100 protein-coding genes, 5 pseudogenes and 1 riboswitch (2 of these 106 cut by a window edge) are annotated in these 115343 nt (G+C 70.6%); of the genes and pseudogenes, 70 read left to right on the forward strand and 35 right to left on the reverse strand.

What is annotated here, in order from left to right:
• The 5 genes from H4687_RS33995 to H4687_RS34015 all read left to right on the forward strand — a co-directional run.
• Positions 1 to 311: the 3' end of an NUDIX hydrolase gene (locus H4687_RS33995; protein WP_005481548.1), read on the forward strand. It extends 448 nt beyond the left edge of the window; 311 of the gene's 759 nt are visible here — the last part of the coding sequence; its start codon lies beyond the left edge, outside the window; it ends in the stop codon at positions 309 to 311.
• A 207-nt stretch (positions 312 to 518) separates the two neighbouring features.
• The gene (locus H4687_RS34000; protein WP_046913411.1) at positions 519 to 2681 is read left to right on the forward strand and encodes an ABC transporter ATP-binding protein; all 2163 of its coding nucleotides are present in this window, start codon (positions 519 to 521) and stop codon (positions 2679 to 2681) included.
• 185 nt (positions 2682 to 2866) lie between these two features.
• Positions 2867 to 3754, forward strand: coding sequence for a FadR/GntR family transcriptional regulator (locus tag H4687_RS34005; RefSeq protein ID WP_192781749.1), 888 nt, complete (start codon positions 2867 to 2869; stop codon positions 3752 to 3754).
• 726 nt (positions 3755 to 4480) lie between these two features.
• A complete protein-coding gene (locus tag H4687_RS34010) occupies positions 4481 to 6031 on the forward strand; it encodes an RNA polymerase sigma factor (RefSeq protein ID WP_264086506.1) in 1551 nt (516 codons plus the stop codon).
• A gap of 144 nt (positions 6032 to 6175) precedes the next feature.
• Positions 6176 to 6991, forward strand: a complete 816-nt coding sequence (locus tag H4687_RS34015; RefSeq protein WP_046913413.1) for a S1 family peptidase — start codon at positions 6176 to 6178, stop codon at positions 6989 to 6991.
• 125 nt (positions 6992 to 7116) lie between these two features.
• Here the strand turns inward: H4687_RS34015 and H4687_RS34020 are convergent, their stop codons facing one another.
• A complete protein-coding gene (locus H4687_RS34020; protein WP_005481555.1) occupies positions 7117 to 7347 on the reverse strand; it encodes a DUF7455 domain-containing protein in 231 nt (76 codons plus the stop codon).
• Between the two features lie 468 nt (positions 7348 to 7815).
• Between H4687_RS34020 and H4687_RS34025 the strand changes: the two genes are divergently transcribed.
• The 3 genes from H4687_RS34025 (at position 7816) to H4687_RS34035 (ending at position 12571) form a co-directional block, all read left to right on the forward strand.
• Positions 7816 to 9939: a DNA gyrase/topoisomerase IV subunit B gene (locus H4687_RS34025; protein WP_050399288.1), complete on the forward strand. Its 2124-nt coding sequence runs from the start codon at positions 7816 to 7818 to the stop codon at positions 9937 to 9939.
• Between the two features lie 503 nt (positions 9940 to 10442).
• Positions 10443 to 10982, forward strand: coding sequence for a DUF485 domain-containing protein (locus H4687_RS34030; protein WP_179859995.1), 540 nt, complete (start codon positions 10443 to 10445; stop codon positions 10980 to 10982).
• A complete protein-coding gene (locus H4687_RS34035; protein ID WP_046920204.1) occupies positions 10979 to 12571 on the forward strand; it encodes a solute symporter family protein in 1593 nt (530 codons plus the stop codon). Before H4687_RS34030 ends, H4687_RS34035 begins: the two co-directional genes overlap by 4 nt.
• 45 nt (positions 12572 to 12616) lie before the next feature.
• Here H4687_RS34035 and H4687_RS34040 read toward each other — a convergent pair whose 3' ends face one another.
• The 5 genes from H4687_RS34040 to H4687_RS34060 all read right to left on the reverse strand — a co-directional run bounded on the left by H4687_RS34040 (position 12617) and on the right by H4687_RS34060 (position 17355).
• Entirely contained in the window at positions 12617 to 13297 is a 681-nt protein-coding gene (locus tag H4687_RS34040) for a DUF7342 family protein (RefSeq protein WP_005481559.1), read from the reverse strand.
• Positions 13294 to 15063 carry an ATP-binding protein gene (locus tag H4687_RS34045; protein ID WP_078907463.1) on the reverse strand — a complete coding sequence of 590 codons (1770 nt, stop codon included), beginning with the start codon at positions 15061 to 15063 and terminating at the stop codon, positions 13294 to 13296. The genes H4687_RS34040 and H4687_RS34045 overlap by 4 nt, the downstream gene beginning before the upstream one ends.
• A 145-nt stretch (positions 15064 to 15208) precedes the next feature.
• Positions 15209 to 16147 carry a sucrase ferredoxin gene (locus H4687_RS34050; protein ID WP_046920202.1) on the reverse strand — a complete coding sequence of 313 codons (939 nt, stop codon included), beginning with the start codon at positions 16145 to 16147 and terminating at the stop codon, positions 15209 to 15211.
• Positions 16148 to 16347: 200 nt separating this feature from the next.
• Positions 16348 to 16584 carry a hypothetical protein gene (locus H4687_RS34055; RefSeq protein WP_078907464.1) on the reverse strand — a complete coding sequence of 79 codons (237 nt, stop codon included), beginning with the start codon at positions 16582 to 16584 and terminating at the stop codon, positions 16348 to 16350.
• 213 nt (positions 16585 to 16797) lie between these two features.
• Positions 16798 to 17355: a DUF6082 family protein gene (locus H4687_RS34060; protein ID WP_046915429.1), complete on the reverse strand. Its 558-nt coding sequence runs from the start codon at positions 17353 to 17355 to the stop codon at positions 16798 to 16800.
• Between the two features lie 888 nt (positions 17356 to 18243).
• Here H4687_RS34060 and H4687_RS34065 point away from each other — a divergent pair.
• The gene (locus H4687_RS34065) at positions 18244 to 19317 is read left to right on the forward strand and encodes a CobW family GTP-binding protein (protein ID WP_097251319.1); all 1074 of its coding nucleotides are present in this window, start codon (positions 18244 to 18246) and stop codon (positions 19315 to 19317) included.
• A 73-nt stretch (positions 19318 to 19390) separates the two neighbouring features.
• Here H4687_RS34065 and H4687_RS34070 read toward each other — a convergent pair whose 3' ends face one another.
• Positions 19391 to 21847 (reverse strand): DNA gyrase/topoisomerase IV subunit A, encoded by a 2457-nt coding sequence (locus tag H4687_RS34070; protein WP_046915428.1) that lies wholly within the window; start codon positions 21845 to 21847, stop codon positions 19391 to 19393.
• Between the two features lie 369 nt (positions 21848 to 22216).
• Between H4687_RS34070 and H4687_RS34075 the strand changes: the two genes are divergently transcribed.
• The 4 genes from H4687_RS34075 (at position 22217) to H4687_RS34090 (ending at position 27074) form a co-directional block, all read left to right on the forward strand.
• Entirely contained in the window at positions 22217 to 23593 is a 1377-nt protein-coding gene (locus H4687_RS34075) for a M16 family metallopeptidase (RefSeq protein WP_179859994.1), read from the forward strand.
• Positions 23590 to 24978, forward strand: a complete 1389-nt coding sequence (locus H4687_RS34080) for a M16 family metallopeptidase (protein WP_046915427.1) — start codon at positions 23590 to 23592, stop codon at positions 24976 to 24978. The genes H4687_RS34075 and H4687_RS34080 overlap by 4 nt, the downstream gene beginning before the upstream one ends.
• A 215-nt stretch (positions 24979 to 25193) precedes the next feature.
• Positions 25194 to 25364, forward strand: a riboswitch (cyclic di-AMP (ydaO/yuaA leader).
• A gap of 13 nt (positions 25365 to 25377) precedes the next feature.
• Positions 25378 to 26166, forward strand: coding sequence for a M23 family metallopeptidase (locus tag H4687_RS34085; RefSeq protein WP_046915426.1), 789 nt, complete (start codon positions 25378 to 25380; stop codon positions 26164 to 26166).
• Positions 26167 to 26369: 203 nt separating this feature from the next.
• Complete coding sequence (locus H4687_RS34090; protein ID WP_046915425.1) at positions 26370 to 27074, forward strand: GntR family transcriptional regulator; 705 nt, start codon at positions 26370 to 26372, stop codon at positions 27072 to 27074.
• Between the two features lie 210 nt (positions 27075 to 27284).
• Here the strand turns inward: H4687_RS34090 and H4687_RS34095 are convergent, their stop codons facing one another.
• Positions 27285 to 27566 (reverse strand): HPr family phosphocarrier protein, encoded by a 282-nt coding sequence (locus tag H4687_RS34095; RefSeq protein WP_046915424.1) that lies wholly within the window; start codon positions 27564 to 27566, stop codon positions 27285 to 27287.
• Positions 27567 to 27756: 190 nt separating this feature from the next.
• Between H4687_RS34095 and H4687_RS34100 the strand changes: the two genes are divergently transcribed.
• The 4 genes from H4687_RS34100 to H4687_RS34115 all read left to right on the forward strand — a co-directional run bounded on the left by H4687_RS34100 (position 27757) and on the right by H4687_RS34115 (position 33387).
• Positions 27757 to 30645 (forward strand): bifunctional acetate--CoA ligase family protein/GNAT family N-acetyltransferase, encoded by a 2889-nt coding sequence (locus tag H4687_RS34100; protein ID WP_046915423.1) that lies wholly within the window; start codon positions 27757 to 27759, stop codon positions 30643 to 30645.
• 234 nt (positions 30646 to 30879) lie between these two features.
• A complete protein-coding gene (locus H4687_RS34105; protein WP_020114135.1) occupies positions 30880 to 31467 on the forward strand; it encodes a DUF5998 family protein in 588 nt (195 codons plus the stop codon).
• Entirely contained in the window at positions 31467 to 32654 is a 1188-nt protein-coding gene (locus H4687_RS34110; RefSeq protein WP_046917983.1) for an alkaline phosphatase family protein, read from the forward strand. The genes H4687_RS34105 and H4687_RS34110 overlap by 1 nt, the downstream gene beginning before the upstream one ends.
• A gap of 85 nt (positions 32655 to 32739) precedes the next feature.
• Positions 32740 to 33387, forward strand: coding sequence for a thymidine kinase (locus H4687_RS34115; protein WP_046917982.1), 648 nt, complete (start codon positions 32740 to 32742; stop codon positions 33385 to 33387).
• A 58-nt stretch (positions 33388 to 33445) separates the two neighbouring features.
• On the opposite strand, the gene H4687_RS34120 is transcribed toward H4687_RS34115, so the two are convergent.
• The gene (locus tag H4687_RS34120; protein WP_046917981.1) at positions 33446 to 34240 is read right to left on the reverse strand and encodes a VOC family protein; all 795 of its coding nucleotides are present in this window, start codon (positions 34238 to 34240) and stop codon (positions 33446 to 33448) included.
• Between the two features lie 351 nt (positions 34241 to 34591).
• Between H4687_RS34120 and H4687_RS34125 the strand changes: the two genes are divergently transcribed.
• The gene (locus tag H4687_RS34125; RefSeq protein ID WP_046917980.1) at positions 34592 to 35419 is read left to right on the forward strand and encodes a sulfurtransferase; all 828 of its coding nucleotides are present in this window, start codon (positions 34592 to 34594) and stop codon (positions 35417 to 35419) included.
• A 212-nt stretch (positions 35420 to 35631) separates the two neighbouring features.
• Here H4687_RS34125 and sepH read toward each other — a convergent pair whose 3' ends face one another.
• The 3 genes from sepH to H4687_RS34140 form a co-directional block, all read right to left on the reverse strand.
• Positions 35632 to 36672 (reverse strand): septation protein SepH, encoded by a 1041-nt coding sequence (gene sepH, locus H4687_RS34130; protein WP_046917979.1) that lies wholly within the window; start codon positions 36670 to 36672, stop codon positions 35632 to 35634.
• A 402-nt stretch (positions 36673 to 37074) separates the two neighbouring features.
• Positions 37075 to 38394: a D-arabinono-1,4-lactone oxidase gene (locus H4687_RS34135; protein ID WP_046917978.1), complete on the reverse strand. Its 1320-nt coding sequence runs from the start codon at positions 38392 to 38394 to the stop codon at positions 37075 to 37077.
• Positions 38354 to 39595, reverse strand: a complete 1242-nt coding sequence (locus H4687_RS34140; protein WP_046917977.1) for an MFS transporter — start codon at positions 39593 to 39595, stop codon at positions 38354 to 38356. Before H4687_RS34140 ends, H4687_RS34135 begins: the two co-directional genes overlap by 41 nt.
• 150 nt (positions 39596 to 39745) lie before the next feature.
• Here H4687_RS34140 and H4687_RS34145 point away from each other — a divergent pair, with 150 nt between their 5' ends.
• Together H4687_RS34145 and H4687_RS34150 are read left to right on the forward strand one after the other, a co-directional pair.
• Entirely contained in the window at positions 39746 to 40873 is a 1128-nt protein-coding gene (locus H4687_RS34145; RefSeq protein WP_046917976.1) for a ferrochelatase, read from the forward strand.
• 8 nt (positions 40874 to 40881) lie between these two features.
• Entirely contained in the window at positions 40882 to 41700 is an 819-nt protein-coding gene (locus H4687_RS34150; RefSeq protein WP_046917984.1) for an inositol monophosphatase family protein, read from the forward strand.
• Between the two features lie 96 nt (positions 41701 to 41796).
• Here H4687_RS34150 and H4687_RS34155 read toward each other — a convergent pair whose 3' ends face one another.
• Complete coding sequence (locus H4687_RS34155) at positions 41797 to 41961, reverse strand: hypothetical protein (RefSeq protein ID WP_005481595.1); 165 nt, start codon at positions 41959 to 41961, stop codon at positions 41797 to 41799.
• A 415-nt stretch (positions 41962 to 42376) separates the two neighbouring features.
• On the opposite strand from H4687_RS34155, the gene H4687_RS34160 reads away from it, so the two are divergent.
• From H4687_RS34160 to H4687_RS34175, 4 genes are all read left to right on the forward strand, one after another.
• Positions 42377 to 43030: a response regulator transcription factor gene (locus H4687_RS34160; RefSeq protein WP_046917975.1), complete on the forward strand. Its 654-nt coding sequence runs from the start codon at positions 42377 to 42379 to the stop codon at positions 43028 to 43030.
• A 6-nt stretch (positions 43031 to 43036) separates the two neighbouring features.
• On the forward strand, positions 43037 to 44299 hold the full coding sequence (locus H4687_RS34165; protein ID WP_046917974.1) for a sensor histidine kinase: 1263 nt from the start codon (positions 43037 to 43039) through the stop codon (positions 44297 to 44299).
• A 406-nt stretch (positions 44300 to 44705) separates the two neighbouring features.
• A complete protein-coding gene (locus tag H4687_RS34170; protein WP_005481602.1) occupies positions 44706 to 45002 on the forward strand; it encodes a DUF4193 domain-containing protein in 297 nt (98 codons plus the stop codon).
• Between the two features lie 13 nt (positions 45003 to 45015).
• Entirely contained in the window at positions 45016 to 45966 is a 951-nt protein-coding gene (locus tag H4687_RS34175; RefSeq protein ID WP_192781750.1) for a hypothetical protein, read from the forward strand.
• Positions 45967 to 46033: 67 nt separating this feature from the next.
• Here the strand turns inward: H4687_RS34175 and H4687_RS34180 are convergent, their stop codons facing one another.
• Positions 46034 to 46495, reverse strand: coding sequence for a DUF3093 domain-containing protein (locus tag H4687_RS34180; RefSeq protein WP_005481604.1), 462 nt, complete (start codon positions 46493 to 46495; stop codon positions 46034 to 46036).
• A 112-nt stretch (positions 46496 to 46607) separates the two neighbouring features.
• On the opposite strand from H4687_RS34180, the gene H4687_RS34185 reads away from it, so the two are divergent.
• From H4687_RS34185 to H4687_RS34215, 7 genes are all read left to right on the forward strand, one after another.
• Entirely contained in the window at positions 46608 to 47192 is a 585-nt protein-coding gene (locus tag H4687_RS34185; RefSeq protein WP_046917972.1) for a PaaI family thioesterase, read from the forward strand.
• Positions 47189 to 47710 carry a dUTP diphosphatase gene (dut, locus tag H4687_RS34190; protein WP_046917971.1) on the forward strand — a complete coding sequence of 174 codons (522 nt, stop codon included), beginning with the start codon at positions 47189 to 47191 and terminating at the stop codon, positions 47708 to 47710. The genes H4687_RS34185 and dut overlap by 4 nt, the downstream gene beginning before the upstream one ends.
• A 1-nt stretch (position 47711) precedes the next feature.
• The gene (locus tag H4687_RS34195) at positions 47712 to 48491 is read left to right on the forward strand and encodes a DUF3710 domain-containing protein (RefSeq protein WP_020114140.1); all 780 of its coding nucleotides are present in this window, start codon (positions 47712 to 47714) and stop codon (positions 48489 to 48491) included.
• Positions 48492 to 48790: 299 nt separating this feature from the next.
• Positions 48791 to 51466: a sensor histidine kinase gene (locus tag H4687_RS34200; RefSeq protein ID WP_046917970.1), complete on the forward strand. Its 2676-nt coding sequence runs from the start codon at positions 48791 to 48793 to the stop codon at positions 51464 to 51466.
• Positions 51463 to 52146, forward strand: a complete 684-nt coding sequence (locus H4687_RS34205; RefSeq protein WP_005481621.1) for a response regulator — start codon at positions 51463 to 51465, stop codon at positions 52144 to 52146. The genes H4687_RS34200 and H4687_RS34205 overlap by 4 nt, the downstream gene beginning before the upstream one ends.
• 43 nt (positions 52147 to 52189) lie before the next feature.
• Complete coding sequence (locus H4687_RS34210; protein WP_005481623.1) at positions 52190 to 52588, forward strand: OB-fold nucleic acid binding domain-containing protein; 399 nt, start codon at positions 52190 to 52192, stop codon at positions 52586 to 52588.
• A gap of 3 nt (positions 52589 to 52591) precedes the next feature.
• Positions 52592 to 53350, forward strand: a complete 759-nt coding sequence (locus tag H4687_RS34215) for a DUF3159 domain-containing protein (RefSeq protein ID WP_046917969.1) — start codon at positions 52592 to 52594, stop codon at positions 53348 to 53350.
• A 633-nt stretch (positions 53351 to 53983) separates the two neighbouring features.
• Here the strand turns inward: H4687_RS34215 and H4687_RS34220 are convergent.
• From H4687_RS34220 to H4687_RS34230, 3 genes are all read right to left on the reverse strand, one after another.
• Positions 53984 to 54661, reverse strand: coding sequence for a potassium channel family protein (locus H4687_RS34220; RefSeq protein WP_028796566.1), 678 nt, complete (start codon positions 54659 to 54661; stop codon positions 53984 to 53986).
• Positions 54661 to 55332 carry a potassium channel family protein gene (locus H4687_RS34225; RefSeq protein WP_046916039.1) on the reverse strand — a complete coding sequence of 224 codons (672 nt, stop codon included), beginning with the start codon at positions 55330 to 55332 and terminating at the stop codon, positions 54661 to 54663. Before H4687_RS34225 ends, H4687_RS34220 begins: the two co-directional genes overlap by 1 nt.
• A gap of 118 nt (positions 55333 to 55450) precedes the next feature.
• Positions 55451 to 55666, reverse strand: coding sequence for a hypothetical protein (locus H4687_RS34230; RefSeq protein WP_050399289.1), 216 nt, complete (start codon positions 55664 to 55666; stop codon positions 55451 to 55453).
• A gap of 158 nt (positions 55667 to 55824) precedes the next feature.
• Between H4687_RS34230 and H4687_RS34235 the strand changes: the two genes are divergently transcribed.
• Positions 55825 to 57936, forward strand: coding sequence for an APC family permease (locus H4687_RS34235; protein ID WP_046916038.1), 2112 nt, complete (start codon positions 55825 to 55827; stop codon positions 57934 to 57936).
• 140 nt (positions 57937 to 58076) lie between these two features.
• Positions 58077 to 59405 carry a class I SAM-dependent RNA methyltransferase gene (locus tag H4687_RS34240; protein ID WP_046916037.1) on the forward strand — a complete coding sequence of 443 codons (1329 nt, stop codon included), beginning with the start codon at positions 58077 to 58079 and terminating at the stop codon, positions 59403 to 59405.
• A 578-nt stretch (positions 59406 to 59983) separates the two neighbouring features.
• Here H4687_RS34240 and H4687_RS34245 read toward each other — a convergent pair.
• Positions 59984 to 61213, reverse strand: a complete 1230-nt coding sequence (locus H4687_RS34245) for a flavin-containing monooxygenase (RefSeq protein WP_046916036.1) — start codon at positions 61211 to 61213, stop codon at positions 59984 to 59986.
• Between the two features lie 400 nt (positions 61214 to 61613).
• Between H4687_RS34245 and H4687_RS34250 the strand changes: the two genes are divergently transcribed.
• The 3 genes from H4687_RS34250 to H4687_RS34260 all read left to right on the forward strand — a co-directional run bounded on the left by H4687_RS34250 (position 61614) and on the right by H4687_RS34260 (position 63875).
• Positions 61614 to 62162, forward strand: coding sequence for an ATP-binding cassette domain-containing protein (locus H4687_RS34250; protein ID WP_404819292.1), 549 nt, complete (start codon positions 61614 to 61616; stop codon positions 62160 to 62162).
• Positions 62159 to 62950, forward strand: a complete 792-nt coding sequence (locus H4687_RS34255; RefSeq protein WP_046916035.1) for a hypothetical protein — start codon at positions 62159 to 62161, stop codon at positions 62948 to 62950. The genes H4687_RS34250 and H4687_RS34255 overlap by 4 nt, the downstream gene beginning before the upstream one ends.
• A gap of 580 nt (positions 62951 to 63530) precedes the next feature.
• On the forward strand, positions 63531 to 63875 hold the full coding sequence (locus H4687_RS34260) for a hypothetical protein (protein WP_046916034.1): 345 nt from the start codon (positions 63531 to 63533) through the stop codon (positions 63873 to 63875).
• Positions 63876 to 64249: 374 nt separating this feature from the next.
• Here the strand turns inward: H4687_RS34260 and H4687_RS34265 are convergent, their stop codons facing one another.
• The 5 genes and pseudogenes from H4687_RS34265 to H4687_RS34290 form a co-directional block, all read right to left on the reverse strand.
• The gene (locus H4687_RS34265; protein WP_046916033.1) at positions 64250 to 64567 is read right to left on the reverse strand and encodes an SCP2 sterol-binding domain-containing protein; all 318 of its coding nucleotides are present in this window, start codon (positions 64565 to 64567) and stop codon (positions 64250 to 64252) included.
• A gap of 259 nt (positions 64568 to 64826) precedes the next feature.
• On the reverse strand, positions 64827 to 65150 hold the full coding sequence (locus H4687_RS34270) for an HNH endonuclease (RefSeq protein WP_050399290.1): 324 nt from the start codon (positions 65148 to 65150) through the stop codon (positions 64827 to 64829).
• Between the two features lie 207 nt (positions 65151 to 65357).
• Positions 65358 to 66865: pseudogene (locus H4687_RS34275) on the reverse strand (MFS transporter).
• The gene (locus H4687_RS34285) at positions 66796 to 67923 is read right to left on the reverse strand and encodes a terpene synthase family protein (protein ID WP_050399291.1); all 1128 of its coding nucleotides are present in this window, start codon (positions 67921 to 67923) and stop codon (positions 66796 to 66798) included. Before H4687_RS34285 ends, H4687_RS34275 begins: the two are co-directional and overlap by 70 nt.
• 75 nt (positions 67924 to 67998) lie before the next feature.
• Complete coding sequence (locus H4687_RS34290) at positions 67999 to 69021, reverse strand: polyprenyl synthetase family protein (protein WP_159026221.1); 1023 nt, start codon at positions 69019 to 69021, stop codon at positions 67999 to 68001.
• Positions 69022 to 69498: 477 nt separating this feature from the next.
• Here H4687_RS34290 and H4687_RS34295 point away from each other — a divergent pair, with 477 nt between their 5' ends.
• Entirely contained in the window at positions 69499 to 70089 is a 591-nt protein-coding gene (locus tag H4687_RS34295; RefSeq protein ID WP_046917625.1) for an isochorismatase family protein, read from the forward strand.
• Between the two features lie 864 nt (positions 70090 to 70953).
• On the opposite strand, the gene H4687_RS34300 is transcribed toward H4687_RS34295, so the two are convergent.
• Positions 70954 to 71391, reverse strand: a complete 438-nt coding sequence (locus tag H4687_RS34300; protein WP_192781752.1) for a hypothetical protein — start codon at positions 71389 to 71391, stop codon at positions 70954 to 70956.
• On the opposite strand from H4687_RS34300, the gene H4687_RS34305 reads away from it, so the two are divergent.
• The 5 genes from H4687_RS34305 (at position 71360) to H4687_RS34325 (ending at position 75464) form a co-directional block, all read left to right on the forward strand.
• The gene (locus tag H4687_RS34305) at positions 71360 to 72109 is read left to right on the forward strand and encodes an SDR family oxidoreductase (RefSeq protein ID WP_046917627.1); all 750 of its coding nucleotides are present in this window, start codon (positions 71360 to 71362) and stop codon (positions 72107 to 72109) included. The two genes, H4687_RS34300 and H4687_RS34305, sit on opposite strands and share 32 nt — an antisense overlap.
• Positions 72110 to 72613: 504 nt before the next feature.
• The gene (locus H4687_RS34310; RefSeq protein WP_046917628.1) at positions 72614 to 73450 is read left to right on the forward strand and encodes a helix-turn-helix transcriptional regulator; all 837 of its coding nucleotides are present in this window, start codon (positions 72614 to 72616) and stop codon (positions 73448 to 73450) included.
• A gap of 244 nt (positions 73451 to 73694) precedes the next feature.
• Entirely contained in the window at positions 73695 to 74288 is a 594-nt protein-coding gene (locus tag H4687_RS34315) for a TetR/AcrR family transcriptional regulator (protein WP_046917629.1), read from the forward strand.
• Between the two features lie 100 nt (positions 74289 to 74388).
• Positions 74389 to 75126, forward strand: a complete 738-nt coding sequence (locus H4687_RS34320; protein WP_046917630.1) for an NADPH-dependent F420 reductase — start codon at positions 74389 to 74391, stop codon at positions 75124 to 75126.
• A gap of 206 nt (positions 75127 to 75332) precedes the next feature.
• Positions 75333 to 75464 carry an NAD(P)-binding domain-containing protein gene (locus H4687_RS34325; protein WP_199813425.1) on the forward strand — a complete coding sequence of 44 codons (132 nt, stop codon included), beginning with the start codon at positions 75333 to 75335 and terminating at the stop codon, positions 75462 to 75464.
• 668 nt (positions 75465 to 76132) lie between these two features.
• Here the strand turns inward: H4687_RS34325 and H4687_RS34330 are convergent.
• From H4687_RS34330 to H4687_RS34350, 5 genes and pseudogenes are all read right to left on the reverse strand, one after another.
• Positions 76133 to 76330, reverse strand: a pseudogene (locus H4687_RS34330) (ester cyclase); the annotation flags it as partial.
• Positions 76331 to 76915: 585 nt separating this feature from the next.
• Positions 76916 to 77701, reverse strand: coding sequence for a class I SAM-dependent methyltransferase (locus H4687_RS34335; protein ID WP_046917632.1), 786 nt, complete (start codon positions 77699 to 77701; stop codon positions 76916 to 76918).
• 94 nt (positions 77702 to 77795) lie between these two features.
• Positions 77796 to 78782 carry a transporter gene (locus H4687_RS34340; RefSeq protein WP_046917633.1) on the reverse strand — a complete coding sequence of 329 codons (987 nt, stop codon included), beginning with the start codon at positions 78780 to 78782 and terminating at the stop codon, positions 77796 to 77798.
• Positions 78779 to 79690, reverse strand: coding sequence for an ABC transporter ATP-binding protein (locus H4687_RS34345; protein WP_046917634.1), 912 nt, complete (start codon positions 79688 to 79690; stop codon positions 78779 to 78781). Before H4687_RS34345 ends, H4687_RS34340 begins: the two co-directional genes overlap by 4 nt.
• The gene (locus tag H4687_RS34350; protein WP_046917635.1) at positions 79687 to 80139 is read right to left on the reverse strand and encodes a GntR family transcriptional regulator; all 453 of its coding nucleotides are present in this window, start codon (positions 80137 to 80139) and stop codon (positions 79687 to 79689) included. The genes H4687_RS34345 and H4687_RS34350 overlap by 4 nt, the downstream gene beginning before the upstream one ends.
• 82 nt (positions 80140 to 80221) lie before the next feature.
• On the opposite strand from H4687_RS34350, the gene H4687_RS34355 reads away from it, so the two are divergent.
• The 3 genes from H4687_RS34355 to H4687_RS34365 all read left to right on the forward strand — a co-directional run bounded on the left by H4687_RS34355 (position 80222) and on the right by H4687_RS34365 (position 83028).
• A complete protein-coding gene (locus H4687_RS34355; RefSeq protein WP_050399293.1) occupies positions 80222 to 81829 on the forward strand; it encodes a glycosyltransferase family 39 protein in 1608 nt (535 codons plus the stop codon).
• Positions 81830 to 82033: 204 nt separating this feature from the next.
• Entirely contained in the window at positions 82034 to 82615 is a 582-nt protein-coding gene (locus tag H4687_RS34360; protein ID WP_050399294.1) for a transposase family protein, read from the forward strand.
• Between the two features lie 89 nt (positions 82616 to 82704).
• A complete protein-coding gene (locus tag H4687_RS34365; RefSeq protein ID WP_050399295.1) occupies positions 82705 to 83028 on the forward strand; it encodes a hypothetical protein in 324 nt (107 codons plus the stop codon).
• A 230-nt stretch (positions 83029 to 83258) separates the two neighbouring features.
• Here the strand turns inward: H4687_RS34365 and H4687_RS34370 are convergent, their stop codons facing one another.
• On the reverse strand, positions 83259 to 84140 hold the full coding sequence (locus H4687_RS34370) for a helix-turn-helix domain-containing protein (protein ID WP_078907469.1): 882 nt from the start codon (positions 84138 to 84140) through the stop codon (positions 83259 to 83261).
• A gap of 172 nt (positions 84141 to 84312) precedes the next feature.
• Between H4687_RS34370 and H4687_RS34375 the strand changes: the two are divergent.
• From H4687_RS34375 to H4687_RS34430, 12 genes and pseudogenes are all read left to right on the forward strand, one after another.
• A pseudogene (locus tag H4687_RS34375) lies at positions 84313 to 85354 on the forward strand (zinc-dependent alcohol dehydrogenase family protein).
• Between the two features lie 54 nt (positions 85355 to 85408).
• Positions 85409 to 86362, forward strand: a complete 954-nt coding sequence (locus H4687_RS34380; RefSeq protein ID WP_046917638.1) for an alpha/beta hydrolase — start codon at positions 85409 to 85411, stop codon at positions 86360 to 86362.
• Positions 86363 to 86521: 159 nt separating this feature from the next.
• Complete coding sequence (locus H4687_RS34385) at positions 86522 to 87187, forward strand: SDR family NAD(P)-dependent oxidoreductase (RefSeq protein WP_046917639.1); 666 nt, start codon at positions 86522 to 86524, stop codon at positions 87185 to 87187.
• Positions 87188 to 87378: 191 nt separating this feature from the next.
• A complete protein-coding gene (locus H4687_RS34390; protein WP_046917640.1) occupies positions 87379 to 87726 on the forward strand; it encodes a cyclophilin-like fold protein in 348 nt (115 codons plus the stop codon).
• Positions 87727 to 87906: 180 nt separating this feature from the next.
• Positions 87907 to 89163: an MFS transporter gene (locus tag H4687_RS34395; RefSeq protein WP_046917641.1), complete on the forward strand. Its 1257-nt coding sequence runs from the start codon at positions 87907 to 87909 to the stop codon at positions 89161 to 89163.
• 69 nt (positions 89164 to 89232) lie between these two features.
• Positions 89233 to 90000, forward strand: coding sequence for an SDR family oxidoreductase (locus H4687_RS34400; RefSeq protein WP_046917642.1), 768 nt, complete (start codon positions 89233 to 89235; stop codon positions 89998 to 90000).
• 98 nt (positions 90001 to 90098) lie between these two features.
• On the forward strand, positions 90099 to 90866 hold the full coding sequence (locus tag H4687_RS34405) for a glucose 1-dehydrogenase (RefSeq protein WP_046917643.1): 768 nt from the start codon (positions 90099 to 90101) through the stop codon (positions 90864 to 90866).
• A 36-nt stretch (positions 90867 to 90902) separates the two neighbouring features.
• Complete coding sequence (locus H4687_RS34410; RefSeq protein WP_046917644.1) at positions 90903 to 91316, forward strand: (R)-mandelonitrile lyase; 414 nt, start codon at positions 90903 to 90905, stop codon at positions 91314 to 91316.
• 396 nt (positions 91317 to 91712) lie between these two features.
• Entirely contained in the window at positions 91713 to 92363 is a 651-nt protein-coding gene (locus H4687_RS34415; RefSeq protein WP_046917645.1) for a (2Fe-2S)-binding protein, read from the forward strand.
• Between the two features lie 7 nt (positions 92364 to 92370).
• Positions 92371 to 93351, forward strand: a complete 981-nt coding sequence (locus H4687_RS34420) for an FAD binding domain-containing protein (protein ID WP_046917646.1) — start codon at positions 92371 to 92373, stop codon at positions 93349 to 93351.
• Positions 93348 to 95543, forward strand: coding sequence for a xanthine dehydrogenase family protein molybdopterin-binding subunit (locus tag H4687_RS34425; protein ID WP_050399296.1), 2196 nt, complete (start codon positions 93348 to 93350; stop codon positions 95541 to 95543). The genes H4687_RS34420 and H4687_RS34425 overlap by 4 nt, the downstream gene beginning before the upstream one ends.
• Positions 95544 to 95708: 165 nt before the next feature.
• Entirely contained in the window at positions 95709 to 96839 is a 1131-nt protein-coding gene (locus tag H4687_RS34430; protein ID WP_050399297.1) for an XdhC family protein, read from the forward strand.
• Between the two features lie 742 nt (positions 96840 to 97581).
• On the opposite strand, the gene H4687_RS34435 is transcribed toward H4687_RS34430, so the two are convergent.
• The gene (locus H4687_RS34435; protein ID WP_050399298.1) at positions 97582 to 98487 is read right to left on the reverse strand and encodes a LysR substrate-binding domain-containing protein; all 906 of its coding nucleotides are present in this window, start codon (positions 98485 to 98487) and stop codon (positions 97582 to 97584) included.
• Between the two features lie 74 nt (positions 98488 to 98561).
• Here H4687_RS34435 and H4687_RS34440 point away from each other — a divergent pair, with 74 nt between their 5' ends.
• From H4687_RS34440 to H4687_RS48535, 6 genes and pseudogenes are all read left to right on the forward strand, one after another.
• A complete protein-coding gene (locus tag H4687_RS34440) occupies positions 98562 to 99227 on the forward strand; it encodes an RraA family protein (RefSeq protein ID WP_050399299.1) in 666 nt (221 codons plus the stop codon).
• Entirely contained in the window at positions 99224 to 99889 is a 666-nt protein-coding gene (locus H4687_RS34445; RefSeq protein ID WP_050399300.1) for an RraA family protein, read from the forward strand. Before H4687_RS34440 ends, H4687_RS34445 begins: the two co-directional genes overlap by 4 nt.
• The gene (locus H4687_RS34450; RefSeq protein WP_050399301.1) at positions 99886 to 100500 is read left to right on the forward strand and encodes an RraA family protein; all 615 of its coding nucleotides are present in this window, start codon (positions 99886 to 99888) and stop codon (positions 100498 to 100500) included. Before H4687_RS34445 ends, H4687_RS34450 begins: the two co-directional genes overlap by 4 nt.
• An 8-nt stretch (positions 100501 to 100508) precedes the next feature.
• A complete protein-coding gene (locus tag H4687_RS34455; protein WP_050399302.1) occupies positions 100509 to 101690 on the forward strand; it encodes an aminotransferase class I/II-fold pyridoxal phosphate-dependent enzyme in 1182 nt (393 codons plus the stop codon).
• Entirely contained in the window at positions 101687 to 102508 is an 822-nt protein-coding gene (locus H4687_RS34460) for an alpha/beta fold hydrolase (protein WP_050399303.1), read from the forward strand. The genes H4687_RS34455 and H4687_RS34460 overlap by 4 nt, the downstream gene beginning before the upstream one ends.
• A gap of 827 nt (positions 102509 to 103335) precedes the next feature.
• Positions 103336 to 103870, forward strand: a pseudogene (locus H4687_RS48535) (DUF4158 domain-containing protein); the annotation flags it as partial.
• A 246-nt stretch (positions 103871 to 104116) separates the two neighbouring features.
• Here H4687_RS48535 and H4687_RS48200 read toward each other — a convergent pair.
• Both H4687_RS48200 and H4687_RS34475 read right to left on the reverse strand, forming a co-directional pair.
• A complete protein-coding gene (locus H4687_RS48200; protein WP_046919845.1) occupies positions 104117 to 104668 on the reverse strand; it encodes an EF-hand domain-containing protein in 552 nt (183 codons plus the stop codon).
• A 133-nt stretch (positions 104669 to 104801) separates the two neighbouring features.
• Positions 104802 to 107099: a molybdopterin-dependent oxidoreductase gene (locus H4687_RS34475; RefSeq protein ID WP_050399304.1), complete on the reverse strand. Its 2298-nt coding sequence runs from the start codon at positions 107097 to 107099 to the stop codon at positions 104802 to 104804.
• A gap of 212 nt (positions 107100 to 107311) precedes the next feature.
• On the opposite strand from H4687_RS34475, the gene H4687_RS34480 reads away from it, so the two are divergent.
• The 5 genes and pseudogenes from H4687_RS34480 to H4687_RS46805 form a co-directional block, all read left to right on the forward strand.
• The gene (locus tag H4687_RS34480; protein WP_159026276.1) at positions 107312 to 107458 is read left to right on the forward strand and encodes a hypothetical protein; all 147 of its coding nucleotides are present in this window, start codon (positions 107312 to 107314) and stop codon (positions 107456 to 107458) included.
• A gap of 221 nt (positions 107459 to 107679) precedes the next feature.
• Positions 107680 to 108285, forward strand: a complete 606-nt coding sequence (locus H4687_RS34485; protein ID WP_050399305.1) for an ABC transporter ATP-binding protein — start codon at positions 107680 to 107682, stop codon at positions 108283 to 108285.
• On the forward strand, positions 108282 to 109106 hold the full coding sequence (locus tag H4687_RS34490) for an ABC transporter permease (RefSeq protein ID WP_050399306.1): 825 nt from the start codon (positions 108282 to 108284) through the stop codon (positions 109104 to 109106). The genes H4687_RS34485 and H4687_RS34490 overlap by 4 nt, the downstream gene beginning before the upstream one ends.
• A gap of 51 nt (positions 109107 to 109157) precedes the next feature.
• Positions 109158 to 110999: a polyprenyl diphosphate synthase gene (uppS, locus tag H4687_RS34495; RefSeq protein WP_233443581.1), complete on the forward strand. Its 1842-nt coding sequence runs from the start codon at positions 109158 to 109160 to the stop codon at positions 110997 to 110999.
• 47 nt (positions 111000 to 111046) lie between these two features.
• A pseudogene (locus H4687_RS46805) lies at positions 111047 to 111188 on the forward strand (transposase); the annotation flags it as partial.
• Positions 111189 to 111315: 127 nt separating this feature from the next.
• Here H4687_RS46805 and H4687_RS34500 read toward each other — a convergent pair.
• Entirely contained in the window at positions 111316 to 112095 is a 780-nt protein-coding gene (locus H4687_RS34500; protein ID WP_046914852.1) for a hypothetical protein, read from the reverse strand.
• 240 nt (positions 112096 to 112335) lie between these two features.
• Complete coding sequence (locus H4687_RS34505) at positions 112336 to 113874, reverse strand: DHA2 family efflux MFS transporter permease subunit (RefSeq protein ID WP_050399307.1); 1539 nt, start codon at positions 113872 to 113874, stop codon at positions 112336 to 112338.
• 259 nt (positions 113875 to 114133) lie between these two features.
• Between H4687_RS34505 and H4687_RS34510 the strand changes: the two genes are divergently transcribed.
• Together H4687_RS34510 and H4687_RS34515 are read left to right on the forward strand one after the other, a co-directional pair.
• Positions 114134 to 114595: a MarR family winged helix-turn-helix transcriptional regulator gene (locus H4687_RS34510; protein WP_046914851.1), complete on the forward strand. Its 462-nt coding sequence runs from the start codon at positions 114134 to 114136 to the stop codon at positions 114593 to 114595.
• 71 nt (positions 114596 to 114666) lie between these two features.
• Positions 114667 to 115343 carry the 5' portion of a phosphatase PAP2 family protein gene (locus tag H4687_RS34515; RefSeq protein ID WP_046914850.1) on the forward strand. The gene runs 25 nt beyond the window's last position, so 677 of the gene's 702 nt are visible here — the first part of the coding sequence; the start codon lies at positions 114667 to 114669; its stop codon lies beyond the right edge, outside the window.

Here is a 115343-nt window from a genome sequence, read left to right on the forward strand (position 1 = left end):
CGTTGGCCTTCGACCATGCGCAGATCCTCGCGGACGGGGTGGAGCGCGCCCGTTCCAAGATCGAGTACTCGTCGCTGGCCACCGCCTTCTGCCCGCCGGAGTTCACAGTCGGCGAGCTGCGTCGGGTCTACGAGGCGGTGTGGGGCGTGGCGCTGGACCCGCGCAACTTCCACCGCAAGGTGACGGGTACGCCGGGATTCCTGGTGCCCACAGGGGGTACCACCACGCGCCAGGGCGGCCGCCCCGCCCAGCTCTTCCGCGCCGGTGGTGCCACCCTCCTCAACCCGCCGATGCTGCGCCCCGAGGTCTGACCCGGCAGGGGCCGACGGCGGCGGCCGAGCCTGCGCCGCCCGTGCGACGGCCTCGCTCGTGGGCGGCTGCCGAGGGTGCTCGGGGAGGGTGAGTCCGGGGCTCGGGCCCAGGATCGGCGTGTGGCTTGCCCGGCGGTGGTGTGGCTGCCCGCGAAGTGCACCGCAAGATACCCGAAAAAACGGACATACCGCGCTATCTTGCCTAGGGTGATCCAGGCCCTCGGATTGACCAGCAATCCCCGCAAGGAGCTTCCGCCTGCCGTCGACGATGTGTCCTTCGAGGCGCACTCCGGTCGCGTCACCGCACTCCTCGGGGCTCCCGGTGCGGGCAAGTCGACCGTGCTGAAACTCGCCCTCGAACTGCAACAGGGCCGTGGGGTGGCCTACTTCAGGGGCCGCCCCCTGCACCGCATCGCCCACCCCACACGCGAAGTGGGTGTCCTCCTCGGCGACGTCCCCGGCCACCCCGCCCGCACCGTCCGCGGGCATCTGCGCATGCTGTGCGCGGCCGCGGGGCTGCCCGCACGGCGTGCCGACGAAGTCCTGGAGGTCGTGGGACTGGTCAGTCTCGGCGACGCGCGGCTGAACACGCTCTCGCGTGGCATGGACCGCCGCCTCGGCCTGGCCTGCGCCCTGCTGTCCGACCCGCACACCCTCGTGCTGGACGACCCCACCGACGGGCTGGCGGTCCGCGAGGGGCGATGGCTGCACGGAATCATGCGCGCGCACGCCGACCAGGGCGGCACGGTCCTGTTCACCACCGGCGATCCGAAGGAGGCGGCGCGGACCGCAGATCGGGTCCTCACCCTCGAACGGGGCAGGCTCGTCGCGGACCAGGAGGTCGCGGACTTCTCCCGCACCCGGCTCCGGCCCAGGGTCGCCGTCCGCACCCCGCACGCCGCCCGGCTCGAAGTGCTGCTCACGAAGGAGGCCCGGACCGCGCGGCGTTCCGTGGAGATCGTGCGGGAGGGCGGGAACCGGCTGTCGGTGTACGGCAGTACGTGTGCCGAGATCGGCGAGACCGTGTTCCGGCACGGCATCCTCGTCCACCAACTCGCGGACGAGATCGGGGACATGGGCCCCACGCCGCCGTCGGTGCCGGTGCCGGTGCCGTCAACACCGCCGTCGCTCGCAGATGAAGGCCCGGCGGTGGCCGAGACCGCTCGGGGCCCGCTTCAGGAGACCCGCGGGTCGATCGACGAGTGCCTGGCACCCACCGACGACCCGCACGCACTCAGCAGCGACCCGTACGAACGCACCGGTGACCCGCACGCACCCACCAGCGACCCGCACGAACTCAGCAGCGACCCGCACGAACTCACCGGCGACCCTCACGCTCACGAAGCCGCCGAAGATCCCCAGGCGACCGCCGATGAGACGTGGACGCTGGCTGACGGCTCATCGGAGGTCAACCCGGCGCCTCTCATCGACCTCGAACCCCCCGCAGACTCCGCGCCGCGCACGGATGCCGAATCCCGTGATCATTTCCGTCCACATCCGGATCCCACCACTGATGACCACCTCGGGACACGCCCGGGTCGCGTACCGAGCGACCCGCCCGGTACGGTCGCGCTGCCGCCGCCCATCACGGTGCGCCCGGCGCCAAGCCCGTTGCGGCCGCTGCGTTACGAGCTGCGGCGGGCGGGCGGGGTCGGCACCGCGTACTTCACCGCGGCGGCGGTGCTCGTCACCTCCGCCCTCATGTCGGTGCTCCTGGCCAGGATCGGGCACACTCCACAACCGCGGCTGCTGGCGTCATGGCCGCGAGAGCTGCCGCTGCCGCCCGCGGCCATCGGGGCGGGGCTGCTCGGGGCGATCGCCTTCGGCGACGAGTTCCGCCACCCCGCCCTGGCCGCTGCCCGCGGCACCGTCCCTCGCCGACTGGGGCTGCTCCTCGCGAAACTGCTCGTCGCGGCGGTCACCGCGCTGCTGCTGGCCGTCCTCACCGTGGGGTGCGACCTCGAAGTGCTCTATCTCGTCTACGGGCCGGAACTCGTCTCGGTTCCCGCCGACTGGTTCCCGCTCGGCGCGAGTTGGCTCGGCCTCGTCGTGGGGTGTGCCTGGGCCGGGGTGCTCGCGGCGGGCGTCTTCCGGTCCACGTCCGCCGGGCTCGCCGCCGTGGTCGCCGTGCCCCTCGTCGTCGTACCCCTGGTGCAGCAGGCGCTGGAGGGAACAACTGTGCGGAGTGCGGTCGGGTTTCCGGTGCGGCTGCGTGAGCTCGTACTGGTGCAGTGGCCGTTCGGGGGAGGGCGTTATCTGGAGGCCGTGGCGCGGACGGTCTCCCAACCCGTGGGCGGGGCGCTGTTGTTGTCGCTGACGGCGCTGCTGGGGGCCTACGTGCTCACCAACCTCCGCAGCCGGGTCCGGTGATGATCGTCCTCATCCTTTCGTGCTCACTGTCCGTGCCCTTGCGTTGGCGCAATGCGCACAACTCCTCGTAGAACGCCCATTTCTTTCCGATAAGGCGTCAATTGCGACGGGGTGAGCGATCACCCTTTCGTGTGCTTTTCACCAAAGACCTCAAGGGAGTTGGAAACGCAGCCGACAAAGGATGCGTGAGTACCCTTGCGCACACCATGATGACCGCCGCCCGCTCCGCCGACTCAGGCCTCGCCGGACCGGGCGATCTCGACCGCTACCCGTACGCCGAGCACGCGGGCGTCGACCGCGTGGGCCTCCCCGCCTGGGACGGCGCCGAGCCCGAACTGGGCCGCGTGGGCCGCCGCGCCGCCGGGAGCCGGGGACGCGGACTGCACGGCCAACTCGTCCAGCAGCTCGGCCAGATGATCGTCTCCGGCGACCTCGGCGCGGACCGACCCCTCGTGCCCGAGGAGATCGGCCAGCGCTTCGAGGTCTCCCGCACCGTCGTCCGTGAATCCCTGCGTGTCCTGGAGGCCAAGGGCCTGGTCAGCGCGCGCCCGAACGTCGGCACGCGCGTCCGGCCGGTCAGCGACTGGAACCTGCTCGACCCCGACATCATCGAATGGCGGGCCTTCGGTCCGCAGCGCGACAACCAGCGGCGCGAGCTCAGCGAGCTGCGCTGGACGATCGAGCCCCTGGCCGCCCGCCTCGCCGCCGGTCACGGCCGTGACGACGTCCAGCAGCGTCTTGGCGACATGGTCGAGCTCATGGGCCACGCCATGGCGCAGGGCGACCCGCTGACCTTCTCGCGCGCGGACGCCGAGTTCCACTCGCTGCTCATCCAGCTCGCGGGCAACCGGATGCTGGAGCACCTCTCCGGCATCGTCTCCTCGGCACTGCAGGTCTCGGGCGGCCCGGCCACCGGGTGTGACCGACCGACCGAGTCGACCCTCACGCACCACGCCCGGATCGTCGACGCCCTCGCCGCGGGCGACGGAGCGGCGGCCGAGGCGGCCATGCGTCAAGTGCTGATCATCCACCCCGAGGTGGAGCGTGTGGTGCCGGCGCCGCGCGAACACTGAGGGCGCCGAGAGCGCGGCGAGGCCCACCGGCGGGGGCACCTGCCCTTCCGCGGGGTCGCTCGACCGGCGGATCCGTGCCGACGGGCCCCAGCGAACCCTCCCAGGGGTTCGGCGGGGCCCGGCGGCACGACGAACGGAGAGTGGCGACGGCATCGCGTGGCACGGGGCGGCGGCCCTGAACAGGCGGCCCACGCCGCCGCAGGACCCGCAATGTCGTATGCCCCCACCGCCGGAGGACTCGCACCGCCGGATGCCCCGCACCGCCAGGATCGCCGGAGGCGACGGAGGCGACGGGATCAGGTCGGAGCAGCGGCCCGACGGTCCTGCGAGCCCGTCGGGTCGATTGAGCGCCGTGCGATGGGCAACCCCCGACAGGCCGCCGGAACCCGACGAGAACGGTGATCCACATTGCGGAGTTCGTTCGGGAATCGTTCGGGTACCCGTACTTGCAGAACCGGTTGTGGCCTTGATCGATCGCCTCTGGCAGTGTCTGACCGCTTTTGCGCGCTTACGGGGTGTGACTCGGGCCACGCAGATTGGGCGTAACGCTCGCGGGAACAGCGCGATGACCTAAGAGGCGACAGCCGCGGAGGGAATACGGACGCCGTTCACGGCGCTGTGCATCTTCCCGGCCCCCGCCCGCACCGTCGGCCCACTCCCAAGCCGGTGGTCGGCTCCTGTCCGTAGTGGACGGGGCCGGAAGCCGTTTTCCAACGTTCCGAGAGGTTGTTCGTGTCGGCCAGCACATCCCGTACGCTCCCGCCGGAGATCGCCGAGTCCGTCTCTGTCATGGCGCTCATTGAGCGGGGAAAGGCTGAGGGGCAGATCGCCGGCGACGATGTGCGTCGGGCCTTCGAAGCTGACCAGATTCCGGCCACTCAGTGGAAGAACGTACTGCGCAGCCTCAACCAGATCCTCGAGGAAGAGGGTGTGACGCTGATGGTCAGTGCCGCGGAGCCAAAGCGCACCCGAAAGAGCGTCGCAGCGAAGAGTCCGGCCAAGCGCACCGCCACCAAGACGGTCGCGGCGAAGACGGTGACCACCAAGAAGGCCACCGCCACAGCCGCCCCCGCGGAGCCCACCGCCGACGCCTCCGCCGAGGACGCCACCCCCGCCAAGAAGGCCGCCGCGAAGAAGGCGGTCGCCAAGAAGGCGGCCCCCGTCAAGAAGACCGTCGCCGCCAAGAAGACGGTGGCGAAGAAGACCACCTCCAAGAAGGACGACCCCGAGCTCGCCGACGAAGAGGTTCTCGAGGAGACGCCCGGCGCCAAGCCCGGTGAGGAGCCCGAGGGCACCGAGAACGCCGGTTTCGTGCTGTCCGACGAGGACGAGGACGACGCCCCCGCCCAGCAGGTCGCCGCCGCCGGTGCCACCGCCGACCCGGTCAAGGACTACCTCAAGCAGATCGGCAAGGTCCCGCTGCTCAACGCCGAGCAGGAGGTCGAGCTCGCCAAGCGCATCGAGGCCGGTCTGTTCGCCGAGGACAAGCTGGCCAACGCGGACAAGCTCGCCCCCAAGCTCAAGCGCGAGCTGGAGATCATCGCCGAGGACGGCCGCCGCGCCAAGAACCACCTCCTGGAGGCCAACCTCCGTCTGGTGGTCTCCCTGGCCAAGCGCTACACCGGCCGCGGCATGCTCTTCCTGGACCTCATCCAGGAGGGCAACCTCGGTCTGATCCGCGCGGTCGAGAAGTTCGACTACACCAAGGGCTACAAGTTCTCCACGTACGCCACCTGGTGGATCCGTCAGGCGATCACCCGCGCCATGGCCGACCAGGCTCGCACCATCCGTATCCCGGTGCACATGGTCGAGGTCATCAACAAGCTCGCGCGCGTGCAGCGCCAGATGCTCCAGGACCTGGGCCGCGAGCCCACCCCGGAGGAGCTGGCCAAGGAACTCGACATGACCCCCGAGAAGGTCATCGAGGTCCAGAAGTACGGTCGCGAGCCCATCTCGCTGCACACGCCGCTGGGCGAGGACGGCGACAGCGAGTTCGGTGACCTCATCGAGGACTCCGAGGCCGTCGTCCCGGCCGACGCGGTCAGCTTCACGCTCCTGCAGGAGCAGCTGCACTCCGTCCTCGACACCCTGTCCGAGCGTGAGGCGGGCGTCGTCTCCATGCGCTTCGGTCTCACCGACGGTCAGCCGAAGACCCTCGACGAGATCGGCAAGGTCTACGGCGTCACGCGTGAGCGCATTCGTCAGATCGAGTCCAAGACGATGTCGAAGCTGCGTCACCCGTCCCGTTCGCAGGTCCTGCGCGACTACCTCGACTAGACGGCACGGGCACCCGCCGCCAGGTCGGTCCCGAAGGCCCGGTTCCCTCGACGGAGCCGGGCCTTCGGCGTGTGTGCGGCTGCGGAAGCCGATCCGGTGGATCACTCTGGGTGTGCCACCCATGTCCCGGAGTGAGGAGCGCGCATGCGTCGATCGTTCGCCCGACTGCTGGCCGTCGCGGCCACCACCGCCGTCATACCGCTGGCGTCACCGCCGTCGGCGACGGCCGAGGTCGTCATCGGCGGCCATCCGGTCGAGATCTCCCAGGCGCCCTGGACGGTGGCGCTGTCCAGCCGTGACCGGTTCGGGGGTACGCGGGCAGGACAGTTCTGCGGCGGCGTGGTGGTCGGCCGCTCGACCGTCCTGACGGCCGCCCACTGCCTCAGCGAGAGCGTGCTGGGTGGTCCTCCGGAACGCGTCGGCGACCTGAGGGTCATCGCCGGCCGTGCCGAGCTGCAGTCGGCCGAGGGACAGGAGATCGCGGTGAGCGGCGCCTGGGTCAATCCCGAGTACGACCCCTATACGAACGCGGGGGACTTCGCGGTGGTGACGCTCGCCTCACCTTTGCCCGAGAGCTCCGTCATCGCGTTGGCGGCGGCCGGTGACTCCGCGTACGCGTCCGGCACTCCGGCCGCGGTCTATGGCTGGGGGGACACCACCGGCGCCGGCGACTACGGCCGGAGCCTGCGGGCCGCGCCGGTGAGGGTGCTGGCCGACGAGGTCTGCGCGAGGGCCTACCCAGGCAGTGCGGACGGAAGGTACCTGTCCGGGTCCATGGTCTGCGCCGGTGAGGAGGACGGCGGCCGGGACGCCTGCCAGGGGGACAGCGGAGGGCCGCTGGTCGCTCAGGGGAAGCTGATCGGGCTCGTGTCCTGGGGTAGTGGCTGTGGGGTCGCCGGGAACCCCGGCGTCTACACCAGGGGCTCGTACGTCGCCCGTGTGCTCACGGGGAGCCGCTGAGGCGCGGTGCGCCGTCGTACGACGTGTATGTGCGGCACGAGAGCGGGCGGCCACCCCGTGTGTACGGGAGTGGCCGCCCGATCACCGGCCTCGAGCCGGTGGCGGCTCGTCGTAGGTGCGAAGCGTCAGCGCTCGTCCTCTTCAGCGGTCGCGGGAGCAGCCGTGAGCCGCTCCGTCTCGTCCTGTATCTCCGAGGCGATCTTCTTGAGCTCCGGCTCGAACTTGCGACCGTGGTGGGCGCAGAACAGGAGCTCTCCACCGCTCAGCAGGACGACGCGCAGATATGCCTGGGCGCCGCAGCGGTCGCATCGGTCCGCGGCCGTCAGCGGGGTCGCGGGGGTGAGAACAGTAGTCACGTCGCCTCTTCTCTAGCTCGACGAGCTGTCGTACCAGGGTCAACATCCAACCAGGCCGAAAACGTTCCCGCTCGCGGCTTTAACTCGAAAAAATCTTTCCGGGCCGGCTGTCTGCTGCCGGTTGGCGGCGAATGAGCCGTAGTGCGTGTCTTCGTGTCGTACGGGCTTCGCGCTGTCTGTCGGTGGTTCTGGTTGTCGTTCTTTCGGTTGTACGGTCCTCCCGGCTGGGTTGCCGGTTGTTCATGAGGACGTGCCCGGAGCCTAAATGGTTCATGCCCCGAAGGGAACGTGATATGTACTTCACCCCATCGAGGGATCGAACGTGTATGCGACTCTGGACTACTCTGACTTTCGGACGAGGGTGGCGTGACAACGGCTCTACCAGGCCTCGGTACCCTCGGACCGGCAACAGAGCCCGGCCCCTTACCCAAAAGGGCCTCACCTGAAATTCAGCGAGGAGCGAACCGCGTGACCGCCGATACGTCCGTGCCGTCCACAGCGCTGCTGACCGGAGCAGACCGGGACGGTTCCAACTACACCGCGCGGCACCTGCTCGTCCTCGAGGGGCTCGAGGCCGTGCGGAAGCGCCCCGGTATGTACATCGGCTCGACGGACAGTCGAGGCCTGATGCACTGTCTCTGGGAGATCATCGACAACTCCGTGGACGAGGCCCTCGGGGGGTACTGCGACCACATCGAGGTCATCCTCCACGACGATGCCTCCGTGGAGGTGCGGGACAACGGCCGGGGCATCCCGGTCGACGTCGAGCCCAAGACGGGCCTGTCCGGCGTCGAGGTCGTGATGACCAAGCTGCACGCCGGCGGCAAGTTCGGCGGCGGCTCGTACGCCGCCTCCGGCGGTCTGCACGGCGTGGGCGCCTCCGTGGTGAACGCGCTCTCGGCCCGCCTGGACGTCGAGGTCGACCGCAACGGCGGCACCCACGCCATCAGCTTCCGGCGCGGGGTGCCCGGCGCGTTCGCGGGGCAGGGCGCGGACGCGAAGTTCGAGGCGGCCGGCGGCCTGCGCAAGGGCAAGCGGATCCCCAAGACGCGCACCGGCACACGCGTCCGGTACTGGGCCGACCGCCAGATCTTCCTCAAGGACGCCAAGCTCTCGCTGGAGCACCTGCACCAGCGCGCCCGCCAGACCGCCTTCCTCGTCCCCGGACTGACGATCGTCGTCCGGGACGAGTTCGGACTCGGTGAGGGGGGCAGCAAGGGTGAGGAGTCGTTCCGCTTCGACGGTGGCATCAGCGAGTTCTGCGAGTACCTGGCCTCCGACAAGCCGGTCTGCGATGTCCTCCGCTTCTCCGGGCAGGGCACCTTCAAGGAGACCGTGCCCGTCCTGGACGAGCATGGTCAGATGACGCCCACGCAGGTCACCCGCGAACTCGGCGTCGACGTCGCCATGCGCTGGGGCACCGGCTACGACACGACCCTCAAGTCGTTCGTGAACATCATCGCCACCCCCAAGGGCGGTACCCATGTCGCGGGCTTCGAGCAGGCCGTGGCCGCCACGATGAACGAGGTGCTGCGCGCCAAGAAGATGCTGCGCGTCGCCGAGGACGACGTCGTCAAGGACGACGCCCTGGAGGGTCTGACCGCCGTCGTCACGGTGCGTCTGGCCGAACCTCAGTTCGAGGGGCAGACCAAGGAGGTGCTCGGCACCTCGGCGGCCCGGCGTATCGTGACGCAGGTCGTCGCCAGGGAGCTCAAGGCGTTCCTGACCTCCACGAAGCGGGACGCCGCCGCTCAGGCGCGGGTCGTCATGGAGAAGGCCGTCGCCGCCGCGCGAACCCGTATCGCCGCACGTCAGCACAAGGACGCGCAGCGCCGGAAGACGGCGCTGGAGTCCTCGTCCCTGCCCGCCAAGCTCGCGGACTGCCGCAGTGACGACGTCGAGCGCAGCGAGCTGTTCATCGTGGAGGGCGACTCGGCGCTCGGCACGGCGAAGCTCGCGCGGAACTCCGAGTTCCAGGCGCTGCTGCCGATCCGGGGCAAGATCCTCAACGTCCAGAAATCGTCCGTCACGGACATGCTCAAGAACGTCGAGTGCGGCGCGATCATCCAGGTCATAGGAGCCGGGTCCGGGCGTACGTTCGATATCGACGCGGCGCGCTACGGCAAGATCATCATGATGACCGACGCCGATGTGGACGGGTCGCACATCCGGTGCCTGCTGCTGACCCTCTTCCAGCGGTACATGCGGCCGATGGTCGAGGCGGGACGGGTCTTCGCCGCCGTGCCGCCGCTGCACCGGATCGAGCTGGTCCAGCCGAAGAAGGGGCAGGACAAGTACGTCTACACGTACTCGGACCGTGAGCTGCGCGACAGGCTGCTGGAGTTCCAGAGCAAGGGTGTCCGGTACAAGGACTCCATCCAGCGCTACAAGGGCCTCGGCGAGATGGACGCGGACCAGCTGGCGGAGACGACGATGGATCCGCGGCACCGGACGCTGCGCCGGATCAACCTGTCGGACCTGGAGGCGGCGGAGCAGGTGTTCGACCTGTTGATGGGGAACGACGTCGCGCCGCGCAAGGAGTTCATCTCCAGTTCGGCGGCTACGTTGGACCGGTCGCGCATCGACGCGTAGCCGCGGCGCCGGCCTGGGCGGGGGTGCCTGGGCCGACCGCCGGGTCCTGGCCCGGCCCGCCCGGCCCGCCCGGCCCGCCCGGCCCGCCCGGCCCGCCCGGCCCGCCCGGCCCGCCCGGGCCGGGCGGGCCGGGCGGGCCGGGGGTGGGCGGTCTGGCTTGGGTCCTGACCGGCTTGGACCCGGTCGGGGGCTGGGATGCCGTCTAGCTCGGGCCGGGCGCCTTGGGTTGTTCGGGGTCGGGGGCGTGCCGGGGGATGTCCGTCCTCGGAACGGCGTGGAATCGGTCGGCTGGGAGGCCCGGGGCCGTGACGCGCCAACCGCTGCGGGCGGCACTCCCGGCACGCGTCCTTCGCGCCGTACGCGGCCGGCCGTCGTGCGTGCCTTCGGGTCATGAGTGGGAGCGTTCTGCCCGAGTGGGGGAGGCTGGCCGGGGTTTCACCTGATGGGGTGAAGAATCGTGAAGAGGTGCGTCGGGGGTCTTTCTGTTCTGTCCATGCTTGGGCATGCAGTCAAGCACCGGCCGTCCCCGCCGACGCGGGGGTGGTTCTGAGAGCCCGGTTGAGCAGCACGAGGGGCACGTCCTCGCCGACGAGGACGTGCGGTTCGACGATCCCTGGTACGACGCGCTGGCCTCCGGCTGGGGGGAGTTGGACGGCACGGGCGGGTCGGCCCCGGTCGTGGCCGAGGCGCGGGAGGGCCAGGTCGGTGGTGCGGCCGAGGTGTACCTGGAGGTCCAGCGGAGCGCCGCCTTCCAGGAGGTGCGCAGCCGTTACCGCAGGTTCGTGATCCCGGGTGTCGCCGTCTTCTTCAGCTGGTACGTGGCGTACGTCGTGACGGCGACGACGGCCCCGGGGCTGATGGCGCGGCCCGTGGCGGGTGCGGTGAACGTGGCCATGCTGGCGGGGCTCGGGCAGTTCCTCACGACGTTCCTGTTCACCTGGGCGTACGCGCGGCATGCCAGGCTGCGCCGGGACCGGGCGGCGCTCGATCTGCGCTGGGACACCCAGGAGTTGACGCGTGGCGTCCGAGGGGGCGAGCGGTGACAGCCGACCATCAGACGCTGGCGCTGCTGCTGTTCAGCGCGTTCGTGGCGGTCACCCTGGGCATCACGACATGGGTGAGCCGTCACCGGCACGGCTCGGCGGAGGAGTTCTACGCCGGGGGGCGGCTGTTCTCGCCGATGGAGAATGGTTTTGCCATCGCGGGCGACTACATGTCGGCCGCGTCCTTCCTCGGAATCTCGGGTCTCATCGCGCTCTTCGGGTACGACGGGCTGCTCTACTCGGTGGGTTTCCTGGTCGCCTGGCTCGTGGTGCTGTTCCTGGTGGCCGAACTGGTGCGCAACTGCGGGCGGTTCACGCTCGCCGACGTGGTCGCAGCCCGAATGCGCGAGCGGCCGGTGCGGATCGCCGCGGGAACTTCCTCGGTGACCGTGTCCGTTCTGTACCTGGTGGCGCAGATGGTGGGAGCGGGCACCCTCGTCGCGCTGCTGCTGGGGGGAGAGAGCGAGGCGGCGCAGGCCTGGACGGTCATCGGGGTCGGCGCGCTCATGGTCGTCTATGTGTCGTTGGGAGGGATGCGGGCCACCACCTGGATCCAGATCGTGAAAGCGGTCCTGCTGATGGGCGGGGCGACCGCGCTGACCGTGCTCGTACTGCTGCGGTTCCACGGCGACTTCGACCAGTTGCTGCGGACGGCTGCCGAGCGCAGCGGACACGGGGACGCGTTCCTCGCACCCGGGCTGAAGTACGGCGGTGACTGGGTCGCGCGCTTCGACTTCATCAGTCTCGGACTCGCGCTGGTCCTCGGCACGGCCGGGCTGCCGCACATCCTGTCGCGCTTCTACACGGTGCCCACCGCGCGGGCCGCACGCCGCTCGGTGGTCTGGTCGATCGGACTGATCGGTGGTTTCTACCTGATGACGATCGTGCTGGGCTTCGGCGCGGCCGCCGTGGTCGGCCCTGAGGCGGTGCGGGGTTCCAACGCGGCCGGCAACACGGCTGTGCCGTTGCTGGCCCTCGATCTGGGCGGTGGCGCGGACTCCACCGGCGGAACGGTTCTGTTCGCGGTCGTCGCCGCCATCGCCTTCGCCACGATTCTCGCGGTCGTCGCCGGTATCACCCTCGCGTCATCGGCGTCCGTCGCCCATGACCTGTACGCGTCGTTGCGGCGCAGACGTTCGAAGCCGCGCAGCGAGGTCGCCGTGGCACGTGCGGCCGCCGTCGGGATCGGCATGCTCGCGATCGGGCTCGGGCTGCTCGCCAAGGATCTCAACGTGGCCTTCCTCGTCGGCCTCGCCTTCGCGGTCGCCGCCTCCGCCAACCTGCCCGTACTGCTGTACTCGCTGTTCTGGCGCGGCTTCACCACACGCGGCGCGGTGTGGTCCGTGTACGGCGGACTCGTCCCCTCCCTGGTCCTCGTGCTGCTGTCGCCCGTCGTGTCGGGCAGCGCCGATTCGTTGTTCCCCGGCCTGGACTTCCAGGTCTTCCCGTTGCAGAACCCCGGCCTCGTCTCCATCCCGCTGGGATTCCTCGCGGGCTGGCTCGGTACGGTCCTGTCGGCCGAGCCGCCGGACGAGGCCAGGCACGCGGAGACCGAGGTGCGTTCGCTGACGGGCGCCGGGGCGGTGTGACGGCGAGGGGCGCGGACCCTGACGTGGCCGTCGGCCCGGGGATTCTCAGGGGCGGGTCGCCCATGCGTAACGGTGCTCCGGGCGGCCGGCGTCCCCGTACTTGAGGGTCAGGCGGGCCCGTCCCGTGCGCTCCAGGAGCTTCAGATAGCGCTGGGCGGTCTGGCGGCTCAGTCCGGTCCGGTCGGCGATCTCCTGGGCGGACAGCGGCCCCTCGGCGGTCATCAGGGCACGGCGTACCAGCTCGGTGGTGGTGGGGGAGTGGCCCTTGGGCAGGTCCGGCTCGCCGCCCGCCGAGAGCGCGCCGAAGATCCGGTCCACCTCCGCCTGTTCGGCCTCGCCGCCGCCGTCCAGGGTGCGCCGCAGCTCCGCGTACGCCTCCAGCTTCGCCCGCAGCCCGGCGAACGCGAACGGCTTGACCAGGTACTGGAGCGCGCCCTGGCGCATCGCCGCCTGGACGGTCGAGACGTCTCGGGCCGCCGTCACCATGATCACGTCGCTCTGGTGACCCCGGCGCCGCATCTCCTGGACCACCATGAGCCCCGTGTCGTCCGGCAGATAGTGGTCCAGCAGGACCAGGTCCACGTGCGGCAGCGTCTCCAGGCGGTGCAACGCCTCGGCCGCGCTGTGGGCCACACCGGCGACGTGGAAACCGGCGACCTTCTCCACGTAGGCGGCGTTGACGCGGGCGACTCTGGTGTCGTCGTCCACGATCAGGACCTCGATCATCGCGGCTCCTTGTCGGCGGCTCTGCCGGCGGCTTCGGGCTCCCGCGCGGGGCCCGGCCGCCCTTCGTGACCGGCGGTCGGCTCGTCCTGCCGCGCCGGCCGGTCCTCGGGTGCCACAGGGGCGGGCGTGGGTGCGGGCACCGGCGTCACCAGGCCGTGCTCCGCGAGCGCGTCGGGGAGGACGACGGTGAACTCCGCGCCGCCGCCCGCCGCCTCCGTGACCCGGGCGCTGCCGCCCTGCCGCTCGGCGAGCCTGCGCACCAGACTGAGCCCGATGCCGCGCTCGCGATGGACGGGCGGCGTCTTTGTGGACCAGCCCTCGGTGAAGATCAACTCCCGCTTGTCGGGCGGGACTCCGGGGCCCGTGTCGCGCACCCGGAGGATCGCCGTGCGCCCCTCGGCGCGCACATCGACCTCCACGCGCGCGTGCGGTGTGCCCGCGACGGCGTCCAGGGCGTTGTCGACGAGGTTGCCGACGACGGTGACGAGCCCGCGCGGGTCGATCAACCGGTCCGGCAGCATCGTCCCGTCCGCGATCGCGAGGGCCACCCCGCGCTCGGCCGCGACCGTCGCCTTGCCCACCAGGACTGCGGCGAGCAGCGGATCGTGGATCTTCTCGGTGACCTGCTCGGCGGTGGCCCGGTGGTCGCCGACGACCTCGCCGACGAACTCCACGGCCTCGTCGTACATCTCCAGTTCGAGCAGGCCGAGGAGGGTGTGCATCCGGTTGGCGTGCTCGTGGTCCTGGGCGCGCAGGGCGTCCGTCAGGCCGCGCGTGGAGTCCAGTTCGCGGCCTAGCTGCTCCAGTTCGGTGCGGTCGCGCAGGGTGGCGACGGCGCCCCCGTCGTCGGTGGGCATGCGGTTGGCGACCAGCACCCGCTGACCGCGCACGGTCAGGAGGTCGGTGCCCGTGACCCGGCCCGCCAGCACATCCGTCGTACGGCCGGGGCCGAGCGCCTCGTCGAGCGATCGGCCGACCGCCTCGTCACCGATCCCGAGCAGCCGCCGCGCCTCGTCGTTCAGCAGGCGTACGCGGCCGGCGCGATCCAGCGCGACCACGCCCTCCCGGATGCCGTGCAGCATCGCCTCGCGCTCCGCGAGCAGCCCCGCGATGTCGGAGAAGGCCAGGTCACGGGTCTGACGGTGGACCCGTCGGGAGATCAGGTACGCGGCCAGCGCCCCGACCGCCATGGCACCGCCGGCGTACGCCAGGAGCCCGGGGATCGCGTGGATCAGCCGGGCTCGCACGCTGTCGTACTCGATGCCCACCGAGACGGCGCCGACGATCCTCCCATCGGCGTCCCGCAGCGGCACCTTGCCCCGGGCGGAGCGTCCCAGAGTGCCCGAGTCGATCTCCATGACCTCGTGACCGGCCAGGGCGCGGCGCGGGTCGGTCGAGACGAGCCCGCCGATCTCCGCGGGGTCGGGGTGCGACCAGCGCACTCCGACCCGGTCCAGCACGACCACGTACTCGGCTCCGCTGGCCTTCCTGATCCGCTCGGCCTCGACCTGTACGGGGCCGTGCACGGACGGCCGCGTCGACACCAGGTCCTCCGCGATCTGCGGCTGGGCGGCGGTGGTCTGCGCGATCGCGAGGGCCCGCCGCATCGCCTGGTCGTCCAGCTGTTCGCTGAGCGGCGCGAGGAACAGCCCGGTCGCGAGCACGGCGACACCGGCGGCGATCGCCACCTGCATCAGCAGGACCTGCGAGAACACCCGCCGCGGCATACCGAGACGCAGGCGGCGCGCGGGGGGAGTGGGGCTCATACCCAAGACGGTACGTGGACAGGGTGGGCCGGTCGTAGAGGGATGTGGCGCGGATCTCAGGCACCGGGTGTTTCTACGACGGCGACCGGGACGGGCGGGCGCTGTGTGCGGCCCGCCGGTGCCCGGCCCGCTGGTCTCCGGCCCGCTAGTGCGCGGCCGCGATCGGTGACAGCTCCCGTACGGTCAGCACGTCCAACCGCGCCGGGGAGCCCAGCGGGGAGCCGCAGCTCTCCGGGCGGGGCGGCTGGGCGGCGCCCTGGACGACGGTGACGGTCCAGCGGCGGCCGTCGGTGTGGGCGACGGTCACCTCCCACCGAGGAGCCGAGCCGTCCGTGCGCAGGACGGTGAACGCGGCGGCCGCGTCCTCCCCGGTCTCGGTGCGCACCGCCAGTTCGGCCGCCTGGCCGGGACGCTCCCAGGCGGAGTTGCCCCGGCACCCCCCGGTCACGACACGGCCCTCCCGTACGCCGTGGAGGACCTCCTTGACGTGGTGGGCCTCCGCGCGGCCGTACACGTACCCGAAGGGGAGCACGAGCAGGGTGGGGGAGAAGCGGTGACCACCCAGATGGGTGACCTCCCAGGTGCCCTCGACCCCCGAGGCGGCCAGTTCGGCGGCGAGGGGCCGGCCGAGGAGGGCGCAGCACCGGTCGCGCTTGCCGTTGGTGCAGACGAGCGCCAGGGGGGCGCCGGTGTGGGGCCGCCCCCGCAGAGCCGTTGCGAAGGTGCGGTGGTCGCCCCGGCCGAGGGCGGCGAAGTCGAGACCGAGCAGTTCGCGGGGGTCGGACGTCGTGGCGGTGTGCAGCCAGACGTTCCCGGGGACGGTGTGCGCCACGTACACCCGGCGCTCGCGGATCTCACGGCAGTCCGCGTGGCGGCCGGGACGCCGGATGAGCGCCACGCGTACGCCGGTGCCCTCCGCCGCGGCTTCGAGGGCACGGCCGAGCACGGGGTCGAGATGGCTGGAGGTGAGCGCCTTGACGCCCCAGGGGCCGGGCTGTTCCAGCAACAGCCATGTCCTCGCCGTGGCGGCGGTCCCGGCGAGAGGCTCGCCGAGATGTCGGGACGCGGATGTGCACGTACTCACAGAGGTGAGCCTAACCTGACTCACGTCCGGGCGGCTTCCGGACGGGCCGAAGGAGTGTGCGGAGGGCTGTGCGCGGCCCGAGAGCGGGGCCCGGGGGCTGGGGCCCGGTTTGTTGCGGACGGGTGAGAGATCCGACCCGGTCGAGCGGTCCGGCGGCGCGAGGGGCCCGCGCTGTAGTGCAGGCGAGCCCCCGTTCAGGATCAGGCGTCGGGGATGTCCGACTTTGCCCGGATGAGAGTGTCGCGGCTGATGACCACGATCCTCTCGTAGTCAGCGCGCGAGGCGTCGACAGGAAGCTCGGGGTCGAGTCTCTCTGTCTGGTCGGTCCCGATCACTGCGAAGTTGCCATCCTGCAGTTCGAAGATGTCTGGGCATGTCTGCCCCGCGGCACTGCCCCTCGCACGAGGGGACGCACCGATGCGGCGCACGATTTTCAACGGGTTCGATCCTTGAATCATGAGTAGTGATAACGAGCGGGCCAAACTTAGCCGCATGAAGCCGGTTGATGCGCATGCATCCAAGGTGCGCTGGAGTGAAGGCAGAGGCGGGGGTCGCGCTGTGGGGGGCGAGCGCCGTGGGGGGCGAGCGTCGTGGGGGTGAAGGCTGTGGGAGCGAGGTCCGTGGGGCTGAGGGCCGTGGGGGCGTGGATCCTAGTCGGCGGGCGGCTCGCCCACGACCCACCACTCGTCCGTGCTCGCGTCCTCCAGATCGCTGATCAGGGCGTCGACCATCCTGCCGATCTCCGACTCCTCCGACCCCTCCTTCAGGCTCGACCGGTGGTGCCGTGTGGCGGCCCAGTAGTCGCGCATGAGGGTGCTCTGGAAGATGCCGCGGAGGTGTCCGTACAACTCGGCCCGGCTGAAGACGCCCACCCGGTAGCCCTGGAGGACGTGGGTGTAGAGGAGGTTGGCGAAGAGGTACTGCCGCTGTCTGTCGGTGGACAGTTCCTCCTCGTAGGCGTTCAGGACCGGAAGGAGGGTCGGGTCCGCTGCCGCCTTCATGACCAGGTCGACGTTGTGCTGCTGATAGCTGATCAGGGCGGCACGCTGCCCGGTCTCGCGCTCCAGCCGTTCCAGCCGTTCCAGGCGTCGAAGTACGGTGCGGACGCGCCGCTCCACGGCGACCGCGCCCAGCGCTCCCACCACGAAGGCGAAGCCCGCTGCTGCGGCGGGGCCGATTCCCCGCGCCCCAAGATTCTGTGTGGCCATGTCAACCCCCGATTCAGGCGGCCGTCCGCCGGTCGTCGGTACGGGGCGACGGGATGGGGACCGGCGAGCGATGGGCGGCGCTTGCCGCCTCTCAGTGTCGCCGAGCGGGACCGGTCGGCTGGGAGGCGGAGAGGAGGCGCACGGAAGGATGTGTGGGTCGCGCGGACCGGCGCTATGCCCAACGTGTGCCCCTCGGGCGCCGCTGACAACCGTCCACTCCCCGGGGCGTTCGGCCCCCACTCGTATCCTGGGGCGGCATTCAAGAAAAGGCGCGGGAGCTGCGGTGTTCCGGTGTGAGCCGGTTCGTGAACCGGCCTCGGGCGGTGATCGGCCGCGTGCCGGCGCACGCAACGGTGGGAGAGAGGGCGCGTGTTGAGCCAGTCGTCGAGTCAGGAGCGGAAGACACGACCGGAGGCGCAGACACGACCGGAGGCGCAGACACGACCGGAGCCCGAGCCCGGCGCGCGTCCTGAGCCGGGGCTCGGGTCTGAGCCCGAAGTCGAGCCTGGGCCGGGGCTCGGGCCCGAGCCGGAAGTCGGGTCCGAGCCGGAAGTCGGGCCTGAGCCGGACCTCGGGGCTCTGACGGGGCTCGGGTCCCTGCCGGGACCGGGGGTGGGGTCGAACCCGGAGCCGCGGCAGACGTCGAGGCCGCAGGGCTCGCCGGAGTTTCAGGACTCCCGTGAGCCGCTGGGCTCGCACAGCCCCCAGGACTCACGAGTGTCACAGGGCCCGTTCAGCCCCCAGGCCTCACAGGGCTCGTACCGCCCGAACGACTCGGTCGTACAGGAGTCGCAGGTCGTAAGGGACTCGCAGAGCGTGCAGGGCGGGGAGGTCGGACAGAGCAAGCAGAGCACACAGAACGCGCAGGGTTCGCAGCCCCCGCCCCAGATCCCCGTCGTCGTCCTCGCCGGATTCCTCGGCGCGGGAAAGACCACCCTGCTCAACCACCTCCTCCACCGCAGCGGCGGCAGCCGTATCGGGGCCGTCGTCAACGACTTCGGGGCGATCGAGATCGACGCGATGGCGGTGGCCGGCGCGCTCGGGGACTCCACGGTGTCGCTGGGCAACGGATGTCTGTGCTGCGCCGTCGACGTCGGTGAACTGGACGAGTACCTGGAGCGGCTCACCGCTCCCGCCGCCGGCATCGACGTCATCGTCATCGAGGCGAGCGGGCTCGCCGAGCCGCAGGAGCTCGTGCGGATGGTGCTCGCCAGCGAGAACCCACGGGTGGTGTACGGCGGCCTCGTCGAGGTCGTGGACGCGGCCGAGTTCCCGCAGACCCGGCAGCGGCATCCCGAGATCGACCGGCACCTCGCCCTCGCCGACCTCGTCGTCGTGAACAAGCTCGACCGGGCCGAGGACGGGGACGGGGTCCTGTCGCTCGTCCGGTCGCTCGGTGACCGTGCCGCCGTGGTGCCGGCCGTCCACGGGCGCGTCGACCCCGAGTTCCTCTTCGACTGCCGGCCGTCCGAGGAGCGCGTCGGCCAGCTCTCCTTCGACGACCTGCACCGGCACGACCCCGACGAACTCCACGAGGACGCCGGGCATCTGCACACAGGCTACGACAGTGTCGCCTTCGTCTCCGACGTGCCGCTCGACCCTCGGCGGCTCATGGCGTTCCTGGACGGGAGGGCCGAGGGGCTCTACCGGATCAAGGGGTACGTCGACTTCGGACCGTACGACCCGCGCAACCGCTATGCCGTGCATGCCGTGGGGCGGTTCCTGCGGTTCTACCCGGAGCCCTGGGCGGACGGCGACGACGACATCGGCGACGGCCACCGGCTCACCCAGCTCGTGCTCATCGGGGCCGGGGTCGACGCCCCCGCCCTGCGCAAGGAGCTGGAGGCGTGCAAGGGCGACAAGGACGCCCCGCACGCCGACGAGCACGGCATGTGGGGCGTCCTGCGCTATGTCCAGGAGGCAGCGGCCGAGGACCCCGAGGCCTCCTACGACGTCCTGTGAACCCCCTACGACGTCCTGTGAACCCCCTACGACGTCCCGCGGGCCATCTACGACGTCCTGCGGGGGTCTCCGCTCACACCGGCCCCGCCACCGACGCCACCGTCTTGCCCAGGGACACGCCCGAGCCGTCGCGGCGCGGGTCCATCTCCGGGAGGTCGGCCGGGGTGCCGTTCTTCTGGGCGGCGCGGGCCGGGGCGGGACCCGCCCAGGCGACGGAGAGGCAGTCCTCGCCCTTGAGGAACCGCTGGCAGCGGACGCCGCCCGTGGCGCGGCCCTTGCGGGGGTACTGGTCGAACGGGGTGAGCTTGGCCGTGGTCTGGACGGAGTCGTCGAGGGTGCCGCGGGAGCCCGCTACCGTGAAGACGACCGCGTCGACGGCCGGGTCGATGGCCGTGAAGGAGATGACCTTCGCGCCCTCGGTGAGCTTGATGCCGGTCATACCGCCGGCCGGGCGGCCCTGCGGGCGGACCTGGGAGGCCTGGTAACGCAGCAACTGGGCGTCGTCCGTGATGAAGATCAGGTCCTCCTCGCCCGTGCGCAGCTCGACGGCACCGACGATCCGGTCGCCGTCCCTGAGCGTGATGACCTCCAGCTCCTCCTTGTTGGACGGGTAGTCGGGGACCACGCGCTTGACGACGCCCTGCTCGGTGCCGATGGCCAGCCCGGGCGACGACTCGTCGAGCGTCATCAGGCAGATGAGCGTCTCGCCGTCCTGGAGGGTGAGGAACTCCGCGAGCGGGGCGCCGCCCGAGAGGTTGGGGGCCGCCGAGGTGTCCGGCAGCTGCGGCAGATCGACCACGTTCAGGCGGAGCAGGCGGCCGGTGGAGGTCACCGCGCCCACCTCGCCCCGGGCCGTCGCCGGGACCGCGGAGACGATGACGTCGTGCTTGGTCCGCCTGCCGTCCTCGTCCGCCGTGAAGGGCTCGGCGCTCGCCGTACGGGCCAGCAGACCCGTCGACGACAGCAGCACCCGGCACGGGTCGTCCGCCACCTGCAGCGGGACCGCGGCCACCTGGGTGCCCGAGGACTCCAGCAGCACCGTACGGCGCTCGGTGCCGAACTTCTTCGCCACGGCGGCGAGTTCGCCGGAGACCAGCTTGCGCAGCTCCGCGTCCGACTCCAGGATGCGGGTCAGCTCGGCGATCTCGGCGTTGAGCCGCTCCTTCTCGGACTCCAGCTCGATGCGGTCGAACCGGGTGAGGCGGCGCAGCGGGGTGTCGAGGATGTACTGCGTCTGGATGTCCGACAGGGCGAAGCGCTCGATCAGGCGCTCCTTGGCCTGGGCGGAGTTGTCGCTGGAGCGGATCAGACGGATGACCTCGTCGATGTCCACCAGCGCGGTGAGCAGGCCCTCGACCAGGTGCAGGCGGTCGCGCTTCTTGCCGCGGCGGAACTCCGAGCGGCGCCGCACCACCTCGAAGCGGTGGTCGAGGTAGACCTCCAGCAGCTCCTTCAGGCCCAGGGTGAGGGGCTGGCCGTCGACCAGGGCCACGTTGTTGATGCCGAAGGACTCCTCCATCGGCGTCAGTTTGTAGAGCTGCTCCAGGACGGCCTCCGGCACGAAGCCGTTCTTGATCTCGATGACCAGACGCAGGCCGTGGGCGCGGTCGGTGAGGTCCTTGACGTCGGCGATGCCCTGGAGCTTCTTCGCGCCGACCAGGTCCTTGATCTTGGCGATCACCTTCTCCGGGCCGACGGTGAACGGCAGTTCGGTGACGATCAGGCCCTTGCGGCGGGCCGTCACGTTGTCCACCGTCACCGTGGCGCGGATCTTGAAGGTGCCGCGGCCCGTCGCGTACGCGTCCCTGATGCCGGTGAGACCGACGATCCGGCCGCCGGTCGGCAGGTCGGGGCCCGGGACGTGCTTCATCAGCGTGTCCAGGTCGGCGTTCGGGTACCGGATCAGGTGGCGCGCGGCCGCGATGACCTCGCCCAGGTTGTGCGGCGGCATGTTGGTGGCCATGCCGACGGCGATGCCCGACGCGCCGTTGACCAGGAGGTTCGGGAAGGCGGCGGGCAGGGCCACCGGCTCCTGCTCCTGGCCGTCGTAGTTCGGGGAGAAGTCGACCGTGTTCTCCTCGATCGACTCCGTCATCAGGCTCGTCGCGTCGGCCATCCGGCACTCGGTGTACCGCATGGCGGCCGGCGGGTCGTCGTTGCCCAGGGAGCCGAAGTTGCCGTGGCCGTCGACCAGGGGGAGCCGCATGGAGAAGGGCTGGGCGAGGCGCACCAGGGCGTCGTAGATCGACGAGTCGCCGTGCGGGTGCAACTTACCCATGACCTCGCCGACCACGCGGGCACACTTCACATAGCCGCGGTCGGGGCGCAGGCCCATCTCGTTCATCTGGTAGACGATCCGGCGGTGCACCGGCTTGAGTCCGTCACGGGCGTCCGGCAGGGCTCGGGAGTAGATGACCGAGTACGCGTACTCCAGGAAGGAGCCCTGCATCTCGTCGACGACGTCGATGTCGAGGATCCGCTCCTCGAACGCGTCGTCGGGCGGCGGGGTCTTCGTGCTGCGGCGGGCCATCGCTGCCGGCTCCTCTTTTTCTGGTCGCTCACCTACGGGGCGCTCACGTCTCCGGCTCACTCGCGGCGCGAGGTGAACGGGATCTGACGCGCACCATTGTGGACTGCCGCACTGACAACCCCGACACGACCCGGCGCCGACCGCCGGGCACGGCCTGCCGGGCCGCCACGTCAACAGCGTGCGCCGACCTTAACCAGTGACCGCCGGCCGCAACCCCGGTCTCGCTCTCGGCGTACGACGCCCGGGAACTTCTCCAGGGGTCCGCGCGCTTGCATACAGTGGCGGGACCGGCAGGAAACAGCGGTTTCCGCGACGATTCCACGACGGATCCCGCGCACACAGCACAGCGATCGAAGGGACGTACCGCCCATGGGTCACACGGCCACAGCCGAGGCCGGCTCCGAAGGCCTGACAGTGAGGGAGCACCGCCTGGACAACGGCCTGCGCGTGGTGCTCTCCGAGGACCACCTGACCCCGGTCGCCGCGGTGTGCCTCTGGTACGACGTCGGTTCGCGTCACGAGGTCGCGGGCCGTACGGGCCTCGCCCACCTCTTCGAGCACCTGATGTTCCAGGGTTCGGGCCAGGTCAAGGACAACGGCCACTTCGAGCTGGTCCAGGGCGCGGGCGGTTCGCTGAACGGCACCACCAGCTGGGAGCGCACCAACTACTTCGAGACCATGCCCACCCATCAGCTGGAGCTGGCGCTGTGGCTGGAGGCCGACCGCATGGGCAGCCTGCTGCTCGCGCTCGACCAGAAGAACCTGGACAACCAGCGGGCCGTCGTCAAGAACGAGCGCCGCCAGCGGTACGACAACGTGCCCTACGGCACCGCCTTCGAGAAGATCTTCCGCCTGGCCCACCCCGAGGGCCACCCCTACCGGCACACGCCCATCGGCTCGATGGACGACCTGGAGGCGGCGAGCCTGGAGGACGCCCAGCAGTTCTTCCGGACGTACTACGCGCCCAACAACGCCGTCCTGTCGATCGTCGGCGACATCGACCCGGAGCAGACCCTCGCGTGGGTGGAGAAGTACTTCGGCTCCATCCCGGCCTACGACGGCAAGCCGGCACCCCGCGACGGCTCGCTGCCGGACGTCATGGGCGAGCAGCTGCGCGAGGTCGTCGAGGAGAACGTGCCCGCGCGCGCGTTGATGGCCGCCTACCGGCTGCCGGAGGACGGCACGCGCGCGTGCGACGCGGCCGACCTGGCGCTCACGATCCTCGGCGGCGGCGAGTCGTCCCGCCTCTACAACCGGCTCGTACGACGTGACCGTACGGCCGTGACGGCCGGTTTCGGCCTGCTGCGGCTGGCCGGCGCGCCCTCCATGGCGTGGATGGACGTCAAGACCTCCGGTGACGTCGAGGTGCCGGTCATCGAGGCCGCCGTCGACGAGGAGCTCGCCCGGTTCGCCGCGGAGGGTCCGACGGCCGAGGAGATGGAGCGCGCCCAGGCCCAGTTGGAGCGCGAGTGGCTGGACCGGCTCGGCACGGTCGCCGGCCGCGCCGACGAACTGTGCCGGTACGCGGTCCTGTTCGGCGACCCGAAGCTCGCCCTCAGCGCCGTCGACCGGGTCCTGGAGGTGACGGCCGACGAGGTCCAGGAGATCGCCAAGGCCCGCCTGCGGCCCGACAACCGCGCGGTGCTCGTGTACGAGCCCGTCGCCGGTGCAGAGGGCGCCGAAGAGGAGGCCGCCGAAGAGGAGGCCGTCGAGAGCACCGACGAGAACGAGGAGTCGGCGAAGTGACCGAGCTCGCGAGCATGGAATTCCACCCGCAGCCCCAGGCCGGCGACGCCCGCCCCTGGGCGTTCCCGGCGCCCGAGCGCGGCACCCTGGCCAACGGCCTGACCGTGCTGCACTGCCACCGCCCCGGCCAGCAGGTCGTCGCCGTCGAGGTCGTCCTCGACGCGCCCCTGGACGCCGAACCGGCCGGCCTCGACGGTGTCGCCACCATCATGACCAGGGCGTTCTCCGAGGGCACCGACAAGCACACGGCCGAGGAGTTCGCCGCCGAGCTGGAGCGGTGCGGCGCCACCCTCGACTCGCACGCCGACCACCCCGGCGTCCGCCTGTCCCTCGAAGTGCCCGTCTCGCGGCTGGAGAAGGCCCTGGGGCTGCTCGCCGACGCCCTGCGGGCCCCCGCGTTCGACGACGGCGAGATCGAGCGTCTGGTGGCCAACAGGCTCGACGAGATCCCGCACGAGACCGCCAGCCCGGGCCGACGGGCCGCCAAGGAGCTCTCCCGGCAGCTGTTCCCGGCCACGTCGCGTATGTCGCGGCCCCGCCAGGGCACCGAGGAGACCGTGGAGGGCATCGACTCGGCGGCCGTACGCGCCTTCTACGAGCGGCACGTGCGCCCCGCGACGGCCACCGCCGTGGTCGTTGGCGACCTCACCGGGGTCGACCTCGACACACTGCTGGGCGACACCCTGGGCGCCTGGACCGGCTCCCCGGCCAAGCCGAGCGTCGCCCCCGCGGTGAGCGCCGACGACACCGGGCGCGTGATCATCGTGGACCGTCCCGGTTCCGTGCAGACCCAGTTGCTCATCGGACGGGTGGGCGCCGACCGGCACGACCGGGTGTGGCCGGCCCAGGTGCTCGGCACCTACTGCCTCGGCGGCACCCTCACCTCCCGCCTGGACCGCGTCCTGCGGGAGGAGAAGGGCTACACCTACGGGGTGCGCGCGTTCGGTCAGGTGCTGCGTTCCGGGCCGGAGGGATCGGGCACGGCGATGCTGGCCATCAGCGGGTCCGTCGACACGCCCAACACCGGTCCGGCGCTCGACGACCTGTGGACCGTGCTGCGGACCCTCGCCGCCGAGGGGCTGACCGACGCCGAGCGCGACGTCGCCGTGCAGAACCTCGTCGGGGTCGCCCCCCTCAAGTTCGAGACGGCGGCGGCCGTGGCGGGCACGCTGGCCGACCAGGTCGAGCAGTTCCTGCCGGACGACTACCAGTCGACGCTGTACCGCCAACTCGCCGCCACCGGCACGGTGGAGGCCACCGCGGCCGTGGTGAACGCCTTCCCGGTGGACCGTCTGGTGACCGTCCTCGTCGGGGACGCCGCGCAGATCGAGGAACCGGTCAGGGCCCTCGGGATCGGTGAAGTCACCGTCGTACCGGCCGAGTAGGGAGCCGAGGAGAAACCGGACACAAGGACACGTACGCGTGAGGCCCTGGTGACGGAAGAGTCACCAGGGCCCACGTTTGTCCGTATTGATGGCAGAGGTTGTGTGTCTGACCTGTGGCGTAGATAACAAATCCTGTGATCCGTTTGTTATTTCGAAGACGGCGCACTTAGCGTCGGTCCGGCTGTTCGTCAGATGTTCGCCGCAGCCGCGGCACCGGACAGTCATCGCCGAATCCCCATGGCGCGAGCCCGGGGAGCCGGGGACCCACCTAGTCCCCTGGGGTGAATCGGGTGCCCTTCGCGAGCGACGCGAAACGAGGGGCAGCCGTAGGAGACCTTCCTGCTCCGAACCCGTCAGCTAACCCGGTAGGCGAGAAGGAAGGAAAGGACCAGCCACTTCATGGCGTTCACCCGCGCCCCTGGGAAGCACCGCCGTCCCGGCCGTGTATCGCGCACGACCACGAGGAACGTGGGCGTAGCCGCTCTCACCACCACCGGTGTCATCGGCACCCTCGCCGGCCCCGCGCTCGCCGCGGAGGAGCCCGCCGTCGAGCAGACCGGCCTGAACCAGATCATCGTCCTCGGCGACACGGTCGCCGACCAGGTGGACGCCCAGGCCGTTGCCCAGCAGCAGGCCGCCGAGGTGGCCGAGGTCAAGAAGAAGGCGCAGGAGGAGGCCCGCAAGGCCGCCGCCGAGAAGGCCGAGCAGGAACGTGCCGCCGCCAAGGAGCGCGAGGAGATCAAGGCCCGCGCTGCCCGCGCGGCCGAGCGCGAGCGCCTCAACACCTACGTCTCGCCCATCAGCGGCTCGTACATCTCCACCGGCTACAAGGCCGGCGGCGCCGTCTGGTCCTCCGGCAGCCACACCGGCGTCGACTTCCACGCCGCCACCGGCACGGCCGTCCTGGCGGTCGGCTCCGGCACCGTCGTGGAGGCGGGCTGGGGCGGGGCGTACGGCAACAACATCGTCATCCGCATGACCGACGGCACGTACACCCAGTACGGCCACCTGTCGTCCATCGGCGTCTCCGTTGGCCAGACGGTCACCCCCGGCCAGCAGATCGGCCTCTCCGGCGCGACCGGCAACGTCACCGGCCCGCACCTGCACTTCGAGGCCCGGACGACGGCCGAGTACGGCTCGGACATCGACCCCGTCGCCTACCTGCGCTCGCACGGTGTGAACGTCTGAGACACCGCTCCGCGCTTCTGCGAAGGCCCCGGCTCATCGAGCCGGGGCTTTCCGCGTTGTGCGAACGCCCGGTGACGTGCCTCCTGTCCAAAAAATATCCCTGGATTCCGGCCCGCCGTCGGAAATTCCGGCTCGCTGCAATAGAGTCGCTGGAAGACACGTCAATCATCGACGTTTCACGGGGATTAAGGCGGAGGTCGGTCATGCGTATTCCGGCGCATTCGGTATGCACGGCGATCCGAGATGACATCGTCGCGGGTGTCTACGAGCGCGGCAGCCGTCTCACCGAGGAACTGCTCGCCCGCCGGTACGGCGTCAGCCGGGTCCCCGTGCGCGAGGCGCTGCGCACGCTGGAGGCCGAGGGCTTCGTGGTCACCCGCCGGCACGCGGGCGCGTGCGTCGCCGAGCCGACCGAGCAGGAGGCCGCAGACCTGCTGGAGATGCGCATGCTGCTGGAGCCGCTGGGAGCCGCCCGCGCCGCCCAGCGCCGCACGGAGGCCCATCTCAAGGTGCTGCGCGGCCTGGTCAGACTGGGCCAGGAACGGGCCAGGCGGGGCACCAGCGAGGATCTGCGCTCCCTGGGGGGCTGGTTCCACGAGACGCTCGCACAGGCGTCCGGCAGCCCCGCCCTGACCTCGACACTCGCCCAGCTGCGGCACAAGATCGCCTGGATGTACGCGGTCGAGGCACCCGCCGACCCCGTGGAGTCCTGGGCGGAACACGGCGGCATCGTGGACGCCGTCGCGCGCGGCGACGGCGACCGGGCCCGGACGATCACGTCCCTGCACACCGAGCGCGCCACCGCCGCGCACCGCTTCCGATTTCCGGGCGGGGCCGGCGCGGCGGAGCGGGCGGAACGTGTGAGGACTTCGCAACACCCCGTAAACATGTCGAGCCCGCGGCATTAACACGGGAGCCGTATACAAAGAGACGAGAATTCCGGGGGCATTCTTTCTGCTGCCCGCAGAACGAAATCGGAGCGGTGGCAGAGGGAAATCGGAGCGGTAGGGGAACGAAATGACGAAGGGCCCGCCCGATAAATCGGACGAGCCCTTCGCTATGTGCGCGGGTGGCCTTTCAGGCCTGTTTCCGTTCCGGGCACCCGGTCACGGGGTCGCTCAGACCGTCTCGGGGAGTTCCTCGAGTCCCTCGGCCACGAGCTTCGCCAGACGGTCGAGCGCGACGTCCGCGCCCTCGGCCTCGGACGCGAGCACGATCTCCTCGCCGCCCTGGGCGCCGAGGCCCAGGACCGCCAGCATGGAGGCCGCGTTGACGGGGTTCCCGTCGGCCTTGGCGATCGTCACGGGGATACCGGAGGCCGTGGTGGCCCGGACGAAGATGGATGCGGGTCGGGCGTGGAGGCCCTCGGCCCAGCCGACGTTGACGCGGCGCTCAGCCATGTGATGCTGCCCTTCGGATGTCTCGGGTGGTTCAGAGAGGTCTAGACCGGGTTGTCTAGACCAGTTTCCCATATGGTGCGACGGAGCGGAACGGGCCCACGGCCTGGCCACGAACCGGCCCTCGCGCTTCTGTTGTGCTTCCCCAGACTGCCCCGCGCCGTAGCCGGACGCGAGCCGTACTCTGGGGCCCATGCAGACCTCGTCGGACCGGCACGAGTACCCCGCCCACTGGGAGGCCGACGTGGTGCTGCGCGACGGCGGCACCGCACGCGTCAGGCCCATCACCGTCGACGACGCCGAGCGTCTGGTCAGCTTCTACGAGCAGGTCTCGGACGAGTCGAAGTACTACCGCTTCTTCGCGCCGTACCCTCGCCTGTCCGCCAAGGACGTCCACCGCTTCACGCACCACGACTTCGTGGACCGGGTGGGGCTCGCCGCCACGGTCGGCGGCGAGTTCATCGCCACCGTACGCTACGACCGGATCGGCGCCGACGGCATGGCCGCGTCCGCCCCCGCCGACGAGGCGGAGGTCGCCTTCCTCGTCCAGGACGCCCACCAGGGCCGCGGTGTGGCCTCCGCTCTCCTCGAACACATCGCCGCCGTCGCCCGCGAGCGCGGCATCAGACGCTTCGCCGCCGAGGTGCTCCCCGCCAACAGCAAGATGATCAAGGTGTTCACCGACGCCGGGTACCAGCAGAAGCGCAGCTTCGAGGACGGTGTCGTCCGCCTGGAGTTCGGCCTGGAGCCCACCGACCGCTCCCTGGCCGTGCAGCGCGCCCGGGAACAGCGGGCCGAGGCCAGATCCGTCCAGCGTCTGCTCGCCCCCGGCTCGGTCGCCGTCATCGGCGCCGGGCGCGCGCCGGGCGGGGTGGGCCGCGGCGTCCTCGCCAACCTGCGGGGCGCGGGTTTCACCGGACGGCTGTACGCGGTGAACAGGGCCCTCGGCGAGGACGAGAAGGAGATCGACGGGGTGCCCGCGCACCGGTCCGTCACCGAGATCGAGGGGCCCGTCGACCTCGCGGTCGTCGCCGTCCCAGCCGCGTACGTCCCCGAGGTCGTCGCCGAGTGCGGCGAGCACGGTGTGCAGGGGCTCGTCGTCGTCTCCGCCGGGTACGCCGAAAGCGGCCCCGAGGGGCGCGAGCGCCAGCGCGAACTGGTGCGCCAGGCGCGCACGTACGGCATGCGCATCATCGGACCGAACGCCTTCGGGATCATCAACACCGCCCCGGACGTACGGCTCAACGCCTCACTCGCCCCCGAGGCACCGCGCTCCGGGCGCATCGGCCTCTTCGCCCAGTCCGGCGCCATCGGGATCGCACTGCTGTCCCGGCTGCACCGGCGCGGCGGAGGGGTCACCGGTGTCACGGGCGTCTCCACCTTCGTGTCGTCGGGCAACCGCGCCGACGTCTCCGGGAACGACGTCCTGCAGTACTGGTACGAGGACCCGGACACCGATGTCGTCCTCATGTACCTGGAGTCCATCGGCAACCCGCGCAAGTTCACCCGTCTCGCCCGGCGCACGGCGGCGGTCAAGCCGCTCGTGGTCGTGCAGGGCGCGCGCCACGGCTCCGCGCCCCAGGGGCACGCCGTGCCCGCCACCGAGCTGCCCCACACCACCGTGTCCGTGCTGCTGCGGCAGGCCGGGGTGATCCGGGTCGACACGATCACGGAACTGGTCGACGCGGGGCTGCTGCTGGCCCGGCAGCCACTGCCCGCGGGGCCCCGGGTGGCGATCCTCGGGAACTCCGAGTCGCTGGGGATGCTCACGTACGACGCGTGTCTCTCCGAGGGGCTGCGGCCGCTGCCCCCGCTCGACCTGACGACCGGGGCCTCGGCACGGGACTTCCACGCGGCGTTGTCGCGGACGCTCGCCGACGACTCGTGCGACGCGGTGGTGGTGACGGCGATACCGGCGCTGGGAGAGACGTCGCCGGGGGACGCGGCCCTGGCGGAGGCGCTGCGGTCGGCCGCCGCCGCGAATCCCTCGAAGCCGGTGCTCGTGGTGCACGTCGAGCTGGGCGGCCTGGCCGAGGCGCTGTCGGCCGCGGCCAGCACGGCACCGCAGGCCGGCGACAGGACGCCCGGCGCCGAGGGCGGTACCGAGGGCGGCTCCGACCTGTTCCGCCCAGCGCAACCAGCGCCCACCGCAAGTCAGGAGACGACCGCAAGCCAGGAGACGGCAGAGGCGACCGCGTCTCCCTCGGAGCGGGCCGGCTCCCGGCTCATCCCGGCCTACCCCGCCGCCGAGCGGGCCGTCCGCGCCCTCTCCGAGGCCGTGCACTACGCGCAGTGGCGACGGGAGGCGGCGGAGCCGGGACGGGTGCCCGCGTACGAGGACATCGACGAGAAGGGCGCGGCCGAGCGGATCGACGCGCTCCTCGCCACGGGCGAGGGGCTCACGCTCGGCGCCGAGGAGGCGGGCGCGCTGCTCGGCCGGTACGGCATCCACCTGCGGCAGGCGCGGCCCGCCCCCACGCTCGACGAGGCGGCACGGGCGGCCGAGGCCCTCGGCTATCCCGTCGCGCTCAAGACGACGGCCCCGCACCTGCGGCACCGGGCCGATCTCGGCGGTGTACGGCTCGACCTGGCGGACGAGGAGCAACTGCGCCGGGCGTACACGGAGTTGACCGAGCTGTTCGGGAGTCCGGCGGAACTGCGCCCGGTCGTGCAGGGCATGGCCCCGCGCGGAGTCGACACGATCGTCAGGAGCGTGGTGGACCCGGCGGCCGGCGCCGTGCTCTCGTTCGGGCTCGCCGGGCCCGCGTCGCAGCTGCTCGGCGACATGGCGCACCGCCTGATTCCGGCCACCGAACGGGACGCGGCCTCACTGGTCCGATCGATCCGGACGGCACCGCTCCTCTTCGGCTGGCGGGGCTCGGCCCCCGTGGACACGGACGCGCTGGAGGAGCTGCTGCTGCGGGTCTCCCGGCTGGTCGACGACCATCCCGAGGTCGTGGCGGTCTCCCTCGAACCCGTCGTGGTCGCCCCGCACGGCCTGAGCGTCCTCGGCGCCACCGTCCGGCTCGCCCGCCCGCCCCTGCGTGACGACCTCGGCCCGAGGACGCTTCCGGTCTACTGACGGACCCGCCGCCACGAGCCGACGACGGCCCGCGCCCCCACCCGGCGCGCGCCGCACAGCCCACCCGGTGCCCCCGCACTGCCCACCCCGTGCGGGGGGCCGCCCGTCCCGCCGTGCGACGGCGCGCGCACCGCGTGCGGACGGCGCACGGCTGCCCGCATTGATCCGTCCACGACAGAACAGAGACGGCAGAGCGGTCCCTCGCAGTCAGTGCGCCACCGTAGGATGGACATCATGGCCAAGACCAGTACGACGACCCAGGGGCTGCGTGCGGCGATCGAGCGCAGCGGCTACTACCCGGCCCTCGTGGCCGAGGCGGTGGAGGCCGCTGTCGGCGGCGAGGCCATCAAGTCGTACCTGGTCCACCAGGAGACGACGTTCGACGCGAACGAGGTGCGGCGGCATGTCACCGTCCTCGTCCTCACGGGCAACCGCTTCATCGTGAGCCACACCGACGAGCAGGCGGCGGACACCACCTCGCCGACGCCGTACGCCACGACGTCGACCGAGTCGGTGAAGATCGGCCGGATCTCGTCGGTCGTGCTCAGCCGTGTCGTCGCCAACCCGGAGTCGTACACGCCGGGCACCCCGCCCCGCGAGGTCGTCCTGACCATCGGCTGGGGCGCCGTCTCCCGCATCGACCTGGAGCCCGCCGCCTGTGGCGACCCCAACTGCGAGGCGGACCACGGCTACACGGGCAGCTCGACGGCGGACGACCTCAGCCTGCGCGTCAGCGAGGCCGGGGACGGCCCGGAGACCGTGCGCCAGGCCCTGGCGTTCGCGCAGTCCCTCTCCGAGGCGACCGCGGACACCGCCCGCTGATGGCGCTGCCCACCTGGGACGACCCGCAGCCGCTGGCCCTCGGCTCGGCCCCCGTCCCCGAGTACGGCGCCGGCTCGCTCGCGGATCTCCTGCCCACCCTCGCGGCCGGCATGGGGATCCCCGGGACGACCGCGTCGATATCGGAACTGACCGCGGCCGACCGCGCCTGTGTCTTCCTGGTCGACGGCCTGGGCTGGGAGCAGCTGAAGGCGCACCCGGACGAGGCGCCCTACCTGACCGCGCTGCTGGCCTCCTCGCGCGGCGGCACCGGTCGCCCCATCACCGCGGGCTACCCGGCCACCACCGCGACCTCCCTCGCCTCCGTGGGCACGGGCCTGCCCCCGGGCGCACACGGGCTGCCCGGCTACACGGTCCGCAACCCGCAGACGCGGGAGCTGATGAACCAGCTCCGCTGGCAGCCCTGGACGTCCCCGAGCGAGTGGCAGCCCTACCCCACGATCTTCCAGCTCGCCGACCGGGCGGGTGTGCACACCGCCCAGGTCACCTCCCCGGCCTTCCAGAACACCCCGCTCACCAAGATCGCGCTGAGCGGCGGCACCTTCCACGGCCGTCTCTCCGGCGAGGACCGCATGGACGTGGCCGCCGCGCAACTGGCCGCCGGGGACCGCGCGCTGGTCTACACGTACTACTCCGAGCTGGACGGCGCCGGCCACCGCTTCGGCGTCGACTCGGACGCCTGGCGCGGCCAGCTCATGCACGTCGACCGGCTGGTCCAGCGCCTGGCCGAGCAACTCCCGCCCCGCACCGCGCTGTACGTCACCGCGGACCACGGCATGCTCGACGTCCCGTTCGACGAGCAGCACCGCATCGACTTCGACGAGGACTGGGAGCTGCGCGCCGGGGTCGCCCTGCTCGGCGGCGAGGGCCGGGCCCGCCATGTGTACGCCGTACCGGGCGCCGAGTCGGACGTCCTGACCTGCTGGCGCGAGGTGCTGGGCGAGCAGTTCTGGATCGCCTCGCGCGACGAGGCGATCGCGGCGGGGTGGTTCGGACCGCGGATCGACGAGCGCGTGTACGCCCGCATCGGCGACGTGGTCGCGGCGGCACACGACGACGTCCTGATCATCGCCTCCGAGCGGGAACCCAAGGAGTCGGCGATGGTCGGCAACCACGGCTCGATGACCCCCGTGGAGCAGCTGGTCCCCCTCCTCGAAGTACGCTCCTGAGGCACCTCGCCCGTCCGTCCGTCCGTTCGCCCGCGCCCGTCCACCCCGCCCCTCGCTGTCCATGCCGAAAGGTGCTCAACTCACCATGCCCGAGCTGGTGTTCTTCTCCGGAACCATGGACTGCGGGAAGTCGACGCTGGCCCTCCAGATAGAGCACAACCGCTCGGCGCGCGGCCTCCAGGGCATGATCTTCACGCGTGACGACCGCGCGGGCGAGGGCAAACTGTCGTCACGGCTCGGCCTGGTCACCGACGCCGTCGAGGTCGAGGACGGACAGGACCTCTACGCCTACCTCGTCGACCATCTCTCCCAGGGCCGCCGCGCGGACTACGTGATCGCCGACGAGGCCCAGTTCCTCGCCCCCGAACAGATCGACCAGCTCGCCCGCGTCGTGGACGACCTGGGCCTCGACGTGTACGCCTTCGGCATCACGACCGACTTCCGCTCCAAGCTGTTCCCCGGCTCCCAGCGTCTGGTCGAGCTGGCCGACCGCGTCGAGGTCCTCCAGGTGGAGGCCCTGTGCTGGTGCGGCGCCCGCGCCACCCACAACGCCCGCACCATAGGCGGTCAGATGGTCGTCGAGGGGGCCCAGGTGGTCGTCGGCGACGTCAACCAGCCCGACGACATCGGCTACGAGGTCCTGTGCCGTCGTCACCACCGCCGCCGTATGACGGCGGCCTCCGCCCACGCGAGCGCCCTCGCCCCGGACGTCCTGCCGGTCGAGACGGTCTGAGCGGGTCGGCGGGCGCCGCCCGGGATCACCCGATCGTGTGACGGGCCGAGCAGGCGGCTCAGCGCTCCGTGTGCACCACGGCGAACTTCGCGCCCTCCGGGTCGGCCAGCGTGGCCACCGGCCCGTGCGGGGTGTCGTGGACCGGGTCGAGGACGCGTCCGCCGAGTTCGATGACGCGGTTGGCGGCCTCGTCGGGGTCGCTCACCTCGAAGTAGGTCAGCCAGTGGGGACCCCGGTCGCGAGGCAGCGCGCCGCCGACGCCGTGGATGCCGGCGACGGAGCGGCCCTCGACGCGCAGGGTGACGTAGTCGTCGTCGGCGGAGACCACCGGCTCCTCCTCGTACCCGAACGTCGTCTCGTAGAACTTGGCGACCAGCGAGCTGTCGACGGTGAGGAGTTCGTCCCACGCCGGGGTGCCGGGCACGCCGGTGATGTCCGCGCCGAGATGCTCCGCCGCCTGCCACACGCCGAAGACGGCTCCCGCGGGGTCGGAGGCGATCACCAGCCGGCCCGCCTCACCGGCGTCCAGCGGACCGACGCCGACGGTGCCTCCGCAGTGCCGTACGGTCTCCGCCGTCCGGTCCGCGTCGTCCGAGGCGAAGTACGGCGTCCACGCGATGGGCAGATGGCGGTCGGGCGGAAGCTGTCCGATGCCCGCCACCTGGCGCCCGTCGAGCAGTGCCCTTACGTACGGGCCGAGCTGCTGGGGGCCGGGCTGGAACTCCCAGCCGAACAGCGCCCCGTAGAAGTCCTGGGTCGTGGCCATCCCGTGCACCATCAGGCTCACCCAGCAGGGTGTGCCCGGTGGATACGCCGTGCCGCTCAGGCCGGCCGACCCCCGTGCCTCGGTCATCGTCACTCTCTCCTCGGCCCCTCGCGGTGGCCGTGTCCGTCTCTCCTCGGCCCCTCGCGGTGGCCGTGTCCGTCCGCCCTCCGTACGTGTACCGCGTCCGCGCGCGATCACGCCCCGTGCCGATGCTCGCACCAGCCGTAGCGCCAGGGCCCGCGCCGCACCGCCGAGCGAGGCGTACGTGCGCGAGGATGCCCGACGATCCGGTACCCGCCGCCGTCCGCGTCGCTGCCGTGCGGTGTCCCTCGGCCGTACGGCATGTGTCCGATCCCGTACTGCCGGTGATCGGCACCGTCGGCGGGCAGAGTAGCCGGACCCGGGCGACACGGCCACTCCGTGCGCGAGGATGGAGCCATGAACGCCATCATCTCCGCCTCCGACCTCGCCGGCGAACTGGCGGGACCCCGTCCGCCGGTCCTCCTGGACGTCCGCTGGCAGTTGGGCGGCCCGAACCAGCGGCCCGAGTACGACAAGGCGCACCTCCCGGGAGCCGTCTTCGTCGACCTGGACGCCGAACTCGCCGGTCCGGCGGGTTCCGGCGGCCGCCACCCGCTGCCCGACACCGACGCCTTCGGTGCTGCGATGCGGGCGGCCGGGGTCGGCGCCGACCGCCCCGTCGTCGTGTACGACGGCGGGCTCAACTGGGCCGCCGCGCGCGCGTGGTGGCTGCTCCGCTGGGCGGGTCACCCCTCGGTACGGGTCCTGGACGGCGGCCTGGCGGCCTGGGAGGGCCCCCTGACGGCCGAGATCCCGCGGCCCCAGCCCGGCACCTTCGAGCCTGCCCCCGGCGCGCTGCCGCTGCTCGACGCGGACGGCGCCGCCGAGCTGGCCCGCACCGGACTGCTCCTGGACGCCCGGGCCGCCGAGCGCTACCGCGGCGACGTGGAGCCCATCGACCCGGTCGGCGGCCACATCCCGGGCGCGCTGTCCGCCCCCACCACGGAGAACGTGACCGAATCCGGCCGCTTCCGCTCCGCCGCCGAACTCGCCGACCGCTTCAAGGGATTCGGCGCGACGGCCGAGTCCGAGGTCGGCGTCTACTGCGGCTCCGGGGTCTCCGGCGCCCATCAGGTGCTGGCGCTGGCCGTCGCGGGCATCCCGGCGGCCCTGTACGTGGGCTCGTGGTCGGAGTGGTCCCGGGACGGGAGCCGTCCGGTCGCCACCGGGCCCGACCCCCGGTGAGTCACCGCTGACGCAAACGCCGTGGGGCCCGCGTCTGAACGACGCGGGCCCCACACACGTATGAATGACCGATCCTGCTCCAACAAAAAACACCAGCACACACCACCAGCGAAACCATCAGCGGAGACGCAGACAGGACACCGCCGGAGACACAGACGAAGAAACGCATCCAGCGAGAACGACCGGTCCGACTCCCCACCGTCGTGGGCCCGCTACTCCTGTTTCTTGCGCCGCGTACCGAAGACGATCTCGTCCCAGCTCGGCACCGCCGCGCGACGGCCCGGACGGACGCCGTCCGCCTCGGCCTGGCGGTCGGTGGCGCCGACGAGCCGGTCGCGATGGCCGTTGACCGACCGCGGCATGAGGACGTCCGCGTAGGCGGAACCGGCCGAGGCCGCGGGGGCCGCGGACTCCTCCTCCGCCACCTCCTCGACGGAGACGGACGAGGACTCCTCCTGCGGTTCCACGGAGGGCAGTTCGGGCACCACCAGGTCGCCCCGGTAGCTCGGGACGGCCTCCAGGATGCTGGTGAGCGAGTCGCGCTCGCTCACCAACTCGTCGTCGGACTCCGAGGGCGGGGGTAGGGCGGGACGTTCCGCCTGGCGGTCCAGGGGGCGGTCACGGGGCAGCCGCGCGATCCTCGGCACGAACGGGAAGCTCGGCTCGGGCGTCCCGAGGTCGTCGGACTCGCCGATCAGCGAGCGTGCCTCGTCGTCGACGGCCTGGACGAGCCGTCGGGGCGGGTCGTACGTCCAGCTCGCCGAGTGCGGTTCGCCCGCGACGCAGTACACCAACAGGACTTCCCAGGTGCCGTCGTCGCGGCGCCAGGAGTCCCACTGGACGGTGTCCTTCTCGGCGCCGCGCAGCAACAGGCGCTCCTGGACGGCCTCACCGAGCTGGGGTCCGGCGGCGTTCTCGCCGGGGCGGCGGACCGGGGTCTTGCGGGCCCGCTCGGCCATGAAGGCACGCTCGGCGAGGACGGGACCCTCGAACCGGCGGACCCGGTCGACGGGGATGCCGGCGAGCTGCGCGACCTCCTCGGCCGTGGCACCCGCGCGTATCCGCGCCTGGATGTCACGGGGGCGGAGATGGCTCTCCACCTCGATCTCGATCTGACCGAGGCGTGGACGGTCGCCGCGCACGGCGGCACGCAGCCGTTCGTCGATCGGAAGCGTGTACTCCGTGGAATCGGCAGCCTTCAGCACCAGCCGTGTGCCGTCATTGGAGACGGCCACGACACGCAGTTCGGGCATGGGGACCTCCCGGGTGGTGCCTGCCGACGTCACGTGCGTCGCTGCTTCCGCTAGTCGAGTGTGGCCTGCCCGGGTGCAGCCTGCCACAACCTTGCCGAGTTGCCCGGCGTGTCGGGCGTGAGCCCGAGGTCGCCGTTATGGCACGGTTATCAATTCGCAACGCTAAGTGACGAACCTCATCACCCTGTGCAACGATCCCCCTCCCGGCGGTCCTCGAAGGCCCCGGACACCCTGGCGGGAGTCCGGACCCAGGGCTCGCAACAGTACTCCATTCGGGCCACTTGCGTGGATCGGCACGCCGCCCAACTTCTCACGCCGGACGTCGATCCGGCGTGGGAACAGACCTTTTCGTGACCTCGGGAGGGACGCCCTTCACACGATCGACGACAACCGCCGGACGCGCTACGCGCCGAGCACCCGGCGCAAGTAGTCGTTCTGGAAACGCCGTTCGGGGTCGAGCCGGTCACGCAGCGCGGTGAACTCGCCGAACCGCGGGTAGACCTTGGCGAAGTAGTCCGTGTCGCGCGTGTGCACCTTGCCCCAGTGCGGCCGCCCCTCGTGCGCGGTGAAGATCCGCTCGGCTGCGGTGAAGTACGCCTGATAGGGCGTGCCCTTGAACATGTGCACGGCGACGTAGGCGCTCTCGCGGCCGGAGGCGGTGGAGAGCGTGATGTCGTCGGCCGGCGCGGTGCGCACCTCGACCGGGAAGCTGACGCGCAGCTTCGAACGGTCGACCATCGCCTTGAGTTCACGCAGCGTGTCCACCAGGGCCTCGCGCGGCACGGCGAACTCCATCTCCACGAACCGCACTCGGCGCGGAGAGGTGAAGACCTTGTAGGGAATGTCCGTGTAGGTCCGCGCGGACAGGGCGCGGCTGGAGATCTGCGCGATGGTGGGGATGGTCGCGGGGACCGCCTGGCCGACCCAGTTGGCCACCTGGAACACGCCGTTGGAGAGGAACTCGTCCTCGAACCAGCTGTTCAGCTGCGGTACGGGCTTCTCGGGCCCCGCGCTGCGGTTGTTGCGCTTGGTGTTGGTGTTGCCGGTGTGCGGGAACCAGTAGAACTCGAAGTGCTCGTTCTCGGCGTGCAGTTCGTCGAACTCGGCCATCACCCGCTCGAACGGCATCGGTTCCTCGCGAGCCGTGAGCAGGAAGATCGGCTCCACGGCGAAGGTGATCGCGGTGACGATGCCGAGGGCGCCGATGCCGACGCGGGCGGCGGCGAAGACGTCCGCGTTCTCCGTCGGCGAGCAGGTGAGGGTCGAGCCGTCCGCGGTGACCAGTTCCAGGCCCCGGATCTGGGCGGCGATGGAGGCCGAGTCCCGGCCGGTGCCGTGCGTTCCGGTGCTGGTGGCGCCGGAGACCGTCTGCTCCATGATGTCGCCCATGTTCGTGAGCGACAGGCCCTCGCGGGCGAGGGCCATGTTGAGCCGCTTGAGCGGGGTGCCCGCGGCGACCGTGACGGTCATGGCCTCACGGTCGATCCTGCGTATGCCCGTCAGCAGTTGGGGACGGATCAGCACACCGTCCGTGGCGGCCGCCGCCGTGAAGGAGTGACCCGTGCCGACCGCCTTCACCCGGAGGTCGTCCTCGGCGGCCTTCCGCACGGCCGCGGCGAGCTCCTCGACGGTGGCCGGGGTGACCTCCCGTACGGGCCGGGCGGTGACGTTCCCCGCCCAGTTACGCCACGTGCCGCTCTTGCCGATCACTGTGGTGCTCATGGGGCCCTCCCCGCCTTGGAGCCGGCCTGCGCAGCCGGCGGTACCCGAGGAAACCCACCGCGACCGCGACGGCTCCGGACGCCGCCGGAACCACGTACCCCGCCTTCGCCCCGGCGGCGTCGATCACCCAGCCGGAGACCGAGGAGCCGAGCGCGACCCCGACCGCGAGTCCGGTGCTCACCCAGGTCATGCCCTCGGTCAGTTGCGTGCGTGGTACGTGCTCCTCGATCAGGGACATCGTCGTGATCATCGTGGGTGCGATGGACAGTCCGGCGACGAAGAGCGCCACGGCCAGGAACGGCAAGTTTCCGACCAGTAGGAGGGGGATCATACTCACGGCCATGCCGCACACGCCCATCAGCCACCGTCGTTCCGCCGCCCCGCCGAAGCGCACCAGCCCGAAGACGATGCCCGCGGCGCAGGAACCGGCCGCGTAGAGGGCCAGGACGACGCTGGCGGCGGCCTTGTGGCCCCGCTCCTCGGCGAAGGCCACGGTGACCACGTCGACGGCCCCGAAGATCGCCCCGGTCGCCACGAAGGTGGCCACCAGGACCCGCAGTCCGGGCGAGCGCAGCGCCGAACGGCGCCTGTCGTGCCGCGCGCGCGGGTGCGGCGCCGGCTCGGTCGCGCGCTGGGCGGTGAGCCAGAAGACGCCGGCCGCCAGGAAGCAGGCGGCGAGGAGCGGGCCCGCCTCCGGGAACCACGCGGTGGAGAGCCCGATGGAGATGATCGGCCCGAAGATGAAGCAGATCTCGTCGACGACCGACTCGAAGGAGTACGCGGTGTGCAGCTGAGGGGTGTCCCGGTACAGGGCCGCCCAGCGCGCCCGGGTCATCGCCCCGAGGCTCGGCACACACCCGATGCCCGCCGAGCAGACGTAGAGCACCCAGTCCGGCCACGCGTAGTGCGCGGCGAACAGCAGCGCGGCCGCCGCGGTCAGCGCGACGAGGGTCGCCGGGCGCAGCACCCGGCGCTGTCCGTACTGGTCCACCAGCCGGGAGATCTGCGGGCCGAGCACGGCGGCGGACAGCGCGATGGTCGCCGACAGCGCGCCCGCCAGGCCGTACCGTCCGGTGAGCTGGGAGATCATCGTGACCACGCCGATGCCCATCATGGACAGCGGCATCCGGCCGAGCAGACCCGCGGCGGTGAAACCCCTGGTGCCGGGGGCGGCGAACAGGGCGGTGTAGGGGCTGGGCACGGGGTCTCCGGTCGGTCCGGTCCGCGGAGGAGAAGGTTCCTCGTAAGGCGTGACTGTGGTCGATACAGCTTACGGGTGAGGTGACCCTCGGTCATCCTCGGACGTGGGCCGGGATCCCGGTCGCCCGCGCCGGGTGGCAGGATCGAAGACATGCCACACGCGCACGACGCCACCCCCTACGACGCCCTGCTCCTGCTCTCGTTCGGCGGCCCGGAGGGCCCGGACGACGTGGTCCCGTTCCTGGAGAACGTGACACGGGGGCGCGGCATCCCCAAGGAACGCCTCAAGGAAGTCGGGCAGCACTACTTCCTGTTCGGCGGGGTCAGCCCCATCAACGGCCAGAACCGCGCCCTGCTCGACGCCCTGCGCAAGGACTTCGCCGAACACGGCCTGGACCTGCCGGTCTACTGGGGCAACCGCAACTGGGCGCCCTATCTGACCGACACGCTGCGTGAGATGGTGGCCGACGGCCGCCGCCGCGTCCTCGTCCTCGCCACCAGCGCGTACGCCTCGTACTCGGGCTGCCGCCAGTACCGCGAGAACCTCGCCGACTCGCTCGCCGCCCTGGAGTCCGAGGGCCTTGAGCCCCCGAGGATCGACAAGATCCGGCACTACTTCAACCACCCGGGCTTCCTGGAGCCCATGATCGACGGCGTCCTGCGGTCGCTCGCCGACCTCCCCGAGGACGTCCGTGACGGCGCGCACCTCGCCTTCTGCACGCACTCCATCCCGAACGCCTCGGCGGACACCTCCGGCCCGTCCGAGGACCACGGGGACGGCGGCGCCTACGTCGCCGAGCACCTGGAGGTCTCGCGGCTCATCGTCGACGCCGTGCGCGAGCGGACCGGGGTCGAGCACCCCTGGCAGCTCGTCTACCAGTCCCGCTCCGGCGCCCCGCACATCCCGTGGCTGGAGCCCGACATCTGCGACCACCTCCAGGAGCGGCACGAGTCCGGGGCCCCGGCCGTCGTGATGGTGCCCATCGGGTTCGTCTCGGACCACATGGAGGTCCTGTACGACCTCGACACCGAGGCCATGGCCAAGGGCGAGGAACTGGGGCTGCCGGTCCGCCGGTCGGCCACCGTGGGCGCCGATCCGCGGTTCGCCGCCGCCGTCCGCGACCTCGTCCTGGAGCGCGCCGCCGTCGAGCGGGGCGACGACGTCGCACCCTGCGCCCTCGGCGCACTCGGCGCGAGCCACCACCTGTGCCCGGCCGGCTGCTGCCCGGCCCGCGCCCCCCGACCCGCCGCCGCGGGCGTCGACAGCCCGTACGCGTGAGGAGCACCGTGAACGACCAGACAGAGCGCCCGGACGGCCTGCGGGCCGAACTGCTGGAGATCGCCCTGGACGCGGCCCACCGCGCGGGAGCCTTCCTGCGCGACGGCCGCCCCGCCGACCTCGGCGTGGCCGCCACCAAGTCCAGCGCGGTCGACGTCGTCACCGAGATGGACATCGCCTCCGAGAAGCTGATCACCGGCCTGCTGGCCGAGCGCAGGCCGCACGACGGCGTGCTCGGCGAGGAGGGCGCCAGCGTCGAGGGGACCAGCGGCGTCCAGTGGGTGATCGACCCTATCGACGGAACCGTCAACTACCTCTATGGCCTGCCCAGTTGGGCCGTGTCCATCGCCGTCCGGGTGGACGGCGAGACGGTCGTGGGCGTGGTCCACGCCCCGGAGCGCGGCGAGACCTTCCGGGCCGTCCTCGGCGAGGGCGCGTACCTGAACGACCGCCCCGCGCGCGTGCGCCCCGCCCCGGAACTGGCGCTGGCCCTCGTCGGCACCGGTTTCGGCTACCGGGCCGAGCGGCGGGCCAGGCAGGCCGACGTGCTGCGCGAGCTGATCCCGCACGTGCGGGACATCCGACGCGGCGGCTCGGCCGCGATCGACCTGTGCGACGTGGCCGCGGGCCGCCTGGACGCCTACTACGAGCGCGGTCTCAACCCCTGGGACTACGCGGCGGGCGACCTCGTCGCCCGGGAGGCGGGCGCCCTGACCGGTGGCCGCCCCTCGGAGCCCCTCTCGCCCGAGCTGACCGTCGCCGCCCCACCCGCCCTCTTCGAGGTCCTCCAGACCCGCCTGGAGGACCTCGGGGCCTGGCACGACTGACACGCGCCCGGCGCAGAGCAGCGGGCCCCCGGCCTGGATCTGGCGGGGGCCCGCTGTGGTGCGTAGGGCTGGTAGGTGGGCCGGGAATGCGGACGCCTAGGCGCCGACCTCCACACCGTGGTCGGCGGCGAGGCGGCGCAGGTCGTCGAGTTCGCCCTGCTCGACCTCGGCGAGGAAGTCGTCGCCCTCGTCGCGTGCCCTGGTCAGGTCGGACTCGGTCGTCCTTATGCGCTGCAGAAGTCCTGCGGTGAATGCGTCCATGCTGCGCCCCCTCGTCCTGGGTCGTGGGTCGGTGGCACGGGGGTGTGCCGTTCGGAAGGGGCGATCACGTCTCCTGTGGGTGCCCGGCGCTGCCCTGCCGGGCGGCGACGGTGCCGGACACACACGCCCGCTCTGCGGAGAAGCGGATTGCCGCGTACCGCATGGTGGTGCGGCACAAGCGGAGCGTGATCGCGGGGTGTAAAGCCGTCCTCCCCCCGGTCCTTCCGACGGAAACCTCAACCGAACGAAAAAATCCCGTATTCCCGGCCGTGCCCCCGCGGCCTTCCTGCCCGGTGGTCGCCTTACCGCCGACTTACGGCCGAAAAAGGCAGGATGGAGGTCACACACCCACGAACACCCTGCCCGTGTGCGCCTTCGGCGCGCTACGCGGGTGGACACAGGAAGGACAAGCGACGTGCGCGTACTCGTCGTCGAGGACGAGCAGCTGCTCGCCGATGCGGTGGCCACCGGACTGCGCCGGGAGGCCATGGCCGTCGACGTCGTGTACGACGGTGCGGCAGCCCTGGAACGCATCGGCGTCAACGACTACGACGTGGTCGTCCTCGACCGCGATCTCCCCCTCGTCCACGGCGACGACGTCTGCCGCAAGGTCGTCGAGCTGGGGCTGCCCACGCGCGTGCTGATGCTGACCGCGTCCGGCGACGTCAGCGACCGCGTCGAGGGCCTGGAGATCGGCGCCGACGACTACCTGCCCAAGCCGTTCGCCTTCAGCGAGCTCATCGCGCGCGTACGGGCCCTCGGCCGGCGGACGAGCGTGCCGCTGCCGCCCGTGCTGGAGCGCGCCGGGATCAAGCTCGACCCCAACCGCCGCGAGGTCTTCCGCGACGGCAAGGAGGTCCAGCTCGCCCCCAAGGAGTTCGCGGTCCTGGAGGTGCTGATGCGCAGCGAGGGCGCCGTCGTCTCGGCGGAGCAGCTCCTGGAGAAGGCCTGGGACGAGAACACCGACCCGTTCACCAACGTCGTGCGCGTGACGGTCATGACACTGCGCCGCAAGCTCGGCGAACCGCCGGTCATCGTCACCGTGCCCGGCTCCGGCTACCGGATCTGATCCGCCGTGGCTCCCACCCCCGCGCCGCCCCAGGCGCCCCCGAAGCCCACCTGGGACCCCCGGCGGGCGCAGAACCCGCTCCCGTGGCTGCGCCCGACCATCCGGATACGGCTCACGCTGCTGTACGGCGGCATGTTCCTGATCGCCGGGATCCTGCTGCTGTCGATCATCTACCTGCTGGCCGCCCAGGCCGTGAGCACCGGCAACACCCCGGTGTTCAAGATCGAGGGCGGCACGAACATCAGCGTCTCCAGCAACATCTGTCCCGCCGTCGACGCCGACACGGCCCCGACCAATCTCAAGCTCGACGACTTCAACACGGCGATCGCCGCGTGCATCGACCACGAGCGCCAGGTCGCCCTCGACACGCTGCTCAGCCGCTCCCTGCTGGCGCTGCTCGGGCTCGCCGTCATCGCGTTCGCCTTCGGGTACGCCATGGCGGGGCGGGTGCTCGCACCGCTCGGCCGGATCACCCGTACCGCGCGCGCCGTGGCCGGCTCGGACCTGTCCAGGCGTATCGAGCTGGACGGCCCGGACGACGAGCTGAAGGAGCTGGCGGACACCTTCGACGACATGCTGGAGCGGCTCCAGCGGGCCTTCACGGCCCAGCAGCGGTTCGTCGGCAACGCCTCGCACGAGCTGCGGACGCCGCTCGCGATCAACCGCACCCTGCTGGAGGTGCACCTCTCCGATCCGGGCGCACCGGCCGAGCTGCAGCAGCTGGGCAAGACGCTGCTGGCCACCAACGAGCGCAGTGAGCAGCTCGTCGAGGGTCTGCTGCTGCTCGCCCGCAGCGACAACCAGATCGTCGAACGCAAGCCCGTGGACCTCGCCGAGGTCGCCTCCCAGGCCATCGACCAGGTGCGCTCGGAGGCGGACGCCAAGAAGGTGGAGATCCGCGGCGAGTGGGCCCCCGCGGTCGTCCAGGGCAACGGCGTCCTGCTGGAGCGGATCGCCCTGAACCTGGTCCAGAACGCCGTCCGGTACAACGTGCCGGGGCCGGGCGGCTGGGTGGAGGTCACCACGGAGCTGCAGCACGGACAGGCGGTCCTGGTCGTCACGAACACCGGGCCCGTGGTCCCGGCGTACGAGATCGACAATCTTTTCGAGCCGTTCCGGCGGCTGCGTACGGAGCGCACGGGCAGTGACAAGGGCGTGGGCCTCGGCCTGTCGATCGTCCGGTCCGTGGCCCGTGCGCACGGCGGCCATATCGCCGCCCGGCCACGAGAGGGAGGCGGACTCGTGATGCGCGTGACCCTGCCCGTCTGAGAAAATGACCCCGGTTTCCAGGGCGTGTTCGCTTTGCGCGGAATTTCCTGGGTACCTGATCGAAACGGTCGTGCACGACCGATGTGTGATCGATCACATGGGCGAATTTCCAGCCATATACCGAGAGTGATCATGTGGCCGCCGGAAAGCCGGGAAAATCCGGGTTTTCGGGGGTTGGGATCACGGGAAGTACATGCTGAAGCGCCTTTGATATGCAGCCTCAGGACCGTGTACGGTCCCGTTCGCCATCCAAGCCGATCACTCTCGAGGGATCCGGTTGGGTGTCGATTGAGTAACAGACCTTGATGTGAGGCAAAATCTCCGCCTCAGGTCGGGCACAAGTCCGGCCTCTCACGCGTTACGTGCGCTGGAGACACCGCAGACACCCAGAGGGGGAGAGCGCGACATGGCAACGGATTACGACACCCCACGCAAGACCGACGACGACGTCGACTCGGACAGCCTGGAAGAGCTCAAGGCTCGCCGGAACGACAAGTCGACGTCCGCCGTGGATGTAGACGAGTTCGAGGCGGCAGAAGGCCTGGAACTGCCCGGGGCCGACCTCTCGAACGAGGAGCTGGCCGTCCGGGTGCTGCCCAAGCAGCAGGACGAGTTCACCTGCATGAGCTGCTTCCTGGTGCACCACCGCAGCCAGCTGGCCCGCGAGAAGAACGGTCAGCCGATCTGCCGCGACTGCGACTGAGGCAGGGTCGGCCGTGACTGGCTCGACCCCTCCTTGGAAGCGCCGCTCCCGCAAGGGGGCGGACCCGGGGCCCGAAGTGGGTTCCGACGGCGTGCGTGACGACGGGCGGGGCTCCTCCGAACAGGGAGAGGCCTCGCTCGAACGGGCGTCCGCCATGGCGTCGGGGGGCGCCACGGATGAGCAGGAACGTCTGCCCGTACCGGTGGACGCCCCGGCGCAGGTCGCCACCCGGCGCGCGGCCGTCGTCCGCGCGGGACTGAAACAGGGCCTGAAGGTCGGGGCCCGCAAGAGCGGTGACCGGGCCCGAGCGGGGCTCGCGTACATCACCGAACGGATCATCGAGATCGCCCCGCGGATTCCCGTACGCGATCTCGCGACCCTGCGTGCCCAGTTCCCGGGGCTGGGGCCCGAGCAGATCGCCGACAAGCTCGTCGCCGGGGCCGCCAACGCGACCTCCACGGTGGGCGCGGGCGTCGGGGCCGCCGCGATGCTGCCGGCGCCGCCCGCCATGCCCGCGGAGCTGGCCGCCGAGATCACCGGGGTCGCCGCCATCGAGCTGAAGCTCATCGCCGAGCTGCACGAGGTGTACGGCGCGCGGCCGCCGGGGAACCTGCGGCAGCGCAGTACCGCCTACCTGAACTCCTGGTCCGGCGAGCGCGGCATCGACGTGACCAGACCCTCCACGGTCAACTCCGCGCTCGGCGGCCAGATGAAGCGGCAGCTGCGTCAGCAGATCATGAAGCGCATGGTGCGGGACCTGCCGAACCTGATGCCGTTCCTGGTCGGCGCGGCGGTCGGGGCGGTCATGAACCACCGGGACACCAAGCGCGTCGCGGAGCGCATCCGCAAGGACCTGCGGCGCACACAGGTGCCGTGGGAGGCGCTGCCGGAACTTCCGCCGCTGGAGAAGCCGGCCGATCCCCTGGCGGTGGGTGAACTGCCCGAGGAACTGGGCGGGGGCTGAGCGCCGGTAAGAGTTCGGCGAGAAACCGTGCCGCACCGGGAGAGGTGCGCCCCGGGGGCTCGCCGCGCTACGCCGTCGTCCGCGCCGCTTCCAGGGCGGCGACCAGGCGCTCCGGCTCCCTCGTCGACAGGTACACGTACGGGGTGGGGTCGGCCGGGTCGGTGACCGGGATGCGCAGGGCGGTCGGGATGTAGGCGCGCAGGAGCATGAACGCGTGCGGGTTGGCCTTGTACGTGCGCCAGGCCTGGGCCTCCTCACGGTCCAGGATCTCCGGCTCGCCCAGGGCGCTCACCGGGATCTTCGCCTCGCCCGCGACCAGGGAACCGCCGACGACACGGATGCGTACCGAGCCGTACGAGCTGGCGACGACCGCCGCGACCGCGGTGCCGCCGACGAGCCCGCCCAGCAGGGGGAGGGTGCCGAACGGCAGCAGGATGAGGGCCATCGAGACGCCGACCAGGAAGCAGACGAGCCACCAGGTGCGGGGCGCGGTGAGGCGTTCTTCGTACGGCGAGGCGGGGAGCTGCATGGCGTCAAGCTTGGCATGCGGACCCTCCCGCCCCGGAATAGGGGCGTCCGAGGGGAAACCCTGTCCGTAGGGACGGTGGCCGGACGCTGACGGGCGGGTAAGGTCTGCGCCTGTGAGAGGTACTTCCGCGGCCCTGCGCCCCCCGGCTGACGCCACGGCGCCCGTACGGCATCCCGAGGCGCCCGCCCCCGGTGAGCCGCTCGGCGCGCACTACGGGCAGTGTTTCGGCTGTGGTGGTGAGCAGCCGCACGGGCTGCATCTGGAGGCGACGGCCGGTGAGGGCGTCACTCTCACCGCCGAGTTCACGGTGCGGCCCGCGCACCAGGGAGCCCCGGGCCTCGCGCACGGCGGAGTCCTGGCCAGCGCCCTGGACGAGACCCTCGGCTCCCTCACCTGGCTGCTGCGCACCATCGCGGTGACCGGGCGGCTGGAGACGGACTTCCTGCGGCCCGTCCCCGTCGGCACCGTGCTGCATCTGCGTGCCGAGGCGACGGCGGTGGCCGGACGCAAGATCTTCGCGACGGCCGAGGGGCGCATCGGCGCTCCCGACGGTCCCCTGGCCGTCCGCGCCGACGCGCTGTTCGTCGAGGTCAAGGTCGACCACTTCATCGACCACGGGCGCGACGAGGAGATCCGCGCGGCCATGGACGACCCCGACCAGGTCCGGCGGGCCCGCGCCTTCGAGGTGAACCCGTGAGCGACGGCCGTACCCCTCTCGACGTCCTGATCCGGCGCGTCGACCCCGACGTGCCGCTGCCGGACTACGCGCGCCCCGGTGACGCGGGAGCCGATCTGCGCACCACCGAGAGCCGGGAGCTGAAGCCCGGCGAACGGGCCGTACTGCCCACGGGAGTGTCCATCGCGCTCCCGGAGGGGTACGCGGCCTTCGTACACCCACGGTCCGGCCTCGCCGCCCGCTGCGGCGTCGCCCTGGTGAATGCCCCGGGGACGGTTGATGCCGGGTACCGTGGGGAGATCAAGGTGATCGTGGTGAATCTCGACCCGCATGAAGCCGTGCGGTTCGAGCGCTTCGACCGGATTGCCCAACTGGTCGTCCAGCAGGTCGAGAAGGTGCGCTTCCAGGAGGTGGCGGAGCTTCCCGACTCGGCGCGGGCCGAGGGGGGCTTCGGGTCCACGGGCGGTCATGCCGCCGTGGGCGGCACAACGGGTGGGAATCGATACGCTTCGGTCGTATCCGACCGGGAAGGACAGTGACGTGTTCGGACGTCGCAAGAAGAAGGGTTCCGCCGAGGACGCGGCGGACGCGGCGAGCGAGGCCGAGCAGGTCGACGGCGTCGCTGGGGACGTCGACACCGAGGCGGACGAGGGCGGCCGGGAGCGCGTACGGCTCGAACCGGAGCCCCGCCCCGACGGTCCGTGGGACAGCACCGAGGTGCGCGAGCCCGGCGAGGGCCGGGTGGACCTCGGCGGCATCTTCGTGCCCGGAGTCGACGGCATGGAGCTGCGGGTCGAGGTCGCGGGCGACGCGATCGTCGCCGCGACCGTCGTGCTCCGCGACAGCGCGGTCCAGCTGCAGGCCTTCGCCGCGCCCAAGCGCGAGGGCATCTGGGGCGAGGTACGCGAGGAGATCGCCTCCGGCATCACCCAGCAGGGCGGTGTCATCGACGAGGTCGAGGGCCCCCTCGGCTGGGAGCTGCGCGCCCAGGTGCCGGTGCAGCTGCCGGACGGCACGGGCGGCTTCCAGGTCGTCCGGTTCGTCGGCGTGGACGGGCCCCGCTGGTTCCTGCGCGGAGTGATCTCCGGCCGGGGCGCGGTGGAGCCGCAGACCGCCGGGCTGTTGGAGCAGATCTTCCGGGACACGGTCGTCGTCCGCGGCGAGGGCCCCATGGCCCCGCGCGACCCGATCGTCCTCAAGCTGCCGAACGACGCGCAGATGGTCCCCGAGGGTGTCCAGCAGGACGAGCAGGCCGGCTCCCGCTTCTCCGGAGGCATGGGGCAGCTGCAGCGCGGACCGGAGATCACCGAGGTGCGCTGAGCGTTCGGTGCTCGGTGGGGCCGTATCCCTGGCGGGGTGCGGCCCTTTGCCATGCGCTGTCCGCTGTCCGCTGTCCGCTGTCCGCTGTCTGCTGTCTGCCGTCCGCCGTCTGCCGTCCGCCGCCCGCTCCCGTGGTCCTGCCTGCCGCCCGCTGTTCGCCGTCCGGTGCGCGTCAGGGTTACGTCAAAGAGCCGCTCCGGCGTGTCTCCCGTCCCCTTTGCCGTGATTATTGGCCGTAGGGTCGACGCTGCGTAGGCAGCGGTCACGAGCGACCACGGTCACGGGAAGACACTGGGGACATGGCACGCGGAAAGCTTCGGATCTACCTCGGCGCGGCACCGGGCGTCGGCAAGACCTACGCGATGCTGTCCGAAGCGCACCGCCGGACCGAACGCGGCACCGACTGCGTGGTGGCCGTCGTGGAGCACCACGGCCGCCCGCGTACCGAGGTGATGCTGCACGGTCTCGAACAGATCCCGCGCCGTGAGCTGAAGTACCGGGACGCGGTCTTCACCGAGATGGACGTGGACGCCGTCCTCGCCCGGCGGCCGCGCGTGGCCCTCGTGGACGAACTGGCCCACACCAACGTGCCCGGCTCCCGCAACGACCGGCGCTGGCAGGACGTCCAGGAACTGCTCACGGCCGGCGTCGACGTCATATCGACCGTCAACATCCAGCACCTGGAGTCCCTCGGTGATGTCGTCGAGTCGATAACGGGCGTACGGCAGCGCGAGACCGTGCCCGACGAGGTGGTACGGCGGGCCGACGAGATAGAGCTGGTCGACATGTCCCCGCAGGCGCTGCGGCGACGGATGGCGCACGGCAACGTCTACCAGTCGGACAAGGTCGACGCGGCCCTGTCGAACTACTTCCGGCCCGGGAACCTGACCGCGCTGCGCGAGCTGGCGCTGCTGTGGGTGGCGGACCGGGTCGACGAGTACCTGAACGCCTACCGCAGCGAGCACCAGGTGTCGCGGATCTGGGGATCGCGCGAGCGGATCGTGGTGGGGCTCACCGGCGGCCCCGAGGGGCGGACCCTGATCCGGCGGGCCGCCCGGCTCGCCGAGAAGGGCGCGGGCGGCGAGGTCATGGCCGTCTACATCGCCCGCAGCGACGGGCTGACCTCGGCCTCGCCCAAGGAACTCGCCGTTCAGCGCACCCTCGTCGAGGACCTCGGCGGCACCTTCCACCACGTCGTCGGCGACGACATCCCGGCGGCGCTGCTGGCCTTCGCGCGCGGGGTCAACGCCACTCAGATCGTGCTCGGCGTCTCGCGCCGCAAGAGCTGGCAGTACGTGCTCGGACCGGGTGTCGGCGCGACCGTCGCCCGGAACTCGGGACCCGACCTGGACGTCCACCTCATCACCCACGACGAGGCGGGCAAGGGGCGCGGGCTGCCCGTCGCGCGGGGCGCGCGGCTCGGCCGGGCCCGGATGATCTGGGGCTGGCTGGCCGGGACGGTGGGCCCGTTGCTGCTGGCCCTGCTGCTCGCCAACGCCGCGAGGGACCTGGGCCTCACCAACGACATGCTGTTGTTCCTGTCGCTGACGGTGGCCGCGGCCCTGCTGGGCGGTCTGCTGCCCGCCCTGGCCGCCGCCGTGCTGGGATCACTGCTGCTCAACTGGTTCTTCACACCCCCCGTCCACACCCTGACCGTCGACGACCCGACGAACATCGTCGCCATCGTGGTCTTCATAGGGGTCGCGGTGGCGGTGGCGTCCGTGGTGGACCTCGCGGCCCGGCGCACCCACCAGGCGGCCCGGCTGCGCGCCGAGTCGGAGATCCTGTCCTTCCTCGCGGGCAGCGTGCTGCGCGGGGAGACCAGCCTGGAGGCGCTGCTGGAGCGAGTACGGGAGACCTTCGGGATGGAGTCGGTGGCCCTGCTGGAGCGCGGGAGCGACGTGGAGCCGTGGACCTGCGCGGGCAGCGTGGGCCCCCGCCGGGTGGACCGTCCGGAGGCCGCGGACGTGGACATGCCGGTCGGCGACCACATGGCGCTCGCCCTGTCCGGACGCGTCCTGCCCGCCGAGGACCGCCGGGTGCTCGCCGCTTTCGCTGCCCAGGCCGCCGTCGTACTGGACCGGCGGCGCCTGCAGCAGGAGGCAGACCAGGCCAAGGAGCTGGCCGAGGGCAACCGCATCCGCACCGCGCTGCTCGCCGCCGTCAGCCACGATCTGCGCACCCCGCTGGCCGGCATCAAGGCCGCCGTCTCTTCCCTGCGCTCCGACGACGTGGCCTGGTCGCCGCAGGACGAGGCCGAGCTGCTCGCCGGGATCGAGGAGGGCGCCGACCGGCTCGACCACCTCGTGGGCAACCTCCTCGACATGTCCCGCCTCCAGACCGGCACCGTCACCACGCTGATCCGCGAGATCGACCTCGACGAGGTGGTGCCGATGGCCCTCGGCGGCGTTCCCGAGGGCAGCGTCGGACTGGAGATCCCCGAGAGCCTGCCCATGGTCGCCGTCGACCCCGGGCTGCTGGAGCGCGCGGTCGCCAACATCGTCGAGAACGCCGTCAAGTACAGCCCGCCCGGCACGCCCGCCCAGGTCTCCGCCAGCGCCCTCGGCGGCCGGGTCGAGGTCCGGGTCACCGACCGGGGCCCCGGCGTCCCGGACGAGGCCAAGGAGCGCATCTTCGCCCCCTTCCAGCGCCACGGGGACGCTCCGCGCGGGACCGGCGTGGGGCTGGGCCTCGCGGTCGCCCGCGGCTTCGCCGAGGCGATGGGCGGCACGCTGGACGCCGAGGACACGCCTGGCGGGGGGCTCACGATGGTCCTCACGGTGCGGGCGGTGGCGAAGGGCGCCACGGCGGTGGCGGCAGGGGCGTCGGACGGGGCGCCCTCGGCCTCGCCCTCGGCCCCGTCACCGTGCGGGGGCACGCCGACAGGTGCGGGTGGGCGGGCCGACGTGGGCCCCTCGGCCGACGCGGGTGGATCCGGTCGTGGGGCCGTGTCGGTGGAGAGGCGGGGCAGATGACCCGGGTGCTCGTGGTCGACGACGAGCCGCAGATCGTGCGGGCGCTCGTGATCAACCTCAAGGCACGCAAGTACGAGGTCGACGCGGCCCATGACGGTGCGACGGCCCTCGAACTCGCCGCCGCCCGGCACCCCGACGTCGTGGTCCTCGACCTCGGGCTGCCCGACATGGACGGCGTCGAGGTGATCAACGGGCTGCGCGGCTGGACCCGGGTGCCGATCATCGTGCTCTCCGCCCGCCACACCTCCGACGAGAAGGTCGAGGCCCTGGACGCCGGCGCCGACGACTACGTCACCAAACCCTTCGGCATGGACGAGTTGCTCGCCCGGCTGCGCGCCGCCGTCCGGCGTGCCGAGCCCGTCGGGGGCGAGGAGGGCGACGTGATCGTGGAGACCGACGACTTCACCGTGGACCTGGCCGCGAAGAAGGTGAACCGGGACGGCAGGGACGTCCGGCTGACACCCACCGAATGGCACCTCCTGGAGGTACTGGTCCGCAACACCGGGCGCCTGGTCGGCCAGAAGCAGCTGCTCCAGGAGGTCTGGGGGCCGTCGTACGGGACGGAGACCAACTACCTCCGCGTCTACATGGCCCAGCTCAGGCGCAAGCTGGAGGGCGACCCGTCCCGGCCGAGGCACTTCATCACCGAGGCGGGGATGGGGTACCGCTTCGAGAAGTAGCCGGGGGTACGGCTCTCTCGGCGCACCCCGGTACGCTTTTGTCATGAGTGCTGTTCCTCGTTCCGAGAAGCCGGCGGGCCGGTTCCGGCGCATGCTCGACCGGCTCTCCTCGTCCCAGACGGACCTGGAGTCCGAGGAGCTGCGCGAGGACGCGGACACCGCGGGCTGCACGCGCATCTGTGACTGCCACGACCGACAGATAGTGACGGTTACTGGTACCTTGCGCACGGTCACGCTGCGCCCCCGGGCCGGTGTCCCGGCCCTGGAGGCCGAGCTGTTCGACGGTTCCGCCGCGCTGGACGTGGTGTGGCTGGGCCGGCGCTCCATCGTCGGGATAGAGCCGGGGCGCAAGCTGATCGCATCCGGCCGGGTCTCGATGAGCCGGGGCCGTAGGGTGCTGTTCAACCCGAAGTACGAACTCAGACCCCTCGGACGGGAGTAGCCGGTGACGTCGCTCGACAAGCCGACGGAAGACGCCCAGCGCGGCGTCCAGGACGCACAGGGCGGACAGGACGGCTCGCAGGACTCCAGGGCGGTGACGGAGGCCGCACTGTTCGAGGCGTTCGGTGGCGTGCGCGGCATGGTCGAGACCGTGCTCCCGGGCCTGCTCTTCGTCTCCATCTTCACGATCAACAAGGACCTGCACTCCGCGGCCCTCGCGGCCCTCGGTGTCTCCGTCCTGCTGGTCGTGGTGCGGCTCGTCATGAAGGACACCGTCAAGCACGCCTTCAGCGGTGTCTTCGGGGTCGCCTTCGGCGTGGTCTTCGCGATGATGACCGGCAACGCCAAGGACTTCTATCTGCCGGGCATGCTGTACACGCTGGGCCTCGGGCTCGCGTACATCATCACGACGCTGGCCGGTGTGCCGCTGATCGGCCTGATGCTCGGCCCGGTCTTCAAGGAGAACCTGTCCTGGCGGACGCGGAACCCCGGCCGCAAGAAGGCGTACGCGAAGGCCAGTTACGCCTGGGGTGCGATCCTGCTCGCCAAGTGCGCGATCCTCTTCCCGCTCTACTGGTGGGCCGACACCACCCAGCTGGGCTGGGTGCTCATCGCCCTGAAGATCCCGCCGTTCCTGCTCGCGGTGTGGCTGACCTGGATCTTCCTCGCGAAGGCGCCGGCTCCCATCGACGTGTTCGCGGAGATGGAGGCGGAGGAGCGCGCGGCGGAGGAGCGGAAGGCCGCGGCGCGGTCCGCCGAGTAGCCGCGGTCTGCCGGGCGGATGCCGGGTGCGGGCGCGGGTACCGGCGCGGGCCCACCGGGGGCTGCGCCCCCGGACCCCCGCTTCTGCCTGAAGGGCCTCGTCCTCAAGCGCCGGGCGCGGGCGGGCTGGAGGGGGCGGGGACGGGCTGGAGGGCCCCAGTGGGGTGCGCGGCACCGCTGCGAGGGCACCTGACAGAGGCACCGACCCCGGAGGCGCTGCGGTGCCGCACCGGGCGGGACGCTGAGCAGCGGCACTGACCAGAAGCCCTGAACAAGAGCATTGCGGAGCGGTTCCGGGCAGAGGCACCGCGCAGCCGTACCGGGCGGAGGGGCTGCCCGACGGGAACCGGCCGTAAGCGCTGCCCGTTGGACCGGCGGACCGGCCGGAGGCGCTGCGGGCCCGCACCGGGGCGCAAGCACTGAGCAGCGGCGCCGGACAGTCGCGCCGACCCGCAGTACCGAAAGCGAAGCCGATCCCGCAGTACCGAGAGCGAAGTCGCCCCCCCCCGCGGTGCCGAGAGCAGAGCGCACCCCCCCGCGGTATCGAAAGCGCAACCGACCCGCGGTACCGAAAGCGAAGGGGCGCCCGGAATTCTCCGGGCGCCCCTTGTTGTCGTTGCCGTGAGGCGGTCGCTCAGCTCGTCGCGTCCTCACGGCGGACCGAGAGGAGGTCCTCCAGCTGCTCCTCGCGAGCCTGGGCGGCCACGAACAGCAGTTCGTCACCCGCCTCCAGGGAGTCGTCCGCGGTGGGGGTGAGGACCCGGGTGCCGCGGATGATCGTGACCAGGGAGGTGTCCTCCGGCCACTCGACGTCGCCCACCTGCGTGCCGGCCAGGGCCGACTCGGGCGGCAGGGTCAGTTCGACCAGGTTGGCGTCGCCGTGGCTGAAGCGGAGGAGCCGGACCAGGTCACCGACGCTGACCGCCTCCTCGACCAGGGCCGACATCAGCCGCGGGGTCGACACGGCCACGTCCACGCCCCAGGACTCGTTGAACAGCCACTCGTTCTTGGGGTTGTTGACGCGGGCGACGACGCGCGGGACGCCGTACTCCGTCTTCGCCAGCAGCGAGACGACGAGGTTGACCTTGTCGTCGCCGGTCGCGGCGATGACGACGTTGCAGCGCTGGAGCGCGGCCTCGTCCAGCGAGGTGATCTCGCAGGCGTCGGCCAGCAGCCACTCCGCCTGGGGGACGCGCTCGACCGAGATCGCGGTCGGCGCCTTGTCGATGAGCAGGATCTCGTGGCCGTTCTCCAGCAGTTCGCCCGCGATCGAGCGGCCCACCGCTCCGGCTCCGGCAATGGCGACCCTCATCAGTGACCGCCCTCTTCGTCGGGGCCCTCGGCGAAGGTCGCCTCGACCTTCTCCACGTCGTCCGTCCGCATCATCACGTGCACGAGGTCGCCCTCCTGCAGCACCGTCTGCGAGGTCGGCAGAACCGCCTCGCCCAGGCGGGTGAGGAAGGCGACGCGGACCCCGGTCTCCTCCTGCATCTTGCTGATCTTGTGGCCCACCCAGGCGGACGAGGCGTGCACCTCGGCGAGCTGGACGCCGCCGGTGGGATCGCGCCACAGCGGCTCGGCCCCGGAGGGCAGCAGCCGGCGGAGCATCTGGTCGGCGGTCCAGCGGACCGTGGCGACCGTCGGGATGCCGAGGCGCTGGTAGACCTCCGCGCGGCGGGGGTCGTAGATCCGTGCCGCCACGTTGTCGATGCCGAACATCTCGCGGGCGACGCGGGCGGCGATGATGTTCGAGTTGTCGCCGCTGGAGACGGCGGCGAACGCGCCCGCCTCCTCGATGCCCGCCTCGCGCAGGGTGTCGCGGTCGAAGCCGATCCCGGTGACGCGCCGGCCGCCGAAACCCGAGCCCAGACGACGGAAGGCCGTGGGGTCCCGGTCGATCACGGCGACCGTGTGCCCCTGTTGCTCCAGGGTCTGGGCGAGGGTGGAACCCACTCGCCCGCAGCCCATGATGACGATGTGCACGACCGTCCTTCCGGTGTCAATAGCTACTGTTCAGCCGAAACGTCGAAAACAGGGTCTCAGACCGTCGCCCAAGCTACACACGTGCGGTCCACCGGGGGCACCCCCGTGCAGACTCGGGTCACATCGTGGGACGACGTCGGCTGATCCGGCGGACGCTGATCCCCGTCAGGACGCCCAGCCCGAGTAGGGAGGCGAGAGCGCCGATCAACTCCGCGGTCGCGGCCTGCATGGGGTCTCCAGAGGGTGAGGTGGACGAGTACGTCACGGCGTTCGTCGTGGACGCGGAGCACGCCCGGCGGTCGGCGAGCGCCTCCGGCAGGTGTTGCGAGCGCACGGGATTCGTCATATAGACGTGAGGACGCGGTCCATGAGACCGGAGGATGCGTGACGTGACGCACTTCGCAGCCGTCCCGGGAAGGATTTCACCCCGGGGCCCGCCGGGATTTCACCCGGATGTGCCCAGAACCAGTCGGGGCGCTTACGATCCTCTGCGTGTCCAAACTGACCGACGTGCCCAAACGGATCCTGATCGGGCGGGCCCTGCGCAGCGACCGGCTGGGCGAAACGCTCCTGCCGAAGCGCATCGCACTCCCCGTCTTCGCCTCCGACCCGCTCTCGTCCGTGGCGTACGCACCCGGAGAGGTGCTGCTGGTCCTCTCCATCGCGGGCGTGTCGGCCTACCACTTCAGCCCTTGGATCGCCGTCGCGGTCGTCGTGCTGATGTTCACCGTCGTGGCGTCCTACCGCCAGAACGTGCACGCCTACCCGAGCGGCGGCGGCGACTACGAGGTGGCGAACACCAACCTCGGCCCCAAGGCCGGTCTCACCGTCGCCAGCGCGCTCCTCGTCGACTACGTCCTCACCGTCGCCGTGTCGATCTCCTCTGGCGTGGAGAACCTCGGTTCGGCCATCCCCTTCTTCGTCGAGCACAAGGTGTTGTGCGCGATCGGCATCATCGTGCTGCTCACGCTGATGAACCTGCGCGGGGTGAAGGAGTCGGGCAAGCTCTTCGCGATCCCGACCTACGTGTTCGTCGTCGGTGTCTTCCTGATGATCGCGTGGGGCGCGTTCCGCGGGCTGGTCCTCGACGAGACCATGCGGGCGCCGACCGCCGACCTGGCGATCAAGCCCGAGCACCAGGGTCTGGCCGGCTTCGCGCTCGTCTTCCTGCTGCTGCGCGCGTTCTCCTCCGGCTGTGCCGCCCTCACCGGGGTCGAGGCCATCTCCAACGGCGTCCCCGCCTTCCGCAAGCCCAAGTCGAAGAACGCGGCCACCACGCTGGCCGCGATGGGCCTGCTCGCGGTCACCATGTTCTGCGGCATCATCGGCCTCGCCATGGCCACCAAGGTGCGGATGGCGGAGAACCCGGCGAACGACCTGTTCCGCGACGGCACCCCGGTCGGCGACTCCTACGTCCAGAACCCGGTGATCTCCCAGGTGGCCGCCGCCGTCTTCGGGGACGGCACGTTCCTCTTCGTCGTGCTGGCCGCCGCCACCGCCCTCGTGCTGTTCCTGGCCGCCAACACCGCCTACAACGGCTTCCCGCTGCTCGGTTCGATCCTCGCCCAGGACCGCTACCTCCCGCGCCAACTGCACACCCGCGGCGACCGCCTCGCCTTCTCCAACGGCATCGTGCTGCTGGCCGGCGCCGCCGTGCTCCTGGTGTGGATCTACGGCGCCGACTCCACGCGTCTGATCCAGCTGTACATCGTCGGGGTGTTCGTCTCCTTCACGCTCAGCCAGACCGGCATGGTCCGGCACTGGAACCGCCATCTGCGCACCGAGAAGGACCCGGCCAAGCGGCGCCACATGGTCCGCTCCCGCGCGATCAACACCTTCGGCGCCTTCTTCACCGGCCTGGTCCTGATCGTCGTCCTCGGCACCAAGTTCACGCACGGGGCCTGGGTCGCCCTGCTCGGCATGGTGATCTTCTACGCGACGATGACGGCCATCCGTAAGCACTACGACCGGGTCGCCGCGGAGATCGCCGCGCCGGAGGGCCCGAGCGACGACGTCGTCCGCCCGTCGAGGGTCCACTCCGTGGTGCTGATCTCCCGGATCCACCGCCCCACCCTGCGGGCCCTCGCCTACGCCAAGCTGATGCGCTCGCACACCCTGGAGGCGCTCAGCGTCAACGTCGACCCGGTCGAGACCAAGGCCCTCCAGGAGGAGTGGACGCGGCGCGGCATCGACGTACCGCTGAAGGTCCTCGACTCGCCCTACCGCGAGGTCACCCGGCCGGTCATCGAGTACGTCAAGGGGCTGCGCAAGGAGTCGCCGCGCGACGCGGTGTCGGTGATCATCCCCGAGTACGTGGTCGGTCACTGGTACGAGCACCTGCTGCACAACCAGAGCGCGCTCCGGCTCAAGGGCCGACTGTTGTTCACGCCCGGTGTCATGGTCACCTCCGTGCCGTACCAGCTGGAGTCCTCCGAGGTCGCCAAGCGGCGGGCGCGCAAGCGGCAGGAGTGGAGCGCGCCGGGCTCGGTACGGCGCGGACCGGCGCACGAGCGGCCGAAGGAATCCTCGGCCAAGGCGTCGGCCAAGGCGTCGGGCAAGGCACCGGACAAGCCGTCGGGAACGTCGTCGGCCGACCACGGCTGACCCGCTCCCGGGCCGACGCGCGCCCGGGCCACGCGCTCCCCGGCCGACGTTCGTGGTCAACGGTCGGACGGCACCCACGTAGACTGGTGGGCTGTTGTCCGGCCGTTGTCGCGTTCCCCATCTTCTGGAGTCACCCCACCATGCAGGCAGAACCGAAGAAATCGCTGGTGGGAGAGGAGTACGAGGTCGAGGTCGGCCCCGTCGCCCACGGCGGCCACTGCATCGCGCGTACGTCCGAGGGCCAGGTCCTCTTCGTCCGGCACGCGCTGCCGGGCGAGCGGGTCGTGGCGCGGGTGACCGACGGCGAGGAGGGGGCGCGTTTCCTGCGGGCGGACGCGGTCTCGGTCCTCACGGCCTCCAAGGACCGTGTCGAGGCCCCCTGCCCCTACGCCGGCCCCGGCCGCTGCGGCGGCTGCGACTGGCAGCACGCCAAGCCCGGCGCCCAGCGGCGCTTCAAGGGCGAGGTCATCGCGGAGCAGCTGCAGCGGCTCGCGGGCCTCACGCCCGAGGAGGCGGGCTGGGACGGCACGGTCATGCCGGCCGAGGGCGACAAGGTTCCGGCGGGCGAGGTTCCGGCGTGGCGCACGCGCGTGCAGTACGCGGTGGACGCCGAGGGCCGGGCCGGGCTGCGCAGGCACCGCTCGCACGAGGTCGAGCCGATCGACCGCTGCATGATCGCCGCGCCGGGCGTCTCCGAACTGGGCATCGAGAAGCGCGACTGGGCGGGCATGGCCTCCATCGACGCGATCGCCGCCACCGGTTCGCAGGACCGCCAGGTGATCCTCGAACCCCGGCCGGGCGCGCGCCTGCCGATCGTCGAGCTGGACCGGCCGGTGTCGGTGATGCGGGTCGAGGAGAAGGACGGGGGCGTGCACCGCGTGCACGGCCGCCCCTTCGTGCGCGAGCGCGCGGACGACCGTACGTACCGGGTCGGCAGCGGCGGCTTCTGGCAGGTCCACCCCAAGGCCGCCGACACCCTCGTCAAGGCCGTCATGCAGGGCCTGCTGCCGCGCAAGGGCGACATGGCGCTGGACCTCTACTGCGGGGTGGGCCTCTTCGCGGGCGCCCTCGCCGACCGGGTCGGCGACAAGGGCGCCGTGCTCGGCATCGAGTCCGGCAAGCGCGCGGTCGAGGACGCGCGGCACAACCTCGCCGGCTTCGACCGGGTGCGGATCGAACAGGGCAAGGTCGATGCGGTACTGCCGCGCACGGGTATCGACAAGGTCGACCTCATCGTCCTGGACCCGCCGCGCGCCGGGGCGGGCAAGAAGACCGTCCAGCACATGGCGTCGCTGGGCGCCCGCCGCATCGCCTACGTGGCCTGCGACCCGGCGGCGCTGGCGCGGGATCTCGGGTACTTCAAGGAGGGCGGGTACCGGGTTCGGATGCTGCGGGCGTTCGATCTGTTCCCGATGACGCACCATGTGGAGTGCGTGGCGATTCTCGAGCCGGCTTCAAAGGCGCTCTGACCTGCGATTTTCTTGGACTGCTCAGGTGCGTCGAGGTGTGCCCGACCTGTTCCCCGAAATACACGACGTGGAACGTGTCCTGGTGCCGGGGAATGGGTTTGATCTGCGGCTTCGTGGGGCGTCTCGCGAGGTGATGGGCGCGTTCCCCTCCGTCCATGGGGGCGTATGGGAAACCGTCCTGACGCTCATTTGACGCTGTTTCCGACGGAGCGTCAGGTGGGTGGCTGCTCCTGCGGGTGCGTAGGAAGAAGAATCGTGTATCAGAGCGTCATCAACGGGACGAGGCGCCGAGGTTGCGGTTGGACCTCCACCTACGTCTCCGAGGAGCATCCGCACCCTTTCCCGCGTCGGGACAGTTGACCTTCTCCTCGCCGGGACGACCTCCACCCGCTGCAGGGCATGGGCCGATCCACCGGCCGCCTCCTTCTCGTCAGCGGCCCGTCGCCGTCAGCTGACGAGAAGGAGGCCGACAGGTCCTGGCCGACGGCCTAGGAACAAGGGACTGTGTCGCCGTAGGCGCGACGCCATCCACTCGCCCTGCGGGGCACGCCGCTGAAGGACCGAGCTTCCGAGGCTCGTCAACTCGAAGCGTGCCCTCTGTGGAGCGTGTCGGTCGTGCGGTCGCCGACGCGCGGGGAGGGAAGGGGGACCCGCACCGTCTCGCGTCGTAGCGCGTGCGCGATGGCGCGCGCTTCGATGCCGGCCTGACGGAGGACACCCGTGAGGGGATTGGTGTATCCGGTGAAGTACAGGTGCGAGGCTTCGGGATGGGTCTGTGCGCCTACGGCGAGGGGTTGCTCGTCCTCGTTGAGAACACCCAGGGACCCGACCAGGTCGTGCAGGTTGGGCCGGTACCCGGTGGCGGCGATGACCGTGTCGGGGCGCCGTCGGGTGCCGTCGGCCAGTACCACGTCGGGGCCGTCGAACGCCTGGACGGCTGCGACCGGCTCGACCTGCCCGGACCGGACTGCGTCCACGAAGCCGTGGTCGAGCACGGGGTTGACCCCTTCGCGGGCATTGCGGGTGTACAGGCCCGTGCGGGGCCGGGGGAGTCCCCGTGAGGTCAGGTCGGGCACCGCGAGACGTTGCGTGAGCAGGGAAGTGCGGTCGCGCCACGCGAGCGGGAGGATCTCCGTCAGCCGGCCGGCCGCGTGCCATCGGGCGCTGGAGCGGGGCAGGATGTTGGGTGGGGTACGGACTGCGATCCATACCCGTGCGGCCCCGGCCCCGGCCAGGACGCTCGCGATCTCCGTTCCGCTGTTACCGGCGCCGACCACCAGGACGTCCTGCCCGCGGTAGGGGGCCGGAGAGCGGTAGTGGGCCGAGTGGAGCAGGGTGCCGGTGAAGGTCGAACGTCCGGGCCAGTCGGGGAGGTTCGGGGTGTGGCAGCGGCCGGTGGCCACCACGACCGCATCAGCAGTCACCGGGCCGTCGGGGGTGTGGACCAGCCACTGGGCTCCTGGACCCGGCTCGGCCCGTTCGATGCGCTGCACCGGGGTCGTCACCCGGACGTCGAGTCGGTGATGGGCGACGTAGCTCTCCAGGTATCGCACATAGTCGTCCCGGCTCACCCACGGGCCCGCTTGGCGCGGCAGCGACAGGCCGGGGAGGCTCGAGGTGCCGGGAGTGGTGTGCAGGCGTAGATGGTCATAGCGCTGCGCCCAGCTCGCTCCCACCCGGTCCGATCGTTCCAGGATCACGGCCGGCTCTCCGGAGCGGTTCAGTAGCGCGGCGGCCGCCAGGCCGTGGGGGCCGGCTCCGATCACGATCGTGGGAGCGCTGAGGTTTCGCTGCGGTGTCGAGGGCATCGCCTCCTACAACGGCGGACCGCGGAGCGGGTCACGCTCGACGGGGAGGCGCAAAGCCTGTGAAGTGGTGGTGTCGGCTGCTCAACGGACAGCGGGTGGCTGCCGTTACACCAGCGGTACGGACTCGTTGGACACCGGGCAGCAGCGCGGCGGATCGGTCCGCCGAGGGCAAGACCGTCGGGACTGTCCGGCCGGGCGCGGCTGAGCGGTCATGAGCCGGGCAGGCCAGGGGACATGAGCCTGCGCGGCCTCGGCCTGTGCGGCGGGCTCCGGGTCGGCTCGCTCCACCTGTCCGATCTTTCGAGGGGCTCATGTGCAGGCAGTAACGACGTGCCACCGGCCACGGCTGCGGATCAGCGGAGTCTGCAAGGCGTACGGCGGCAGGCAGATCCTGCGCGATGTGGATCTCGACGTGCCCGCCGGGACGCTGGTGGGAGTCGTCGGCGAGAACGGCGCGGGCAAGAGCACCCTGCTGCAGATCGCCGTAGGCCACCTTGCGCCCGACTGCGGAACGGTGGCACGGACCGGGGCGGTCGGGTACTGCCCACAACAGGCGCTGCTCAACGATGCGTTCACCGTCGGACAGCATCTGCGGTTGTTCCAGGTGGCCTACCGGCTGCCGACGTTGGAGCGGGCCGACGAGCTGATGGAGCTGCTGGCGCTGACCGGCTGCCGGCGCCAGCAGGTCGGCGAGCTCAGTGGCGGAACGCGACAGAAGCTGAACCTGCTGATCGCTCTCATGCACGATCCGCAGTTGCTGGTCCTGGACGAGCCCTACCAGGGTTTCGACTGGGACACTCATCAGCGGTTCTGGGCCCTGGCCGCCGATCTGCGTGATCAGGGCCGGTCGATCATCGTGGTTTCGCACCTGCTGCACGACCTGCACCACTTCGATGCGATCGCTCATCTGCGCCAGGGCCGTCTGCACTTCGAGGAGACCGAGCGTTGAGCCTCTCCTGGACGGCATTCACCGAACTGCTGCGCTGCACTCTGCAGGGCCACCTGCGCAACCGGCTGGCCCTGGCTCTGGCGGTCGCGTTCATCCCCATCTGGATTTTCGTGGCGCGCTTGTGCACCTCCGACCAAGTGGTGCGTATCTGGCTGGACGCCATCAGCGGCCACGTCTCCGCTCCGGCCGGCCAGGTGGGCCAGGTGGCCAGCGCGCTGGGCGCCATCACCATGGTCGCCGGCTTCGTCGCCTTCACCGAGACCTTCCAATCGCGGGAGGTGGACCGCCGTCTGCTGCTGGCGGGCTACCCCCGGCTGCCGATACTGCTGGCCAAACTTGCTGCCGTCGCCCTCACCGCCGCTCTGCTGGCCCTCTACACCACGATCCTGCTGTGGATCTCCCTGCCCGTACGCCACGCAGCACCCCTGGCGCTGGCCCTTGCGGGCGCCGGCCTCGCCTATGGCGGCATCGGTCTTCTGCTCGGTTCTCTGGTCCGTGGCGAGTTGGAGGGCTTCTTCCTCATCATCATGCTCAGCCTGGTCGACACCGGCCTGCAGAATCCCGTCTTCAACACGCTCATGGATGTGGCGGGCGTGTCCGCGCTTCCTCTGTACGGCGTGAACCAGCTGGCGCTGAGCTCAGCCCTGACCTCGCAGATCCCCTGGTTTCACGGCCTGCTCTCCCTCATCTGGTCCGCAGCGACCGGCGCCCTGGCGCTGCTCGTCCTCCACACCCACCGACCTTCCCGCTCCCCGTGGTCCCGCAGGACGAGAGCCCAGGCAGGGTGATCACTGTGCGGACGGTCCTCCTGCGGGATTCTGCTTGGCCCGAGGACTGTCCCATCAGCGGTGTGAGTGGGTTGCCGGTGGCGGCTCACCCCTTGTCCGCGAATAGTGCGCGCGGCATTTCGCGTCATTACTGCTGTGCCGCAGGGGGTGTGCGCAGGGCAACCATGGCGACGTCGTCGTTGTCGCTCGGGCGGACCTGGTCCAGCAGGGAGTTGCAGAAGCCCGTGAACCTGCCGCCGTCGATTTGACCTGGTGGTATTGGACGCAAGGCGAGCCAGGTCTGCGTCCAGTACGCCGGCCCGCACGACCTCGCTGCCGGTCAGCACATGAAGTTCGCTTACGGGCAGGACGACTTGCCGGCCCGTGTCGCCCGCTACGTCTCGTTCGAGGAGTACCGAGAGCCCCAGAACGTCACCCCTGACTCGCCGAGTGTGCAGCTGCAACATCCGCCGCATCTACGGCCCGGAGAAGGAGGCTCCGGGCTTGCTTCTGAACCGGCTTGCGCTTCCTGACCACTCGACGGGTGGGTTTGCCAGGACGATGCTTCTTACTCTGTGTGACCAAAGCTACCGTTTTAGTCATGACAGCTACGACGGCTGCGGCCACCGTCCAGGGCGGCTCGCAATGGGTACAGACCGGACCGCTCGCCTTCAACCACCCGCTCACCACCACCGCGGAGCGCATCTCCGAGGTGCCGGAACTCACGATCCCCTTCCCGGGGGTGTGGGAGCTCACCTACCACGTCCGCACCTCGTTCAGCTCCGGCAATCAGCGGGCGCTGTGGATCCACACCTGGCTGGACAAGGACGGCGTGCGCATCGAGGGCAGTGAAGCACGCACGGCCGCCAGGGCCCGGATACCGAAGCGGTTCAGGACACGGTCGGACAGGCGGTCCTGGTCGCTCTCCAGGTCGGGGAGACGGTGACGCTCCACGGCCGCTACGCCGGAGAGGGCAACGCCTCCGTTCTCAGCAACGACGGCGGACGCACCTCGGTCGTGGCGCACTGGGCGAGCCCAGGGTTCTGATCGCCACCGCGACTGTGGGTGGGGCGGGGCAGCACGGCTCACCCACAGTCGCGGTCAGCGGCTCGGCCTGCACGGGGGGCAACGCATGGCCCGAGGGATCGGGTACGCGGGATCAGTCTGAACCTCGCTGGCGGCGTGCCCCGAGACGGTCGCGGCCCTCCCGTGGCCGGTGCGCTGACCGGCCCTGCTCAATCTCGCCGGGATTGCCTGTGCGTCAACTGCTCACACCGGGATGAGCCTGCGCGAGCCCTTGCCATCCCAGGTCTGTCGCGTCTACTTCTTGGCGAGCTCGATCAGGTCGGCGAATTTTTCCCCTGCCATCTGATTGCCAGCCATGTTGATCTTTCCGGCGAAAGACCCGGTCATGAGGGTCTGGCGCGGGTGGTCGTAGAACTCGGCGAAGGTCGAGGAGTTCATCGTGATGGTGAGGTCGGCGCCACCCGGGTCTCCTTGCACGACCTTCGGGGCCTGCGGGTTGACCCGCCAGTCCCCGCCGCCCTGGCCTGTGATGACGACATGGAATTGGTAGTCGACCTTGCGTGCTTCGTCGGCGTGGCGTTCAAGACCGGAGCCGATGTCTTCGTGAACCACTTCTGCACGTCGACAGCCATCCGTTCTCCTCTGGGTGCTTGGGCATAGCTGGACGATTCACCCTGTCACGCTGGGTGTCCGCCCGTATGCGGACAGGCGGAAGATCACTCTTCGGGGGGAGCGAAGGGGTGCCGCCCTGCGGCCAGCTCCGGCACATACGTTCGCGTGCGGCCGCAACGAGGTTGACGGCGCCGCGTCGGCTGGGCAGCTCTGGCAGGGCGGCTGGGCCGCCGGCCGTCCCAGCCGGTGCGCGGGTAGGTCAGGCCACTTCTGCGGGGCACTGGCTGGGGAGGTCGATGAGAGTCTGCCGTTCGCTCTCGTCGACGCTGAGCTGGTTGTCGCGTTTCACGGCGACCCATTCGGTGACGTACCGGCAGCGTGCCGGCTCGATGGGAAGCCACTGGGTGACGTCCTTGTCGGCTTTTTGCCGGTTGGACCGCGGGGTGACCGCGATCAGGTGATGCTCGACGTCGAGGTTGTTGGCGTACGCGACGCGTTCGGCCTTGGTCCACCGCCAGCCACCGGAGTCCCACGCTTCGGCGAGCGGGACTGGGTGTAGACCGCAGCGGCCCTGTCCCTCCACGCCCGCATCCGCCCTTCATGACCTTTCGCTGTCATGTAGGTAGCGCCGGCGGGGGATCTCGCCGCATGGATACCGCACCGGCTCACCTGTGTGAACGGCGCCGTTCACACACTCGCTCCTGACCAGCCTGCTGGCGGGACCGCTGCGTCGGCAAACGCTGCTGTCCGGGCTGGGAGTCCGAGGGCCGTTCCAGAAGGCGTGCTCAGCTCACAGTTCACTCTCCAGCTGCGGTGCGTGAGCAGGCTGCGCGGCAGGGTGCGCAGGCCCTGCATGGCGGGGCAGCCCTACGGCGGCGATGAGCGCTGCGGACAGGGCGGCCGCCGCGGCGGCCCAGGAAGCGGTGTGCAGGCCGTTCATGAACGTCACCGAGGGCGCAGCGGGGAGGGCGGCGCAGGGGCCTGCCGGTGGGGAATGCGGCAATGGTCCCCGAGGGGCGCCGGCTTGTGCGTGGTGTGCGGCGAGGAGGGAGCCGAGGACGGCGATGCCGAGGGCTCCGCCGACCTCGCGGACCAGGTCGTTGACGGCGGCCCCGGTGCCGGCCTGTTCGCCGGGCACCGCTCCGAGGACTGCCTCGGTGGCGGGTGGAGCCGCGAGTCCTGCGCCGAAGCCGGCGACCAGCTGGTAGCCGACAGCGGGACCGTATCCGGAAACGGGCGGGGCCAGGGCCAGGAAACCGAATCCGGACGCGACCAGCAGCATCCCCGTGGTGACGGTCAGTCTGTCGCCCCAGCGCGGTGCGATCAGCAGCGACGCGCCTGCCCCCGCGCCCAGGGCCGCGGCCAGCGGCAGCAGCCGCAGCCCGGTCTGGGCGGGGGCGTAGTGCAGCTGGGTCTGGAGGTAGAGGGTGAGCAGGAACAGGGAGCCGAAGAGAGCGAAGAACATCCAGGCCAGCGCGGCCACGGCGGCGGTGAACCGACGGTCGGCGAAGAGCCTTGGCGGCAGGAGCGGTGCGGGATGGCGCTTCTCCCACCACGGGAGGAGGGCGAACGCCAGGACAGCGAGGATGAATCCGGCTCCGATGGCGGGGTCGATCCAGCCGCGGACCGGGCCCTGGATGATCGACCACACCAGGGCCCCCATCCCGCAAGTGACCGCCCCCATTCCGACCCGGTCCGGGGGGCCGGGGCCGGGGCGGGGGTGGCGGGATTCGGGAACCCACCACCCGGTCCCCGCCAGGGTCACGACGACCACGGGCACGTTGATCCAGAACCCGGCCCGCCAGCCGTAGTGCTCCACCAGTAGGCCGCCGATCACCGGGCCGGCCAGCGCCCCGAGGCCGGCCACGAACGCCCACACCGCGACGGCCTTGCGGCGGCCGGCCGGATCGGGGAACACCACGGTGATCAACGAGAGAGTGGAGGGCATCAGCAGCGCCGCACCGCAGCCCATCGCCAGCGCGCCGCGACGACCTGCCCGGTGCCGGTGGCCAGCCCCCCGGCCACCGACGCCGCCCCGCACAGGGCCAGGCCCAGAGTGAAGGCGCGGCGCCGGCCGTGCGTATCGCTCCACACTCCGGCAACCAAGAGGCAGCAGGCCAGTGCGAGGGTGTAGGCGTCGGCGATCCACAGCAGGCCCTGCGGGCCCGGATCCAGAGCAGACTGGAGACTGGGCAGGGCCACGTTCATGACAGTGACGTCGAGGCCGATCAGGAACAGACCAGTGCACAGCACTGCCAGGGCCCTACCCGGGTGCGCGGTACGCGGGGACCCTGGCATGGGGCGATGTGCTCCCACCACCAGGCGACGGTCGGGTAAGGCAGCGGCTCGTCACTCAAGTTTGCGGGGGGCATGACGGTGCGCCGGATGTCCGGGGCGGCTTCGGGGGCGAAGTAGCGCATGCAGGTGGTACCGAAGGTGATGTCGCCGCTGATCACCAGCTCCACGCCGGTGAGGTACTTGCGCAGGTCCGGGCTGGCAGTGGGAAGAATCTGCTCGCGCAGGCGGAGATACAGGGCGAGCATGGTGTCGCGGATCCGGATGCCCTCGAGCATGGCCTGTTCGAGGGTCCAGTCGGGATGTTCGTGCTGGAGTGCGCCGAAGAGGTTGTAGTTGACCTGCGTCAGGTCCCGCTCCTTGCAGAAGGAGTAGCGGTCGTTGTCCAACGCGGCGGCGAAGAGACCTGCTTCGGTTGCTGCTTTCACCAGGGGCGAGGACCATTCCTGAGCGGTGAGTTCGGTGCCTTCGACCGCGTCGAGGCAGCCGGGTGTGGCGTGGACGCCGACGGCGCCGAGGCGCACGGCCAGGTAGTCGTTGACCGTCAGAGGGGTGCCGCGTTCGCTCAGGGCCCGCTCCCAGAGCTCCGCGTGCAGCCAGTCGGCCTGTGTGGTGGTGAACCGTTCGTACTGGACATCGCTCATGCAGGCGCGCAGGCGCTCGAAGACGTTGCGCAGCGCGTCGTCGAGGTGGGTGGTGTGGCTCTCCCAGGAGCGTGCGCACAGCATGGTGCGCGCCCAGCGGTACACGGCGTGAAGAACGTCGGCCCTGGCGTCCGGGTCGGGCACGATGAAGTCGTCGGCCATGAACGCCCAAGCGCTGTAGTCGGCCAGCACCTGGGCCAGGTCAGGGTTCGTGCTGGCGTGGGGGAAGGCGTGGGTGATCAGGGTGGCCCCTCCCGCCCCGTACAGCGCGGACAGGTTCGGATCGCCGCGCCCCAGGTCGAACTTCTGCGCCCACGCGGCGCAGTTGGCACTCAGGCGTTCCGCATCGGCGCCGATTTCCTCTTCGAGCGGGCAGTAGAAGGTCCAGAACCCCTCGGGGAGTTCTGCAGGGTGCATTTCTGAGTTCTCCCTGTTCGGATCGAACGGCGTGGCATCGGTGGGGGCTGCGGGAACGGCGTTGCCCCAGAAGGGTCAGTGGTCGCGGTGGGTGATCAGGTCGGCCAGGGCCGCCAGTTCGGCGGCTGCCACCGGCTCCGGCCGCACCTGGTCAAGGAGGTGCAGGGCATCGGCGGGGTGGCGGCGGGCGCGGCGTAGCGTGGCCTCCCGTGCGCCGGTCTGCTCGATCAGGTCCCTGGCCCGCGCAGCCTCCTCCTCACTCAGCGGCCCGTTCGCGCTGTAGAGAGCGCGCAGGGACCGGGCTTGTGGAGTGTGGCCGGCCATGGCGGCTGCGACGGGAATGGTGACCTTGCGCGAGCGCAGGTCGGACAGGGCGGGCTTGCCCGTCACCGGCTCCTCCCCCCAGATGCCGAGAACGTCGTCGACGCACTGGTAGGCGATGCCCAGACGCCGTCCGAAACCGTGCAGGAGCTGGGCGCGCTCTGGGCCGGCGCCACCCGCGGTCGCGCCGAGCTCGCAGGCGCAGGCCAGCAGCGCGCCGGTCTTGCCGGCCGCGACCTCTGCGGCCCGGTCCGCACGGACGTCTGTACCGGATCCCATGAGGGTGTCGAGGTACTCGCCCTCGATCAGCGCCTGCACGGCGGCCAGCAGCACCGGCACCGTCCGGCCCGCGTCCGGCGCCTCAGCCACGCTCTGGACGGCAGCGAAGAACAGAGCGTCGCCCGCAAGGATCGCCGCCGGAACTCCCTTCGCCGCCCAGAGCGCGGGCCGGCCACGGCGCAGCGGATCCTCGTCGATGACGTCGTCGTGGAGCAGGCTGGCGTTGTGCACCAGTTCCACCGCCACGGCCGCCGCCCGCGCGGCACACGGGTCTGCGCCCACCGCACGGCACGCCAGCAGGGCAAGGGCCGGACGCACGCCCTTGCTGACGGGCGGCGCCTTCAGGACCGTGCTGTCGTCGGTCCACCAGCCGAAATGCAGCCCCGCGACATGCCTGATCTGAGGAGGCAGGGTGTGAACGCGAGACCGGACCAACGGCCGCACCAAGGTCGCGGTTTGCGCGAGGATCGTCTCGCAGTCACGAGGTGAGTCAGCCACTCGAACCCCTTCCAGGGATCAGGCCATGTCCACGCCAGAATCAAGGTGCAAGCGGGGGGAGGGGCAGGGTGTGACGACCAGCGCCCGACGCACACCCCTGGCCCACTCCACTCCCGTGCACGACACACTGCGCCGCACGCGCCCGGCCCATACCGGCCAGCCAGCACACACGTAAGGGCGCGGGTTCGGCTCTACGCACCCCACAGAGGGGGAACTCTGCAGTTGCAGGCCCAGTCGAGGTCGACTTCCTTGGGCTGTCAGGCTGACGACCCCATAGTTCTGAAGCCGGCCGATCTACCGATGCGCCGGACAGCGGACAACCGCATGGGCTGTGTCAGGTGCGCGTTTCTCGGCCAGGTGCTCGACCCTTTCACCAAGTGCGTCCCTATCGGGTGAGTGCTGGCGAGTAATGCGTCAGCTCACCGACCGAGGGAGCGACCATACCGGCAGTGTGTTCTTCCGAAGGAAAGGGTCTCCGTGCGCCGTGCATTGATCGTTGTTGATGTGCAGAAGGACTTCTGCGAGGGCGGCAGTATTCCGGTGAAGGGCGGCGCGGGCAGGGCTGTGGCCATCGCCGACCTGGTGCGGCGTGCCGACGGAAAGTACGCGCACATCGTCGCCACCCGTGACCACCACATCGACCCGGGGGCCCACTTCTCCGAGCACCCGGACTTCCAGAACTCTTTCCCCGAGCACTGCGTCGTCGGCGGCGAGGGAGGCGAGTTCCATCCCGGCTTCGCTCCCGCTGTCACCTCTGGTGGCGTGGACGAGGTGTTCTTCAAGGGGGCGTACTCCGCCTCGAAGAGCGGTTTCGAGGGCTCTGCCGAGGACGGCACGTCGCTGGCCGACTGGCTGCGTGCCCGCCACGTCAGTGATCTCGACGTCGTCGGCATCGCTACCGACCACTGTGTGAAGGCCACCGCGCTCGACGGTGTACGGGCGGGCTTCGCCGTCCGGGTCCTGCTCAACTACACCGCCGGCGTTGCCGCCGACACCACCAGCACCGCGATCAATGAGCTACGCCAAGCCGGTGTGAAGTTGAGCGGCAAGCCAGTCGTCCTCGCCTGAGAACAACGGTCGCCTTTCGCCACAGGACCTGCCCGCAACAGGCGCACCGGCCGTGTCACGAGTCCCGGAGCCTCCAGTGGCCGTCATCCGACTGGCCGTGGAGGCCCGCCCCCGGACCGGGAGACGACGGATCAGGGGCGCACTTCCCGAACGTGGCGTGGCTGCTGGGGGCCTACCCGTTGATCAGCATCACGCCGGGGCCGCCGTCGCCGGCCAAGCCGAACAGAGCCATCTGCATGGCTGGGCACAGCCGCCCTCTTCGGGGCAAGGGCGAACTGGAGGGGAAGGGCGCGGCGCCCGGCCACTTCCGGGGCCGGTGTTGCGCCGTCCCGTGCCCAGGCCGGCCGGGCCAGTTGGGAGAACCGCCGTGAACGAGTCGAGGCAGCCTGACCTGTCTCTCCATAGGAAGGGATGGGTTGTCGGCCATGACGCTCGTTTGACGCTCCGGGCGCCCGCAGGCGGTACAGCGGGCCACAAAATGGCCTCTGACCTGCAACTTTCCGGATCCCGCTGAAGCCGACATCTTGCCGATGACGCACCACGTGGAGTGCGTGGCGATTCTCGAGCCGGCTTCAAAGGCGCTCTGACCTGCGATTTTCTTGGACTGCTCAGATGCGTCGAGGTGTGCCCGACCTGTTTCCCTCAGTCCATCGCGTGGAGTGCGTCGCAGGCTCGCGCCACATGCCTCACCTGCTGCTTCGAAGAGCGGGGTGCGGGCGATGAACGCTCTGCCCCAGCTTCGTGAGGGGGCGGTGGGGGAGGTGTCTTGACGCTCGTTCGACGCTGCTTCTGATGGGGCGTCACGAGGCTCGTGCGCCTGAAACAGCAGCGAGGTCAATGATCAAACTCAGACTGCACGCGGGCTCAGGAGTTGGACGCCAGGCGCGGGTCGGTAGCGCGTGCTGAGATAGCAGCCGTAAAAGTCGCCGCGCCCGCCGTCGCCACCTTGGCGCCGTGCCGGTCGATCAACCAGGCGGTCTCGAGGACGAGCAGGCTCGGCTGCGCGAAGTCGCTGCGTGAGCGCGCGATGAGCTCCTGGACGACGCCCTCGTAGGCGAGCGTTTCGCCGACGCGATGCGCCTTCGCGACTGCTCGGCCAGCGGCCCCCGTCCAGTTTCTGCAGGACCTGGCCCGACGGCCGGCGTTCTCTTCACGAGGCAGAGACTGCCGATCCATGGACAAACCTTCCTCTCCCGCCCCTGTGCGGGCGCTCTTACGGTCGAGGCTGCGGGTGGTCACCGGCCCGCCGTACCGAAGGAGCAAGATCTCCATGAAGATGACTGGCAACACGATCCTGATCACCGGCGGCACCTCTGGCATCGGTCTCGGCCTGGCGGTGCGTCTGCACGAGGCTGGCAACAAGGTGATTGTCGCCGGCCGGCGCAAGGAACTCCTTGACGAGATCACGGCCGAGCACCCGGGTATCGACGCGGTCGTCCTCGATGTCGCGGACCCTGACTCGATTGCCCGGGCCCGTGAGGCCGTGGCGGCGAGCCACCCGGGGTTGAACGTCCTGGTCAACAACGCCGGCATTCAGCTGCTGGAGAGCGTCCTTGACCCGGCAGGACTCCAGGTCGCCGAGGATCACGTCGCGACCAATCTGCTCGGCACGATCCGGATGACGTACGCCTTCCTGCCGCTGCTGGTGGGCAAGGACGACGCGGTCGTCATGAATGTCACCTCCGCGCTGGCGTTCGTACCGTTCCCGATCACGCCGACCTACAGCGCGACCAAGGCCGCGCTGCACTCCTTCTCCGAGAGCCTGCGTATCCAGCTCGCCAGTGCTGACGCCGGTGTCCAGGTGATAGAGGTGGTCCCGGCGGGCGTGCGCACGACCCTGATGGGCCAGCAGGACAGCGAGCAGTCCATGCCGTTGGACGACTTCCTCACCGAGGTCCTCGATCTGCTGCGTGAGAAGCCCGACGCGAAGGAGCTGGTCGTCGAGCCCGCAAGGTTCATCCGCGACGCGGTGGCCACCGGCTCCTACGACGACGTCCTCGCCATGATGACCGGTAGCTGACCGACCTGTAGTGACCGACGCGGAACCAGCAGCACGCGGGCGGGTCCTGTGGGGCCACATGAGGGACGAACGCGAGCGGGACCCGCTTCGGGGTGGTCCTCACCGAGGATGCGGAACGGTAAGGAAGCGTCTTCGGCTTCGCCCCGGTCGTCGCACGAGAGGGGGCCGGCTGCGTCCTGAGGGCCGACGGGCACGCGAGCGCCCGGCACGGTGAACATCGTCGGGCCGGCCGGGCCGGGCGACGAGGCCCGGGACCGGTCCCAAGCGGGCGTCCTTGACGGGGGACCGTCGCCGCAGGCCGTCTTCCGTACCGGCGGCCTGCGGCGCACTGCCGGGGCGGCGCATTGCCCAGCGGGTCATGCACGTCCGGTGACCATCGAGACTTCTCGCTGCGAGTGCCTCGACGTCGGCCGACCGAGTGGGCTTGCGCAGGCGGGAAGGGACTGCTCAGCCATGGATCGGCGGTCTCTGGATAGCCGGGCGGGATGCCACGAGGATGAGGGCATGGACAAGAGAGAACTGGCGGCATTCCTGCGCCACCGGCGCGAGACGCTACGGCCCCGCGACGTCGGGCTGGTCGAGGGGCCGCGCAGGCGTACGCAGGGGCTGCGCCGCGAGGAGGTCGCGCAGCTCGCCGGCATGTCCACCGACTACTACGCCCGGCTGGAGCAGCAGCGTGCTCCGCAGCCCTCCGTACAGATCACCGCGGCGCTCGCCCGGGCGCTGCGGCTGACCCTGGATGAACGCGATCATCTCTTCGTCCTCATCGGCCACAACGCCCCGGCCCGTTTCCACCGCTCCGACCACGTCAGCCCGACACTGATGCGGGTCCTGGACCGCCTGGACGATACCCCGGCCCTGGTAACCACCGACCTGGTCGACACCCTCGCGATGAACCCCTTGGCCGTTGCGCTGCTCGGCGACCAGACCCGTCACACCGGTCTGGCCAGCAGTGGCTACTACCGCTGGTTCATGGACCCGGCCGAGCGCCTGGTGTATCCCGAGGAGACCCACGAAAGCCACGGCCGTGCCCAGGCGGCACGCCTACGGGCCGCGCTGACAGCCGGCAGCGACACCCCCCGAGCCGCCCGAATCCTCGCCGAACTCCAGGAACACAGCCCCGAGTTCGTCCGCATGTGGGAATTGCAGGAGGTCGCCCGCTACGGCGACTGCAAGACCCTCCTCCATCCCGAAGTCGGCCGCATCGACGTCGACGTCCAGCTCCTGTACACCGAGAACCGCGCCCAGACTCTGGTGGTGCTGACCACCCGCCCCGGCACGGAGAGCCACAGCAAACTCGAACTGCTCTCCGTCATCGGACGCCAGCAGCTCACCCCCTGACGTCCCGGACCGGGGACCGGGCCGGTTCGTGCTGCAGGGGCCGGACAAGGGCACCCTGGAATGGTGCAGCCGGCACGGCTTCTGCCCTGCGCTCTGCGGCCAGATATGTCGGCCCCTGCACTTCCGGGCTCCCGTGGTCGGGCCGCCGGTTTGACCGGATGCCGCCTCCGTTTTAGTCTCGAATGCATACGGAGGCAGCATCCGTTTTGATGCGTCCGCAGGACCACGGCAGGCAGGAGGGCGCATGAGTGCCGGTGAACAGCGGGGCCGCAAGCCGCGCGCGGACGTCCAGCGCAACCGCGCGGCCCTCCTGGAGACCGCGCAGCGGCACTTCCTGCGGCACGGGATCGGCACCTCCCTCGAAGCGGTGGCCAAGGAGGCGGGCGTCGGGCCCGCCACCCTGTACCGGCACTTTCCCACCCGGGAGGCGCTGCTCGCGGCCGTGCTACAGACCCGCTCCGAGGAACTCGTGGCCCGCCGGACAGGCATCGAGCAACTCGGCGACCCCGCCGAGGCGCTGGATCAATGGCTGCGGGCGATGGAGGAGTACTTCAGCGCCTACAGCGGCCTGCCGGAACCGCTCATGGCCGCGGCCCGCGCACAGGAGCCGGACAGCCCGCTCACGATTCCCTGCGACATCCTCATCACCGCCACCGACCAGTACGTGCGAGCAGCACAGCGCGCGGGACACGTGCGTGCCTCGGTGCGGGGGCACGACCTGTTCCTCGCGGCCTGCTCCGTGGCCTGGATCAAGGGCACCGGTACCGAGGAGGAGTCGCTCGACCGGCTCCGCACCCTCATCGCGAGCGGCTACCGCCAGCGGGACACCCAGGCGTAGACCGCCAGGCGCCCCGCCCCCGCAACGCCAGGCGGCACCACCGCACGGCCATCACCTCGCGCTGCCCTCAGGGGCGGCACAACCCCTCAAGGGACAAATAATGAAAATTACTGTCATAGGCGCCGGTGCCATCGGCGGGAACCTCGCTGTCAAGCTCAGCACGGCTGGTCATGACGTCCAGGTGGCCGATGCCCGCGGCCCCGAGGCCGTCCGGGCGGAGGTGCTGGAGTCCGGGGCTCGCGCGGTGGACCTCGCCGACGCCGTCCAGGGCCGGGATGTCATCGTCCTGTCGATCCCGTTCGGGGTGGCGGGCCAGCTGGCGGACCTGTTCGCGTCGGTGCCCGACGAGACGGTGGTCATCGACACCGCGAACTACTACCCCGGCATGCTCAGCGAGCCGATCGAGGCGGTCGACAACGGCCAGGTGGAGAGCGTGTACACCGCCGAGCAGCTGGGCCGCCCCGTGGTCAAGGCATGGAACGCCGCCCTGGCAGAGACCCAGCGGGCCAAGGGTGTTCCGGCCGGAGCACCCGGCCGCCTCGCCATCCCCGTCGCCGGTGACAACGAGCAGGCGCGGCGCGTGGCCATGAGCCTGGTGGACGACACCGGCTTCGACCCCTACGACGCCGGGACACTGGCCGACTCCTGGCGCCAGCAGCCCAACAGCCCCGCCTACTGCACCGAGTTGACCCTCGCCGAGCTGCCCGCGGCCCTGGCCGCGGCCGACCGCACCAAGGACGCCGCCATCCGCGACAGCCTCCCGGAACGCATCGCCGCCCTCGGTGCCAACCTCACCGTCGACGACGTCGTCGAGATGAACCGCGCCGCCCACCGCTGAGACACCCGGCGCCGCTCTCGTCCAGGCAACGACACGAGAGCGGCAACGCCGGCGCGCCGCGAACACACACGACGAACACGAAGAACGGCGCTCACTTCGGCAAGGCCGCCATTACTCACCCGCACCACCGCGTCCGCGGCCGGCCCGCAGCCCCGAGAACCCCGGTCACAGACACCGGGGTTCCGTTTCGGACAAGGAGTTTCACCATGAAGATCGGCATTCTCGGCACCGGGAACATCGGCAAGACGCTGACCAGGCGGTTGAGCGCGGCCGGGCACGAGGTGAAGGCGGCCAATTGGCCGGGACCGGCTCCGAGGCCGCGGTCACCATCTTCATGATCGCCTGGTAGTTGGCGGGCAGCGCGCTCTCGTCCATGCCCGGCTCGCGGTGCGGGACCAGTCGCATCCCGCGCGCGCCCGGAGTCGTCACCCGCTCCAACTCCTCGGCCACGTCCGGGTCGTCGGCCTGCCCGCTCCGCTCGGCCTCAATGAACTGCCCGATCACCATCTCGGCGGCTTCCAGCCGGACCACCTCGGCATCGATCTCGGCGAGCTCCTTGCGAAGCCGTTCGGCGCGATCGGCCAGCACCACTCTCCGCTGCATCACCCAGACCAGTATGTCCGCCACCAGCAGCCCCCTTCCCACCCGGCTCTCCTCGGAGCCTGCGAGGCACTCCCAACCCCACATCGCGATTCCGGCGAACCGGCAACGCGTCGGATGATCACCTGCTACCGATCACACCCCCGACCGGCACGAGCACCTCAGTCTCCGCCCACACCATCCCCACGACCAGCGAACTCAGTTTGAGCAACGCTCAATGGCAGTTGCCGGCTAGCCCGCAACCCCTGCCACAGCGCGCCTCGAAGACCCCCCCCGCTGCTGTCCTGCCCCCGCGCCGGTAAGAGGTTGCGGAGCCAGCGGTGCATCAAGCAACGTTCGCCCTGTTCACATCTCGCGTAGCCGGACCGAGGGCGGCGCGTTGCAGGGCGCCACCAAACGTCCTGTCTCACAGGTCCGCTCGGATCGCAGCAGGTCGGGACCATCCCGATGCCCCGCCGGGCGTCGGGATGACGCCGAGCTGCTGAAGGAGGCCGAGGAGATCCTTGCTCGACCGCTTTTCGGCGAGCTTGCCGTTCTCGATGCGGTGAATCACCGTCGCGGTCATCGTGATCGGCCTGCCGGTGGCAGGGATGCCCGGGAGGTCCCTCTCATGGTTCGCACCTGGTCGCGGGACTCAAGCAGGTGTTCCGTCTGTTCTGGGAGGCCACACCCGGAACCCACGAGATCGAAGACCAGATCGCGGAGGGTGACAAAGTCGTGACCCGGCTGAGGGCCCGAGGACTGCACAGGCGCCTTCGGGGGCGAGGACCGTCACCGGCGCCAGCCGCCGCAGAAGGCGCACACGCCAGGTCAGTGCCTGCGCGCAGCCCTCGTCCGGCACGTCCAGAACGGCCAGCGGACGTGGCCGTCGGGTCAGGAGCTCGCCATAGGCCTGCAGCGCCCCCCAGGGCCAGGGGTTGACCATCGCTGGTAGCAGCTGCGTTCTGCGTGCCTCTCTCAGGAGGCGACCGCTCCGCTCCCGGGCAAGGGAGATCACCACACACGGCACAGCGAGGTGTCCGCCCTGGCGGCATCGGCCCGTCCGCACGGTTCGTCCTCGATCGCGGTATGCAAGGCGAGTGTCCGCGGGAAGCGCCGTACGTCTCCGTGTTCTTGCATCGTCTCGCGTGTTTCCTCGTTCTTCTCAGGGTGTCAGGGCGAGCCTTCTCCGCGCGCGCGAGGCCAGAGGTCAGCGGCTGACGCGTATCTTCGACTGGCCGTGCGGGCGTTCCTCCCAGTCGTCCATGAAGCAGGCATGCAGGCCGTGCTTGCGGGTCAGGGCCAGGAGGGTCTCGGTGCGGTAGTAGAAGTCCTCGCGCAGAACCTGGTGTTCGGCGCCCTCGGTGCGGTCGAAGGTGAAGTCGAAGAACCCGGTGTCGGTCAGCACCCGGCCGACGTGGGCGAGGCACTCCTCGATGACGTCCAGCGGCGAGTGGGAGAAGACGCTGTGCGCGTGGATGACGTCGAAGTGGTCGCTGGGCAGGAAGTCCAGGGTGAGGTCGCCGGTGATGGTCAGGTGCGGCAGCTTGTCCTGGAGGTGGCGCTCGGCGAGAGTCCTCTTGGCGGCGATCAGGATGTCGGGCGAGATGTCGATGCCGTAGTAGTGGCCGGCGTCGAGGTGGTCGATGAAGCGCCAGCCGCCGCGCAGGTTGCCGCAGCCGATGTCGAGCATGCGGTGCTCGGGGCGCAGCCCGTGCTCGGTGAGGTAGTCGAACTGCATCTGCCCGAGCGCCAGCCAGCGGTCATGGGTCTGACTGCCGACCGCGGCTTCGGGGTTGCGGCGGGTGTCGGAGGCCATGACGGCCCGGTAGTAGCCGACGTGGTCGGGGTGCTTCAGGCGCAGCCAGGCGTCTCGGCCGGCCCGGCTGAGGTATGGGGCGACGCGGCCGGGGTGGCGCAGGGCGTAGCCGACCTTGTGGGTGAGGGCGGCGCGGTTGTTGCGCAGTTTCTTCGGTGACTTGGCGTCTGCGGGCATGGCGAAGCGACCTCCGTGCAAAGGGGCCCCGGGTGAGGGGATGAAGGGGTGCGGGACGAAAGGGGTATGGGGTGTTACAGGTGACGCAGCATGGTCAGACGCGGCGGCGCAGGAGCAGCATGGTGACGGCCGTGAGCAGGAGGGCGAGGCCGCCGAGAAGGGCTGTGTCGGTCCACTGGAAGGTCCAGTAGTCGCTGGCCGGGTTGGCCTCGTAGAAGCGGGCGACGTAGCCGTGCTGGGCCATGCACTCCTTGAGCTGGGCGCTTGAGGGGAAGGGGCAGTTCATTACGTCGTCGTAGCGGCCGGAGGCGGTGATCAGCCCGTAGTGGCCGGTCGACCACTTCTCGTCCATGGGTGGCTTGGGGATGCTGCCGGCGCTGGTGTAGGTGTGCGGCGGGACCAGCAGGCGGGTCCTGTGCGTCCACTGCAGCAGGAGGGTCGTCGCCCCTGTCACCAGGAGGGTCAGACCCATCGCGGCCAGCACCCGGCGGGCCAGCAAACCCAGCAGTGTGCCGGCCGCCAGGCCGAACAGGGCGGCTGCGACGACACTCGGGCCCGAGCCGCTCAGGGCGGTGTTCTCGTACCAGAACAGGCCGTAACTCCGGTCCGCGGCCGGTTGCCACCACCACGCGAACAGCCCCGCGAGCACGCCGGAGACGGCCACCGTGGTCACCGCGGCGAGCGCCATCCGGGAGGCGAACCACCGGCCGCGGCTCACGCCTTGGGCGAGGACCATGCGGTGCGTGCCCAGTTCCCGGTCGCGGCCCAGCAGGGGCGCGCCCCAGAAGACGCCGATGATGACGGGCAGCACGATGTTCAGCGTGCCGAGGTACTTCAGCGGCTCGATGTCCAGCAGCAGGGGCACGCCGGTGTCGGACTGCGTGCAGTACAGCGGTCCGGTGCCGCAGTGGTCGAACAGTCCGCTGTGCAGGGCGTCCAGCATGCCCGAGCGGTTGTACGCGGCGATCGCCGCGGCGGTGGCCAGTGCGGCCGCGCCGACGCCGGCCAGCACTCGCTGCTGACGCCAGGCGAGCCAGAGGGAGCCGTGCCAGAGAGAGCCGGTTCGGAGGGAGCCGTTCACGCCGCCGCCTCCGTCCGCCCGGCGCCGGCCGGGCGCAGCGTGTCGTTGGCCTGGAGGTAGCCGATCAGGATGTCCTCCAGCGTGGGCCGCTCGGCGTGCCAGTCGCCGCGCAGTGGTCCCTGCTGTCGTATCAGGGCGGTCAGCTGTCGGCCACCGGCGCGGCGGTGGACGACGGTGTGCCGTGCGGCCAGGGCGTCGGCCTGGTCGGCGTGTCCTGTCAGTACGGTGTGGTTCTCGCGCAGCGCCTCGGCGTCTTCGCTCAATTCGATGCGCCCGTCCCGCAGGACCAGTACCCAGTCGCAGGTCTGTTCCAGTTCGGGCAGGACGTGCGAGGACAAGACGATGCTCGTGCCGCGCTCGGCGGCCTCGGTCATCAACGCCGCCATGATCTCGCCCCGTGACACGGGGTCGAGGTCGGCCATCGGCTCGTCGAGCAGCAGCAGTTCGGGCCGCTTGCCGAGCGCCAGGGCGAGCGCGACACGGGTGCGCTGCCCGGGGGACAGTTCCCCTACGCGGGCGGCGAGTGCGATGCCGCCCTCGCGGACGGTCCGCTCGGAGGCAGCCTGGTCCCATGAGGCGTTCAGCTTCTGCCCCATCCGCAGGGTGTCCGCCACGGTGAAGCGGGGGTAGAGCGGTTTGTCCTGGGTGAGCAGTGCGACCCTGGCGCGGGCCCCGGGCGTGCCGGGTGCGGTGTCCAGTACCCGTATGTCCCCGGTGCGGGGGCGTAGCAGGCCGCCGGCCAGGTGCAGCAGGGTGCTCTTGCCGGCGCCGTTGCGTCCGACGAGGGCAGTGATACGGCCCCTGGGCACGGTGAACTCGCAGTCCTGCAGGGTCCAGCCGCCGCGCACCCGATACCGGAATCCGAGTCCAGTGGCGCGCAGCGCGGCCGGCGCGTCAGGCCCGGTCATGCTTCCTCCATTTTCTGCTCCCGGTCGCCCGGGGAGTGCTCGTCTTGTTCGTCTTGCTTGCTGTCGTGGGCGTCCAGGGCGGCTGCGACCAGGGCCAGGATGTCGGCCCTTTCTAAACCCGCCGCACGTGCGCGTGCCGTCCAGTCGGTGAGTTCCGCGCGCAGGGGTGAGTCGTCCTCCGCGCCGGGCCGGGCGAGCGACCGCGTCACGAAGGTCCCCAGACCGCGGCGCAGTTCGACCAGGCCGGCCTGCTCCATGTCGCGGTAGGCCCGCAGCACGGTATTGGGGTTGATGGCTGTCGCCGCCACCACTTCCCTGGCCGTGGGCAGCTTGTCCCCGACCTTCAACGTGCCCATCCGCAGCGCCCGTTCGGTCTGCTCCACGATCTGCACATAGGCGGGAACGCCGCTGCCACGGTCGATCCGGTACTCGACCACATCACCTTCCATGACCAACAGTGTGCTTCCATTAATGAATTAATACAAGCATGATGGAGGCGTTGCTGGGATGTCAAACAGGAGCACTGCAGGTGTGGCCCTCGTAGCCGCCGCCGTACTGACCCTCGCCGCGGTGGCCCAGCAACTGCTGCTGGCCGCGGGCCTGGGCAGCCTGCTGCCCGGCTGGCAGCCCTGGCCCTTCCTGCTGGGCGCGGCCCCCGCCTGGTGGCTCGCCCGCCCCCGGTGGCGGCGGGCGGACCCACCCCGGCCGCTGGTGGTGGCGATGCGTGTGCTGCGCCGGATACCGGGCGCGGCATACCTGGTGGCCGTGCTGGCCCTGACGGCCGGAATCTGGGCAGCACTCCAGGACCACGAGCCTTATCTGGGACACGAGGAGGCCGTGTACGCCAACAAGGCCCGCTCCTGGGCCGACGGCACCCCCGACGCAGGCTGGGGCCCCTACCGCCCCCTCGGCCTCCCCGTGCTGGGGCGCCTGGCGCTCACCGTCCACGACGACGTGGGCAGCCTGCGCGCGGTGGCCCTGCTGCTCACGCTCTTCACCCTCACCGCGACCTACGTCGTCGCGGCCCGCTGGACCACGCCCCGCCGCGCCGTGGTGGTCGTCCTTCTCCTGCTCTCCGGCCTCGGATTCCTGCGCCGCGTCCCGGAGTTCCTCAACGACATCGGCACCGCCGGCCTGCTGCTGATCGTCGTCTTCCTCCTCACGCGCGCCCAGGAAGTACGGCGCTCCCACGCCCTGCCCGTCGCAGCCGCCGTGGCGGTGGCCGCCTTCTACCTGCGCTACGGCAGCGTGGGCAACCTCCTGGCGATAGCTGGGGCCGCGCTGTTCGCCTACGGCCCGCGCGCCTGGCTCGCCCAGGGCCGCCGCCTCGCCGCAGCACTGGCCATCTTTGCCCTCGGCCTGCTGCCGCACTTCGTCCACGCCGCGCAGGTCACCGGATCCCCGCTCGGCCTGATCCTGTGGGCCGGCTCCCAGGCCAACCGCACATACGTGGGCGACGGCCTCGCCTACTACCTCGCGATCTTCCCCTACCGCCTGGCCGGAGACCTGGGAGCGGTCGTGATGACCGGCGGACTGCTCCTGGCGGTACGCGCCCTGCGCGACGGAGACGGTGGGGCGCGCGCCACACGCCGTGTGTTTCTGGGCTCGACGTCCGTCCTCGTCTTCGTCGTCCTCGGTCTGGTGACGGACGGAGAACCGCGGTTCGTCTACCTCCCGGTCATACTGCTCACCCTCCTGGGGGTCGAGGCCCTGGCGGAACTGGCCGGGCGCAGGAACAGGGGCCTGCTCGCCGCCGTCGCCGGACTGGCCGGCCTGACCACCGTCGGCACCGCCCAGATTGTGGCCCACGCAGCGATGCCCGGCCCCGACCGCCTCAGCCGCTCCACCGTCCCGGTCGCCGAGCGGCTCGCGACGGGCGGCCCCTGCCTCCTGGTCACCGGCTACGAACCGGAGATGGGCTGGTACTCGGGCTGCGACGCGGTCACCTACGCCCAGTACCGCCGCACGACCCCGCCCCCGGGACACCACACGACCCTGGTCCTCTTCGAGCACGGCCGCCTGCAACCGGACGACGCCGCCCTGGCCCGCCTCATCGGCGACCGCGGCACCACCGTGCGCACGACCCCCACGGACGGCGCGCTGGGCACGGCGACAACGATCACACTGACTCCCTCGTGACGTCGGTGGGGACGGTGGGACCCCTGCCGTCGTACCCGAGCTTCCTGAGCGAGCAGGCTCTCGAGCCCTGACCGCTCTACTGGGGCCGGCCCGGGGCATCGTCCTGCCGCGAGCGGGGCTGTACGGCCTGGTCCAGCTCACACGCTCCACCGTCTCCGGCAGTGGCTGCCCCAGCGCCCAGCCGATCACCATCTCGGCGACCGCGTGCAGTTTGATGTTGAGTTACTGTCGGCCCTTGCCCCGCGACTGGACCGCGCCCTGAAGAAAATCGCCCGAAAGGGTGGCGTCTTCGTCCTGCTCGACGGCACCCTCGTCCGCACCCGCCGACGCACAGGGAACGAGAACCGGCCGAACTATTCGGGCAGGCACAAGGCCCACGGCCTGCTGTTCCTCGCCCTGACCGACGAGACGGGCAACCTGGTCTGGATCTCGGCGGCGAAGCCGGGGCGCTTCAGCGAGATCACCACCGCCCGCCACAACAGGATCACCACCCACCTGCGGGAGGCCGGTCTGGGCGCTGTGGCCGATCTCGGCTTCGTCGGCCTGGACGACGACCCCGACGACCCGGTCATCGTCACCGGCCGGCGGGCGACCCGCGGCCATCCGCTCACCGACGCCCAGAAGGAGGCGAACCGGCTGGTCAGCCGTGAACGAGCGGCGAACGAGCACGGCTTCGCCGACCTGAAGAACTGGCGGATCCTCACCAAGGTCCGCATGAACGCCCGACACGCGACCACGCTGCTACGGGCGCTCCTCGTGCCGTCGAACGCCGAGGTCCACCGCTGACGGGCGATCACCTCCTACCGATCACACCTCCGACCGGCACGAGCATCCCACCCGCGACCCACGCCAGACCCGGGACCTGCAACTTCAGGTTGAAACGCGCTCACTGGGAGATCAACGGAACGGACGGGGACCTGGTCATCACCGGCGACACCGGACACCTCCAGGTCGGCGAGTTCAGCATCGCCGGGGCGCACGGATCCGACGCCGAACTCAGCCGCCTCACCGTCCCCGAGCGGTACTTCGACCCCGCGCTCCAAGGGCTGCGCGGCACCCCCGCATACAACGTCGGCACCGCCTGCGCCCAGATCCAGCGCGACCTGACGGAAGGCGGCTCCGAGGTGCCCGACTTCGCCCACGCAGCCCGACACCACCGACTCCTCGACCGGATCGAGCGCACGGCGGAGCACGCCTGACTGGAGTCCTCGGAAGGGGCTTCGCCACGCGGCGGGCACTCGCGGCAGCGTCGCTCCCGGCGTGGACTATTTACGGGCAAGCGCCCGTGCCGCCGCACTCCCGGGAGCAGGCGACCGGCAGGTATTGGTCGGCGTCGCGTCCCCGGGGGCCAGGCCAGGCACGGGCCTGCCTCTGTGCCACGCGACCGGCACGATCCGCCGGCTGCTCCTACGGCGGCGGCCGGTCGCGGTCAGCTGAGGGGGGAGGAGGCCGGCAGGTCCTGGTCGGCAGCCCAGGAAGCGAGGATGCGCAGTCGTTCGTGGGTGGGGGAGCCCGGGGCGGCGGTCCAGACGGTGAGGTGCTGGTCGGGGTCGGTGTTGGCGGTGAGGGTGTCCCAGTCCAGGACGAGTTCGCCGACGACCGGATGGTTGAGGGTCTTCGTGCCGACGGTGCGGGCGGCGACGTGGTGTTCGCCCCACCACCGGGCGAACTCCTTGTCGCGCAGGGATAGTTCACCGACCAGTTCGATCAGGCGGGGGTCCTCGGGATACTTCGCGGCTTCCATCCGCAGCTGGGCAACGGCGATCTGCGCGGAGGTCTTCCAGTCGGCGTACAGGGTGCGCATCGCGGGAGTGGTGAAGATGATCCGCGGGTAGTTGCGGTGCTTTTCCGGGACGCGGGAGAAGTCGGTGACCAGAGCGGCGGCCAGCGCGTTCCAGGCCAGGATGTCGCCGCGCCGGCCCTGCACGATGGCCGGGGTGGCGGTGAGGTCGTCCAGGACACGCTGGAGCTGCGGCTGGACCTTCTGCCGGCCTCGGCGCCGGGCGCGGGTGGTGGTCTTGCCCGCGAGCTGGAAGAGGTAGCCGCGCTCGTCGTCATCCAGATGGAGCACCCGGGCGAGGACATCCAGCACGGGCGCCGATGCCTGCATGCGGCCCTGTTCGAGGCGGGTGTAGTAGTCGGTGCTGATGCTGGCGAGCTGGGCGACCTCCTCGCGGCGCAGCCCGGCCACCCGGCGGGGCTTGCCGGTCTCGGGCAGTCCGACCGTGCGCGGGCTCAGCTCGGAGCGGCGCTTCTTGAGGAATTCTCCCAGCTCATTGAGGGGGACGTTGGCGGTCATGCTTCCCAGCATGACACCGATCCCACCCGGGAAAGGGGGGACAATTTACTCCCAGGATGTTCCCCTCCCAGGATGAGTTTCTCCGCTTTTCGTGCTTGTTCTCGCGTGTGAGGCTCGAAAGCCAGCAGCCGATCGAGATCACCGGCTGCGCGCTCACCGATCCCCGCACCGAAGGAAGCACCCCATGCGCGGAGCAGTCATCTACGCCCCCGGCGACGTGCGCTTCGAGAGCCTCGACGACCCGAAGATCATCAACCCGACCGACGCGATCATTCGCACGGTCGCCACCTGTGTGTGCGGCTCGGACCTGTGGCCCTACCGCGGTGCGGAACCCATCGGCGACCCGCACCCGATGGGGCACGAGTACGTGGGCATCGTCGAGGAGGTCGGCAGCGAGGTCGCCAACGTCAAGCCGGGCCAGTTCGTGGTCGGCTCCTTCGCCACCTCGGACAACACCTGCGTGAACTGCCGTAACGGCTGGCAGTCGTCCTGTCTGCACCGCGAGTTCATGAGCACCTGCCAGGCCGACTACGTGCGCATCCCCAACGCTCACGGGCACCCTCGTCGCCACCGACGAGCACCCGGACGCCGAGTTCGTGCCGAGTCTGCTCGCCGTGTCCGACGTGCTGGGCACCGGCTGGTACGCCGCCCTCGCCGCAGAGGTGAAGCCCGGCTCGACGGCCGTGGTCGTCGGTGACGGAGCGGTCGGCCTGTGCGGCGTCATCGCCGCCAAGGAACTCGGCGCCGAGCGGATCATCGCCATGAGCCGGCACGAGTCCCGCCAGAGGCTCGCCCTGGAGTTCGGCGCCACCGACATCGTCAGCGAACGCGGCGACGCAGGCATCGCCCGCGTCAAGGACCTCACCGGCGGCATCGGCGCGGACTCCGTGCTGGAGTGCGTGGGCACCGCCGAGTCCATGCGGCAGGCCCTGCACTCCACCCGGCCCGGCGGCAACGTCGGCTTCGTCGGTGTACCGCACGACGTGTCGGTTGACGGCGAGGAGCTGTTCTTCTCCCACGTCGGCCTGCGCGGCGGCCCCGCCCCGGTCCGCCGTTACCTGCCCGACCTGATCGACCGCGTCCTGCCCGACCTGATCGACCGCGTCCTGTCCGGCCGGATCAACCCGGGCAAGGTCTTCGACCTCACCCTGCCCCTGGACCAGGTCGCCGAGGGCTACAAGGCCATGGACGAGCGCCGCGCCATCAAGGCGCTCCTCAAGCCCTGACTCCCACCCCCCTGACCGGCTGCCCCTGTCAAGCGCCACAGAAGTGAGACAAGAATGCCTGGAGCAGACAACTACATCTTCGACTTGGACGAGAACGTCACCCGCAAGCCGGTGTCGTACGAGAACAGGTACGGGATCACCATCTCCGCGGACCTCTACCAGCCGAAGGACTTCGACGCCTCGCAGGAACACCCCGCGATCATCGTCGGCGCGCCGTACGGCGGCGTGAAGGAGCAGGGCCCGGGCATCTACGCCCAGAACCTGGCCCGGCGCGGATTCGTGGCCCTCGCCTTCGACCCCTCCTACAACGGCTACAGCGGCGGCGACCCGCGACACGTCTCCTCCGCCGACGTCTTCACCGAGGACTTCCATGCGGCCGTCGACTACCTGGGCACCCGTGACTTCGTGAACCGGGACCGTATCGGCGTCGTCGGCATGTGCGGCAGCGGCGGCTTCGCGCTCAGCGCGGCCCAGGTCGACCGGCGCATCAAGGCGGTCGCCACGGTCGTCATGTACGACATCGCCCGCATCGCCTCAGAGGGCTGGCAGGGCTCTCTCACCGCGGAGGAGCGAGGCGCCATGCTCGACGCCATCGCCGAGCAGCGGTACGCGGACTTCGAGGCCAACGCCCCCGCCCTGACCCCGCGCGGCGCGCCCATCGGATTCGACGAGAACACCAACCCGGTCGGCCGTGAGTTCGGCGAGTTCTACTCCACTCCCCGGGGCTACCACCCGAACTCCATCACCCAGTTCACGCTGACGAGCGGCATGTCGTTGATGAACTTTCCGCTGCTGTCGAAGATCGAGTGGATCTCGTCGCGACCCATCCTGTTCGTCGTCGGCGAGAACGCCCACTCGCGGTACTTCAGCGAGGACGCCTACGAACTCGCGGCCGAGCCCAAGGAGTTCTACGCCGTCCCGAACGCCGGCCACGTCGATCTGTACGACAGGACGGACCTGATCCCGTTCGACCAGCTGGAGGAGTTCTTCAGCAAGAACCTGGCCTGATCGCACGCCGCCCTCGCGTACGGCCGCACCGGACGGCGCGGGGCGCACATCGTCCCTGCCTCGGCCCCCTCCCGCCCAGCATCCACACCGTCGGGCCCGCATCACGGTAGCGCGAATGCGGGCGGGAGCCACCGCCTCACACAAGGAACGACGAACCCCATGACGACCTTCGCTCTCATCGGCGCCGGCCCGGGACTCGGGCTGGCCACCGCCCGCCGCTTCGGAAGCGCCGGCCACACCGTCGCCCTCATCGCCCGCAACGCCGAGCGTTTGGAGGAGATGACCGCTGAGCTGGCCCGTGAGGGTATTCAGGCGCGCGGTTTCCCCGCCGACGTCCTCGACATCGAGTCACTGGACGCGGCCCTGTACGCGGCCGCCAAGGACCTTGGCCCCATCGAGATCCTCCAGTACAGCCCGGTGCCGCGCGCCGACTTCATGAAGCCGGTCCTCGACACCGGCGCCGACGACCTGGACGCGCCGCTCGCCTTCTCCGTAAAGGGCCCCGTCGCCGCCGTGAACGCCGTCCTGCCCGGCATGCGCGAACTCGGCCGTGGCACCCTGCTGTTCGTCAACGGCTCCAGCGCCGTACGCCCCAACCCCGAGGTCGCCGGCACCTCGATCGCCTTCGCCGCCGAAAGCGCCTACGCCCGCATGCTGCACGACACGCTCGCCCCGGAGAACATCCACGCCGCCCAGCTGATCATCCCGGGCGCCATCCGGTCCGACGCCGAGCACAGCAGCCCCGACGCCCTGGCACAGCGGCTGTACGACATCCACCAGCAGCGGGACGGCTTCCGCCACTACTCCGAGCCCCTGCCCGACTAGCCACAGGACGACCCGTGAACCCCCCACCCCGTCGCGCTCTCGCGCGTGTGGTCCCGGCCGCCGCCCTGCTGCTGGTCGCGACCGCCTGCTCCAACGATTCCTCCTCTTCCTCCTCCTCTCCTTCCGAGCCCGCGTCGCCGCAGGTTTCGACAGCTGCGGCCGCCACCACCTCACCCGGCAGGACAACCGCCATGAACATCCGGCTCACGCTCAACGGCCACCACGTCGCCGCCACCCTGAACGACAGCCCCACCGCCCGCGACTTCGCCGCCCAGCTGCCCCTCACCCTGTCCCTGCGCGACTTCAACCAGGCCGAGAAGATCGCCGACCTGCCGCGAAAGCTGTCCACCTCCGGCGCCCCGGAAGGCGCCGACCAAGAGGTCGGTGACCTGGCGTACTACGCGCCCTGGAACCAGCTCGCCACCTACTACCGCGATGCCCCCTACGCGGCCGGCCTGGTCCCCCTCGGGCATATGGCCGACGGCGGCGCCGAGCAGCTCGCCACCGCCGACGAGATCACCATCGAAGCCGCGCCCTGACCCACGCCACCTCTCGCCGGTCACGGAGAGCAGCCGAAAGAAAGGGGGAGAAGATCCTCCCCTTTTCGCCCGTTCCGTTCCATGGAACCGTCGAAGACCTGGCTGCGCCGTCCGTCCATCCGCCGTGACGACTTCAGCCCCCACGATCCGCCGAATTCCACGCAAGGAGAGACCACACGTATGCCTTCCGCGTCCGGGACCACCCCCGGCAAGCTTCCCTTCGTCGTCTGGGTGCTCGCCGCCGGCACGTTCCTGATGGGGACCACCGAGTTCGTCGTCGCCGGCCTGCTGCCGGAACTGGCCGGTGACCTCGGAGTCAGCGTCTCCCACGCCGGCCTGCTGATCACCGCCTTCGCCGTCGGCATGATCATCGGCGCGCCCACCATGGCGATGGCGACCCTGCGCCTGCCCCAGCGCCAGACGCTGGTCCTGGCCCTGTCCGTGTTCTGCCTCGGACATCTGGTCGCCGCCCTCAGCTCGTCCTTCACGATCGTTCTCCTGGCCCGCGTCGTCACGGCCCTGGCCACCGGTGCGTTCTGGTCTGTCGGTTTCGTCGTCGCCACCACCGCTGCGGGGCCGCGCAACGCCACCCGGGCCACGGGCGTCATGATCGGCGGCCTGACCTTGGCCAACGTCGTCGGCGTGCCGGTCGGCTCCTTCGCCGGCCAGTTCACCGGCTGGCGCGGCCCCTTCTGGGCCCTGGCCGTCCTGTCCGGGCTCGCCGCCGTGTTCATCGGGCGCTTCATCCCGGCCCAGGAGGAGCGCGCCGAGGTGTCCCTCGGGGCCGAGGTCCGGGCTCTGCGGCAGGGCCGGCTGTGGCTGGCGCTGGGCGCCGCGATGCTGATCATGGGCGGTGTGCTGGCGACGTACACCTATGTCACGCCGCTGCTGACCGACCGCGCGGGTATCCCCGAAGGCGCCGTACCGCTCGTCCTGATCGCCTTCGGTGTCGGCGCGCTGGGCGGCACCACCACGGGAGGCCGCCTGGGCGACCGACGTCCGACGGTCACCACCATCACGGCCGCCGCGGCCACCGCCCTGGTCCTGCTCCTGATGATCCCGCTGTCCGGCAACCCGGTGACGGCCACCCTGCTCGTCTTCCTCATGGGCCTGACCGGCTTCACGGTCAACCCGGTCGTCACCGCGCTTGCCATGCGCTTCGCCGGCGACGCCCCCACCCTCACCTCGGCGCTGACCACCTCCGCCTTCAACACCGGTATCGCCGCGGGCTCGGCGATTGCCGGTACGGCCCTGGACTCCTCCCTCGGCCTGACCGGGCCGCCCCTGGTCGGCACCGTCATCGCCGCCCTCACACTGCTGCCCCTGAGCGCCCTCGCCGTCCACGGCACTTCCCGCAAGGGCCGCATCGTGGCCCGGAGCAGCGCTCCCACGCAGACGCGACACGACGAACCCGCGCAGGTGTCGTCGCAGCACTGACTCAAGCCCGGATCCGCGTCCTGCTGATCCGAACCCGACGACGTACCAGCATGCGAGAGGAATCTGCACATGACTGGGAACACCGCGGACTTCACCGGCAAGGTGGCCTTCGTGACCGGAGCCGGCTCCGGCATCGGCCGAACCACCGCCGTCGCCTTCGCCCGCGCGAGCGCCCGGGTCGCCCTCGCCGACCGGTCCGAGGACGGCCTGCGGGAGACCGCACGGCTCATCGAGGAGGCGGGCGGGCAGGCTCTGGCCCTCACCTGTGACGTCACCAGCGAAGACGACGTGCGGTCCGCGGTGGACGACACCATTCAGGCGTTCGGACGCCTGGACGTCGCCTTCAACAACGCCGGCGTCGAGCAGCCGGTCAAACCGGCCGCGGACATCGAGAAGGACGAGTGGGACCGCGTCATCGGCGTCAGCCTGACCGGGATGTTCCTGTGCATGAAGCACCAGATCCCCCTGCTGCTCCAGCAGGGAGGTGGCGCGATCGTCAACGCCTCGTCGGGCGCCGGCGTCAAGGGTTTCAAGGGACAGGCGGCCTACGCCGCGGCCAAGCACGGCGTCATCGGCCTGACCCGTTCGACCGCCCTCGACTACGCGTCGTCCAACGTCCGGGTCAACGCCGTCTGCCCCGGCATCATCGACACCGAGATGATCCAGCGCTTCGCCGAAAGCACACCCGGAGGACGGGACGCCCTGATCGCGGATGAGCCCATCGGGCGCCTCGGCACACCGGACGAGATCGCGGCCGCCGTGCTCTGGCTCTGCTCGGACGCCGCCTCCTTCACCACCGGCCACGCCCTGGTCGTCGACGGCGGCCAGACCGTCTGACGGGGGTTCATGGCCAGGCGTCGTGCCGCCGCAGCGCATCCGGGCAGCCCGACGCCACTCGCGCCACCCGTACCTCTGCACTGAACGGAGACCACGACGTGAATCCCACCTACGACTTCACCGGCCAGGTCGCCCTCGTCACCGGGGCAGGCGCCGGCATGGGCCTGGCGACCGCCCGCGCGTTCGCCGAGTCCGGGGCCGCCGTCGCCCTCACCGACGTCAACGAAGCGGCCCTGAAGGCGGCCGCGAAGGAACTCGCCGACGCCGGGCACCAAGTCCTCGCCCTCACCTGCGACGTCAGCGACGAGGACCAGGTCGCCGCCGCGGTCGACCGCACCGTCGAGACCTTCGGGCGCCTCGACATGGCCTACAACAACGCCGGCATCCAGATCCCGCCGAGCGACGCGGCCGACGAACCCGCCGAACGCTTCGACCGCGTCAACGGAATCAACCTCCGTGGCATCTGGGCCTGCATGAAGCACGAACTTCGGCACATGCGCGCCCAGAGCAGCGGAGCCATCGTCAACTGCTCCTCCCTCGGCGGCTTGGTCGGCCTCCCCGGCCGAGCCTCGTACCACGCCTCCAAGCACGGCGTGATCGGTCTGACGAGCAGCGCGGCACTCGAATACGCCCCGCGCGGCATCCGCGTCAACGCCATCTGCCCGGGCACCATCGACACCCCCATGGTCAGCGACATGATCGCCAAGGGAGAACTCGACCGCGCCGAGGCCGAGGCCGACCAGCCCATCAATCGCCTCGGTACGGCCGAGGAGATCGCCCAGGCCGTCCTGTGGCTGTGCAGTCCCGGAGCGGGCTTCGTCGTAGGCGTCGCCCTCCCCGTGGACGGCGGCTACGTCGCCCGCTAGAGACAACCGACGCATCGACAAAACTGGAGCTCCGTCATGGAATTCATCAAGCAGCAGCCCAGCAGCAAGGCCCCGGCGGACTGGTTCACCGGCGACGTGTGGTGGGACGTCATCGTGGCCGGCCAGGCCCCGTCCAGGATGCGTGCCAACCTGGTGCGCTTCTCGCCGGGCGCCCGCACCAACTGGCACTCCCACGCCCTGGGCCAGACCCTGCACGTCGTTTCCGGCATCGCCCTGATCGGCACCCGGGACGGCACCGTCTTCGAGGCCCACCCCGGCGAGACCGTCACGTGTCCGCCGAACGAGGAGCACTGGCACGGCGCCACCCCCGACCGGTTCATGGAGCACATCGCCCTGTGGGAGGGCTCCGGCGACGGCACTCCAGAGACCGCCTGGGCCGATCCGGTCACCGACCAGCAGTACAACGGCCCCCGCACCCGCAACCAGTAACCCCGCCCCTCGATCACACACCCCGGGCCGACACGGGATGTCACGGTGTCCCGGGGGAGGGGCCGTGTCGGCGACCTGCTCGGAGCGAACGATCAGTCCGCCACACGCGACGACGTGGTGAGCGACGCGGACGCACCCATAAGCGGGGGGCGACGCGGTTCTGTCCCGCCTCGCCCCGTGCGCAAGTGCCCCCGATGACGTGGGCCACTCGCTCCTGACGGAGCGTAAAGGGGGAGGAAAGTCTCCCTGCCACGAGTGTTGCCGGTGGTGCAAGACTTCCCGCGAGACCAGCCCCCTGTCGAGGTGAGCGGTCACCGATGCCCGTGGTGGCGACGATCCCGCCTGCCGTCCCTCTGTCGTGCACGACGGATCCGTCCGTGATGCGAAGGCGTACGTATGTCTGCTGAACTCCCTGAATTCGACGTTCCTCCCCCCACCGGAGCCGACGAGTCCTCCTCGGCACCCAGTCGGCGCACGTTCATCGCAACCAGCACCGCGGTCGGCGGTGCCGTGGTCGCGGGCGGTGTGATCGGCGGGACGATCTTGGCCGACGCGCAGGAGGTGAGCGCTGCCGAGGCGCCGCCCTCCAGTCGCGTCTCCCTGACGGTCAACGGCACCCGCCGGACCGTGACGGTCGACAACCGCACCTCTCTGCTGGACCTGCTCCGTGAGCACCTCGGCCTCACAGGCTCGAAGAAGGGCTGCAACGCCGGTGCCTGCGGGGCGTGCACCGTCCTGGTCGACGGGCAGCGGCACAACGCCTGCCTGACGCTCGCGGTGCGTCTGGAAGGCGCTGAGGTCACGACGATCGAGGGCCTGGCCGAGGGCGATCAACTCCACCCACTGCAGCAGGCGTTCATCGACCAGGACGCCTTCCAGTGCGGCTACTGCACCCCCGGACAGATCATGTCCGGCGTCGGCTGCATCCAGGAAGGTCATACCGGTTCGCCGGAGGAGATCCGCGAGTGGATGAGCGGCAACATCTGCCGCTGCGGCTGCTACGTCAAAATCGTGCGCGCGGTCGGGCAGACCGCCGGCCGGAAGTGAGGGCCTGATGTATCCCTTTGGCTTCACCAAGGCGTCCGACACCCATGAGGCGCTCAACGCCGGCCGACGCGGCGGCCGTTACATCGCCGGCGGCACCACGCTCGTCGACCTCATGCGTGAGACCGTCGAACGCCCCGAGACCCTGGTGGACATCACCGGCCTGCCGCTGCGCGAGGTCACCGTCACCGAGCGCGGGGGCCTGCGTATCGGCGCTCTGGTGACCATGTCCGAGGCCGCCGCCCACCCCAAGGTGCGCACCCTGTACCCCGTCGTCTCCGAGGCGCTGGAGCTGAGCGCGTCGGCCCAGCTGCGGAACATGGCGACCATCGGCGGCAACATCATGCAGCGCACCCGCTGCACGTACTTCCGGGACGTGACCGCCGCCTGCAACAAGCGTGAGCCCGGCTCGGGCTGCGCCGCGCTGCACGGCTTCAACCGCACCCATGCGATCCTCGGGACCTCCGACGCCTGCGTGGCCACGCACCCGTCCGACGCGGCCGTGGCCTTCGCCGCCCTGGAGGCCCGGGTGCACCTGCTGGGCCCGGACGGAGCACGCCAAGTCCCCTTCGCCGACTTCCTTCTGCGTCCCGGCAGCACACCTCAACGCGAACAGGCCCTGCGTAAAGGTGAGTTGATCACGGCGGTCGAGATCCCCGCACTTCCGCGCCCGCTCAGGTCCGGCTACCTCAAGGTGCGGGACCGGCAGTCCTACGAGTTCGCCCTGACGTCGGCGGCCGTCGCGCTGCACGTACGCGGTGGGGTGATCCGCGAGGCCAAGGTCGCCGCCGGGGGAGTGGGCACCGTGCCCTGGAAACTGCCCGCCGTCGAGCAGCACCTCCTCGGTGAACGCCCCTCGGGGGCCCTCTGGTCGGCCGCTGCCGCCAAGGCGGCGGACGGCGCCCGTCCCCTGCAACACAACCGGTTCAAGGTCGAGCTGCTCAAGCGCACTGTCGAACGCCAGCTGCGCGTCGTAGGAGGTACCAAGTGAGCCCCCAGCCGCAGGCAGCCGTGGGTGCGCCGCTGTCCCGGGTGGACGGCCGGCTCAAGGTCACGGGCAAGGCGTTGTACGCCGCCGAACACGATGTCGACGGGTCCGTTCACGCCGTCATCGTCGACGCGGCCATCGGCCTCGGCCGCATCATGTCGATCAACAGCGGCGCCGCCGAAGCCCTTCCGGGCGTACTGAAGGTGATCCACCACCGCAATGCGCCGAAGCTGCCGTACCGCGACAACTCCGGCTCCAACAACCCGCCCGGGCGCAGGCTGCGGGTCTTCCAGGACGACCGGGTGCTCTTCCACGGCCAGCCGGTCGCCGTCGTGGTCGCCACCACGCTGGAGGCCGCCCAGCACGGCGCGAGCCTCGTCAAGGTCGGCTACGACGCCGAACAACCCTCGACCGACCTGACCGAGGCCGAACCGGACGAGCCGACCAACTACGCGCGCGGCGACGCCGAAGCGGCCCTGCGCTCGGCGGCCGTACGGCTGGACCTGACATACCGCACGGCCCGCAACCACCACAACCCCATGGAGCCGCACGCCACCATCGCCCGCTGGAACGGCGACAGGCTCACCGTGTGGGACAAGACCCAGTGGGTGGTGGGCACGCAGACCGAACTCGCGGCGGTGTTCGGCCTGGAGACGGACGCAGTGCGGGTCATCTCGCCGTTCGTCGGAGGCGGTTTCGGCACGGCGCTGCGCTGCTGGCCGCACGTGGTCGTCGCCGCGCTGGCCGCCCGTGTGACGAAGCGCCCGGTCAAGCTGGTCCTCAGTCGCCAGCAGATGTACCTCGGGACCGGTTTCCGGCCCTCGTACGAGTACCGCCTGCGCCTGGGCAGCGACCGGCGTGGCCGGCTGTCCGCCGCCGCGCACGAGCTGGACGCCGAGACGTCGTCGTACGAGAAGTTCACCGAGTCCATCCTGGCAGCCGGGCAGATGCTCTACAGCATGCCCAACGTGACCCAGAGGTACCGGACGGTGCCGCTGGACCTGCCCACACCGCTGTACATGCGCGGCCCCGGCTTCCAGACGGCGTCCTTCGTCATCGAGTCGGCCATGGACGAGCTCGCCCACAAGCTCGGCGTCGATCCGATCGAGTTGCGTCGGCGCAACGAGCCGAACGAGGACGAGTCGAGTGGGTTGCCGTTCTCCACCCGCCGGCTGCGGGAGTGCTACACCGTCGGTGCCCGGGAGTTCAGCTGGCACCGCCGCAACCCCAGGCCCCGCTCGACGCGTGAGGGGGACTGGCTGATCGGCAGGGGCATGGCCGCCGGCGTCTACGACACCGCGCGCATGCCCGCCCAGGCGCGAGCCCGCTTGGACGCCGACGGCACCGCCGTGGTGGATGCCGCCGCGACTGACATGGGACCGGGCACGTACACCTCCCAGACCCAGGTCGCCGCCGACGCCCTCGGGCTGACCGTGCGCACGGTCACCTTCCGGCTTGGGGACTCCCTCTACCCGCCGACCCCACCGCACGGCGGCTCGATGACCATGGCCAGCGTCGGCTCCGCCACCCTCGACGCCTGCAACAAGGTCCGCCGCCAGGCGATCCAACTGGCCGTCGAGGACCGCGAATCACCGCTGTACGGCGTACCGGCCGCCGACATCGTCGTACGGGGCGGGCGGCTGCACGTGAAGAACAATCCGGCCCTCGGTGAGACGTACCAGCGGCTGTTGGCCCGCAACGACCGCGCCCACCTGGAAGCGGACGGCTCCTTCGCGCCGCCCTCGGGCCCGGAGCGGCACTCCTTCTACGGCTACAACGCCACCTTCGCCGAAGTGGCCGTCGACGCGACGCTCGGCCTGGTGCGGGTACGGCGGGTACTCGGCGTGTACGACGCGGGCCGCATCATCAGCCCCAAGCTCGCCGACAGCCAGGCCCTCGGCGGCATGGTCGGCGGCATCGGCACAGCCCTGCTGGAGCACACGCTCACCGACCACCGCGACGGACGCATCGTCAACGCCAACCTCGCCGACTACCTGGTGCCCGTCAACGCCGACATCCCCGACCTCAAGGCGATCTACCTGGACGGCGAGGACCGCGAGGCCGACCCGCTCGGCGTCAAGGGACTCGGCGAGCTCGTCATGATCGGGGTGGCGCCCGCCATCGCCAACGCGGTCTTCAACGCCACCGGCCGCCGCATCCGCGAACTGCCCATCACCGCGGAGGCGTTGCTCTGATCCGCGGACTTCGGTCCGGCGGGATGCACACCGCTCGTCCGGCAGGCCGCCCCGTCCTGCCCGGAGGCTGCCGGACCTCCCAGGACCGCCGCCGCGTGACGTTTCCCCGCGTCGTGGCGGCGGCCCGCTCGCCTTCCCGTCCTTGCCCTGCCGTGGAGAACTGCCATGCTGAACATCGCGGACACACTGCACCGCTGGTGCCGCGAGGCACGCCCCTTCGCCCTGGCCACCATCGTCGGCGTGCGCGGCAGCGCCCCTCTGCCGGTCGGCACGTCGGTCGCGGTAGACGAAGACGGCAACGCCGTCGGCAGCATCTCCGGCGGCTGCGTCGAGGGAGCGGTCTACGAACTGTGCCGGCAGGTGCTCCGTGACCGGCGCACTCCGCAGCGGGCCTGGTTCGGCTACTCCGACGACGACGCCTTCGCCGTCGGTCTGACCTGCGGCGGCGAGCTCGACGTCTTCGTCCAGCGCATCGATCCCGCAGCCCAGCCGCACGTGTCCACGGCCCTCTCCGAGATCGCTCAAGGGCGACCGGTCGCCGTGGCACAGGTCGTGGACGGCCCGGAGCGCCTCCTCGGCTCCACGCTGAGCGTGCTCGGCGGCGGCCATGCCGCCTACGGGCGCGTCGACGGCGGTCCGGCGGACCGGGCTGTGGCCGACCGGGCCAGGGCCCTGCTGCGGGCGGGCCGCACCGTCCGCATCGACACCGGCGGGCAGGCAGACGAATGCCCCGAACGGCTGTCCGTCCTCGTCCACGTCCATGCCACCCGGCCGCGCCTGCTGGTCTTCGGCGCCGTCGACTTCGCCGCAGCCCTCAGCCAGGCCGGCCGCTTCCTCGGCTACCACGTCACCGTCTGCGACGCCCGCCCCGTCTTCGCCACTCCCGCCCGCTTTCCGCACGCGGACGAAGTGGTCGTCGACTGGCCCCACCGCTACCTGGAACGCACCGGCGTGGACGAGCGTACCGCCGTATGCGTCCTCACCCACGACGCCAAGTTCGACATCCCGCTGCTTCGCCTGGCCCTCGACCTGCCCGTCGCCTACGTCGGGGCCATGGGCTCGCGGCGCACCCACGACGAGCGCATGCGCCGCCTGCGGGAGCAGGGCGTCACGGAGAACCAGTTGGGCCGGCTGCGTTCCCCCATCGGCCTCGATCTTGGAGCCTCCACACCCGAGGAGACGGCCGTCTCCATCACCGCGGAGATCATCGCCCAGGCCAACCACGGCACAGGCAGACCCCTGACCCGGATCACCGGCCCGATCCACCGGCCGTCGGAGTCGGCGAGTCACCGGTAGGCCGGCCTCACGAACCGACAAGGGTTCATTGTCCCCATTGTCCCTCTGCGAGCAGCCGTCGGCCTGGAAGAAACGAGGCCCTGGCGTTCTCGATGGAGTGCAGAGGTACGGCTTCATCGGGTGCACCGGTCGGTCAGCCCGAAAGCCCACAGGTTTGCCTGCCGTGCCGACGGGCCGTGCCGGGGCAGCTGATCGTGGCCGCCTGTTCCGTCCCGGAGAGAAGGGACGTGCTGCACGCCGTGACGCTCGTTTGACGCTCTGGCCTCCCGCAGGCGGCACAGCGAGCGGAGAAATGGCCTCTGACCTGGCCTTTTCCGAGACCCGTTCAAGCCGACATCTTTCCGATGACGCATCATGTGGAGTGCGTGGCGATTCTTGAGCCGGCAGCAAAGGGCCTCTGAACTGCGTTTTCTCTGGCGTGTTCGGTCCTTGACGGTACGTCCGACCTGTTTCCGGGTGCGCACGACGTGGAGCCTGTCAGGTGACTGGCGAATGCCTTCGACCTGTGGTTGTGTGCATGGGCATGTTCGATGAGGGATCCGCAGCCCGCTCTTCGCGGGGACGGTGAGACGTCATTCCGACGCTCATCTGACGCTGATCCTGACGGGGTATCAGCGCAGTGACCCGTTGTTCACACCCGCCGGAATCCTTGACCTCGACTCGATTCTCGGAGGGTGGAGTCCGGTGCTGAGGTAGACGTCAGAGCTGTGTCGGGAGGATGCTCTCGAGAGTCCGTCCGCAGTCAGTTGTGCGGTGGCGGTGCCTGTGCTGTGGTCAGTTGCGTTGCCAGGGCGGTGAGGCGTTCGGCCAACGCGCCGGCGTGGGATCTCGTCATGGCGGTGAGTTCGATGGTCGCCGTCGCGTGGCGGAGTGGTCTGAACCGGACGGCGGGGTGTGACGCGGACGCGGTGGCGGGCACGACGGTGACGCCGAGGCCGCATTCGACCATGGCGATCTGTGAGGTCACCGACCGTGCCCAGTGGTTGGGGACGGGGCTGAAGCCGGCTGCTCGGCACAGGGCCGCCATGGCGTCGTGGTAGTCGGGTGAGATATGTCGGTGCAGCCACACCCACGGAGCGCCCGCCAGGTCCGCCAGGTCCAGGGAGCCGGAGGCTTCGGCGGCTGGGTGGGAGACCGGCAGGGCGGCGACGAACCGGTCGGCGTAGAGCGAGGTCGCCGTGGTGCCGCGTACGGGAGCGGTCTGGCGCACGATCGCCCAGTCCAGCGAGCGGTTGAGGAGCCCTGCCGCGGCCTCGTGGGTGTCGATCTCCTGAGTGCGGATCTCGACGTCCGGCAGGGCCTCGTGGAACCGCTCCAGTACGAGGGGCAAAGGCCAGGAGAAGGCCGAGGCGACGGCGCCCAGGCTCAGTCGTCCGCCGCGCCCGGTGGCGGCCTGCCGGGCGGCGGTCTCGGCTTCCTCGGCCTGCCGGATCAGGGTGCGGCAGTGGTCCAGGAACACGGCTCCGGCGGGGCTGAGGGCGGCCGACCGCTGGGTACGGTGCAGCAGTTGACAGCCGAGCTGCTGTTCGAGCTGCTTGATCGCCTGGGACAGCGGTGGCTGGGACATCTGCAACCGCTGTGCCGCGCGGCCGAAGTGGAGCTCTTCGGCGACCGCGACGAAATAGCGGGCCTGGCGGATCTCGACCATGATTCGCGCAGCCTCTTACTGATAGAGGAAATCAGACCTTCCGAATATAGCCGGTGGCTGTTGAAGTGGAAGCCATGAGCAACTCATCTCTCCTGGACCGCTTCGTGGCGCTCGACTCCGCCGCGGTCAGCGACGCGCTCGACCAGCTCGGGCTTCCCTCCGGAGTCGGCGGCATCCGCCCGGTGTGGGGCCCGGCGGCAGTGGTGGGATTCGCCGTCACCGTGGGGCTCGAACCGCGCACCGAAGGCCCGGCCGGAACCCACATCGCCACCACGGCCGTCGAGGGCGCGGACGACCGGAGTGTGATCGTCGTCGACAACCAGGGCCGCACCGACGTGTCGTGCTGGGGCGGCATCCTGAGCCTGGGCGCTTCGCTTCGTGGTGTGCGCGGCGTCGTCGCCGACGGCGTGTGCCGCGACGTGGCGGAGGCCCGTGAGCTGGGCTTCCCGGTGTTCTCGCGGGGGGCGGTCCCGGCCACGGCGCGGGGCAGGCTGCAGCAGCGCTCCACCGGTGAGCCGGTCGGCGTCGCCGGGCTCACGGTCGCGCAGGGCGACGTCGTCCTCGCCGACGAGACCGGACTCGTCGTCGTCCCGCGGGACCGGGCCGGGGAAGTGGCCGAGATCGCCACCGCGACCGTCGCCCGGGAGCGCGCCATCGCGGACGAGGTGCGCGCGGGCGCGCCCCTCTCCCGGGCCATGCACGACGCCCGCCTCGCCGGAGAGAAGGAGTCGGTCCGATGAGTGACCCCACCGCCACCTCGAGCCTCGTCACCGACCTGTCCACCGCGTCGGTCTCCGACGCCCTCGACTCGCTCGGGCTCCCCGGATCCCTCCACGGCATCGGCGCGCTGCGCCAGGGCCAGCGGATCGTCGGGCCGGTCTTCACCGTCACCTACGAACCGGTCGACGAGGCCGGAGGCACGGTGGGCGACTTCCTCGACGACGTCCCCGCCGGCGCGGTGATCCTGATCGACAACTCCGGCCGCACCGACTGCACGGTGTGGGGCGGAATCATGAGCCAGGCCGCCCACGCGCGCAGCATCGCGGGCACTGTCATCCACGGCACCTGCCGAGACGTCGCCATCGCGACCGACGCCGGCTACCCGATCTGGTCGGTCTCCCGGTTCATGCGCACCGGCAAGGACCGCGTCCGGGTGTCCGCGGTGCAGACGGCCGTCACCGTCGACGGCGTCCTCATCCATCCCGGCGACATCCTCGTGGCCGACGACGACGGCGCCGTGGCCGTCCCGGCCGCCCGCTGGGACGAGGTCGCGGACATCGCCCGCCGTATCGACCGAGTGGAAGAGGCCATCGTCGAGGCCGTCCGCGACGGCGCCACACTCGCTGAGGCGCGTGCGCGGCACGGCTACCACTCGCTCCAGACCCGGAAGGACCCCTCGTGAGCACGCACGACCTCGCCCGAGGCCACTCCAGCGCGACCCTGTCCGAGGCGTCCGGACTCCCCGTGGCCCTGTCCCCCCAGATCCGGTCGCTGTGGGCCGGTGCCCGGCTGTGCGGCCCGGCGTTCACCGTGCAGGGCGCCGGCGGCGACAACCTCGCCCTGCACCACGCCGTACTGCGGGCCCCGTGCGGGTCGGTCCTGGTCGCCGACCTCGGCGGCGCCCGCTTCGGCCACTGGGGCGAGATCCTCACGGTGGCCGCCCGGCACCGCGGGATCGCAGGGCTCCTCATCGACGGCGGTGTCCGTGACGCGGCGGAGATCGAGGGGCTCGGCTTCCCGGTCTTCTCGCGCAACAACTCCATCCTCGGCACCCGCAAGGACTTCCGCGGGGTTCTCGGGCGACCCGTCCAGGTCGGCGGCGTCACGGTCCACACCGGCGACCTCGTCGTCGGCGACGTCGACGGAGTCGTGACGCTCCCGGCGTCCGACACCGAGCGGATCCTCGACCGCGCCGACGCGCGCGTGGCCCACGAGAACGAGCTGATGCAGCAGCTTCGGGAAGGCCGCAGCACCCTTGACCTGTACAACAACTTCGAAGCTGCCGGGCGGTGACGACACCGATGACGGACAACCCGATCTTCGCTGTGGCCGCCCAGGCGGAAGCGCTACGGGCTCAGGGCGCGGACGTCATCACGCTCGCCGCCGGTGAACCCCAGGCGGCCAGCAGTGCGGCGGTGGTGGAGGCCGCCGTGGCCGCGGTCCGCGACCCCGCCACCCACCACTACGGGACGGCCCAGGGCGACCCCGCCCTGCGTGCGCTTGTCGCCACCACCGTCGCCGGTGACACCGGGCTCCCCTGGAACGTGGACGATGTACAGATCGCCCTCGGAGCGAAGCACGCCCTCTTTCTTGCTACCCAGGCATTGATCGACGCCGGTGACGAGGTCCTGGTCGCCGCGCCCGGCTGGCCCGGGCACGCCGAAGTCGTCGCCGCCGCCGGCGGTGTCGCCGTCCCGGTCGCCACCGACGAGGCGTTCCGGCTCTCGGCCGAGGCACTCGACAGCTGCCGTGGCCCGGGCACCCGGGCGTTGATCCTTTCCAGCCCCGGCAACCCCACCGGCGCCGTCCACCCCGAGGCCCGGCTGAGAGAGATCGCCGACTGGGCGCAGCAGCACGGCATCTGGGTCATCAGCGACGACATCTACCGGGCGTTCGACTACACGGGGACCTACCAGTCGATCCTGCGGGTGGCCCCGCGGCTGCGCGGCCGTACCGTCGTCGTCGGCGGAGTGTCCAAGGAACACGCCATGACCGGCTGGCGCGTCGGCTGGCTCGCGGCGCCGCCGGAGGTCATCGCCTCGGCGCGACGGCACGTGTCCCGCACCATCACCCACGTCCCGACGATCAACCAGCGGGCCGCTCTCGCCGCCCTGGGCGACACCGGCACCCCTGTCGAGGCCACACGCGACTACCGCCGCCGGCGCGCGCTGCTGGTGGAAGCGCTGAACGGGATCGACGGCATCGACTGCCCGCTGCCCGACGGCGGCATGTTCGCTTTCCCCGACGTCAGCGGACTGCTGCGCGACCGCGGCTGGACCAGCAGCGCCGACCTCGCCGCGTGGCTCCTCGACGCGGTCCATCTCGCGGTCGTACCCGGCGAGGCGTTCAACGCCCCCGGACGTATCCGGGTGTGCTTCGCTCTCGACGACGACACGCTGATCACCGCGATCGAGCGACTGCGGACCGCCTGCGGATCCACGGTGCATGAGACGGCCGCACAACAGCTGGAGGAGGTCCGATGAGCCCGGTGAGGAAGCTCGAACGCTTCACGCTCCCCCTGACCGTCAGCGCGACCCGCGTCGAGGTGTCCGGCCTCCACCGCGGTGGGACCGGCACGCCCCTGGTCTTCCTGCACGGCTTCGGCTCGACGAAGGAGGACTACGCGGACGTCGTCCACCAGACCGCGCTGGCCGACCGGCCCGTACTGGCCTACGACGCGCCCGGCTGCGGCGCCAGCACCTGCGCGGACCTCGGCGCCGTCTCCATCCCCTTCCTCGTCTCCGTCGCCGAACGGGTCCTGGAGGGTCGGCAGATCGACCGGTTCCACGTCGTCGGGCACTCGATGGGCGGCCTGACCGCACTCATGCTCGCCGACGGCGATCCCGGCAGGGTCGCGAGCTTCACCAATATCGAGGGCAACATCGCACCCGAGGACTGCTTCCTCAGCCGCCAGATCGTCACCCACGCCCACGACGATCCCGACGAGTTCCTGGCCCGGTTCGCCGAACGTGTCGGCGGCTCCCGCTTCTACGGTGGCGCCCTGTACGCGTCGAGCCTTCCCCACAAGGTCCGGGCCGCAGCGGTCAAAGCCATCTTCGCGTCCATGGTCGACCTCTCCGACCACGGCAAGCTGCTCGACCGGTTCCTCGGGCTTCCCGCGCCGAAGCTGTTCATGTACGGGGAGCAGAACAACACGCTGTCCTACCTCCCCGCCCTGGCCGAAGGCGGCGTCGAGCTCGCCGAGATCGAGCACTGCGCCCATTTCCCGATGTACTCCAACCCGCCGCAGATGTGGGCCCGTATCGCGGACCTCGTCTCACGCGCGGACGCCGGCGCCTGACGGCTCGGGCCGTGGGACGACGTCGGCCGTGCGGGCGGCGACGTCCAGGGCTCCGGCCCGACAGCCTCCGCCTCGTGAACAGCCCGGAAGTCCGGACTCGGGCACCGGCCTGAGCGTGGCCTGCCGTCGAGGACGCCAAGGGCGAGCTGCTGAGATCGGACCCCGCGCCGGCGCCCGAGCGTACTCGCCGCGCACGAGGTGATAGCGACCGTCCGCCGGAGTCATCGCGTACCGGCCGTGACGCTCGTTTGGCGCTCCGGACGTTCAACGATCCGTCGTGTGGCCCGGAAAACCCTACTGACCTGCGGTTCCTCTCGACCTTGCCGGCGTGACGTGTTTGCGATGACGTCCCACGTGGAGTGCGTGGCGGTTTTGGAGCCGGTGTCAAAGGGATCTGACCTGCAGTTTCTCGGGTTTTCTCAACGCGGTCGGTAGTGCCTGAGTTGTTTCCCGCACAGCATGATGTCAAGCGTGTCGTATCCCTCGCTGACGTCGTTTGACCTGGCGTTGCGCCGGGTCTTTGCCGGGATGGTGGGGGAGTTCCGGTTTCCGTCGCCACGGGGGGACTGTCCGCCGTTTCGACGCTTGTTTGACGCTCGTTCTGACGAGCCGTCACTGCAGGTCTGACCGCTCCAGGACGAGCGCCGGCCGCCCGACGCTGTGTCGGCGCGGCTGCGGTTGCGTATGCCGACAGAAGTGGCTGAGCGGACGCGCAGGCCGGGCTTCCCAGCGGCAGCGGCGGACGCGAAGGTCCGCCCGCCGGGTGTCCGGTGGGCGCGGGGGTCAGGGGCACGCGGCGCGGGCAGCAGCTTCTACGCGTCCCGTGGGTGAAGTGGTACACCGAGCGCAAGCCGACAGCGTACGAGCACGCGTGGGAGATCCGGGATGCCCACGCCTACCACGAGTACGAGGACGCGGAGTTCGCGGCGGTTCCGTACGGTCCTGCACGGGCGGGTGTGGACGCACGCCGAGGGACCGGTGACGCTGTTCGACCAGTCGGTGGGCTGGTTGCGCCGTCACCGGGTGCTGCTGCCTGGGGTATCGGTGCTTGCCCGGAGGTGTCGGAGGCGCGGAAGGCTGCGGAGAAGCGGCTGCACGCCACGGTCGCAGGGCCGCGCGGCGGGCGGACCCGGCGTTGCCCGGCGACTTGGTGGCGATGCTGAAGACGCGGGAGGGCTCGCGGTTCTCGGAGCTGGAGCGGTTGCACCGGCCGCCGACGCGGATGACGCGCACCGCGTTCGCCCGCGCGCTGGAGCGCGCGGATGAGATCAGTGCGTATCGGCTCGCCGGCTGAAGCTGTCTCAGTTCCCACCTGACCGCATGGCGGCGCCGGCCCGGTACGACGGAAGGCCACGAGCTCCGCGAGGAGGACATCGCCCGGCTGTCCCCGCTCAAGCACGCGACCTGAAACTGCTCGACCGCTACAGCTTCACCGCCTCGACCCCTGCCGCCGGTGCCCTGCGCCCGCTGCGCGACCCGGACGCGCCGGAGCTGGACGAGAACGACGCGTCGGCCGCCGACCGACGGGACGCGCCGGGGACTGCCTGGCCTGGGGCCCCGACGCCGACCGCCCCGCAGCAGTGGTGTGGGCGGTCGGATCCCGGGCTGTCAGGCGGTGACCCTGCCGAAGAGGTGGTTGGCAGGAGCATCCGGGTCGTTGCCGTAGAAGAACTCGGTGAGAACCTGGTGGAATTCGGCGCGGTCCAGCCCACCGGAGCCGTCCCTGTCCAGAGCGGCGAAGACCGTGGCGCAGTCCTCGCCGGGCACACCGGCGACCGAGTCGAACATCTGCTGGAACTCGGCCTGGTCGATCTTGCCGTCCGCGTTGAGGTCGACGAGGTCGAAGAAGCAGTCGGTGACCGGCGCGATCTGCTGCGGATAGAGGGCGGCGTCGGTCAGGACGCTCCTGAAGCCTTCGGTCATCTCCCGCAGATCGACCTTCCCGTCACCGTCCTGGTCCATCGGGGCGATCACATTGGTCCAGAACCCGTCCATTCCCTCGATGAGTCGGCGGGCGGTCGCGGAGTCCGGCGCTGTGTCTCGGGCGGCGATGTAGCGCTCGCTCATCGCGCGGACGTCTTGCTGGGTGATGAACCCGTCGCCGTCGACGTCGGCGCCCCTGAACCACTGGCCGTACTTGAGGTCTTGAAGTGCAGTCACGACTGCGCACAGTATTCATCTGATTACGCAATTGCAAAACGGGGGTGGAGCCTCTGGCAGCCGGGGCGGCCCGCTGCGCGCTTGACGACGGCGAACTCGAAGAACCTGCCCGAAGAGGCAGGCAGCTTGCGTGTCAGCGTTCGAGGTGTGGTGGTGTGAAGGCGAGCACGTCCGGAAGGGGGCCGTCGTAGAGCTCGACATCGACGAGCGCACTGTGGGCGCTCGGTCCCTGGGACAGGCGCGAGCACCCTCGGTCGGCCGTGAGGGTGTTCGGATTGCCGTGGCGGTCCAAGGTGCCGCTCTGGCCCGGCTGGGCCGGGTCCCACCATGCTCCGGTGGACAGTTGGATGACGCCTGGCATGACGTCGTCCGACAGGACTGCGCCCGCCAGGCAGCTGCCGCGGTCGTTGTGGACGCGTACGATCATGCCGTTCTCGATGCCACGGGACGCGGCGTCCAGCGGATTGATCGTCACGGGCTCACGGCCGCGGATCTTCGACTTGAGGCTGTGGCCGCCGTTGTCGTACTGGCTGTGCAGACGTGAGGCGGGCTGATTCGAGATCAAGTGCAGCGGGAATCGGTCCGATAGGCCGGCACGGAGCCACTCCACTGGTTCGAACCACGCCGGATGCCCGGTGCAGTCGTCGTAGCCGAACGAGTCGATCTCCTCGGAGAAGATCTCGATCCGGCCCGACGGGGTCGTCAGGGGGAAACGCTGCGGATCTGCGCGGAGCTCCTCGAAGCTGCCGGGGAACGGGCCGCTCAGCGCCGGCAGCTCAGCCGTGGAGCTTCGCCAGAAGTCGTCGAAGCTCGGCAGGGCCCCGTCGTCGCCGAGGCCGGCCCTCGTCTGCTCGTAGAGGTGCCTGACCCATTCGAACTCGGAGCGTGACTGCGTGAACTCGCGCTCGTATCCGAGCCGGGAGGCCAGGGTGGTGAAGATGTGGTGGTCGGTGCGTGACTCGCCCGCCGGCTCACGGACTTTCGGCATCGCGACGAGGTGGGGGTCGGAGAATCCGGCGGCGAAGTCGTCGCGCTCCAGGCTGGTGGCGACGGGAAGGACGATGTCGGCGAACTTGGCCGTGGTGTTCCACCAGGCTTCGTGAACCACCACCGTGTCAGGGGTCTGCCAGGCGCGGGTCAAGCGGTGGAGGTCTTGGTGGTGGTGGAACGGGTTCCCTCCGCACCAGTAGATCAGGCGGAGCTCGGGCAAGGTCAGGCGCCGGCCGTCGTAGTCGATGGTCTTGCCCGGATGCAGCAGGGTGTCGGCGATCCGTGCGACAGGGATGAAATCCGCCACAGGGTTGGGAACCCGGGGGATCGACGCCACGGAGGGCCGGCCGGGGGCGACGCCGGTCGCGTCCATCGTCGCGTAGCCCGCGCCCCAGCCGCAGCCGGGCCGCCCCATCGAGCCCGCCATGGCAGCCAGCACGACCGACATCCAGATCGGCTGTTCGCCGTGGTCCGCCCGCTGTATCGCGTAGTTGACCATGATGAGCGAACGTTGTGTGGACAGGCGGCGAGCCAGTTCGGTGATCGTGTCCCGGCTCATGCCCGTGATCCTCGCTGCCCAGGCGGCATCCTTGGCGACGCCGTCGAATTCGCCGGTCAAGTACGAGGCGAAGCGGTCGAACCCGACGCAGCAACGGCGAAGGAAGTCCTCGTCGTGCCAGCCGTTGACCAGCATGGTGTGTGCGATGCCGAGCATCGCGGCGGTGTCGGTGTTGGGGATGACGGGCAGCCACTCGGCGTCGAGGAAACCGGCGGTGTCGCTGCGGACAGGGCTGATGTTCACGAACCGCACCCCGGCCGCACGGCACCTTCGCTGAAGGTCCTGCGTCTGGTGTCTGGCCAGTCCGCCGGGGTTGATCTGGCTGTTCTTGAGGGCCAGCCCTCCGAACGCCACCACAAGCTCACAGTTGTCGGCGATCTCGTCCCACATCGGCATCCGGGACTGGTAGCTCCACGGAGCTCCGCCGATCACATGGGGGAGGATGACCTCCAAAGCCGCGGTGCTGTACGTGTTGCGAGAGTCGGTGTACCCCCCGCCCAACGCCAGGAACCGGTGGAGTTGCCCCTGCGCGTTGTGGAACGCGCCCGCACTCGCCCAGCCGTAGGAGCCGCCGAACACGGCGCTGTCTCCGTGCTGTGAACGCACTCGGCGCAGTTCCTCGCTCACCAGGGTGATCGCGTCGTCCCAGCTCACCTCCACGAAGGCGTCCGCGCCCCTGGCCGTGTCGTGGGCGCGCGGCAGGCCGTTCAGCCAGCCCTTGCGCACCGCGGGGCGCAACACGCGGGCGCTGTCGTCGGCGGCTGTCACCATGCCGGGTCCGATGGGCGACGGTGCGGGGTCATCGCCCCTCGGCTCGATTCGTACCAGCCGACCGGAATCAACCACCGCGACAAAACTGCCCCAGTGCGTCGCAACCGACATGCGTCGTTCCACGATGCGTCAACTCCGTCTCTGAAGTTCCCCGGCTCTAGGACAGCGGCCCCTTATGTCACAGTGGCTCCACGTCAGTTGACGGGCCGCAGGACACAGGCTCCCCCTGCGGTCCGCTGCCCAACCCTGCACGTGCACGACCCTTCCAACGGCCGCACGGAAGCGCCGTCCGCGTCGACTCGCCTCAGGGAGCATGTGTCGTCATGGGCTGGCGATACGTCCGGGACACCGGCGGCACGGTATCCGTCCCGACCTCCCGAGATCTCCCCGTCGGCAGGTTCCAGCTGTGGATTCAGACGAACGACGGCCACGTCCCCCTCGCCGGCCCCTACGACCCGAAGATCGTCTGACAGACCGCCGAAACCTGCGGCGACCGGCAGCCGCTCCCGCTGTGTTGCTCTCCTGGCTGCGGCGCGGGCGCACCTCGTCTTCAGGTTCGCGAGGGTCACCGCCCAGGGTGCAGTCGTGAGCTTGAAGGCATCCCGTCTTTCGGGGGCCCGTTTCTCTCCCCCAACGCATTCGTTGTCGCAGTGGATCACCGTCATCGAGTGTGCTGGCTGGGGCTGTACTGGTGGAAGTCATTGATGTGCACCACTACTACGGGAAACGGCGCGTGCTGCGGGGAGTCGATCTGCGACTGCCGGCAGGGGCGCTGACCGGCATTGTGGGAGAGAACGGTGCAGGCAAGTCCACCCTGCTGAAGATCCTGGCTGGGGAGCTTCGGCCGTCCGGCGGCCAGGTTCGACACGCCGGCCGGTTTGGATACTGCCCGCAACAGGTGGTGCTCAACGACGCGCTGACCGTGCGCCAGCACCTCGCCTTCCTCCAGGCGGCGTTCCGGCTGGAGGACCTGCGGCACGCTCAGGAGGTGATGGAGGTGCTCGGCCTGGCCGAGTACCTCGATGAGCGGGCCGGGGTGCTCAGCGGCGGCACGCGGCAGAAGCTGAACCTCACTTTGGCGTTGATGCACGATCCGCAGGTGCTGCTGTTGGACGAGCCGTACCAAGGGTTCGACTGGGACACTTACCTGCGGTTCTGGCAACTGGCGGGCCGTCTGCGTGATCGGGGGCGTTCGGTCCTGGTGGTTTCCCATCTGGCCTACGACACCGAGCGTTTGGATGAGCTGTGGTGTTTGAGCGGTGGCCGGCTTCACTCGCAGTTGGCGGGTGCGGCATGAGGAATCAGATGATGCTGCTCACCACGGCCACGCGGTACGCGCTGGTGGAGCACGCCCGCAACCGCTTTGCCGTGGTGCTGATCGCCCTGTTCCTGCCCGTGTGGGTCCTGCTGGCGCACTCTGCGATCCCCGATACCTCGGCCCGTCTGCACCTGCGGGCCACCGGGGAGCTGCTGGCTCCTCGGGGTAACGAGATCACCGCGATCAGCGGCGCGCTCAACGCCGTCACTCTGATCACTGGTTTCCTCATGTTCGCCGCGACCTTCACCAGCAGCGGCTTCGACCGGCGTCTGGCCATGGCCGGCTATCCCCGCACACATCTGGTCGCGGCGAAGGTCGTGGCGCTCACCTTCGTCTGCGCCCTGATCGCCGCATACGCCACCGCGGTGACCTGCCTGACCTGGACACCCCGCCAGCCGGTGCTGCTGACCACGGCGTTCTTCTGCGCCGGGCTGACCTATGGCGTGCTGGGGGTCGGTTTCGGTGCGCTGCTGCGCCGGGAGGTCGAGGGCATGTTCGCCATCGTGATGACCAGCATCGTGGATCTTCTGCTGCAAAACCCGATCACGAGTTCCGGTGCGGGCAGCACGATCACCCGGTTCCTGCCGTCCTACGGCGCCATGCAGGCGGCCACCGCCGCAGGTTTCTCCTCCGTCCCGGTACCCCGTTACGTGCTCTGGCAGCTGGCCTGGTTCACCGCGGCGGCGCTGCTGGGCCTGCTCGCCTTCCACCGGCGTACCCGCACCACTCTGACGGTGACACCGCACGGGCCTGTGTCGGAGCCTTCCGCCCGGCATCAGCAGACCGTTGACCTGCTGTGACATGCGCGACTAGGCCGCAACCGGATGCCTTCCGGCATCGTTGGGCGCGATGTGACAGCCACGGATGAACGCATCTCCCAGGTCCAGCAGACCGCAGTGACGACGCCGGCGGGACCCCCGGCGAAGTCGTCCTGGGCGGTGATCGGCAATGATCGGACGCTGCGGGCGGCGTACCGGCATTGCCGGCGGTTGACCAGGGAGCGAGACCGGGCCGAGTACGCGCTGATCCAACTGGTGCCCGCCGCACTGCGCCCCGCCTGCTGGGCTCTGTGGGCGGCAGCCAACGCCATCGACGACCTGGCCGACGACCGTACCGTTCCCCCGCCTGAGAGGGCCGCACGGGTCGAGCAGTGGATCACCGCGCTGGAGCGCGAGCTGATGACCGGGACCAGCACGGACCTGGTCCGTCACGCGCTGGTGGACACCTCGCAGCGCTGGCGCCTGGACCTGAGCGAACTGCACGATGCGATGACCCTGGTCCGGGACGACGCCCATGGCCGACGCTTCGCCGACTGGAGCGCCTGGCGCTCCTGGGGCCGCGCCAACCTGCTGCCCTGGTTCGACCAGGTCCGCGAACTCTTCGACAAGGCCGGCACACCCGTGGCACTGCGCCTGGACACCCAGGAAGTCTATGAGGAGTTCCTTGACGGCGTCCGCCTCACCGACATCCTCACCGACCTGTCCGCCGACCTCGCCCAGGGCGATCTCCTCCTGCCCGACGACGCCCTCGACCGCTACCCGAAAGCCGCAGGCGACCTGGCAGACCTGCGCTGGAGCCCCGCTGTCAGCAGCTTGATCACCCACCTGAGCGGCCTGGCCCGCCGGTGGGTGACCCAGCCCGCCCTCACTCGGGGCATGCACCCCGGCCCCGCCACCATCCTGAACACCATGGCCGACCTGCTCCGTGCCCAGCTCGACGCCATCGTCGCCGCCGGTCCCACCCTCCTGCGCACCCCGCCCCGGCCCAGCCTCCTCACCAGCGTCCGCATCCTCGCCCCCGCCCGAACCCGCGCCGCCCTGGCCTGGACCCTCACCCCCGTCACCGTGCCACCCCCGCACCGCCCAACCCCACACAACGCGCTGCCCGCCGCGCGGGCAGCGCGAGACGGCACGTTCAGCGCGCCACCTCCCCACCCCGCCGGTCACCCTCCCCCGCGAATCCCGGCCGAGCAGATGCCCGTCCACGTCGCCGTGATCATGGACGGCAACGGCCGCTGGGCCCAACAACACGGCCTGCCCCGGCACGCCGGCCACCGAGCCGGAGCCGCCGCCATGCGCGAGACGGTCCATGGCGCACTCGAGATCGGCCTGCGCCACCTGACCCTGTACACCTTCTCCACGGAGAACTGGAAACGCGACGTCGAGGAAGTCGACGCCATCCTCGACGTCATGCGCGGTGAGCTGACCGACAACCCCTTCCACGCTCTCGACGTCCACATGCGCTGGCACGGCCGCACCGGCAAGCTCCCCACCGATGTCGTCGACCTGCTCCGCCGCCAGGAACGCACCACCCGCGGCCGCACCAGCCTGACGCTGACCATGTGCATCAACTACGGCGGCCGCGACGAGATCACCCGCACCACCGCCGCGCTCGCTCACCACGTACACGACGGACGACTCGACCCCGACCACATCAGCGAAAAGGACTTCGCCCGCCACCTGCCCCACCCCGACATGCCGGATGTCGACCTGCTGTGGCGTACCGGGGGCGAACAGCGCACCTCCAACTTCCTGCCCTGGCACACCGCCTACGCCGAGCTGCACTTCACCCCCGACTTCTGGCCCGACATCGACCGACGCCACCTATGGCACGCGATCACCGAATACAGCCGCCGTCAACGCCGCCACGGCGCCACTCCCACCCCATCGTCCACCAGGACATCCGTCTCCTGATCGGAACTGAGTCGAACCCGGTCGCCGTCGTCGGGTCGGACTGCCGTGGCTTCGACGGCGGCAAGCTGATCAATGGGCGCCAAGCGGCACGTCGTGGTCGACACCCTCGGTCTGCTGCTGGGGGTGATGGTCACCGCCGCGGACACCGGAGACCGCGCCGCCGCCCAGGTCCTGCTGGGACCGTGTGCCTCGGCGTGGACGGTCCGACGGAACAGGCCGTCACCGCCGACCCGGAGCGTCTGCCCCTGGAGATCGACAGGGTCGTCATCGCTGCCGCGATCGACGGTGCCGCGACTGCGATGTCGAGCGCACCCGCTCAGCCGGCTGAGGTGTTGTGTGTCGCATCGCGTGCTTCGGCGAGGGCTCGCTGCCTGAGGTCGCCGCCGAACAACTGAATCGTGGTGGCGGCCAGGACGTCATCCCTGCCGATGGTCCACCTGTCCCCCCTACGGGCGGACAGGTCCCCGAGGGAATCCTTGGGGAACGGGGGCGGGGCCGGTTCCCCCGGAATCACCAGGGTGACCGTACCGAAACGCTTGCTCCCGCCCTCGCGGACGACCATGGCCGCGTCCCGGGCGAGGTCCGTCAGGAACGTGCTCGCGATTCCGTCCAGGTCGCGGACCATCGCTGGGACGGCCGTCGTCCCCCGGCTCCGCAGCAGCTTCCTGACCCCAGCCTCGAACCTGTGGGCGCCGACCACCGCACTCGGTTTGCGCGACCCGCCGCGCTTACGAGAAGGCACGATGACACCCTCGGCGTCGTACAGGACACCGGTCAGACCTCGAAACGTCGGGCTGTGGTCGTACCACTTGTTCCCCACCTCAAGCTCGACGTTCCGGTCGATCGCCGAGAGGAGGTCCCCGGGGAGCAGCTTCTTCCGGGCCTCTACCGCCGCCGCCCTCCTCGCGCCGTCGATGATCTCCGTCAGCACTGTCCGCGTCACCGACGCGGCGGCCCACGCGGCCGACCGAGAGACGTGCATCGAGGTCACCTCCCTGAACACCGCTTTGACGAGAGAAGGCTTGAACGGCGGGACATCGATGACCGAGGCGGTCTCGGGCCCGACGGGCTCAGGGTGTACGGGCTGTGCGGTCATCGGAAGAAACGCTCCCTGCTGTCGGAGTGATCAGAGGCCGGCCCACACTTCACCACGCAGACCCGCTCTCTTCCCCCATCCTCTCGACCTCAGGGATTCGGCGGAGAGACTTGTCGCGGGTGCACTCCTGTCGGGCTACCGGGCGGAGAGTGGAGCCGTCGGGCCCCGCAACCTTGGCGACGCCGACGTGACACCGGTCCAGCGGCTGTGGGGTGGGGCCGATGTCGGGGATGCGGCGGGTCAGACCTGGGTGGATTGCGGGAGGGCGCCCTTGTCCCCGGTGGGCTGCTCCGGGGGGCCTTCCGCGCGGAAGGAGCCGGGGAGGGCGAGGGCAGCGAGGGCCGCGATCAGACTGAAGGCGATGATGACCCAGTACGAGCCGCCGTACGCCCCCGCGGGGTGCTCGCCGGATGTGCCGAGCCGCTCCTGCAGGGTGATCGCGATGACCGCGATGCCGAGCGCGCCGCCGATCTGGTTGCAGATGAACAGCGCGCTGGTCGCCCGCGCCGCGCCGGCCTCGCCGACGGCCCTGTACATGAAGGCCATGGTGCCGGGCGCGGTCAGCCCGATGCCGTAGCCGGTGAGGCCGAAGGCGACGGACAGCAAGGCGGTGTTCGTGCCCGAGCCGATCTGGGCGAAGGCGAGCGCGCCGAGTGCGGTGACGAACATGCCGACCGCGGAGGTGAGCCGCGCGGTGACCTTGTTCGCCGTCCTGCCGGAGGTGATCGCGCCGACGGCGCCGAGGATGCCGGAGGGAATCAGCAGCAGACCGGCGTGCAGGGCGCCGAACCCGCGGGACTGCTGGTAGTACAGCGGGGTCAGGAGCAGCAGGGCGTTGGCGACGGCGCCGACGAAGAACATCGTGACGACGGCCATGGTGAAGCCGCGCTTGGCGAACATACGCAGGTCGATGAGCGGTGTGACCGAGGTGTGCAGCGCGTGCACCGCGTATCCGACGAGCAGGAGCACACCGGCGCCGAAGGCGACGAGCACCTTCGGTGACGACGCGTCACCGGAGTGCGCGGCCGTCGTGAAGCCGTAGACGAGGGCCGCGAACCCGGGAGAGAGCAGCGCCAGGCCGAGGACGTCCAGACGCTCCTCGGGGCGGCCGGCGTGCTGGTCGGCGGGCAGGGTGCGCAGCGCGAGCAGCAGGGCGATCAGACCGATGGGCAGGTTGATCAGGAACATCCAGCGCCAGCTCACGGCATCCACGAGGACACCGCCGAGGACGGGGCCGAGGATCGGGCCGAGGGTGAGGGGCAGCGAGATCAGTGCCATGGCCTTGGCGACGCGCGTGGGGCCCGCGGTCGTGGCGAGGACGCTCTGCACGACGGGGACGATCATGCCGCCACCGAGACCCTGGAGCACCCGGAGCGCGATCAGCGACTCGATGGACCAGGCGAAGCCCGACAGCACCGAGCCGAGGACGAACAGGGAGACGGCGGCGAGCCACATCGTGCGGCCGCCGAAGCGGTCGACGGCCCAGCCCGCGAACGGTGTGGCGACGGCGACGGCGAGCAGATAGCCGGCGGTCACCCACTGGACGGTCGCGAGCGGCGAGCCGAACTCGCCGCTGAGCGTCTTCACGCCGACGTTGACGATCGTCTCGTCCAGCAGCGCCATCAGCAGGGCGAGCAGCAGGACACCGGCCATGCGCATGAACGCCGGGTCGAGTTCGTCGTTCGCCTCGTCGGCGCTCTCCGCCGCCGCTGGAGCGGTCTGCGAGGGATCGGGTGCTGTGTCGGGTGACGTGGTCGGTTCGGGAGTTCCGCGTGTCATGTGCGTACCGCCTGGGGTCGATGCAGTCGGGGACGGGCGCCGGGCGCCGAACGACGCCGCGCTCTGTGCGTCCCTCACAGTAGGAATATAAGTGCATGTGCCTGCATCTAGTTTTCGGACAGATTCCTTCCTGTCGTGCTGATCGGCTTGGTGGTGGGGTCGGTTACGCGGGGGAGGGGAGTGGAAAACATATGCGTAGACATGTTCTATGCGCGATGTGGCTACAGTGGTGGGGGCAGCGAACGAAGGGGAGGCGGACATGTCGGCCGATGACCGTGGAGGGCGTTCCGGTGAGTTCGACCTGTGGCGTCGGATGACGCTGATGGTCGGTCAGCTCAACCAGTCGCTGGAGAGGATGCTGGCGAGCGAGCACCAGATCTCCCTGCCCGAGCTGATGGTGCTGATCGAGCTGCGGCACGGTCACGAACGCGGCACTCGGGTGCAGGAGCTGTCCACCGCGGTCGGGCTCGACCAGTCGTCCATGAGCCGGCTCGTCACCCGCCTGGAGAACAAGGGCCTCACGGCCCGGGTCTCCTGCGAGCACGACCGCCGCGGCGTGTACTGCATGCTGACGCCCGCGGGCGCCGAGCGCGGTGAGCGGGCCGAGGCGCGCTGCCGTGAGGAGCTGACCGGACTGCTCGATGTCGCCTCCTTCGACGACCGTTGGGCATCTCTTGTCTCCCGCTTCCGGCACAGTGCGGCGGGAGCCGCCACCCCGTGAGCACGTCACCTTCTCTGCGTCGGCGCCTTCTTGGTAGGGCTGGCGCCCAGGGACACGACGGGAGGTCGTTGGTGGCGGAGGTCGAGGACCATGCCGGGGTCGGGCCCGACGGACGTGGGGGGCGGCGGGCCGCGCCGCCCGTGCTTCCGGTGGTGTTGCGTGCGTGGCTCGGGACGGTGGCCGTTCTCGCCGCGCTGGGGGTCGTCGTCGGTGGGGTTCTGTTCGCCGGGGACGGGGAGCCCGGTGCGGTGGACGTGCGGGTCTCGGCGGTGGTCGACGGGGTGGGGCCCTCATGGCGGCGGGTCGCTCTCGGCACGGACTTTCTGGGGGAGCCCGTCGGGGCGGCGGCGCTGGTCGTGGCCGTCGTGGCGGGCTGTCTCCTGCTGCTGCGGCGTCCTCGGGCCGCGGTGTTCGCCCTCGCCTCGGTCGGCGCCGCCGTGGGGGCGACCACGCTGCTGAAGTCCCTGGTCGGACGCACCATCCACGGCGACGACAACCTCTCGTACCCGAGCGGGCACACCGCCTTCCTCACCGCGCTCGCCCTCGCGGTGGCGCTGCTCGCGGCCGGGCGGCTCCGCCTCGGCAGGACGGCCGGCCTCACCCTCGTGCTCGCCGCCGCGTCGGCCGCCGGGGCCGCCATGGGCTGGGCGCAGGTCGCCCTGGGCGCGCACTACCCGACCGACGTCCTCGGCGGCTGGTGCACCGCGCTGGCGGTGACACCGGCCACCGCGTGGCTGGTCGACCGGAC

The sequence above is a fragment of the Streptomyces stelliscabiei genome (genome assembly GCF_014873495.1).
In the GTDB taxonomy this organism is placed as follows: Bacteria; Actinomycetota; Actinomycetes; order Streptomycetales; family Streptomycetaceae; genus Streptomyces; species Streptomyces bottropensis.

Excerpts from the sequence above, each read along its gene's own strand:
- H4687_RS34015 (WP_046913413.1), top strand. The coding sequence starts at position 6,176 with ATGCGTCGATCGTTCGCCCGACTGCTGGCCGTCGCGGCCACCACCGCC.
- H4687_RS34030 (WP_179859995.1), top strand. The coding sequence starts at position 10,443 with ATGCAGTCAAGCACCGGCCGTCCCCGCCGACGCGGGGGTGGTTCTGAG.
- H4687_RS34040 (WP_005481559.1), bottom strand. The coding sequence starts at position 13,297 with ATGATCGAGGTCCTGATCGTGGACGACGACACCAGAGTCGCCCGCGTC.
- H4687_RS34045 (WP_078907463.1), bottom strand. The coding sequence starts at position 15,063 with ATGAGCCCCACTCCCCCCGCGCGCCGCCTGCGTCTCGGTATGCCGCGG.
- H4687_RS34060 (WP_046915429.1), bottom strand. The coding sequence starts at position 17,355 with ATGGCCACACAGAATCTTGGGGCGCGGGGAATCGGCCCCGCCGCAGCA.
- H4687_RS34070 (WP_046915428.1), bottom strand. The coding sequence starts at position 21,847 with ATGGCCCGCCGCAGCACGAAGACCCCGCCGCCCGACGACGCGTTCGAG.
- H4687_RS34075 (WP_179859994.1), top strand. The coding sequence starts at position 22,217 with ATGGGTCACACGGCCACAGCCGAGGCCGGCTCCGAAGGCCTGACAGTG.
- H4687_RS34085 (WP_046915426.1), top strand. The coding sequence starts at position 25,378 with ATGGCGTTCACCCGCGCCCCTGGGAAGCACCGCCGTCCCGGCCGTGTA.
- H4687_RS34090 (WP_046915425.1), top strand. The coding sequence starts at position 26,370 with ATGCGTATTCCGGCGCATTCGGTATGCACGGCGATCCGAGATGACATC.
- H4687_RS34095 (WP_046915424.1), bottom strand. The coding sequence starts at position 27,566 with ATGGCTGAGCGCCGCGTCAACGTCGGCTGGGCCGAGGGCCTCCACGCC.
- H4687_RS34100 (WP_046915423.1), top strand. The coding sequence starts at position 27,757 with ATGCAGACCTCGTCGGACCGGCACGAGTACCCCGCCCACTGGGAGGCC.
- H4687_RS34105 (WP_020114135.1), top strand. The coding sequence starts at position 30,880 with ATGGCCAAGACCAGTACGACGACCCAGGGGCTGCGTGCGGCGATCGAG.
- H4687_RS34110 (WP_046917983.1), top strand. The coding sequence starts at position 31,467 with ATGGCGCTGCCCACCTGGGACGACCCGCAGCCGCTGGCCCTCGGCTCG.
- H4687_RS34115 (WP_046917982.1), top strand. The coding sequence starts at position 32,740 with ATGCCCGAGCTGGTGTTCTTCTCCGGAACCATGGACTGCGGGAAGTCG.
- H4687_RS34120 (WP_046917981.1), bottom strand. The coding sequence starts at position 34,240 with ATGACCGAGGCACGGGGGTCGGCCGGCCTGAGCGGCACGGCGTATCCA.
- H4687_RS34125 (WP_046917980.1), top strand. The coding sequence starts at position 34,592 with ATGAACGCCATCATCTCCGCCTCCGACCTCGCCGGCGAACTGGCGGGA.
- sepH (WP_046917979.1), bottom strand. The coding sequence starts at position 36,672 with ATGCCCGAACTGCGTGTCGTGGCCGTCTCCAATGACGGCACACGGCTG.
- H4687_RS34135 (WP_046917978.1), bottom strand. The coding sequence starts at position 38,394 with ATGAGCACCACAGTGATCGGCAAGAGCGGCACGTGGCGTAACTGGGCG.
- H4687_RS34145 (WP_046917976.1), top strand. The coding sequence starts at position 39,746 with ATGCCACACGCGCACGACGCCACCCCCTACGACGCCCTGCTCCTGCTC.
- H4687_RS34155 (WP_005481595.1), bottom strand. The coding sequence starts at position 41,961 with ATGGACGCATTCACCGCAGGACTTCTGCAGCGCATAAGGACGACCGAG.
- H4687_RS34170 (WP_005481602.1), top strand. The coding sequence starts at position 44,706 with ATGGCAACGGATTACGACACCCCACGCAAGACCGACGACGACGTCGAC.
- H4687_RS34180 (WP_005481604.1), bottom strand. The coding sequence starts at position 46,495 with ATGCAGCTCCCCGCCTCGCCGTACGAAGAACGCCTCACCGCGCCCCGC.
- H4687_RS34200 (WP_046917970.1), top strand. The coding sequence starts at position 48,791 with ATGGCACGCGGAAAGCTTCGGATCTACCTCGGCGCGGCACCGGGCGTC.
- H4687_RS34205 (WP_005481621.1), top strand. The coding sequence starts at position 51,463 with ATGACCCGGGTGCTCGTGGTCGACGACGAGCCGCAGATCGTGCGGGCG.
- H4687_RS34210 (WP_005481623.1), top strand. The coding sequence starts at position 52,190 with ATGAGTGCTGTTCCTCGTTCCGAGAAGCCGGCGGGCCGGTTCCGGCGC.
- H4687_RS34220 (WP_028796566.1), bottom strand. The coding sequence starts at position 54,661 with ATGAGGGTCGCCATTGCCGGAGCCGGAGCGGTGGGCCGCTCGATCGCG.
- H4687_RS34240 (WP_046916037.1), top strand. The coding sequence starts at position 58,077 with ATGCAGGCAGAACCGAAGAAATCGCTGGTGGGAGAGGAGTACGAGGTC.
- H4687_RS34245 (WP_046916036.1), bottom strand. The coding sequence starts at position 61,213 with ATGCCCTCGACACCGCAGCGAAACCTCAGCGCTCCCACGATCGTGATC.
- H4687_RS34260 (WP_046916034.1), top strand. The coding sequence starts at position 63,531 with ATGACAGCTACGACGGCTGCGGCCACCGTCCAGGGCGGCTCGCAATGG.
- H4687_RS34285 (WP_050399291.1), bottom strand. The coding sequence starts at position 67,923 with ATGCACCCTGCAGAACTCCCCGAGGGGTTCTGGACCTTCTACTGCCCG.
- H4687_RS34305 (WP_046917627.1), top strand. The coding sequence starts at position 71,360 with ATGAAGATGACTGGCAACACGATCCTGATCACCGGCGGCACCTCTGGC.
- H4687_RS34310 (WP_046917628.1), top strand. The coding sequence starts at position 72,614 with ATGGACAAGAGAGAACTGGCGGCATTCCTGCGCCACCGGCGCGAGACG.
- H4687_RS34315 (WP_046917629.1), top strand. The coding sequence starts at position 73,695 with ATGAGTGCCGGTGAACAGCGGGGCCGCAAGCCGCGCGCGGACGTCCAG.
- H4687_RS34320 (WP_046917630.1), top strand. The coding sequence starts at position 74,389 with ATGAAAATTACTGTCATAGGCGCCGGTGCCATCGGCGGGAACCTCGCT.
- H4687_RS34325 (WP_199813425.1), top strand. The coding sequence starts at position 75,333 with ATGAAGATCGGCATTCTCGGCACCGGGAACATCGGCAAGACGCTGACC.
- H4687_RS34335 (WP_046917632.1), bottom strand. The coding sequence starts at position 77,701 with ATGCCCGCAGACGCCAAGTCACCGAAGAAACTGCGCAACAACCGCGCC.
- H4687_RS34345 (WP_046917634.1), bottom strand. The coding sequence starts at position 79,690 with ATGACCGGGCCTGACGCGCCGGCCGCGCTGCGCGCCACTGGACTCGGA.
- H4687_RS34350 (WP_046917635.1), bottom strand. The coding sequence starts at position 80,139 with ATGGAAGGTGATGTGGTCGAGTACCGGATCGACCGTGGCAGCGGCGTT.
- H4687_RS34370 (WP_078907469.1), bottom strand. The coding sequence starts at position 84,140 with ATGCTGGGAAGCATGACCGCCAACGTCCCCCTCAATGAGCTGGGAGAA.
- H4687_RS34380 (WP_046917638.1), top strand. The coding sequence starts at position 85,409 with ATGCCTGGAGCAGACAACTACATCTTCGACTTGGACGAGAACGTCACC.
- H4687_RS34385 (WP_046917639.1), top strand. The coding sequence starts at position 86,522 with ATGACGACCTTCGCTCTCATCGGCGCCGGCCCGGGACTCGGGCTGGCC.
- H4687_RS34390 (WP_046917640.1), top strand. The coding sequence starts at position 87,379 with ATGAACATCCGGCTCACGCTCAACGGCCACCACGTCGCCGCCACCCTG.
- H4687_RS34395 (WP_046917641.1), top strand. The coding sequence starts at position 87,907 with ATGCCTTCCGCGTCCGGGACCACCCCCGGCAAGCTTCCCTTCGTCGTC.
- H4687_RS34400 (WP_046917642.1), top strand. The coding sequence starts at position 89,233 with ATGACTGGGAACACCGCGGACTTCACCGGCAAGGTGGCCTTCGTGACC.
- H4687_RS34410 (WP_046917644.1), top strand. The coding sequence starts at position 90,903 with ATGGAATTCATCAAGCAGCAGCCCAGCAGCAAGGCCCCGGCGGACTGG.
- H4687_RS34415 (WP_046917645.1), top strand. The coding sequence starts at position 91,713 with ATGTCTGCTGAACTCCCTGAATTCGACGTTCCTCCCCCCACCGGAGCC.
- H4687_RS34420 (WP_046917646.1), top strand. The coding sequence starts at position 92,371 with ATGTATCCCTTTGGCTTCACCAAGGCGTCCGACACCCATGAGGCGCTC.
- H4687_RS34430 (WP_050399297.1), top strand. The coding sequence starts at position 95,709 with ATGCTGAACATCGCGGACACACTGCACCGCTGGTGCCGCGAGGCACGC.
- H4687_RS34435 (WP_050399298.1), bottom strand. The coding sequence starts at position 98,487 with ATGGTCGAGATCCGCCAGGCCCGCTATTTCGTCGCGGTCGCCGAAGAG.
- H4687_RS34440 (WP_050399299.1), top strand. The coding sequence starts at position 98,562 with ATGAGCAACTCATCTCTCCTGGACCGCTTCGTGGCGCTCGACTCCGCC.
- H4687_RS34445 (WP_050399300.1), top strand. The coding sequence starts at position 99,224 with ATGAGTGACCCCACCGCCACCTCGAGCCTCGTCACCGACCTGTCCACC.
- H4687_RS34455 (WP_050399302.1), top strand. The coding sequence starts at position 100,509 with ATGACGGACAACCCGATCTTCGCTGTGGCCGCCCAGGCGGAAGCGCTA.
- H4687_RS34460 (WP_050399303.1), top strand. The coding sequence starts at position 101,687 with ATGAGCCCGGTGAGGAAGCTCGAACGCTTCACGCTCCCCCTGACCGTC.
- H4687_RS34475 (WP_050399304.1), bottom strand. The coding sequence starts at position 107,099 with ATGTCGGTTGCGACGCACTGGGGCAGTTTTGTCGCGGTGGTTGATTCC.
- H4687_RS34480 (WP_159026276.1), top strand. The coding sequence starts at position 107,312 with ATGGGCTGGCGATACGTCCGGGACACCGGCGGCACGGTATCCGTCCCG.
- H4687_RS34490 (WP_050399306.1), top strand. The coding sequence starts at position 108,282 with ATGAGGAATCAGATGATGCTGCTCACCACGGCCACGCGGTACGCGCTG.
- H4687_RS34500 (WP_046914852.1), bottom strand. The coding sequence starts at position 112,095 with ATGACCGCACAGCCCGTACACCCTGAGCCCGTCGGGCCCGAGACCGCC.
- H4687_RS34505 (WP_050399307.1), bottom strand. The coding sequence starts at position 113,874 with ATGACACGCGGAACTCCCGAACCGACCACGTCACCCGACACAGCACCC.
- H4687_RS34510 (WP_046914851.1), top strand. The coding sequence starts at position 114,134 with ATGTCGGCCGATGACCGTGGAGGGCGTTCCGGTGAGTTCGACCTGTGG.